Here is a 98606-nt window from a genome sequence, read left to right on the forward strand (position 1 = left end):
ACATGGCGAGGGCCATGTCCAGCCTAGAAACAGGAGAAAAATCTTTTAAAATATCAGAAAACCCCACCTTCGGTTAAAGTGAAGGTGGGGTTTGTCTACAGTCTGAAAGAAGCAAGGGGTCTTCCCTTGCTTCTTTCTTTACCTCAAACTCTCCGGAAGCTTGGTGAGGGTTCTCCCGCTTCCAAACCCATAAAAAAAGATGTAAGAGAACCTTCCCTCCCCCAACAAAACAACCAAAAAATGTTATTTAAATAATAACAAAGACCTACTCTATTAAAGGTTAGATATTACTTTTTTATACGATAGTGCGTTAAAGACTTTACATGATTCGACATTAAAGCTTATAGTAAAAATATCAAGTTACGATTTTTCGTAACATGACTTTTTACCCACAAATATATTTTATACTAAAGGGTGATGAATGTGAAAGATGAATCAGAAGAGTTTAAAGTGGTTGCATTCAGAATCGGCAACGAAGAATACGCTTGTCAAATCAGTCAGATTATTTCCATTGAACGGACTCAGACTGTAACAGCACTTCCCGGCATGCCCGATTATTTTCACGGCATCATCAACCTAAGAGGGTCTTTAACCCCCATCATTGATTTACGAACATTGCTCAACACTGGCTCTTCCCCCCTGCAAACGGACTTCCAGCGCTATATTGTGGTGAAAATAGCTGATAAGCCTGTTGGTCTGATTGTAGACGAAGCTACTGACGTATTAGATATCCCTCTAGATTCCATTCAAAGAGATACCATTGTAAATGCAGCCAATATTCCGTACCTGCTTGGCATTTTACACTTAGGAAACAGGATCATCATCCTCTTAGATGTGACTCAACTGCTGCTGATTCCCACCAATCTTACTGAACACCTGTCCATAAAGAAACCCTCGGGGAGTGAAGAACATGAAATTCAATATTCGAGCTAAATTAATCGGCGGCTTCTCCATCGTACTGATATTACTGGTTGCTATCAGTGTTGTTTCATACATAAAAATGAACGCAATGGGAAAAGAATCCGAAGTAATAAATAATCGATGGACACCAAGCATGACGTATATCGGGGGGATGAATGGGAATATTTCTGATTTACAACGATTAACCCTTAAACTCATCCTTTCTGAAGATCCGTCTGAGGTTGAGCGTCTGGATGGCAGAATCAGTGAGACTGGAACAGAATTTAAGCAGCGAAGCGAAAAATATTCTGCCCTCATCAATAAGAGCGATGAAAGGAAAATCTATGAAACGTTTGCTAAAGACATGCAATCGTACATGGATGGATTGCCTGAAGTCATCAAGGCCAAGAAAGAGGATGACAACCTGAAGCTTGCCAATCAATTGCAATTGGAACTTTTCCCCTTGTGGCAAGATGCGGACGCTAACTTACAAATATTAAAAAATCTTAATCAAAAGGGTGCTACGGCTTCTGCCAATAAAGCAGTAAATCTATTTCATACCGGGGCAACTTTTGTCATCATTTTTTCAATCGTAGCAGTCCTGATCGGGATTGCAGTTGCTCTTTATATTTCCAACATCATTTCTACTCCCATTCTTAAACTTTCCACAATGGCGAGCAATATTTCAGACGGAGATCTGACAGTCGAACCCATTCACGTAAAGAATCGTGATGAGATTGGGATGCTTGCCGAGTCCTTTCAACGAATGACACAGAATTTAGTCCTTTTAATATCCCACATCAAATCAAGTTCGCAGCTGGTTGCAGCAAGTTCCGAACAATTGCTTGCAAGTGCAGAACAAAACAGCCAAGCGACTAAACAAATTGCCGGAAGCATACAGGAAATGGCAAGTGATACTGAAAATCAAGTGAAAAATGTTGAAGAAAGTTCATACGTCATCACACAAATGAACTCTGGTATCCAACAAATTGCGGCAGGTGCTCAGACGGTTTCTGCTTCTTCAACGGATTCGTTGACTTTGGCCCATGAAGGCAACAAATCAATGGAGGAAATGGTAAGGCAGATGGAGACGATTGACGGATCTATTCAACAGACAGGAAAAGCCATTAAAAGGTTGGGAGAACGGTCCCTTGAAATAGACCAGATTGTTGAAGTCATTACTGGAATCTCCTCTCAAACAAACCTCCTTGCCCTCAACGCTGCCATTGAAGCGGCCCGGGCTGGAGAAAATGGGCGAGGCTTCGCCGTTGTAGCAGATGAAGTAAGGAAACTGGCAGAGCAATCAGCAAGCTCTGCTCAGCAGATCAGCCAACTGATCAACTCCATCCAACTAGATACGAATGAAGCCGTCCAATTAATGGATGCCGGCAACAAAGAGCTTGGATTAGGCATTACCTTGGCCCAATCATCCGGGGATGCATTCTGGAAAATTCTTTCATCTATTGAGGAAGTGACCCAGCAGGTAAGTGAAATTTCATTGACTTCCGACCAGATGGCTGTGGGAACAGAGCAAGTCGTGAGTTCAATTGAATATATCTCACAAATCGCAGCAGCTTCCGCCGATGGCACACAGAACATTTCGGCTGCAACAGAAGAACAGCTTGCGTCGATGGAGGAGATTGCATCCTCCGCCCATTCGCTATTCACCATGTCGGAAGAATTACAGGTTGCATCAGATAAGTTTCAGATTTAATCGGTGGTACTAAAGGAGATCGAGGTGAACCATGGATAAAAATGAAAAAGTTGTTCATCCTGAAGTTTTCCAGCAGCTTTACGCTTTACAGCACAAGATTACAGAAATGGAAAGTGAACTGGAAAAGCTGAAGTACTATGATGAATTAACAGGGCTCCCCAATTTGAAATCCTTCAAGAAAAAACTCAAATCTGCTTTAACCAGTGCCAAAGAGAACAAAAGAAACATTGCCGTGCTGAAAATAGGACTGGACCGTTTTAAAATTGTCAACGATACGCTTGGTATTATAAAAGGGGATGCCCTTTTGAAGGAGGTTGCTTCGAGGCTTAACTCCTTACATGCAGAAGGGAAATCCTTGTCGAGGATGAATGGGGATGAATTTCTTCTTTACATTTATCATGCAGAAGACGGACAAATCCTCTCCACTTACTGCAAGAAAGTGTTGAATCTCTTTCAACTGCCTTTTATCATCGATAAACATAAACTCCACATGAGCGTCAGCATCGGGGTCAGCATCTTCCCTTATGCCGGAAGCAACGTCCACGGACTTATTAAAACGGCCCATATAGCCATGTGTCGCGTCAAAGAAGATGGTAAGAATGATTACAAGATTTATAATGGAAAATGGAATACATCAATCGACCATCAATTGACCCTTGAAAATGAACTGCACGGAGCCCTTGATAGAAATGAATTTTCACTCGTCTATCAGCCACAGTGGTCGATTAAACAAAATCAATTAGTTGGTATGGAAGCATTGATCAGGTGGCATCATCCTCGCATGGGGCACATTTCCCCTTCTGAGTTTATTCCATTGGCTGAAAAACTCGGCTTAATTTATACGATTGGCGAATGGGTGCTCTCAGAAGCATGCAACCAAAATAAAATCTGGCAGAAAGCAGGGCTCCCTAAGGTCCGCATCTCGGTCAACATCTCGATTGCCCAGTTGCTTCACAGTCAATTCCCCAAAACACTCATGAAGATTCTCAGACAAACAAGCCTTGACCCTCAATTTCTAGAATTGGAAATAACCGAAAGCATTGCGATGATTAAAGAGGATTATATCTTCAACGTGTTAGATTTTTTCAAAACTAAAGGCATTCATCTTGCCATAGACGACTTTGGGACCGGCTACTCTTCCTTGAAATATTTAAGCCGGTTCCCCATCGACCGGCTTAAAATCGACCAATCATTTTTACACAAAAAATCCCCTGCCAATAAAGCAATCATTAGAGCCATTATCACAATGGGGCATAGCATGAACCTGACCGTCTTGGCAGAAGGTGTGGAAGACAAAGACCAGCTGACTTTTCTGCAAAATGAACATTGTGATGAATTTCAGGGCTACTTCTTCTGTAAGCCGGCCCCTCCTGAAGAAATGCAAGCTTTATTATTGAAATACGCACCGGTATATAAGGACTGACCAAAGGATAATAGAGGAGTGATACGAAATGACCACTATTTTACTGCTAGATGATGAAATAATCTTTACTGACTCCTTGCGATTTATGCTGTTGCAGGAAATGAGTGAACTCTCCATTTCCTCCTTCACCTCCATACAAAGCGCCGGGAATCTTCACCATAGAAATCAGGTGAAAGAATATGATTTTGTCTTTATCGATTTGAATATGAAAAATGGTGATGTAGAAAAGACCATCCAACATTTCTTAAGCCTTAATTCAAAGATAATCCTCTTCGTCAGCCATTTAGACAACCACCTTCATCTACTGCTTAAATTACTGACCTACGACCTGCATGGTGTTCTCTTAAAAACAATGGATTCAAAATCGATGCTGGCTGTGATCAAACTCTTATTCATGGGCGAGCGTTACCTTCCACAATCCATTTCGCTGTTAGTTTGGAACAAATTTATATCCCTCCATCAACCAAAGAAAATCAAGCGTCCAACAGACTTACTCTCTGAACGCGAGTGGGAAATTCTTGAATTCATTTCACTTGGCATGAGCAACAGGACCATTTCCAAAAACATCTTCTTGAGCGAAAATACAATTAAAAATAATATTGCAACCCTCTTTAAGAAAATCGGTGTAAAAGACCGAACCTCCGCTGCCATCATCGCCTATACCCGAGGTTGGCTATAAACAGACAGCGCCTTTTAGCAAAGTAAAAAAGCACGGGGCAACCCTCCCCCGTGCTACTCCTTACCTCAAACTCTCCGCAAGTTCCGTAAAGATAACCCCCAGCGCATAAGCACCGGCATCGGGATGACCGAGGCTTCGTTCCCCTACCGTACCGGCTCGTCCCATCCGGGCAACGATATCCTTGGTTTTCTCGGCACCTTCAACAGCAGCCGCAGCGCCTTTTTCAAACGCGGTCTTGAAGTCATCTCCGTCTGTAGCACTTTGTGACCAGGAGTCCGCACATGGAACGAGTGCATCCACGAGGGTTTTGTCCCCGACCTCTGCCCCTCTGCCGAAGGATCGTTCGCCTGTATCCTGGATTCCTTTCACAGCCGCCTGCAGCATGTCCGCGAATTCTTCCACGGTCAGTTCCTTTCGATCCTGCGTCGCTTTCCCTGCCGCACGGAATGCAGATCCCCAGATCGGACCGGAAGCACCGCCGCAATATTCCATGATGACCATGGAGCTTGCATCCAGGAAGCTGCCGATCGTGAGATTCTCTTGACTAAGGATGTCTTTCCACTCCCGCTTCAATTGCTTGAACCCTTTGGAGACGCTCATTCCGAAATCCCCGTCTCCTGCATGGGAATCCAGTTCACAGAATGGTACTTCGTTCTTGATGATGATGTCGCTCATTCTATCCACGAGGTAGATCACGTTATCAAGTGTTGCCTTATTATTCTTGATCACAGCATGTTCTTCCGGCGTTTCCACTTCGAAGGAGACTGGTTTCGCTTCCTCATTTTCCTCGAGGTCGATGTACTCCACACCCGGTACCGGTCCGTCCACTCTGAACGCAGGCGCTGTACTTTCACTGGACAGCAATGTTTTCAACTCTTCATCCAGCTTCATCACGGTCAGGGAAACACCTGCCATATCGATGCTCGTCATGTAATTGCCGACAAAGGCACGGTTGATCGAGATCTTTTTATCCGCCAAAATCCGGGTGACGGAATGATTGAAAAGATAGAGTTCCTGTAGCGGCGTACCACCAAAGCCGTTTACAAGGACCGCGATCTCGGAAGAATCCCCCTCTTCCATCTTCAGATCCTTCAGAAGGTCGTTGACCATCCGCTCTGCCAATTCGTCTGCAGACGCGATTTTTTCCCGTCTTGTCCCCGGTTCTCCGTGAATCCCGACACCATATTCGATTTCGTCATCAGCCAATTTGAACGTCGGAGATCCACTGGCTGGGACGGTACAGGATGTCAGTGCAAAGCCAATACTACGGACATTTTCAGCGGCTTTTTCTGCCACGGCTTTCACTTCCAGCAAGTCCCGTCCTTCTTCAGCAGCAGCTCCGGCAATTTTATGTACCAACACGGTCCCCGCGACACCGCGGCGCCCCACCGTATAAAGGCTGTCCTCCACAGCAATATCATCATCGACTTTGACATATTCCACCGGGATGCCATCCTCTGAAGCCATGTGAGCCGCATTTTTAAAATTCATGATATCCCCACTGTAATTCTTAATGACGAGCAGGGCTCCCTTTTTACCAGCCGTCGCCTTGATCGCCTGATAAACCTGGATCTGGGAAGGCGATGCAAACACGTCACCGCACACGGCAGCATCGAGCATCCCTTTCCCCACAAGCCCTGCATGTGCAGGCTCATGACCGCTTCCGCCGCCGCTGATCAACGTTACCTTATTCTCATTCAAATCCTTTTTCTTCATCACCTTATACTTCTTCATAAACTCAAGCTCCGGATGAGCCATGGCCATCCCATTGCACATCTCCACAACCAAATCTTCAGGTTTGTTCATGACTTTCTTCATTCATAACTCCTCCTTCAGTTTTGTAGTTGCTCAAATTATCTCACTCACCACCTGAAAACGAAAGCAAGAAGCATGGGGACGGTTCTGTTGCTTCTTATTGATGTGAAAGTGAAGCATGAGACCAGTCACCATTGATCTTATGATAAAATAACATTATCAGAATTTTACAATTAATATTAGAGCTTGGTGTCCCATATTGGTTTCATTTTGATTGGGAAAGGAGGAACACACATGAAAGAGACTTCAATCCACCAAAGAATTGAGTCGATTTGGAGAGCGGAATCAGCTAAAGTAGTGGCATCACTTACTCGGATGGTGAAGGATATAAGCATGGCGGAAGATCTTGCTCAAGACACACTGATCATAGCCCTTGAGCGTTGGCCAGTCTCTGATATTCCGGAAAACCCTGGTGCATGGCTGATGACTGTGGCTAAACGTAAAGCCATAGACATGCTTCGCAGAAAAAAACGGCTGGATCAAAAATATGAACAAATGGCTCACTCGATGAATACTCATTACGATTATGACTTGGCTGATGAAATGGACGAAGAAATTAAGGACGATGTGCTGAGGCTGATTTTCATGACATGTCATCCGGTGTTATCAAAAAACGCCCGTGTAGCCCTTACCCTAAGACTGGTTGGGGGACTGACAACAGAAGAAATCGCAAACGCATTTCTTGTACATGAACCGACGATTGCCCAGCGAGTCGTTAGGGCAAAACGAAAACTTGTAGAAGCCAATGTTCCTTTCGAGGTTCCTAAGAAGGCTGAGTATGCACAAAGGCTTTCTTCCGTTTTGGAAGTGATCTATCTTATGTTCAACGAGGGATATTCGGCTTCTACAGGTAAACATTTGATTCGAATGAATCTATGTAACGAAGCATTAAGAATGGGAAGAGCTTTAGTAGAACTCATTGGTCTGGAACCGGAAGTTCATGGTCTTGTTGCGCTAATGGAAATACAAGCATCTCGATTTAAAGCCCGAACAAATACGGAGGGTGAAATGATTTTGCTACTGGATCAAAACCGCTTGTTGTGGAGTCAGGAACACATCAACCGGGGTTTTGCTTCACTAAGAAAGGTAGAAGACCTGGGAGGCACAATTGGATTGTATGCATTGCAAGCTGCTATAGCTGCTTGTCATGCAGAAGCTGACTCACCAGAAAAAACCAATTGGGAGCGAATTTCAACTCTTTATCGTGCGCTTTCACATATTGCTCCTTCTCCCATCGTTGAACTGAATCGGGCGGTTGCTATTTCAATGGCCTATGGACCAATTGCAGGCTTGGAGATTGTCGATTCTTTACTGAAGGAACCCGCGTTGAAGAATTATCATTTACTTCCAAGCGCCAAGGGTCATTTTCTCTTAAAGCTAGGAAGAAAAAAGGAAGCAAATAAAGAATTCCAGCGTGCTGCTTCGTTAACCCAAAATGTACAGGAACAGAAATTTCTATTAAAACAGGCTAAAGATTGTATGAAATAAAAAATTTATTATTCGTTATGTCGATTTTCCGACTTGCTAATCGTTGTATGAATAGAAACAAAAAATCCGAGTGACCTAGGAGAGATGATGATGATATTTTTATGTATGGGCTATTTCAACTCTGAAAAAATGGATGCACGTCCAAGTGCGGAGATAGAGGCTGTGATGGAGGAGTGCCAGCCGCACACGGAGAAATTTTACGAAAGTGGAAAGGTGCTGCTTGATGCAGGTCTGGAGTCAGAAATCAAAAACTTGCGCCGTGTGGATGGAAAGGTCATGGTGACAGATGGGCCGTTTACAGAATCAAAAGAACTGATTGGCAGCATATTCATTTTTGAAGCAGAAAACATGGATGAGGCGATCGAGCTTGCCTCTATTCATCCGACGACACAATTAAATATAGGAGAAGAGTTCGGATGGCGGATCGAGATTCGTCCTGTTCATTATTTTAAGAATGATAAGTGAGGTACCCATAATAGATTCATCCTTTTTACACTATTTTAAGGAGTGGATGATATGACGAATGGAAGGATTTTCGTTCAGGACGTTCTTGAAACCTACAAACGCGCCGTCTACGAAGGCGATGTTGAAAAGTTCCTATCTATCTATTCGGCAGACGTACATATTTATGACTGCTGGGGAAACTGGGAGTGTAAAGGTCTTTCTATATGGAAGAATAGTGTAACAAAGTGGTTTAATGGCCTGAAGGAAGACGGATATTTACTACAAGTGGATATCAATGATTTAGTTATTGAGGAAAATAAGAATGTTGCATACGTGCACTGTGCCGTAACTTACTCTGCTTTCAGGGGGGATTCTGAAGAGAAACATCGTCAAATGACCAACCGTTTCACATTTGGCTTAAAAAAAGAGAACGAATCTTGGCTTGTCACACACGAACATTCTTCATTGCCAATCGATATGCAAACAGGAAAAGGTATCTTCAACCCAAAATAATAGAATTGGTAGAGGAAAATAGTGCATTTCTTCAAGAAGGAGAAGTGCTTATTTTCATTAAATGTATGAAAGAATGTGAGTTCAAAAGGAAGGGAGAAATGAACATGAATGACCTTAAATTAATCGAAACATACAAAAGCTTCCTACAAGCGTATTCTCCTGAGCAGCTAAGATATATCCCCGAACCAGGGGTCTGGTCCATTGGTCAAATGTATGACCATCTCCTTGTCGTGGCTCATGAGTATCTGGACAGTGTGGAAGCCTGTGCGCTGGCTGGCGGAGAGCAAACCCAGGGGAAAACAGAGTTTGGAGAATATATGTTTAACATTGGTGGATTCCCGCCAATTAAAATCCAATTACCTCCCGAACTTAATTCTGCCCCGGACAATACAAAAACGAAAGAGGATATTAAACGAGAGCTCGAACAACTAATGGAGCGAATGAAAGAGTTGAAAGCGATGGTAGATGGAATCAACCCAAACTACAAACAGAAGCATGGAGGCTTCGGATGGCTGAATGCTCGGGAATGGTTTGACCTCGTTGGAATGCATTTCCGTCATCATCTGCGGCAGAAGTATGAGTTAGATGATGTATGGGTGAAGCACGGGAAGCAAGGGGACGGTTCTGATGCTTCCATATAATATAAAAAAGAAGCAAGGGAACCGTCCCCTTGCTTCCTTCTATTTAAATCGTACTCGTATCAATCACAAATCGATACTTCACATCTGAACCCAATACCCGTTCATACGCTTCATCGATGTAATCAGCCGAAATCACTTCAATGGAAGGCACGATTCCATGTTCCCCGCAGAAATCGAGCATTTCCTGGGTCTCACGGATGCCTCCGATCAGGGACCCGGCAAATGAACGGCGGTGGCCGATTAATGAGAACACATTCACTTCCAGTGGCTCTGCAGGCGCACCCACATTCACCATTGCCCCATCGAGTGTCAACAGGGAAAGGTAAGCACTAATGTCAATCTTGGCACTCACTGTGTTAATGATCAGATCGAACGTACCGGCAAGCTTCTCGAACGTCTCAGGATCGCTCGTCGCATGATAAGCTTCTGCCCCAAATTCCAAGCCATCCTCTTTCTTATTTAACGTACGGGAAAGGACCGTTACTTCTGCGCCCATGGCATGTGCGATCTTGACCGCCATATGACCGAGTCCACCCATTCCGACCACGGCCACTTTCTTCCCTGGGCCCGCATTCCAATGATTCAAAGGAGAATACGTCGTAATTCCCGCACATAACAGCGGTGCCGCAGCATCCAGCTCGATGTTATCAGGGATCTTCAGGACGAAATCTTCCTCTACAACGATATGGGTCGAATAACCGCCTTGAGTCAACTCGCCATATTTATCCACTCCTGCGTACGTAGGGATGTTTCCTTCCAGGCAGTACTGCTCTTCCCCATCTCGGCAGTTCTTACACTCGCCGCAGGAACCAACCATACATCCTACTCCTACCCGGTCGCCGGCTTTGTACTTTGTTACTTCGGATCCGACTTCCGTTACGAACCCCGCAATCTCGTGTCCCGGAACAAGTGGATACTTCACTTCTCCCCATTCACCGTGTGCCGTATGGATATCGGAATGGCAGATCCCTGCATACTTGATTTCAATCAAAACATCATGCTTATCAAGATCCCGCCTCTCGATTTCAGCCTCTCTGAAAGATTTGTCAGGACCGTCTACAGCTCGTGCTTTAGCAATTACCATGAATAAAAACCTCCTGTAATAGTAGCTTTCAAGAGACAGGTGAACAAACCTGATGAACTCTTGTTATATCCATGGTAATCCCTATAGTTAACTCTAGGTCAAGAGATAACCCTCCTTGAATCTGTTTTGACAGTGAGTGATGACCGTGCTACGATTTCTTCACAGACATAGAGTTAACTCGACGTCTAGATTTGCCGACAAAAGGAGCACGAACATGAAGACTTATTCTATTGGAGAAGTGGCAAAAGAACTGAATCTCTCTATCTATACTTTGCGATACTATGACAAGGAAGGCCTCATGCCTTTTGTCGAACGAAACGAAAACGGCACCCGACGATTTAAAGAATCCGATATCTCCGCCCTACACATCATCGAATGCCTGAAATCAACCGGCATGCCCATCAAGGAGATCAAGCACTTCATCGACTGGTGCGCAGAAGGCGACGCCACCCTGCAACACCGTTATGACATGTTCCTCGAAAGGAAAGCATCCGTAGAAGCAAAGATCAAAGAACTCCAGCAAACCATGGAAGTCATCGACCACAAATGCAGCTATTATAAGACCGCACTGGATGCAGGGACTGAAGATGTTCATAAGGGGAAAAAGATTGAAATTGTTAATCCGTGAAGAAGCATGGGGACGGTTCTGTTGCTTCCATTTGTCGTAAAAAAGAAGCACGAGAACCGTCCCCATGCTTCCCGTGCTTTTTCACCCCTCCAACACTTTCCCAACTATCAATCCCATAAACGAAACTACTTCTCCCTCACCAAGCTCTTCCCGAATCCAATCAAACTCACTTTCTAACAGACTCGCAATCTTCCGCACCGCTTCCCCATGGTGTGACGGTGTCATCGCCTCATAAATCTCCACTACACGATCTTGACGCTCTTGTGGCAAATCCCTGTGAATCGTCTTCAATCCAATTACTGCCCGCTCCTTCGCGTACCGCGACAGCAGAATGATCGTCACGCATCTCATCGAGTGCCGCAGCATTTCCACGGCCCATGTATGGTTCCCTCTCGCTGCTGCTTTCTGATACTGAAACAGAAACCAGGCGGCATCGAGGACCTGATCCCTGAACTCCTCTTTTGAAACGGTGAGGTTTTGGGTAGATTCATATTTTCCCATCAGATTGTCAGGATCGTATAACACCGTAAAGAAATCCTTTTCCTGTACGGTCTTCTCCGTCACCGTGAACAGATCGATGTGCAGCCAGTCTTCATAAATGGCGATGATCTGCGGCGCGATGATGAAAATATCATCGTGAAAGATGAGGTCCTTGTACGCTTTCAAGTGATCGAGACGGCGGGTCAGGAATTCCTTTTCTTCCCATTCCTCCACTAAACAGTACAGGTCGATATCGGAATGTTCATCATGTTCTTTCCGCCCCATGGATCCCTTGAGGAATACGCTCCGGACGCTTGGATCTTTTTTTAGGCTTTCGAGTACTTTTTCTACGGCTGCTTCTTGACGCATATGCGGGCCCCCTTGGTTAAAAATGTATATTACGCCATTATACCAATTTCTTCATGGTAAGAATAGTGGAGCAAGGGGACGGTTCTGCTGCTTCCATTTGATAAAAAAAGAAGCAAGAGAACCGTCCCCCTGCTTCACAATCCATCATACTTCAACAACTCCCCCGGCTGATAGAATTTTTCAAACAACACACCGAGGAAATAGGCAAACAGTAGACCGAATCCAATGTGAATCATGGTGAATTTTACTCCAAAGGAAGCTAGTTCATAAATGACGACCGGCAATTTCGATGTTGACCAGACTCCGAGGAAGAAGACGATGTAGCGGACACTTGCTCCTTTTTTCAAAAATAGGACGGCCATGGGAAAGGCCACGTATAACGGCCCCGCTGCGATGGTTCCGAGTAACATGGAGAAGAGGATACCATAGAATCCCGAGTCTTTTCCCATATAGCGGATCATCGTTTCCTTATCCACCCATTTGTCCAATAATCCCACTAACACGAGGACTGGTGGCAGCAGGAACAGCATATCCAGCATGCTGTTCCCCGTCAGCTGTGCCGCCTCCCATCCAACTGACCAGTTTACACTAGTCAAAACGATCAGACCGACAAGGAGAAGAAGAAAGAATCGATATCTCTTTACCTGTTTCATGCCATCACCACCCAGATCAGAACGGCGAATAGAACAGACATGACCACGGCTGCCCCATTTCGTGCTATCGCAAAACTTCGTCCAAACACCTTTTGTTCCATAGGTAACGTGACGATCCCAACGGCCATGAACGAAGCCATCAAAGCTGCCACCTGGGGAAGACCCGCCCCGTTTTCCACCAGTGTCGCACCAAGTGGAAACACCACAAAGCTCGGGATAAGAGAAACAGAACCAATGACCGTGGAGTAGACGACCCCCATGATGCCAGATTCCCTCCCGACGATGGAAGAAATGAGTTCAGGAGTGAGAATGGATAAAGATAAGCCGACGAACAGCATAATCGCCAGCACATCAGGCATAATATTGCTGAACATTTTCCACGCCTTCAGGATGGCTTCTTTCGTCTTTTCCCTATCTTTCCCGAATGAAATACCGGTTAAGATAAGAGCGGTTCCGTAAAGAATCAGACCGTTAATCATGGTCGGGTCCCTTCTTCCATTCCTCATATTTACCTAAGAAAAAGGATAAGTTCTTGATTTTGCTTTCAATATCTTCATGAAAGTCCTCCAATGTCCTTTTTCCCGTTTCCGTAATCCGATACATCTTGATCGGCTTCTCCCCTGATGTATCAAAATAAGATTCAACGGCCCCTTCCGTCTCCAATTTTTTCAGAGTGCGGTAAATGATCGCACTGTCAATCGGGTTGACCGGAATCTCGTCCTGACACTTCTGTAGAAGCTGCCCACCGTAGCAATCCCCCTCTGTTAAAAACATCAAAAGAAATGCGCCTGTATGTCTTCCTGTATGTTTCATCTATGATGACCTCCTACATTATGATTTAAACTGTTAAAAACAGTATACCGCTAATAACAGCACACTGTCAATAACAGTATATAAAATGGAAGTAACAACGAGTTCAACATGATACAATAAACAAGAAAGTATCATTTAAAAATCAGGAGGGAATACCATGTTCACATCCAAAAACGATTTCCTACAAGAATGGAAACAAGAATCCGCAGTCACCCAAAAGGTAATGGACGCACTGACGGACGAGTCACTGAAACAGGAAGTGGCACCTGACCTGTACAGCATCGGAAGCGTTGCCTGGCACATCACCGGAGCTACATACTACTTCCCGGCACAAGTCGGCATCACGTTTGAAGTGCCGGACCTTCGCAAAGAAGCGCCGCAGTCCGCTGCAGAAATCAGTGAAACCTATAAGCTCGTCAGCGACCGTCTCGTAGAAGCCGTTTCTGAGCAAGTGTCAGATGAAAAGATGAACGAAATGGTCAATCTCTTTGGAATGGAAATGCCGGTTCAAGCCGTATTCCGCCTGTTGATTCAGCATCAGGCTCATCACCGTGGTCAATTGACGGTCCTCATGCGTCAGGCTGATTTGAAAGTGCCTGGCGTGTATGGTCCGAGCAAGGAAGAAATGGAAGCGATGAAGGGTTAACGAGTGAGGGACAGCCGGCGAGTGCCGGCTGTTTTTTTGTCGTGTGCACGGGGACGGTTCTTCTGGTGTGCACGGGGACGGTTCTTCTGGTGTGCACGGGGGTGTGCACGGGGACGGTTCTTCTGCTTCCATTTTCTCCGAAGAAGAAGCACGAGAACCGTCCCCATGCTTCATTTTATGTTTGTAGCCTGAAGTCCCGTGTCGCATGCAGGGCCGCTTTGAATTTTCGCACGAAGATCCTGGATGAAAGACTCCGCATCCTCCATATAAATCAACGCCTTCTTCACCATTTTCCTCTGCCCGAAATACCCTCTCGCCTCAATCGGTTCCTTGAAGATGATTTCATACCTCAATTCATCGATCATCCCGAAGACGCGGGTGAACACCCTTGGCAGCATGGCGACATGAAACACATTTTTCTCATGGATGATGCCCCCGCTTTTTGCATATTGGGTCCTGGCCGGCTGAATGGCCGAAACATCCTCTAGGTTAAAACAAAGAGACCTCCGCACGCCGATTTTCATCTGGACCCCGTTTCCCTTGAACGCAATCGGGGAGTTCCGGACAAGATTATAGTCCCCGAGCATATAAAGAATGCTGTAGACATGCAGCACGACAAGAATATCCGCCCGAAGAGGATCCACGTCTTTTAAATAGTAATGAAACGCGAACGCTTCGATCACCTGTTCATGAAGAAGCGCGATGAACAGCCAGAAATAGTTGGAGCCTTTGTGATAGGCATAGGTTCCTTCAGTCTGCCTCACTTTCCACTTGAACAATGCATAGTAGAAAACAATTGCCTCTTTCTTTAGAATCGTGATGAAGGGATTCTTCTCCATGTGGCCTCTTCTATATTTTATAAAAAGAATGATGGCACCGATGTCCGCCAGTACAATCAGGATAACGAGTGAGATGGTGAGTTGAGTATCCATGGCCTTCCTCCTTTAGGTAGTGACTGATATCAGTCAGACAAATCCTCTTTCGAACGAACATAAAACCATATATATCCTTTTATGGAATTATCATCTTAAATGTAAGATATCCTGTGTAGGATGTATAGGATTATTTACCGTATTTTCTTAATAGACAAGGGATTGTGACAGAATGGTTAATAAATGGAAACTAGGGAGGAGTTTTATAAGGAGAGGAAGTTGGCTTGTTTTAAACGTAAAAGCCAGGTGGACAGTCTATCATGTTCACCTGGCTTTTATTACGACCTATGCTCTTTTTCTTATTTCAAATTCCCCTTCATCCAAGCAGCAATCTGCTGTTCATCCGTGGTCGGCTTCTGCTCAAGCTCTCGGATCACCCGCCCTTGCCTCTCAGTTGAATGGTTTTGACTTAGCTTCGCCTTTCCTTCCATCTGATTGATCTTAATCTTGAACCCTTGTACTCCCTTGCTCATACCGGCGATCAGCGCAGGGTCAAGATTCCCCAGGCTGTAGGAACTGTCGGGGGCTTCGAACGTTGATACCAATTCATGTAGCGATTCGACGAGCTCATGGTCGTCCTCGACAAGCTCGACTTCTCCGTACATATGGACCGATACATAGTTCCAGGTCGGGACGGTTTGATTCGTCTCGTACCAGGACGGGGAGATATAACAATGAGGACCGTGGAAAACGGCCAGCACCGTTTGCTGTTCGATTTCTTTCCACTGGGGATTCGGCCGGGCAAAGTGTCCGTATAAGTGGGTTTTTTCCTTGTTTAACAGGAGCGGTAAGTGCGTCGCAACAGGCTTCCCATCGTGCTGGGAAAAAAGCGTTGCAAAGCTGTGATCTTGGATGATCTTGTTCGCTACCGATTGATCCGTGATCATAAAGTCTTTTGGAATATACATTGTGATCCACCTTTCTTTTTAAGAAAAAGGAAGCAGGAGAACCGTCCCCTTGCTTCTTTAAAACCCAAATCTCTCTTTTGCCTCTTCACTTGCATCGGGCAGCTCCATTCCTTTTTTCCAGATCAGTGTTCTGTCATCAGATGTTCCGAAATAGATCGCTTTGATTTTCTGACTCCGGATGTTTTCCTGTTCGGGGATATCGATGAAATCATACCCTTTCTCCAAAGTAGATAGAGGCTGTGCTTTCTCCTTCACAACCGGACGCTTCGCAGTGATGTAGAAGTCCCCGTTGTCGTCCAGGCTGTATTTTAGGGTATTGACACTGTAACCATCATCTATGTTCAGGTGATACATAATTTTCCCGTCTCCCGTTTCACTGACATCACTGATTTCCGCCTTGTCTGCCGGTACACTGGTGATCTGCCATTGGAATAAGCCGAGATAGGCGAGAAATAGAAATGCAAAGGTCAAGGCGGAGATGGAGATCCCTTTCACAAATGACTTCTTCCTACCCTGTTTCCAAGTAGCGGCCATCCTTTTGATGAGGCGGTCATCGGTTGTTGAATCCACTCTCTTTTTTTCCGTGATGGGCAGGTCTGCCTTCATCCGCTTCCATTTCATTTGACACTGTTCGCAGTGTGAAAGGTGCTCTTCTACCATATTCTTGCTTTCCTCACTGCATACGTCATCTACATAAAGCGGCAATATATCCTCAATGATTTCACACGGTACTTCCCTCATCGTCATTCCTCCTTTACTACATCCTGTATTTTTTGTTTTGCCCGGTAAAACGTGACCCTTGCCCAGTTTTCTGTCTTTCCGAACAGCTCACTGATTTCCCTGAACGAAAGCTCCCCGAAGATCCGCAGGGTGAATACTTCCTTATATGGTTCAGCCATGGAATGAAGGGCTTTATGGACAAGGAAGGCGGCTTCTTTGCTTTCCATCAGCTTCTCGAGGATCAAGTCACCGGGTTGGTCCTTCCCCTCTTCCGTGACATACCGCTTTTGCTTGGAGTAATGGGTGAAGTATGTATTTTTCGCAATCTGGCACAGCCATACGTTCATCTTAGAATGGCCTTGAAATGAATCCATGCTCTTCAATGCTTTGAAAAACGTTTCCTGAGTGATCTCTTCCGCGAGCTTCTCATCACGGCTCAGGGAGAGTATAAATGCGTACACTTCCCGGAAATATTGATCATAAATCTTTTCAAACTCTGTCACCCGCCTGCCCCCCTTCCTAAGTAAGACTGTGATGGCGTAATTTTGTTACAAAAAAAATTCAGAACTTATATTAATCAATTTTACTGGACGGATATCGGAACGGATACAATAAAATATGCCAAGGGGAATGTTCCCTTGGCATACCATTACTTAGGGGGATGATCGAATCTCAGAGTTCCCCATTCACTTTAAACTGGCTCAAGTCCCCGCGAAGATCCCGTGACATCCCATTGAGCATGTTGACGTTGGATGCGATTTCCTGCATGGAGGCGGCTTGTTCTTCTGAAGCAGCACTGACCGTCTGTATGCTTCCCGACGTCTGGTCGGCGATGACGGCAATGTTCTCGATCATGGTCAGCATGTTGACCGTGCTTGCGTTCACTTCCTCGATGATGGCTGAGACTTCATGGGTCTGGCGGGAGACATTCTCGATGTCGCCGGTGATTTCCTTGAAGCTGTCCCCTGTGCGGTCGACCATCACGATGCCGCTTTCGATGATGGTCCTGCCTTGGTTCATCGATTGGACCGCTTTGTTCGTTTCCGATTGGATCTCCCCGATGATGAGGCGGATCTTGTCCCCGGCATTCCCGGATTGCTCGGCAAGCTTGCGGACTTCTTCTGCCACTACCGCAAATCCCTTGCCGTGTTCACCGGCCCTCGCAGCTTCAATCGTTGCGTTCAGTGCAAGGAGATTGGTTTGATCGGCAATGCTCGTGATCATCTTGACGATTTCGCCGATTTGATCCGATTTACTATCAAGGGCCTGAAGTAATTCGGATGTCTCCCCAACCGACTGTCGGATTTCCTGCATGCGTTTCACCGTATCCACTGCTGCCTCATTTCCTTTTGCTGCCTTAGCACTTGCCGACATGGACGTTTTAGCGACGGATTGGATGGCTGCAGCCGATTGTTCCATTCCTTCTGCGATTTCCTTGGAAGCAATCACGAGTTTTGCCGAGCTTTTTGCCTGCCCCTCGGAACCCGCTGCCACCTCCTGGATGGTCGACGTGATGGCATCAATCGCTTTGGTATTTTCTTCTGCGATGGAATTTAACTGGGTTGAATAATCACTGACCTTTATCACCGTCTGGTTGGATTTATCAAGGAGATCACCGAGGTTCGCAACCATCTTATCAAATGAATGGGACAGTCGGCCGATTTCGTCATTGGACCGGCTATTTACGGCTACCGTCAAATCACCTTGAGCCGCCTGCTTGATGGCTCCTTCTACTTTGTTCAATGGATTGATGATGAGAAAACGTACAAATAATGAAATGATCGTTGTGGTCACAAGTAATGATATGAGTGTGTTGACATAAACACCGTAACTGCCATCGATGTAGTCTTTGATGAGGCCGTTTATGTAAGCGGAGATGGGGGTGCTGATCAGCAAGCTGATGACGATCGAAGCGATCATCTTGAAATCGATCCGTTGTAATCGTCTCAGTGAAATTGCGGAAAAATCTGTCAATTCAGGGGACTTCTTTGCTTTTATCGTACTCATTCTCATTTCATCCTTTCGACAGTCCAGCCGCCATATTTTATTGTTTTTACCTTGAACCCCAAACGACATATACCTTCCTTTCCCTTAAAATTCCAATTATTTTTGGTATTACATTTTAACCTTAGCACTTCTGACACGTTTCGACAATTATTTTATTACGCTAAAACGAAAAATAAGTAATCCGAAAGATCTAATTTTAGAATTCCTCATCAAGCCATCATCCACCTTTTAAAAAACAACCAAGGGACCTGTCCCCGCGGTCCCCCATGTGCTATAGTATCCTAGTATCAATTGAGAACGGAGTGAGCATATGAATTCAACAACGAAAGAAATCACACTGATCATTATCGGCTCCTTATTCTTCGCCCTCGGGGTCAATTTGTTTGCGATTCCGAATGAGCTTGGGGAAGGCGGCGTGACGGGGATTTCGATGATTCTTTACTATGTATTCGATTGGTCGCCGGGTATCACGAACTTCGCCATGAACGGGGTTCTGCTCGCGATCGGATATAAGGTTTTAAATAAACGGGTAACCTGGTACACCATGCTTGCCATCTTCTTTACCTCCCTCTTCATTCAATTAACAGAAGGGATGGGGGACTCTGTCGACATTATGCTTGGCACCGTGTTTGCCGGGGTGTTCATCGGGATCGGACTTGGCCTTGTCCTGCGTTCAGGCGGGACGACAGGTGGATCCACGATTGTGGCCCGCATGCTCAACCAGCGATTCGGATGGGGTGTCAGTACGAGTATGTTTGTGTTCGATATTATTGTCGTCCTCAGTTCCATGTTCGTCATCGGAATTGAAAACACGATGTACACCGGGATTTCCATCTATATCAGCACAAAGATCCTCGATTACCTGATCGACGGATTCGATACACGGAAGGCGGTCACGATCATCTCCCAGGATACCGATGCCATCGCCGAGAAAGTCAGCGCCAAAATGGACCGTGGCGTCACCATCATCAACGCAAGAGGTCACTATTCAAAAGCGTCGAAAGATATCTTATATGTCGTGATCAACAAACAGGAGCTCTTCTTACTGAAGAAAATGATCCAGCAGATTGATGAGAAAGCATTCGTTGTCGTTCACGATGTGCGGGATGTGTTTGGGGAAGGATTTACGTTTCCTAAGACGTAAGCATGGGGACGGTTCTCGTGCTTCCTTTTTTTACAGAGGGACAGGTTCCTTGGCACCATCCAAAAAGGCGGGAAGACATGGGTCTGAATCGTTCTGTCTTATGGTGGTTTTATAAAGATATGTGTCGTATCGAGTAAAAAAGGAGAACTCGCCATTGGCGAGTTTCTTTATTCTACTTATGAAACGGTACATCAAATAGATGATGGCCCATGATAGAAGAACCTGCAAAAGTAAAATAAGCGGAGATATTCCGGTTACATTCAGTAGGGTACTTGTTTTTGGGGTAAATAAGCGGAGTTTTTCCGCTTACGCACAGAAAAATCACCTATTTTTTGTTCTTTTAAGTAAATAGGCGGAATTTTTCCGTCTAATTCAGCCTTTCTTAAGTCGTGATGACGAATTAAGCGGAATTTTTCCGCCTATTCTCCCGACCGATAAGTGCGGTCCCTCTAGTGCTCTGGTCAATTGATGTATCCACCGAAAACGGAATCGCATAGCCTAGGTCATCCAGCTTTTCTTCATTCTGACCTTGCCTATTCCCTTGAAATCGGAATTTCAAGGGAAACCATCTTCGACCCCTCTTTTGCTGAGTAGTAAAACAACCCCACTCTTGTGACTAATTCATTTTTAAACGTAATGGTAAATTCACCCCAGGCAGGGGCACCATCTGTTTGGTAGTTGCTTGTTTCCACTTCGTTGTCCCCAGCATAAAGAGCATATTGAAAGACCCCTTCAAACACTCGTGCCTTCCCAGTGAACATGACTTCATCACCAGACTGAGTGACTGCCACAGCTTTAAAGACCTCATTCTCATAAATCATATTCCCTACATACTACCGTATCACCATCTCCATGCTTCTCTCATTTTCAATCCGTCCATTTACACCTTTTTAAAAAAATTGATGACTTTCTGTAAAAATACCGAAAAAATAAAACATGGACAGGTTCCTTGGCTCATTTGGGCCTGGGAACCTGTCCCTCTTTTAACCTCTGTAAACATTCCACCACAATTCCCGGCTGATCTTTATGTACCTCATGGTCACTCCCCTCCGCAATGACAAGTTCCCCCATTTCTGATAACTGTGCAAGCCCTAGTTGCAGTTCACGCCACTCCTGTTCATGAAGCAAAGCTTCCTCTTCCGGTATGCCATATTCAATGTAAGGCTTGGCAGAGAGTTCTTCATCTCTTGCGATGACAATCAGGGGGATATTCGGAAACGATTTACCAGACTTGATTTCGGTGCAGCTCGTGGACCAGTTGGTAAATTCATCGGCAATCGTCTGGTAGAGGACAGGATTTGTAAGAAACGCTTCCTCCTCATCTGACCATTCGTTATTCCTTTCTTTATACGATTCTTCCAATTCAGCTCTGCTGTTTCCTGGTTGAACTCAGAATGTGTTAACATACATCCACTCCCCTTCCAAATGCAACAGTGGGGCAGGTCCAGAGTCTCAAAACGAGCCGCGGTACCTGTCCCTCTGGTTTTATACTTTCCTAATCGCCGCAACCGCCTCAATTTCCACCAACTGATCAGTATATCCGAGCACTGTCACTCCCGATAATGTACTCTGAACGTCATGATCCCCAAACTCTTTTCTTATCGCCTCCCAAGCTGTCACTAAATCGGACCGATGATGAGACGCAACTAGGACACGGGTGTAGACGACGTCCTTCAAGGAGGCACCACTCTCTTTCAGTACTTCCTTCATATTTTCCACACACAGCTTGGCCTGAAGTGCGTAATCCTGTGCATGAGGAACGTCCCCTTTTTCATTCAGAGGACAGGCACCGGCTAAAAAAAGGATGTCCATGTCTGAAGGGACTCGTGATGCATAGGCATAATCAACATGGGCTAAATGTGCTGATCGGATAAAGGATATATTACTAGTCATAGTGTTCCTCCCATTTGTTCTTACGGGACCTGTCCCTATGGTTTCTTTTAATCTATTAAACTAAACCTAACACCTCACATACTTCCGCTTAAACCCGATTCGCCCCTTCTCCACCTGTTTCTGAATATCATCGGCAGACTTCAGGACACTATTTTTCTTCCCTTCCCTGACCATCTCGACAGGACCGATTTCCTTTGCGGTCTCGAGGGCCTCTTCATGAAGGGGAACATACGACACCCCCACGGTCCCGACGAAGTTATTCATCGCCGATTTCGTCCGTTCCGGTGCATCGTGGATCGTGTCTTTCACTTTCTGGAGCATTCCCCTAAGCTTCTCTTCGGAAAACTCTTCGTCCTTCCGGTTCCCGAGGAGCCAGCAGTAGCAGCTCCAGCCCGCGGACATTTTCAATTCGTCCCCGCTTGCAATCCACTTATCTGCCACATCCTGCGCAATGTCGGCTTCTGACAAGGTGACCGCCACCACGTAATCGGACAGCATATAGAAGTACGCCACTTCGATCCAGCGGTCAAAGTCCGCTTCGGTCATCACTTCCGGGTCGGCAATGACGCCGGCAAAGTACATGGCATCGTAATTTCCCGTAGCGTATAACTCCTCTGCCAGGGCCTGATCCTTCTTGATTTCCTTCGCCATCGGCTTCATGGCACCAGTTGCGACGCCAAATACCGGCTCACGGGCACCGTTCGATAGGTACATTTTCTTCGTTCGTTCCTTGCCGAGGGCTTCCAGTTCCTTCATCACGGTTTCCAGATCCATTCCATCCACTTCCTTTATTTATCCATCTTATATGTATTCTTCTTACATCGCCCTGTCCCTTTTATTTTTTCTATTTTTCACGAAAGCGATGAGAAGGAGGAGAATCGGAGTGACGACCAGCAGAGGCAAATGCAGCACGTACATGGCTACCTTCAGCCCTTCATGGATATGTTCCTGGAAATTGCTCGCAATCGACATCGACATGAATAGGACAATCAGACCGAGTGGATAGGCGAGTCGTGATGGCGATTGAATCTTGAATACGCTTGCCGTTCCGATGACCGCCGCATAAAAGAAGATGCTGATCTTCAAGAAAATCCCAATCACCAATCCAAGCATAAAGAAGACATCCAGGCGTTCCAGAAAGTCGGCCACCTGTATCGACTGGACCGTACTAAGAAGGGGGAATTGGGAACGGGCCGTCAGATCCACCCCAAGGACACTGATATTGATGAGCATGGTCAGGATCAGGTTGATGCCACTCAATCCCGTGGCACAAAACATCGTCAACTTCGCCTTCTTGGGATTATTCAAATACGGCAGGATCATCGTAAAGACAAAGGCTTCCGTAAACGGGAAATACAAGGTTTGGGTGAAAGTCACTTTCAGGACTGGCATCAATCCTTCTTCGAGGACCGGCTGCAGGTTGGTGAAATCGATGAGCCCGGAAACGACGATCAGGATGAATCCAACGACCGACAGTGTAAACATGAACATAAACAGCAGTTCTCCCGACCGTCCGATGACTTCGATCCCCTTCCGGACCGTATAGATAATAACCAGCATCAAGAGGGCATTCGCAATGAATAACGGAGTTTCCGGATACGCAAAGGTCAGCAGCATTTCACCAAAGTCCCGGAGAACCCTTGACGCGTCATACATAAAATAAAATAGATAAAGAAAGGCAAGGGCCGTCCCTGCCACTTTTCCGAGAATCTTCTGCATGTATTCCGTCGGCAGGAGGTCCGGATAATACGTGTACAGTTTGTGATAGACGAGCAACAGGACGAAACTTGCGATCATCCCGAACATGATTGCAAGCCACGCATCCTGTTTCGCATCGATGGCAAGAGGGACGAGTAAAGAGCTTCCCATTTCAAATAACACCATTAAGACAAAGAGCTGAATGTTACTGATGTTCGCCTTTTCCACTTTACGTGTCCCTCCTTTTCCTCACGCTTCTTCTAAGCTTGAAAGAAACGATTTATTCCGTAGTCCGGCCCGTCGGATGTAGGCTTCCACCGTAACATCCACCTTCACATCCGGAAAATAAACCTCGTTCCACATCTCTTTAAGCCTATTCCAATCATCCGGTCTCGAACGGCGGATGACTTGGTCAAAACCAAAGATGTCCGCTTTATTGGCTTGGGCCTGCTCGATCGCTTTTTTTATTTCTCCTTCAATCGCTTTTTCGACCTTTTTTTCCATTTGTGGAATCATCTTACCATCGGTGATGTCGATGGGCTCACTCATCTCTCCTATGCTTCCTTCGACCCGTGTGTGAATCGAGACATGTGGCCGGCCGTTCTTCATAACGCCTGACACGGTCGTTTTTTGCCGGTTCGTTTCATAGGCGATGGCTTCTTTCTTTCCTTTCCAATCAATGTTGATGTCCGTCCCCTGGATCTCATCCCTGATCCACACGGTTCCCCTTGCCGATTTGCCGTATTGCCAATCGACTAATTTCCCGTCTTTGATAATCCCGATCCCACTGGCTTCAAGGGTGGCTTCAGGTTCACTTCCCTGGATATTTTCAGGCAGGCCTGCTTGCTTTGGGTCGCCAATAAGACGAAACCCCGAGACAACGGTCGCCCCTTTGGATGAATGAAGCCCTTTCATCACGTCCTGAATCGACGTCTTTACATTATGTCCCCACTTCTTCTGGGAGAATTCCAATGTCTTCAGCACCTTATTTGCAGGAGTCTTATCAACGGGGGTCAAGGTACGGAGCAGATCTTCAGCCGAAGAATGATTCGCGATCACCATCGTCGTCGTGATCCGGAATTCATGATCCCGGTCGATGGCATCGATGAAAGTCGCTACTCCCTCTTCCCTCGCAAGCTCCTCCCCGATCACGACCAGATTGGTATGGGCATAATACAATCTCCGGGAGATCTTGCTGGATGCGCGCCTGCTTGCTTCTACTAAATTATTCCCCATAGCCGAATAAATCGTCACTGGTGGGCTTTGAGTACTGCCGCCCCACATGCTTCCAGCCACGTTCCCGGGATTGATGATCTGAAGGGTCATGACATACTTCCCGTCCTCCGTTTTATCCACACCCATTGCGGCTACGATGGCAAGGTCGGTCAACTCTTTCTTACTCCAACAGCCCGAAAGAAAAAAGGAGATGGACATCACGATGAAGAGCATCTTCATTTTACGAGCCATTGTGATCGCCTCCTTTGCCGTCTCCTTTGACCATCGTACGGGAGGCAGGGGATTCAGGGCCTTGATTGGCACCTTCCCGAACCGCATTCGCACTTATGAGGCGCGGTCTCTGACGGAGGGTCCACCAAGGCAGCCGCACAAAGGTATCTTTATTATTCACCGGGATGAACGGAGCAAACGGGGCCATATAAGGCACACCGAAAGAACGGAGACTGCATAAATGGACGACCATCAAAAGGAAGATCAATATGATCCCGTAGAATCCAAAGGTCGCGGCACCGATCATGAATAAGAAGCGGATCAGACGCGCCGAAATCGCCATATCAAATGATGGCGTGGCAAAACTCGCAATCGCCGTGATCGATACGATAATGACCATCGCCGGTGACACAATGCTCGCTTGCACGGCTGCCTGTCCGATGACAAGGGCACCGACGATCGAGACGGCAGAACCGATCGCTTTCGGCAACCGGATCCCCGCTTCCCTCAGGATTTCAAACGTGATTTCCATCAGGAGGGCTTCCACGAATGCCGGAAACGGAACCGATTCCCTCTGGGCGGCTATCGCCACAATGAGCGTCGTCGGCACCATTTCCTGGTGAAAGGTCGTGACCGCCACAAAGGTCGCAGGGGCAATGAGGGAAATCGTGAACATCAAGATGCGCAGCAGCCGGATCGATGTCGCAATATCAAAACGGGCATAATAATCCTCTGCCGACTGAAAAAATTGAATGAATAGGGCAGGAGCGATCAGCACAAAAGGGGTTCCATCCACAAAGATGGCGATCCGCCCCTCAAACAGATTCCCTGCCACTACATCCGGCCGTTCCGTGTTGAAAATCGTCGGAAACGGCGTCATCGTTTGATCTTCAATCAGTTGTTCGATATACCCCGATTCCAAAATGCTGTCGATGTCGATCTTCTTCAATCGCTGCCGGATCTCCTCGATCACTTCTTCATTGGCAATGCCATGTATGTACATCAGCGTCACGTCGGTCTTCGTCACGCGGCCGATCTTCATGGATTCAAGCCATAAATCAGGGGTCTTGATGATGCGCCGTACCATCGCCGTATTGGTCCCGATCGATTCCGTAAACGCCCCCTTTGGCCCGCGGACGACCATTTGAGTGGTGGATTCCGAAATGGAGCGCGTTTCGCCCCCTTTCGTGCAGGCACTCAACGCCTTCGCAGTCCCGTCCACCAGGACAATCGTGTCACCTCCCATCAACGAGCCAAACAGCTCCACCCACTTATCGGTCGATGACATATTCCCCACCGTCATCATGTCTTCCGAAATCAGACTGATCGCATCGTCTTCATTCAACTCTTCCTTATGATCATCCTTCATCATGGACTGCAGCAGGAACTCCTGAATCGATTGATTGTCGACGATCCCTTCTACATACACAATCGCCGTTTCAATAGAGGCCTCCTTTCCCATTTTCAACCGGCGGATGATGACATCTGGACTGTTCCCCGTTTTTTGCCGGATCATATCGAGGTTGACGGATAATGAACGTTGTATATATTCTTCCGAGGTATCAGAAGCTTGGTTTTCTGGTTGTTGGTTCTTCTTTGGTTTACGGCCTTTAAAGAACGAAGACATAGATCCCGGCACCCTTCTCTCATTTTTTATTACTGTAACCATAAGAGGGATATTTATGTAATTTTTAACAAAGGAATGAACCTCCATCCATGGGAAGAACCTAAGGGAAGGAGCGTGATCTGCATGAAAGTCATGGGTATTACACTATTAATGATGGGATGTTTAATGGGGTTTTCATTAGGCCTCGATATTCTTCAAGGTTTCGACGTATCAAATGCCTTGCAAAATGCCGTCAGTCCCTTTCGCGTCATGGAAGTGGCCGAATTGGTTGTCCTCTCCTTCCTGCTCTTTCTCTTTTTTGGTGAAACGGCCTATGAGGTGATCAAGAAAAAAAGGGCAAACAAATAAAAAAAGATGAGCTTCTCCCCACTCATCTCCTTTTTTGCTTGATCATCCCTCTATGTGTCCTCTCGCAAATTTTTCATCCTCTCTTCCTCCATTCTTTTAAAAAACTCCATGTAAAAATTCACCATCCAAAGAAGCTTCACGCTTTCAATAACCATTCTCATCTTTTATAATGATAATTAAGAATTATTATAATTATCACACTATTTTTGTGGTAGTTTGCTTTGCCCCATATTTTAAAACAGGAAGGTGAATCGTAATGGAAAAAGAAAATCGCCCTGATCAAAAGGATCACTCCGCAGCATCCGGAGAATGTCCGTTCACTCATCACAAGGATAGTGCCATCACGACGACGACAGCTCCTGGAGGAACGACGAACAAAGAATGGTGGCCGAACATGCTGAACCTCAGCATCCTTCGCCAGCATGACCGGAAGTCCAATCCTATGGGGGAAGACTTCAATTATAAAGAAGAATTCGCAAAGCTTGACTATGATGCATTGAAGCAGGATCTCCACAATCTCATGACAGACAGCCAGGATTGGTGGCCCGCCGACTACGGTCACTACGGCCCCTTCTTCATCCGTATGTCTTGGCACGCAGCAGGTACATACCGCGAAACGGACGGTCGCGGAGGCGGTTCCTCAGGTTCACAGCGCTTTGCTCCACTGAACAGCTGGCCGGATAACGTCAACCTCGATAAAGCCCGCCGCCTGTTATGGCCGATCAAGCAAAAGTACGGCAACATGATTTCATGGGCAGACCTCCTCGTCCTGACAGGTAACGTCGCCCTTGAATCCATGGGCTTGAAGACCTTCGGATTCGGTGCCGGCCGCGAAGACATCTGGCATCCCGAGGAAGATGTGTATTGGGGCAACGAGAAAGAATGGCTGGCCGACAACCGTTACTCCGGTGACCGGGAGCTTGAGAATCCACTCGCTGCCGTTCAGATGGGTCTCATCTACGTGAACCCGGAAGGACCGAACGGCGAACCGGATCCACTGGGAAGTGCCCGTGACATCCGCGACACATTTGGACGCATGGGGATGAACGACTACGAAACCGTCGCCCTGATCGCAGGCGGTCACACATTCGGGAAAGCCCATGGAGCCGGTGATGCCGAGCTTGTCGGAGATGATCCGGAAGCTGCCGACATTGAAAACCAGGGACTCGGCTGGCTCAGCTCATACGGCAGCGGAAAAGGACGTGACACGATTTCAAGCGGTGTCGATGGTGCCTGGACAACGAATCCGACGAAATGGGATAACGGCTACTTCGACCTTCTATTCGGCTACGAGTGGGAGAAGACGAAGAGTGCAGCCGGCGCTTCCCAATGGACGCCGGTCGGGATGACTGAAGAACATATGGCTCCGGATGCCGAAGATCCGTCCATCAAAGTGAAAACGATGATGACGACGGCGGATATGGCGCTCCGCATGGATCCTGATTACGAAAAGATCTCCCGTCATTTCTATGAAAATCCGGAAGAATTCGCCGACGCCTTCTCCCGTGCCTGGTTCAAGCTACTTCACCGTGACATGGGTCCGAAAGCACGCTACTGGGGTCCAGAGGTTCCGGACGAAGAATTGATCTGGCAGGATCCGGTTCCTTCAGTGGACTACGATCTTTCCGACAGTGAAGTCTCTTCGCTGAAAGAAAAAATTCTTGATACCGGCTTAACCGTAAGCGAGCTCGTGAAAACCGCCTGGGCATCCGCCAGCACCTACCGCGGTTCCGACATGCGCGGCGGCGCGAACGGTGCCCGCATCCGCCTCGCTCCTCAGAAGGACTGGGAAGTGAACGAGCCGGCTCAGCTCGAGAAGGTACTGGGTGTCTACGAAGATCTTCAAAGCAAGCTTGATAAAAAAGTCAGCCTTGCCGACCTGATTGTTCTTGGCGGAAACGCAGGTATCGAAAAAGCAGCGCGTGAAGCAGGCTTCGATGTGACCGTACCATTCTCACCTGGACGCGGCGACGCAACGGCGGAGCAGACCGACCCTGACAGCTTCGGCGTATTGGAGCCGGTATCAGACGGATTCCGCAACTATCAGAAGCAGGAATACGCCGTCAGCCCGGAAGAAATGCTCGTGGACAAATCACAGCTCTTAGGACTGACCGCTCCTGAAATGACCGTCCTGATCGGAGGCATGCGTTCATTAGGCGCCAACCACGGCGATTCAAAACACGGCGTCTTCACGGACCGCGTCGGTGCATTGACGAACGACTTCTTCGTCAACCTCCTCGACATGGGCATCGAATGGAAACCGGCCGGCTTCAATCAATATGAAGGCCGCGACCGCAAGACCGGTGAAGTCGTCAGAACGGCTACCCGCTTTGACCTGGTATTCGGTTCGAACTCCGTGCTCCGTGCCCTGGCAGAAGTGTACGCGCAGAATGACAATCAAGAAAAATTCGTCCATGACTTTGTTGCCGCATGGGCAAAAGTGATGGATGCAGATCGGTTTGATTTAAGATAATGTATAGTGTGCCTCTTCCTTGATGGAAGGGGCTTTTTTGCACTGATCCCATTCATCACTCCTACAATTCCGTTGACAAAGCCCCCTCCCTCCATTATTATCAATATCGATAACAATCACAAAAGGATGTAATCGAATGACCCAAATAGATACCGACCTATTTCTCCACCCGGTCCGCATGCGGATCATCCAACACCTTTCAAAGGGGACCGCTACGGTACATGAGCTGAAAGAATGGATGGCGGATGTCCCCCAGGCCACCCTTTACCGGCATTTGAACCGGCTGACGAAGAATAAAATCATTCATATCGTCGATGAACGGAAAATCCGCGGTGCCGTCGAGAAAACCTATGCCATGCAGGAAGACAGCCCCTATATGACGGTGGAAGAATTGGAGCAGCTGTCAGGCGAAGAACATCTTAAATTGTTCATGACCTTTCTATCCTCCGTGACGGGACAGGCCAGGAGTTATCTCCTGAACGACCCGGATCTTGCCCGGGATTCCTTCGGATATAACCAGCTGGATCTTTACGTGACACCCGGCGAGCTCAAGGAGTTGACTGCAGGCATGAATGAGCTTCTGAGTAAATTCAAATCGAACAGACCGACGGATGAAAACGAAAAGATATCTCTCATCCAAATGCTTATCCCAGAACCCAAAGGACGTGACCACATATGATCAGAACCAAATTTTACCGAAAAGTATTCGAACTGAACGGCCATCCCATCATCGCCAAAGGATTGCGCTCATTCGCCCAATCCAAGGTGAGCAAACCGTTCATCGCTTCTTTTGCCAAAGTCTATAAGTTGAATATGGAAGAAGCCACGCGGGGACTCCGTGACTACGGATCGCTTCATGATATTTTCACGCGGGAACTGAAGTCGGATGCACGACCGATCGCCGATTCTCCGGATGCATTCGTCAGCCCGTGTGACGGATATTTATCCGTCGTCGACGACTTGACACCTGAGAGCACGTTCATGGTAAAGGGTCAGGATTACACGGTGGAAGAACTGCTGGGTTCTGCTGAGAAAGCTGCCCCGTATGCCGGCGGTCAGGTTCTCATCTTTTACTTGAGCCCGACCGATTATCATCGGGTCCACGTGCCGATCGATGCCACCGTCGAGGAAGTCTATACACTCGGGAAACACGCCGATCCCGTGAATGAACTGGGACTCACACATGGTGTCCGTCCCCTTACCAGGAATTACCGGCTCGTCTCCCGTTTTGCTGTGGCAGGATCGCCTCTTGCCCACGTCATGGTCGGGGCGCTGAATGTGAACTCGATCGTCCGGACGAATATGAGTGACGTCGTCCACCGGGGAGATCCTTACGGGTACTTTTCATTTGGATCGACGGTCGTGGTTTGTTTACCCAAAGGAAAGTTCAGCTTTACACGGGAAAAAGGACCGGTGAAGATGGGTGAAGAGATCGGGAAGTGGCATTCTTAAAAAATGGTGCCTCACTTATGCGTGGGGAGTTCTCGTTCAGCACCAGAACTGATAGATAACCGGAGAATCTCCGCTTAATTAGGAATGAAGTGTTAAAAAGGCTGAAATAGACGGAAAGATTCCGCCTATTCACTCAAAAAATACAAATATAAATGTTTTTTTCTAGGCGTAAGCGGAATATCTCCGCTTATTTATCCCCAAAACAGCTTCCATCCTATATTTAGCCGGAATATCTCCGCTTATTTCACCTTGGTTCTTCTACAACTATCAAAAAAAACGCCTGCTCCCCAAAAGGGACAGGCGTTTTTTCTATCTGACCGTACATCAAGCCCCGATACTCTCCCGTACTTCTTCCTCATTACCTTCCGTCCGCTTCTCCAACTTATACACAAGCACCCCACCGATCAGCAAAGCGATCCCGAGCAGCTTTTCCCAGGACAATGAGGACGGTTCAAACCCGAACCAGCCTCCCGTGTTGACGATGAATGCGATTGTGATCTGCGAGATAAGTGCGATGGAGATCGCATACGCCGGGCCGATCAACGTGACTCCCCTCATCAGGAAAAACACGATGCCGACACCGAACACCCCGCTGAAAAGAAATACAGGATTGACGCCGCTAAAATCAAACAGACTCTTATCTTCCATACTATAAAAAACCGGCAGCGAACAGACGAGGCCGAGTCCAAGCACCAGGCTCGTTGTGGCCCATGGTCCCGTCTTTTCACTGACACGTGCGTTGAATACGTTTTGCAGGCTGATTAATATTCCTGCGATGATGGCTAATCCGATTCCAAACATGTGAGACCCTCCTTATTCATAGATGTTTCCCTTCGCAAGGCTGCTGAGTTTATCCAGATCCTTGATGGTGATGGAACCGTTGACCCGTTCGATGAGGTCATCCGTCGCCATCTTCTTCAGCACCCGGTTCAGGTGTCGGTAGCTCGTGCCGATCCATTCGGCGAGCTCCATGAGGTTCGACGTATGCATTTCCTGATGGAACATGGTCCCTTCCCCCGCTTCTGATATCGACAGCAAATAGCTTGCGAGGCGCACTTCGACGGGGTACAGCATATGCATGCTCGTGATATGAGATTCCGTGTAAAACTTATGGGCCACCGTATCAAACAGAAAGCGCATGATGGCGGGATTTTCCTTCTCAAGAGCGGCCAAATCATCGAAACAGACCGACAGGAACACCCCGTCCGTGACGGCTTCCACCGAATTGAGGACTGCCGTTCCCTTCGAATATTCCACATCCCCGATCAGGGCCAGGGGCCGCTTGAACCGGTTGATCAACAGCTTGCCTTCCGGTGTATGGGTGAAAATCTTGATCTTCCCTTCCATGAGGAAATACAGTTCATCTAGTTCCTCCCCTGTGGAAAATAGGACATCCCCTTTTTCAAAGGAATAGATGTTGATATGTTTTCTGAATTCAACCGGAAATAAATCGTCCAGCTCAAATTGAGCGATATATTGGTCTGGATTTGCACCTTGAATTTCTTTCATCGTCCGACTCCTTTTCTACAATTGAAACAGGATGACTCCTGCAAGCATCATCGTAAGCCCGACCACCTGCCGCGTTGTAACCGGGATTTTCTTTTCCCCGAACCATCCTTTAGACTCGATGAGAAAGGCCGTCCCGATCTGTGCCACAAGCAGGATCGCAATCGCTGCTGCCGGCCCGATGCTGTGGATCGCCGTCAGTTCCGAGAACACCACGATCACGCCGAACGTGCCTCCGATCAAATATAGAAACGGCACCTCTCTGAAGCTCTTCCCTTTTCCATCCCTTGTTTTCATATAGATGGTCATCGAAATCGCAAACGCCACGAGGTGGACCATCGACGTCGTATGCCACCCGCCGATCGCGTCACTCATCCGTGCATTAAAGATCCCCTGCATCGTAATGCAAAGCCCCCCAAACAGGGCAAATAAAGTACCTTTCATCGTACAACCTCCTATTCTTTGTTCTATTAAATAGGAGGTTGTGGTTTTGTGAAAGGACATATGTCCTAAGGTTGTGCCGATGGGGGATTGGGTATGCGTTTTCATGTGTGATTCCTGGCGCACAGGGATCATTTATCGACGAAATGTTGATTATACCGTAAACGTAAAAAGATCCACACCTTCAATTGAAGATGCAGATCTTTTTACGTTTACTCGCTATTCCCACTATATCAGCGAAATTCTCATTTAACAGCGATTCCCCTAAAGAACGCACCTCTAAGGTGAACCCGGAGGATTATACTTCGGGGGAACTCGCAGCCAGCCCCTTGATATCATCACGTTCTTTAATGGTGCAGCGATTTTCATCAGGTTGATCTGGATGGAAAAGAACATCAGTCCGACATCGGTCCGGACGGTCTTGGACATGGCCTGAGCGCAATAGGTGATGGATGTTGCCACTTTAACTGAGATGAGATTCGCAATCTCATCATCCGACAACTTGACCCCTTCCGGCACGGCACTTTGTTCTGACAGTGGTTTCTTAGGATTGACCAAGGGCAATGGGACTCCTTCTTTTAAAAGGAACTTCTCTATTTTTTTCGTATCCAGCATGCTTGCTTCCAATGCGCTCTCTAACACATGTCTCAAATCTTTGTCCGTCGTGGTGTTCAGTCCCACCTGATAGAGGGCATGGGCTTCGTGAAAGGCTGTGAAGGCGGTCCAAAGATCCATCACTTCACCAACATGGAGCGGGGGCTTGGGTGCTTCATCTGTAAAATTTTTCATGATGGCTGATATCGCTTCAAATACGTGGGTCATTCTTCTACCTCCTGATTGCTTGTCGCTACTATTATTCCTTATTATTTGGCTGTCATGCAGAAAAAGGGAAAGGTACCGAGGACCCCACTGGTCCAGAGTGCCTTTCCCTTTGCATGTGGTATAGGAAATGGTGCATTTATCAGCAGAATTTTCAACATCTCAGCAATCTTCCCCTACTCTCCAACACCCAATCCCCACTTCACATATCCCATCAACCACTCGGTCTGTTCCTTCAATTGGATCGTCTCAGAGTCGAGGATCGCATGGTCCATCGCCATCCCATCGATATGGGAAATGATGCTTTTGGCAATCACTTCAGGCTTAAATCGGGGTGAGAATTCCCCTGCCTTGACACCTTCATGGATGATGTCGACCGTCATTTGGTAGGCCTGAAGGAATCGTTTCCTTGCGTGTTCCTTCCTGCTTTCATCGTTGCGTCCAGTAATGAAATATTCAAGCTTGGAAGGGGCCAGGGCGTCCATGTCATTGGTTGCCTCTTTGCTTTCCCCGAGAAAACTCATGAGCAGGACGTCCCAATAAGAACCCTGCTGCTTCCTCATCTCCTGAATGGATCCTTCGACAACCTCCATCAGCTCATCTTCAATCAAGGCTTCGAAAAGATCCTCTTTATTTTCAAAATATTGATATAATCCTCCCCTGCTGACGCCGGCCCGTTCCATGACGTGCTTCATGGTGGTGTTTTCATAGCCGTGCTCGCAGAAGACTTCCCGTGCGGCTTTCAATAAGTTAGAGCGGCGTTGCTCCTTGTGCTCCTGACTGACTTTCGGTGACATCCGTCTCCTCCTCTACTTTATGTCTTACTGCAATGGATACGAAGAATAATACGATCAATAATGAACCGGTGATGATGAAAGACGGAATGATCCCGATCACCGTGGCAAGGGCTCCCCCTGCGAGCGGTCCGATAATGGTCGCCGTTGTGGTGGTACTGTTGACGACACCGAATACCCTGCCCGTCATGTGAACCGGTGTTTTCTCCTGGGTCGCTGCCTGGAACGGGATGAAGACGAGGCCGGCAGATGCCCCTGCCATCATTCCCAGCACCGGGACCCACAGCATGGACAGACTCAAATCATAATGCGTCAGGATCCCCATCAAACCAAATCCCAACCCGATGCCGAATACCCCGATACACATATAGACGAATGCATTATAATCGGTCTTTTTCGATAGATAGATGCCTGTGATCAGCATCCCGACACCCGCGCTTGCCACGAGATATCCCAGAAGATTCGGTGAAACATCCGTCAACTGGCGCAGCAGGACGATGAACTGAGAATCCGATAATTGGAGAATCAATAAGCTGATCCCCAGTAAAAACAATCCATATAATAAGAAACGGCTTTTCTTAATGAACGAGAATCCGACTTTGATTTCCTCTTTGAAGGAAGGTCCGTCCCCCTTCTCCTCTTCCACTTTCACTTCTTTCACGGCTTTTGGTAAAAGGAAGATGAAGATCGCAGACAGGAAAAAGGTGGCGGAGTCCAGATAGAAGACATTGTACGTTCCGATCAGGGACACGAGGATCCCGCTTACGAGGGGCCCGATGACCTTCGTACCTGAATCGATGGTGGATGAAAGCGACATGGCCCCCTTGATGTTCTCATCTGCCACAAGTTCCTTCAACTTCCCATTCTTCGCCGGAATGAACACAGAAGAGAAGATCCCCGTCAGGAACAAACAGCCGTATACCATCCACACATTCGTCGCCAGGGTCAGGAGCAGAATCAGCACACCCCTCACCAAATCGGAAAACACCATCAACGTCTTCCTCTCCATCCGGTCCGCAATCGTTCCCGTGATTGGTCCGAATAAAGCCATCGGCAGCGCCAGACTTAGAATGATCAACGACATCTGCATCGGTGTTGCTTCCCATTTTAACCCAACCAGCGTAATGATCGCCACAATACTCAACCAATCACCCAAACCCGAAATCGCCTGCGCCGTCATCAACGTAATGAACCCCTTATTTTTCCGCAAAGAAGATTCCATTTCCCATCGCCCCTTTATTAAAAATGACATTAGTGTCGTTTTCTTACTCTTAGTATATCGACACGAGTGTCATTTTGCAACCAGCTTTTTAAATTTTATAAAAAATAGGTATACTTACCTTATAAAAGGGGGCTGCATATACCTAAACCGCTTTACACCAAATAGCCTCATTCCACCAGCAGTGATCCATAATAATACCCTGCATCCTGAAGAGCAGCCTGCATATCCATATAATTCGTCAGGGCAAAATAAAGCCCAATACCTCCCAAACAGGCAATAATGATCCCAGCTGACCTAGGAACATGTTTTGTTTTTTTATAAAAAATCATTGTCGTGATGCAGACAATGACAACATATACAGCCGATATGATCATGGTGAATCGGTGAGCTGACGCTTCGTTTACCGCTTTCCGAAAACTCTTCAGTGCTTCTTCGTTTTCACTATTTTCCTGGAATGTCTTCTTCCGGTTCTCATGCCCGATTTCCCAAGTTAGCGTGCGATCTTCCATGCTCATTTGATAATGGAAACCACCCGCACTTCCTTCTTGGATCCCCTCGGATGTTTCGGCATTGATCTGCAGTGGAAAAAGTATGAGCAAGAATAGTAGTATCATAGCTTTTTTCAACATAAAATCCCCCTCTTCTAAAACAGAATCTTTTCCCTTGACAAAAAAACGCATTTATATAATAATGAATATCGAATTAGAATTATTACAATCTGTTAATGATTCTCAATCATAACCACTACTAGGAGGAATTTACACTATGTCATTAATCGGTTCACAAGTCGTACCATTTAAAGCAGAAGCATTCAAAGACGGTGAGTTCATCACTGTTACAGACGAAAGCCTGAAAGGTCAATGGAGCATTTTCTGCTTCTACCCTGCGGACTTCACATTTGTATGCCCGACAGAGCTTGAAGACCTTCAGAATAACTATGAAACTCTTAAAGAGCTTGGCGTAGAAGTGTACTCAGTTTCTACGGACACTCATTTTACACATAAAGGCTGGCACGACAGCTCAGAAAAAATCGGTAAAATCAAATACGCAATGATCGGTGATCCGTCACAACGCATCACTCGCGGTTTCGATGTATTAAATGAAGAAGATGGTCTTGCTGACCGCGGAACATTCATCATCGACCCGGATGGCATCATCCAAGCAGTTGAAATCAACGCTGGCGGAATCGGCCGTGACGCAGATATCTTAGTAAGCAAAATCAAGGCGGCACAATATGTGCGCAACAACCCAGGCGAAGTTTGCCCGGCTAAATGGCAGGAAGGTTCTGAAACACTTAAGCCAAGCCTTGATCTAGTTGGTAAATTATAAGGAGTGCTAAAACATGCTCGAAGCAGATATTAAAGCACAATTAGAACAATACCTGCAGATGATGGAAGGCGACATCGTCCTGAAAGTCAGTGCAGGTGACGATGACACGTCGAAGGAGATGCTCTCTCTTGTGGAAGAGCTCTCTTCCATGTCATCCCGCATCTCAGTGGAAACAGCAGAACTGACAAGAACACCCAGCTTCAGCGTGAATCGTCCTGGTGAGGAGACCGGCATCACGTTTGCCGGGATTCCCCTTGGACATGAATTCACTTCCCTGGTCCTTGCCCTCCTGCAAGTGAGCGGCAGAGCACCGAAAGTGGATCAAAGCGTGATCGATCAGATCAAAAGTGTCAAAGGTGAACACCACTTCGAGACGTATGTCAGCCTAAGCTGTCATAACTGTCCGGACGTGGTTCAGGCACTAAATATCATGAGTGTCCTGAACCCGAACATCACACACACGATGATCGACGGAGCTGCATTTAAGGAAGAAGTGGAACGCAAGAACGTCATGGCCGTTCCTGCTGTCTACCTGAATGCGGAATTCTTCAACGGCGGCCGCACGACTCTGGAAGAAATTCTTTCTAAAATCGTGGAAGGTCCCGGTGCGGATGAGCTATCGGATAAAGATCCGTATGACGTCCTTGTCGTCGGTGGCGGACCTGCAGGATCCAGTGCGGCGATTTATGCGGCACGTAAAGGGATCCGCACGGGAATCGTCGCTGAACGCTTCGGCGGTCAGGTCCTTGACACGATGAGCATCGAGAACTTCATCAGCGTGAAGCAGACGGAAGGTCCGAAACTTGTGGCTAGTCTTGAAGAGCATGTGAAGAATTATGGCATCGATGTCATGAACCTTCAGCGTGCAAAACGCCTCGAGAAGAAAGATCTTGTGGAGCTTGAGCTTGAAAACGGTGCAGTCCTGAAGAGTAAGAGTCTGATCATCTCGACAGGTGCCCGCTGGCGCAACATCAACGTTCCTGGTGAACAGGAGTTCAAGAACAAAGGAGTGGCATACTGCCCTCACTGTGACGGACCACTGTTCGAAGGCAAAGATGTCGCTGTCATCGGCGGAGGAAACTCCGGTATCGAAGCAGCCATCGACCTTGCAGGAATCGTCAAACACGTTACGGTCCTTGAGTTCAACTCTGAACTGAAAGCCGACGACGTACTGCAAAAACGTCTTTTCAGCCTGCCGAACGTGACCGTGATCACGAACGCACAAACACAGGAAATCACCGGTACGGATAAGGTGAACGGCATTACCTACACCGACCGTGATACTCATGAAGAGAAACACATCGAACTGCAAGGCGTATTCGTCCAAATCGGACTCGTTCCAAACACGGACTGGCTCGGCGACCTTGTAGATCGCACGAAATCCGGTGAAATCATCGTGGACAAACACGGTGCCACCAACGTCCCTGGCGTATTCGCCGCAGGAGACTGTACAGACAGTGCCTACAACCAGATCATCATCTCCATGGGATCAGGAGCCACCGCCTCACTCGGCGCATTCGACTACCTGATCCGTAACTAAAGAGATTGAGAGGTTCGTCCCTTTTTTGAGGGACGGACCTCTTTTTGTCTTGAGGGGAGAATCTTTCAGATGGGTTTGGAGGTCCGTCCCTCTCTTAGGCCCATCCCCCAAAGTCCATGACGATACCGGCTTTGTCGTCGCTTTTCTTGAATCTTGGGTAGGTGATGCATTCGGGGTCTGATTCTTCTAGGTCGATCAGGTCTGCAGCATATTTGCTGATCCCTTTTTCGAGGATGCTGCACGCTGTATATTCCCAATACGGTTCCCCCTCTGGGATCGATTCCGCCGGCAGGAATAACCCATCGGTCAAGAGGATCAGATGGGTCAGCCCGACCTTGTTGATCTTCCCGTATTCAAAATACTTGAGAGCTTCCGGCTCCCCGTTCAGGACTCCATATCCCCCTTCCGCATTGCTCAGCTGTCGGTTCGCAATCAGCTGCTCCTTCACGTGGGGCATGATTTCATCTTTTGTTCTGAACCCTCTTCGGATGCACTCTCTCCACATTTCAATCACCGTCTCTTCCAGATGCTCTACCTGCAGCCTCGTCAAGGGACGGACCTCCCCGCTTTCATAGACGGCAAGGATCATACAACCCCCGGTCTGGATGAACTCGATCCCGCTATCCTCCACGCGGACTGCTGCAAGGGCCGTCCCCCACAGCTGTTCCTTTTGATTACCATCAATTTGATATTCTGTCATTTTCATATGTAAACGTTCATTGATCCTGGTCAATGCCTCATACAATGATGGATCCCCTGACTCCATGGATTCCAACGCACCCTTCACTGTGTGGGAAGCAATGTAGCCCCCTGTCAGATTTTCTTTTGAGGTGAAAGGGACGAGGGATGATACCCCGTCTGCGACACCGAATAGGGACTGTCCCTCATTGAAGATCAAAGCATCCTCGTTTAGAGGTCCGTCCCCCTTGATGGTAATGTGGTGCAGTTTCATGTGAACACTTCCTTACCAGAAATATACTTTTTTGGGTAAAATGGGCTCCCAGGAGTTACTTAACATCGATTCTAGGAATATACCTAAATCCGACTCACTTCGGGACCACATCCCGAAACAAAAAGCGGTCCCGGCCCGTGACCACGTCCGGCGTCACCCTCTCCTCCCCGAGCTCGTATCGGATCGGAAACTCAAAGTTCGGACCGTCAAACACAAATGTATGGAACTCTCCATTTTCTCCGCACACATCACAGTTCTCAGGATAGTCTCTTAAGAAATCCGCATTATATACTCTCCCTGCAAACGACCGATCCAACTGTTCCATATCGATACAGGTAAGCACCGTCTTGAATCCACGCTCGATAAATTCACGCCCCAGTTCTCCTACGTCCCGACCCCACAACGGAAAAACCGGCGTAATGCCTGTCCCTTCTAGCATCTTCTCCCGATATGCCCGTACATCCGCAAGATGGATATCCCCGAAGATCATATGTGTGACCCCGTCCTCCAGCATCCCGGAAACGGCTTTCCCCATCCGCTCCTGATACACTTCATTCGGACAGTCCTGGGGGATCCACACCTCACGAAGCGGAATGCCAAGGGATTTCGACTGCCGCTTCAACATCTCATACCGGACCCCGTGGATCGATACCCGGTCGAACCCTTCCGTCAGCGTCACGAGGAGCGAATCCACCTCGTATTCAGGATTTTGATGTATGTTATATAATGCCAGAGTGGAATCCTTTCCACCGCTGAATGCTATGACTGTTTTCATGTTGACCTCCCTGGTTTCCAATAAGTATTCTCACTATTCATTATTCCAAACCTCGACGGGGAACTCAAACTTCTCGGCATGAAAAAAAGAGGCTATGAAGCCCCTTTTAGTTGATGATCTTATCGTCTTTGCTATAGATGGTGATATGGTAGTCATCACCATTGATCTTTTCTTTCATTTGATCGGATTTTAGAAATTTATCAATGACGTCTTCAAGTTCCATGGCAAAATCCTTTGCACCCCCGTCCTTACTTGATAAGGTGATGAATGCTTGAATTTCAGGCTCAGGATGCACGGAATAACCCACCATCCTTACTTTATAACCTTTCTTTCCTAATAGGTCATCACTGATGATCTGCAGGATCTCCCTCCACCTTCTATCTTGCTCTTCCTTCTTCATATTAACCTTTTTTATCTCAACTGGGATGGAATGAATATGATTGTTACTCAGGACATCACTCACTACCTGTTTGATTACATCCACTCTATTTTCCGTATTCGGGATATCAATTTGTATCCTCTCTGGTTTCGCAAAGTGTCCCAGCCGAATTACTTCTATATCCCGTTTTGCAAGCTCTTCCCTCACACCGCTGTCGATTAATTGAAAATCTTCGCTTCTTTGTTGAGTTTCCTTATCTTTTTGCGGTACTTTAGGCTCTTCATATCGATTCACTTTCACTGAGTAAGCATCATAGTCCCTGGATTTAAGCAAATCCATCGAAATTTTTTCTACCTCTGGTCTGACCTTGGTATAGTAGTCTTTATCCCCCTCGATTCCGATTCGGATCACCTTCTCTGGATACGAGACACCCAGTCCGTTCACCTTGTACCCTTTTTCCCTAAGTTCCTCTGATATCTCTATCACGATATCCCCTTTGGATTCGAATATACTTCCCAGATATGGAATCTTCGCTACCACATTCGCCATGGCGGGTGACACCAGAGCCGAACCGACCAACAATCCGATTATAAGGACAGCGGCACTGCTGACATAGAACCATTTTTTCAACCAGCGCCTTTGTTTCTTTCTCCCTCTCACCATTGCCTTCTCGATTGTGTGATTCAATCTGTCCTCAGGTATCCGTATGTTATTCATTTCTTCCTTTACATCTTTGCCTAATTGATCACTCATCCAATACACCCCTCCTTCAACTCTGACTTCAATTGCCGGATTGCTCTATGCAACCGTGTCTTAATCGTTCCCTCAGGGCAATCCAGGATGTCGGCGATTTGTTTGACTGTTAAGTCTTGATAATATCGTAAAATGATAACCGTTTTATATGGAACATCCAGCTCCTCGATCGCCCCTGCCAAATCCAGCTTCTCTTCAATCTGGGAATGTCTTTCTCCAGGAATGACATCCATTTCCTCGGTAGGAATGATCCGTTCGTGCTTCTTAATGAAATCCAAGGCTGAATTAATCAATATCCTAGATAACCATGTTGAAAAATACTGGGGATTCTTCAAACTTTTAATCGAAATGAACGCTTTATAAATGGCATCATGCACAATATCAAGGGCATCATCTTCATTTTTCACATATACAAACGCCATCCGATAAAGCTTATTCTTTTCCAGATCTATCAACTCTTGAAAGGCCTTTTCATCTCCCTTTCTTGCTTTCTTGACCTTTTTCTCATTCAACTGCTACCACCCGCTTTCTATCTGTTAGACCCATGAAAAGTTTAAAACGTTTCACTGAATTTCATCAAAAAAAAGTGACCGTAACCAACAGGTCACCTTCATTGATGGCTGAAATCAAACTCAATAGATCGGCAAACCGCCGCACCCTTGAGGGACGGACCTCCCATTCCCCAAACACCCCAGCTCTTAAAGATCGATTTTGAGGTCCGTCCCTCCAACAGAAACCCCGGTCTCAATATAACTCCTCACCAGCTTCCAGCCTTCTTCCCGTTTCTTAAAGGTGTCGAAGAACATGCTTCCGGTTTCCATCGGTTTTCCGTCCAGTACGATGGTGGCGAAGAGGATGACCATCGTTTCATCCTCTTTCATTGTAATGACTGACACTTCGCGGATGTCCCATTCTGCCTGTTGCCCTTTCACGTAGGCAAATCCCTGCTTCCAGCCTTCTACCGACTCCTCATATCCGAATGCCTCGATATCCCCATCCCTGACTTCCCTCGCTTGATAGTCAGTGGAAATGAATGTCTCCAATTCTATGAGTGATGAATTCTCCCATGCTTGTAAAAACACGTCCAGATTTTCTCTGAAATTTTGATTGTCCATAGTAAGCCCCCCACACTTCGTCTATACCAATTATTTCAAATCACAACCTTAATCTCAATCCTCATAAAAAAGAAGCTCGACATGGTTAATCGAGCTTCTACTGGTTCTCTCATTTCAATCTTCACTACGTTTATACTTTTCAGCATGAAATCGCCTGTGCTTATATAGTCATTCTTCAAAGGAAGGAATATCCGAAATAATCCTTTCAATATGCCATCCCTTGTTTAACCTTTCACCCACCAGGGAAACACACTACTACAACCAACAAAAGGAGGAATTCATTATCGCACACGATCCTAAACAAGCAGCGGCAAAAATGAATGAAGACAAAAAGGAAGAGATTCTGCAGCATTTCGATTCTTTCAAGGATTATTTGGGAGATCAGGTTCATAAAGGAGAAAAACTCGGACTGAGTGAAGAAGCTCTTTCAAAAGGGGCTAAGCGCGTAGCTGATTATTTAGCAGAGCATGAGGAACCACGTAACCGTGAGCAAAAGGTGCTGAATGAAATGTGGCATGTGGCCAATAAGGAAGAGCGTGAGCATATGGCTCATGTGTTAGTCAAACTCGCGGATACAACCAATTAAAGAACACAGTTCCGAGCCCCCATGAGAGAGAAATCTTTGGGGGCTTTTCCTATGATTCATTCTGTTCTTGGAGAAAAATGCCGATTTGAGCCAAGGCTTCTTTAACGGTAGCCACTGTTGGGATCGTGGATAAATCGACACCCGCCTCGATCGCTTCAACGGCTAATTCCGGTCTTATTCCTGTTATGATGGACTGGACACCGAGCAGGGACAATACGTTCGTAATCTTGAATAGATAATCGATGACCATGCGATCAAGCGTATAAACACCGGAGAAATCGATGATTAATCGATCGACGTTTCGATCCCTTACTTTGCACGGAATTAAATCAAGTAAAGTCATGGCTTTCACTTGATCTATTTTCCCTCTCAATGGAAGAACGGCCACATCATCAATCAACGGCACGATGGTCGCTGATAATTCGTTGATCTCATCATTCATATCATGTTGATTCTTTTCAGATTCTTTCCGCTTCGTGATATCCCAGACGTATGTTTGAATCGCCTTCGTATCCCCAATATTGACAGGGTGGCAATACAACTCGACCTCCACTCTCGTCCCGTCCATCCGGAAGACGGTCTCTTCAATGACATCTGCCGGCTTCCCATACGCAGATTGAATTCTCCGACTGATCGCGGCCTTCGAGCTTTCCTGGAATATATCGAGGGGACTCGCACCGATCATGCTCTCTTTGTTGCCTCTGAAAAACTCTTCCGCTGCATGGTTTATGTACAGGACCTTATAATCCGTGTGGATGATGAGTGGATCCCGTGAATATTCCATCACTTCCAGGTAATCTACTTCTGCAATCGATACACTCACTATATCACTCCTTTCCTTCTACGATACAGATTGTTTTACTAGATAGCAAGGATGATGGTATTCCTTGCCAATTTATTCCCCATCAAAAAAAGCCAACAGTTCACGTTAGCTTTTCTACCCACTATGTTCACAACTCAATCATCCGATTGAATCCTTTTTTCTAAAAATGTACTCCACCATTCCTCTGATCAAATAGGAAAGAACAAAATAAATCACAAATGACCACCACATTTTCCAGTGATAGGTCTCGTAAATATGCAGCCATTCAAATAGCGTTTCTGCAATAAACGAGGCTCCACCCGAAAGAATGAGGGTCGAATAAAAGAACGGCTTCCCTTTAGGAAAGTATCTATATAGCAGCATGAATGTGACCGGTATCAAGGCATAGTCGAATAAGTATGCTTTCGGAAGAATCGGAATCAGCTGTCCAGGGTATCCCCACATTCCGAGGTCAAATCCATATCCGTCTAAATTGGCGGAGACGATCATCCATACAAGTCCCAAAAATAGCAGTTTCGGCTTATTCGTTTCGTTTCTTGTTAAATAACCAAACACTACCCAGGTCAGGATGAAAAGAGTGAGGATGAACCACCAGCGAGGACTTAGAAAACAGTACTCCAGCCAATAATTGATATTCTCCCGGGTCACTTCCAGAGACTTTTCTCTTATTTGATCATATCGCTCTTGCATACACTCTCCCCTTTTTAAAAAGAGCCCTCATAGATGATCTAAGAGGGCTCTGAATGCAGGTGAACTATTACAAATATAGTATCTGTCAATCAAGAAATATTATTCTTCGTCATGATACAAATTCCCCAATCTCCACTATTTTCTAAATTTTTCGTTTATCCGACAGAAATTAGAGGTAGGGTATGTATGGAAAGGGTACCGTCCTATGTCCAGGGACGGACCTTGCAAAATGATGAAAGGGGGATTCGATGAAGCGTCTTGGTTTCGGTATAATGCTTGCCGTATTGTTCCTCACCGGCTGCAGCTCTCTAAAGGTTCTCGATCCGAAAGGAACCGTTGCCGAACTTCAATTGAACTTATTCCAAATTTCCCTTGCGATCATGCTGCTGGTCTTTTTTGTCGTGTTTTCCATGTTTGTATATTTCACATGGAAGTATCGAGAAACACCGGAGCGCCGACACCTCACTCCTTCCTACGTGAAGGGAAATAGGAAGCTTGAAGTGACGTGGACCGTCATCCCGATTCTCTTATTGGTGATCCTCGCCGTCCCTACCGTTAAGGGAACGTTTTCCCTCGCCGAATCGGATGAAAACAGTGATAACCCTCTGAAGATCGAGGTCACGGGACACCAATATTGGTGGGAGGTCCACTATCCCGATCAGGGCATCACCCTGACGAACGAAGCATACATACCAGTGGATCGGCCAGTCGTATTCCAGTTGAAATCCGACGATGTCATTCATTCCTTCTGGATGCCAAGGCTTGGCGGAAAAAAAGATCTCATACCAGGAAAGACGAATACGCTGACGTTGAACGCCTCAAAGGAAGGCGTCTACAAAGGCCAATGTGCGGAATTGTGCGGGGCTTCCCATTCCTATATGAGATTCCAGGTCCACGCAGTCGGAGATAGTGAGTTCGTTCAATGGATCGATCAAGAACAGAAGAAAAAGGCACCGGATGCGGTGACCCCGACAGCTGAAAAAGGAGAGAAACTGTTCATCTCCAAGTGCTTAACTTGTCATGCCGTATCACCTGGAGAACGAAGCAAGGGGCCGAATCTTGCCGGAATCGCAGGTAAGGAGCGGATCGGGAATGTCCTTTTGAACACAGATGAAAATATGAAGAAATGGATCAGAGACCCGTCCTCATTCAAACCGGACGTCAACATGCCTCCGTTTCCTGACCTTACAGAAGAAGACCTTAACGCATTAAGAACGTATCTTTCACAATTAGAATAGGAGGTGGAGAATATGGATATCAAGTACACCCTTTTCGGACGGGAATTCGTATTCCCCTCTGATATCGTTGCGGCAGACATCTCGATCTTCCTCATGGCCGTGGCTGCCCTGTTCTTATTGACCCGTTATAAAAAGTGGAAGTGGGCATGGGACTGGGCAACCTCCACTCATCATTATAAAGTCGGCATCTTATATCTTGCGGCAGGAGGGGCCTTCTTCCTTCGCGGTGGCCTTGATGCCTTGATCATACGGCTTCAGCTCGCCCTGCCGGAGAATCAATTCTGGGTCTTCCAGGGTGAAAAGTATAACCAAATGATGACCACACATGGTACGACGATGATTTTCTTCGTCGCCATGCCATTATTGATCGGGCTGATGAATGTCGCCGTCCCCCTTCAAATCGGGGCCAGGGACTTGGCGTTCCCCCACCTTAACCTGTTGAGCTTTTGGCTGTTTCTCGTTGGCGGGGCATTGGTGAATATCAGCTTCGTGCTCGGTGGATCACCTTCAGCAGGCTGGACGGGCTATGCCCCCTTAAGCCTTGATGTGTATACCCCGGGCCCCGGTCTCGATTATTATGCCATCGGGATCCAGATCGCCGGTGCCGGAACGATCATGTCCGCCATTAACTTCCTGGTGACGATCATTCGCAAACGGGCCCCAGGGCTAACCTTTATGAGAATGCCGCTATTTACATGGTCTTCCTTTGTTACATCGATCCTGATATTATTCGCCTTTCCCGCCCTGACCGTCGCCTTGTTACTACTGACGATGGACCGGGTGTATGGAACGGCTTTTCTGACGGGGACAGAAGGAAACCCCATCATATGGCAGCACTTATTCTGGATCTTCGGTCACCCGGAAGTATACATTTTGATTTTACCGGCGTTCGGCATCTTTTCCGATGTGATCACCACCTTCTCAAGACGCAATCTGTTTGCCTATCCTGCCATGGTGTTCGCCCTCGTCCTGATTGGGTTCCTTGGATTCATGGTATGGATCCATCACATGTTCACCGTGGGGCTCGGGCCGATCTCCAATGCCATCTTTGCCCTCTCCACCATGTCGATTGCGGTTCCGACGGGCATCAAGGTATTCAACTGGCTCTTCACACTGCGGGGAGGGGTCATCCGCTTTAAGACCGCCATGTTATTTTCCTTGGCGTTCATCCCTACCTTCCTCATCGGCGGTGCGACGGGTGTCATGCTTTCATCGGCCCCTGCCGATTATCAGTACCACGACAGTTATTTTGTCGTCGGACACTTTCACTATGTGATCGTCGGTGGGACTGTTCTCGGAATCTTTGCGGGAGTGTACTACTGGTGGCCGAAAATGTTCGGCTTCCTACTCAATGAGGCTTTGGGAAAATGGCATTTCTGGCTGTTCACCATCGGCTTTCATGTCACCTTTTTCCCGATGCATCTCATGGGATTGAACGGGATGCCCCGACGTGTGTTTACGTATTTAAAAAGCGACGGATTAGGGACTCTGAATCTCATCAGTACAATCGGAGCCTTCCTCATGGCTCTAGCCGTGCTGATCTTTCTTTGGAATATCTTCTGGAGTTACCGGAACGAACAGCGTGATCTCACCGGGGACCCTTGGGAGGGACGGACCCTTGAATGGTCGATTCCGTCACCGCCGCCCCTGGGCAATTTCATCAAGCGTCCCCTCGTCACCACGATCGATCAGCTGTGGTATGAAAAGCAGGAAGGGGATGGAACCATTCGAACGGCAGAGGAAGAAGACGTCATTTACGTATCGAATCATACGGCACAGCCGATGATGCTCGCAGGAGCCCTGTTTGTCTCTTCCTTTGGCTTCATCTTTGGTTTTCCACTCCTGCAATGGTTCGGTTTTGTCAGTGTAATCGGAATGCTGACGCTCCGTTCCTTCACCGCGGGACGCACATGGACGCCTTATACGCCTGATGAACTGCGGGCAGAAAGGAGGAAAGGGTCCCAATGAATCAACACGCTTTCGAAATCGAACAAGAGCAGGACAAGAAGCTTGCCATGTGGTTCTTTATTGCGGCGGAGGTGGTCATCTTCGCCTCCCTGTTCGGGGTATATTTAACCCTCAAATCCCATCTATCAGGCGGTCCATCCAGTGAAGAAATGCTGGAGTTGAAGAGTGTCATGATTTCGACGGTCCTTCTTCTATCAAGCAGCTTCACCATCTATGCCTGTGTCAGCTCAAGTGAAAAGGGAAAAACGAGGCAGACGCTCCTCTTATTATTACTGACCCTTCTCCTGGGAGGCGTCTTTTTGATAATGGAAGCGAGAGAGTTCATCCATTACTATGAAAAAGGATTTGAACTGGACACCAGTCCTTTCCTATCCTCCTTTTATCTATTGGTCGGGACCCACGGCATGCATGTCCTGGCTGGGGTCATCTGGATGGGAACCCTGCTCATACACTTTGGAGTGAAAGGGGTTTCCCGGGACACATCCTCAAGACTTTCGGTGTTCTCCCTTTATTGGCACTTCGTGGATCTCGTATGGGTCTTGATCTTCACCCTCGTCTATCTGTTTGGAAAGGTGGGATAAGCGTGAAAAAAGCTGCATTCATCTTCCTGTATATTATCGTGATCGGTTCCGCCATCGGGGGATATGTTCTTGTAGAATACAGCAGGCAGCAGCTTGACCGTTCAACGGTGCTCCTCCTGCTCTTATCTCTTGCCATTTTATCCATCAGCCTGCAGTTGACGGTATTGATGAAAACGAAAGCACCCCTGACAAAGTGGAAGTGGTTATCTTTATCGAGCGGCCTGCTTGTCGGCGGGCTAACGTTTCTTTATTTATTTCTTTTAAAATAAAAGTGAGGGGGCAGGTTTGCTCCCTCTTTCATTTTATCTACCATTCATCCCCACTACTTAAAACATGTATGTAAAACACAACTTTTCTCCCTTCCCCCCCTCTTTCAAACATGTTAAAATAAGCCAAAATCAGACAAATATTCTTCCCTTTATTGAAAGGAGATGTAGATAATGTCAGAAAATAATGAGCTGTACACCATCTTAAAGACACTTGAGACCTATTCCCAATGTGACATCACCCATTCATTTTCTGAACATGATACTGACCTCTTGAAGGTTTCTTATTCCCATGAATCCAAAGCCTTTGTCGTCACTCAACATGACTCAGTGGAAACCTATCAGGACATATCGTCCGCTTTAGCCAGGTTAGAATCATTATTAGACGATTTAAAATGCTCTGCTCGTTAAAAAAACATGCCATTCCACAAAAAAAGACCCGTCGTTATTGATCGACAGGTCTTCTTTCGTTTCCGGAAATCATCCGGTGCTAGTTATTGTTGTTTGAATTGTTTGAGCGACTGGAGTTGTTTGAATTGCTTGAGCTATTCGAGTTACTCGAGTTGCTTGAGTTACTGGACTGACTTCCGCCCTTCGCTCCGATTTCCTGATAAAATTTCTTATCGTGATTCTCCGACGTGGCTTCTCCGCCTTTTTCACCAATCTCCTGGTAAAATTCCTTGTCATGATTCTTCGCTGTTTGTTCCCCGCCTTTACGGCCGGCTTCTTCGTAGCTCATTTTGTTATTGCTATTATTGCTGTTGTTGCTATTATTGCTGCTGTTATTATTATTGTTATTGTTGCTACTGTTATTGTTATTATTGTTGTTGTTTGCCATAATAAAATCCTCCTTAAAATTAGTACCGTTTATATTTCATGAGATCATCCAGGGCTCAGATTCTAGTTATTGTTGCTGTTTGAATTATTCGAGCTGTTTGAGTTGTTTGAGTTGTTTGAGCTGTTTGAATTACCCGAGTTGCTGTTGCTTGAGTTGCTGGACTGACTTCCGCCTTTTGCTCCGATTTCCTGATAAAATTTCTTATCATGATTATCTGAAGTGGCTTCTCCACCTTTTTCACCAATCTCCTGGTAGAATTCCTTGTCATGGTTCTTCGCTGTTTGTTCCCCGCCTTTACGACCGGCTTCTTCGTAGCTCATTTTACCGTTGTTGTTGCTGCTGTTGCTGTTGTTATTACTATTGTTGTTATTACTGTTGTTACTGTTTGACATAAATAAAATCCTCCTTATTGTTAGTTAATGGTGTTTTATGTTTGTACAGTGGTTATATACCTCGTGATACGAAAGATAAACATATTTGGGTGTTTTTAACATTTATGTAATTTAATTTATACCGGTGAGAAACCGGCAGACCTGATGTCTCCCAATAGAAGTGGCGGGTGAAGAGGTGTATCATGAAGATAGAATGATTACAAAAAGGAGTCTTGTGAAATGGAATACATCATGCGGGGAACCCAGGCGTTCAAGAATGCCAACCTGGCTTTGTTTGCAGGAGGCTTCAGTACATTCGCAATTCTCTGGGGGACGCAGCCCCTGCTTCCGGAAATCGCCCGTGAGTTCAATGTCTCCCCGGCCTCATCGAGTCTCAGCCAATCGTCCACCACCATCGCCCTGGCGATCAGTCTGCTGATTGCAGGATCGTTATCGGATGTGTACGGCCGGAAATCCGTGATGACCTTCTCGTTACTGGCTTCTTCCATTCTTGCCATCTGCACGGGATTTGCCTCAGGTTTCCATATGCTTGTGGTTGGACGGATCCTTCAGGGCATCACGCTTGCCGGGCTTCCCGCCGTCGCCATGGCATATTTAGGTGAGGAAATTGAAGCGAAGAGCCTGGGGATGGCCATGGGATTGTATATCAGCGGGAACTCCATAGGGGGCATGTCCGGCCGGATCATCAGCGGCGTCCTGACCGATTATTTCAGCTGGCATATTGCACTGATGGGAATCGGGGTCATCAGCTTGCTTTCAAGCATCATCTTCATGACCCTGCTCCCAAAGTCTGCCCATTTTGAACCCCAGAGCTTTAAGCTTACTTCCCTGGCAGGCTCCTTGTTCAGTCAGTTTAAGGTTCCGGGACTCACATACCTGTTCACCATCGGATTTCTCTTGATGGGCGGCTTCGTTTCCCTCTACAATTACATCGGATTCGAGCTGATTGCACCACCCTACTCACTCAGCCAGACCGTCGTCGGCTTCATCTTTATCGTCTACATCGTCGGCACCTTCAGCTCCACGTGGATGGGAATGCTCGCCGATCAATATGGAAAAAGAAAAATCCTGCCTTTGTCACTCATCATCATGTTAGCAGGCGTCCTGACAACCCTGCACCCGAATCTATGGGTAAAAATCATAGGAATCGCCGTCTTTACATACGGATTCTTCGCAGGACACTCCATCGCCAGCAGCTGGGTCGGACGATTAGCACTCCATGACAAAGCACAGGCGTCGGCCCTCTATCTATCAGCTTATTACGCCGGATCAAGTGTGGGAGGGACTGTCAGTGGAAGCTTCTATCATCAGTGGGACTGGCCAGGTGTCGTGTGGATGATCGTTGCCCTTTCCGTTGTGTCGATTGGGATATCGATGCGATTGGGAAAAAGGGAAAATGTGCGATCCACATAAAAAAGAGGACTCTTCGTGAAGTCCTCTTCCACCCGTCCTCAAACTAGCCAATAAGAGATAAACGGTTTTGATTAGGTTCGAGCTCGGAAAAAGATCATCCATCCTTACTCAATGTCCACCGTTTCCCTATACGTCATCCCTAAAGATTGATACTCTATTTGCACCTGCATGACTTTCTCATCATGAAACACGTTCACGGCATAGATCCTGTCTTCCTTTGTGGCTGTTCCGTCGTCCAAGCGATCCATTTGTTCTGCATTTGTGAGACCCGCCTTAATCCTTACGTCCCCCATATTTTCAAAGCTGATTTCTTCAGGCAGCTCATCACGGGGTCCATCGGTAATGGCATACCCTCTCAGCAGGTTGCTCACCTGCATCTTCACTTCATCTGGCGCTTCATCACCATTGACAGTGACCCCGGTCACTTTCGCATCTTTCCATCCATGATTGGTCACTTCCACGAGTACGGACGTCCCTCCCGCATTTTGAGCAACGACTCCAACTTCCATGGGAGGATGGAACCTCAGCCACATATAGCCTCCTCCAATCGCAGCCACCATCAAAAACAAAACAATCATCCACAAGCGCTTCTTCATCCCTCTATCTCCTTAGGTTGCTCCTCATTCCCTTCCATGTTCTTTCGAAATTCCAACAGAATCAACACGATTCCCGTACCCCCTGAAATCACCGCCAACACCAATGGAAATGCCCCTACCTCAAGCAACGCGGTTCCGAATACACCATACTGAAAGTTCCATCCGAGTCCGTCATCTCTCATCAGCAAACCGGAATAAACGGCAGCAGCTATAAGTGTCGACCCATAAAGAATCGCACTGACCATCAAACAGGTTAACCCAATCCACAATCGTTTCATCACATACACCCTATCTTCCAAAGAACCTCGGCAGTTGAACCCCGAGATCGAATAACGCGCTCGTCACCAGGAGGATGAGCACCGGGATAACGCAGAGGATGAGAATCCATGTCCAGGTTTGGTTGGAAGATCCCTCTCTCTTATACTTTCTGTACATTTCTTGAACTCGCCTTTGCTTTTCATTCGTGGGTTCGGTCATATCCTTTACCTCCCCGGTTTTATACAATTGTTTCCATGTTTCTAACCTATTCGCCTGTGCCCAGTCATAATCCTTTTTTCAGAGTTCGAGAAAAATAAAGAAGCAACCAGTAAAGTCTGATTGCTTTTTTCACGTATTAAAACCCCGCCCCCCTCAACCCGACAATAAACAACCCGACCACAAGGATAAACCCAACCGGCAGCAACACCAGAATCACAGCCGATGCCTTCCTCCAAAAACCCGGATCACTGTCCCAGGATGCCCAGGCAGCCCCGACATATCCGATGGCGATGATTCACCCCCATAGGTGACCGATCTGTTTCCCGACAAGGGACTGTAAAACCAAAAACGTGACGATTAGAATCCCTATTGACAGAAGACCAAAGTATTTTCTCATGTCCGTCTCCATTCATACTGAATATCAGGCAGATTCTCCTCATTTTCGTGACCTCTTCCGATCACTACAAATCCGTTCTTTTCATAAAACCTCCGGGCATTCTCATTCACTTCAAAGGTATACAGGGTCAAGCACCCGCTTGACTTCGCCTTTGCTTTATCCAGAAACACTTGACCGATCCCGAGTCCTTGATAATCAACGTGAATGTATAGCTGACTGATCTCCGTTTTATTATATGCGGCCATTCCGGCTACTTTTCCATTTATCAGTGCCAGATCAACTTGGTACTGGCGAGGTAGGATGCTGGTTAAAAAATAGAGGTGATTTTCCACACTATGTTTTTCCTTTTGCCCTATGGCCTGCTCCTTACTTTCCCGCCACATGGCCACCGTTTCCTTGGCATACTTCGGGTCAAAGGGAATGATCTCTGATCTCATCCATGTTCCTCCTCAAGAATCTTTCGTGTACTGAAAGGCAAGCGTTGACAGAATGAACGACAAGGCAATCAGTAATGGCGTTACAATCAAAATGCCAAATAAATCGGTCCTGTAATTCCACGGCACGAAAGCCTCCCATAAAATAGCCGTCCCTTTCCATAACACGACAAAGATGAACAACGTGAAGACCAAATAAATGAGCCTTTCCACCAATCGTTTCATCATGGTCCACCCCACCATTATTTTTTCTCTTTCAAAATCGTAAAAATCAAAAAGGAAATCAAGATAAAAAAACGATCCCCACACCATTCAGAATGTCGTAGATGTCATTTACAAGATAGGTCATGGAATTCGATTCCCTCAAGTTTCTTTTTACTAATTATTTCAAATTATAGAATTTTTCACAAGATGAAAAAGAGAGCTTACCCAATGAGGGGGTAAGCTCTCTCCATTATTCTTCCGGAATGATGTGCAACTTCTCCAGCACCTCTACCGTCAGATTCTTTGCTTCTGTCCCGCTTCCGTCCAAATTGACGGCGAATACCCACTCTCCCTTATCGGTTTCCACATAACCCGTGTACCAGCCGAGTCCGAAATCCGACAGCCGGGTCCCGGTTTTGCCGTGGATGATATAGTCGTCCTGCTCGTCATTGATCATGATCCGCTTTACGGTACTCATCTGCTGTTTGTCATAAGGCAGGCTTTCTTCCACCAGACCTTCGAAAAAATCCGTCTGCTCCCGGGCCGATATTTTCAGACTGCTGTCGAGCCAAAAAGAGTCGATGCCACCAGATATATCTTCGTTCCCATAATCCATCTTTTCAAGGTTTTCCTGCATCCTCTCTTCCCCGATATCACGGGCCATAGACTGATAGTACCAGATGACGGAGTATCTCATGCCGGAAGCGAGGGTATGATCCCGATTCCAGTCCGGGAACTCCCTCACTGTTCCGTCCCAGCGTTTCACTTCATATTCATCTCTGACGGCACCCGTCGATAATCCAACCAAGGCGTGTGGTACTTTGTACGTTGACTCCGGAGTATATCTCCTCTCGCTTCTCTCCTTGTTGAAAATGAATTCCTTGTCTGTCTTCAGGTTGCGGATGACGATGGTCGCGTCTTTTCCATTCAACATGTCATCGATTTCCGATTGAACATTGGTCTTGGCGTCGGCATACGTTCCTCCCATGACGACCAGGGCCATACTCATGATCAGGACAGCGATTCGCTTCATTGCATTCCACTCCTTATGGTTTACTAGAATGACAGGCCTATCGTTCTTGATTTTTAGTATACTGACAGAAACGGCAGGGTCCAACGCCGTTTTTCATAGACTGTACCCCTACAGATGGGAGGAAACAGAAGTGCCTCATGCCAAGTTCGAAGAAATCATCCATTACATTGAAATGCTTGCCGAGTCCGGCCGCCTCAAGCCAGGGACCCGCCTGCCGTCGATCAGATCCCTTGCAGGAGAGTTCTCATGCAGCTTGAATACTGTCATCAAAGCCTACAAAGAACTAGAGTTCAGCCATAAAATTTATGCCGTGAGTAAAAGCGGCTATTACCTGGTTGAAGATTTCCCTTATAAAAAACAGCCTGATCCCGAAGCGCCTGTCTATGACTTCCTATCCGCCGGTCCCGATAAACATGCCATGCCCTACCTCGATTACAAACACTGCATGAACCAGGCGATTGACCGTTACAAAGAAGACATGTTCACCTATTCGGAACTTCTCGGATTATCCACACTGCGGGAAGAACTCGCCCGGCATTTGCGGGATCTTCAAGTGTTTGCGACACCGGAGCGAATTGCGGTGACAACCGGGTCCCAACAGGCACTCCATCTATTGATCCGTCTCCCATTTCCGAATGGAAAGCAGACCATCCTGACCGAGCAGCCGGCCCATCCCAGTTTCATAGAGTCGGTGAAAGGAATGTCCACTTTGGGGATTGAAATCGGGAGGGACGGACCTGATATGGAACGTCTCGAGACTATTTTTAAATCTGAAGATATTAAATTCTTCTACGCTGTCTCACGGTTCCATAATCCCACCGGACATAGTTATACGAACGAAGAAAGAAGGAAAATCGTTGAGCTTGCTGAACGGTATGATGTGTATATCGTCGAGGACGACTATATGGGGGACCTCGATCCCGATTTGAAGCAGGACCCCATGTTTGCTTATCAACCGAACGGGAGGATCATTTATACGAAGAGCTTTTCTAAAACCTTATTACCGGGTTTACGTCTCGGGCTAGTGGTCCTTCCCCAGGAATTGATCGAAGGTTTTACCCGGGCCAAGTTTGCCGCAGACGTCCATACACCGGTCATCACCCAGGGGGCCCTTGAAATCTATTTAAAAAACGGGATGTTTACTGCCCATATTGAAAAGATCCGGAAGCTATACCGAAAAAAAGGGGAATTGCTTCGCGAGGCGTATCAAACGTTCATGCCGGAGGGGACGGTTTATACATGCCCAACATCGGGATTCTACTCCACGGTGAGGCTGCCTTCTCCATTAAAAGCAGGTGAGTTCCTCCAACGGTTAAAGGAGAACAATGTATTGGCTCAGAGTACGGAATCAATGTACCTTGAGGGCTTCTTGAGACATGACGAGCTCCGGCTCAGTGTTTCCCACGTGGAGGATCACATGATTGGAGAAGGAATCGAGCGGATGGCAGAAACCATTCAGGAAATGGTGAATGAACGGAAAAAAGGGATGGTTTGGAGATGATCGAGGACGGTTCTAAACGACGAAATTAAAATAAAAATTGGTCTAGTCAGTCCCGAACTCGTGCCACTTTCAAAAACCTTCCACTACAAAAGTCAAAAGCCGGAAGACTCCCCTCTTCCGGCTTCACTCTCTATTATTTTATAATCGTGGATCCCTGCAGCAGTTCCGGCTTCGCGCCAAGGATCAATAAGAATAATTTCGAGTCACTGATTTGTCTGTGCCTTTTCATGATGTCCTTCAGCTGAACGATATTCGGGTGTGCCTTCAGTTTCTGTACCTCGTCCTGATAGAGTGAGAGGATGGAGTCCCGGACAAACTGTGGTTCGTAATCCGGTAGCTCCTTGTCCCGTAGCAACGATCCCATATACCCGTACTTAAGCTGCAGTTGTCGCGTCAGGCTGGTGACATGGACGAGCTGCTCATTCAGTTCAGGGTAATCCTGTTTCAGGGCTTCTACATCTTTTTTTGCTTCGTGCAGTTCATTCATTCCTGCTACCATCATGCTCATGATGCCTCCCCTCCCATGTTCCAAGGTTTCTCGAGTCCGATGATGTCGTTCAGGATCTTGCTCTGCTTGCGGCGGACCCTTCTTCTTTCCGCACGTTCTTTTCCTGATTCGAACAGAAATCTCTCTTCTTCGGTTTCCGGTACGATTTCCGGTACTTTGACGGGATTTTTATTTTCATCAAGTGCGACAAAGGTCAGGAAAGCCGTCGCCGCCATTCGTCTTTCACCTGTGATCATATCTTCGGCAATTACTTTGCAGAAGATTTCCATCGATTTATTCCCCACATAGGAGACGAAAGATTCGACGCAAACGGAATCGCTTTGATGAATCGGATACAGGAAGTCGATGGAATCAGTTGATGCCGTCACACATTCCTTCACCCGTGCATGACGTCTAGCGGATAGCGTTGCATTATTATCAAGCTTCTTCATCAAAACCCCACCGAACAGGGTGTTGTAGTTGTTTAAATCATTGATCATGACCTGGTCGGTGCTTACGACCAGACTCTCTTTCGGATGCTTCTTGTTTGGCATGAAGAACAAGTCCCTTCTGTGTGTGTACTGGTATTTCAAACGTTTGATACCCAAAGTGTACGCCCCAAAACAGGATAAGTGAAATGAATGTTCCTCATCATTACCATAGATATTGTCTATGCAACGGCTTACAAACGAATGGTATCAATACCCATTTTTCCTAAATCGGGGCAAAAAAAAGAGCATTTCTCAGTCGGAAATGCTCCCCATTAATCGTTCCTGGGTAAAGGTGAGCCACTCTTTCGTGGCATACGACAAGTATTGATTTTTCCTCCAAATGATGGCGAGGTCCCATTCGATGACGGGTTTGACGACACGGATGGATACCAAATCCTCCTTCAATTGCTCATAGACGCTGTAAGGCAGGATCGAAATCCCAAGCTTAGCCTCGATCATTTTCCCGATGAAGTCCCATTGGGAGCTTTCTGATACCACTTTCGGAAGAAACCCGGCCTCTTTACACGCCTCACGGATCCGGTCATTCAACGCGAAGTCCTTGTTAAAAAGAATGAGCTGTTCCTCCTCGAGTTCCATTAATTTCACTTGCTTTCTGTTCGCCAACCGGTGCGTCCTCGGCACCACGATCCGCAGTTCTTCCCTCATAAACGAAAAATGATGAAAATCCTCCTCAGCGGCAGGCAGCACCCCTACGCCGACATCCAATTGATCGGCAAGGATATCCTCTTCAATCCGCTTCGTCCCGTTCTCGATCAGCTGGAACGTGATGCCCGGATAGAGCGCATGGAACTCACCCAGGACCTTGATGAACTGACCCGCATCCATGATCGGCGGCAGTCCGATGCGGATATGCCCCCGCTGCAGACCGATCAGATCATCAAGCTCATGCTGAACATTCTCAAACGCTTTATCGATCGTCTGAGCCTGCGTCAAAATCGCCCGTCCAGCATCCGTCAGCACGAGCTGCTTCCGGGAACGATCGAACAGCTCCACTCCGAGCTCATCCTCCAGGTTCCGGATCATCTTACTGATCGTCGGCTGCGTCACAAACAAATGATCCGCTGCACGGGTGAAACTTTTGAATCTCGTTACCTCTATAAAATATTTTAAGTGTCTGATGTCCACTTGAGCACCTTCTTTTGTTGATTCGTATGACACTATGGTACCATATCGACTGACTTTTCACTGTTGTACTAAGTGAGACACAGGCAACTTGATCACTTTTTCCACACAAACTTCTTCCCGACCAACTTAAACCCGATTGATTCATATAATCTGTTCGGGGCAGGAAATTTTTCCGGCATGCCTGTATAAACCGTGGCCTGATCTGCGCCTAACTCTTTAGCAGCAATCAGCATCTGTCGGATTAAAGCTTTACTCATACCCCGTCCCCTGTACTCGTGAAAACAGGATACGGCTTCGACCGTCACCAATCGATTCCGTTCATCATATCGCCCACTGCATAATGCGACGACCTCGCCCTCAGGACCCGTCACGACCAAATCCAACTCTTTTCTGTAGGTGGATGTCTCATAGAATCGATCAAACATCCTCTGATTGAATAATAGACCGTAACATAGTTTATAAGCTTGAAAGACTTCTTCATGCTCCTGAAGATCAGGGACGGACCTTACCTTATAGCCCTTTGCCAGCTCGAGTCCATCGACCAGTCGGCTAAGATCGAAATCCCTTCTTACCCAGTATTCCTCTGACTTGAGGAATACCCTCTTTGACAGAACTTCTTCAAAATCTGAGTCACCGTCATAAACCTCCCATTCCATCTCAGGAAAACTGTTTTCCCCCACCTCCACCATTTCGTCAAAAATGAATCGGTTATCGGCAGCTACATAGAAGGCCCCTTCTTCAAGAACCCCGACTAATCGATCGCCATTAAACCAAAGGTGTACTTTCTCCAGTACTTCATCAATCGTCTTAACCTGATCTCCCAATCCACATGAAAGGGCAGTTTGAAATTCAAATAATGTGAGATTATAATCAAATCTCGTGTTTCCGTACTCATTTTCCAGGAACATTCGAATTTCGTCATAATCTTGCATACCCTCGTACTGTCTATGTATAACGGCCATCTTCCCTCACCTCTCCCCTTTAAACCGGAATCCTTTCTCCCCAAGCGCCTTCTTAAGCTTCGGAATCGACGACGGCCCAATTCCGTGAAATGCCAGAACCTCCTTCTCACTGAACCCAGCCAGTTCCTCAAGCGTCGTAATCCCGTTATTCTCCAACGCTCTTCTTGCCGGTCCTGAGAGTATTGATAGAAATCCTGTGTCAGGTTTCCGTTCTTTTTCACATACTGGACAAGTCGGACAATCACTTTTTTTCACAAAGGTATGTCCGTTGTCACATATCTTCACATTTCCCTTGGAAGTCATGCTGCAACTCCTTTCTTCTCTCGCATTAGTGTCAACGCATTTATTAGAATTGTGATGATGATCAGCACGGCAGAAGCGAACGCCACGGCTCCCGATGTATCCATGATCGCCGACCAGTCCCCGATTTTGACCAGATGATGGTGATAGAAAATCTGGAAGGAAAGAGACAGGGCGCACGCTCCCATGCTCATGAAGGCAAGACTGAGTTGATTTTTTCTAAATGTTACGAACGGAAGTGTCCACGCCAATAGGCCAAGCAGCAGGCTGCCGACATTCAGCCAAACGATCATGCCATTTCCCCCTCTTTTACCTTATTCCTTGATCTCCACAGCCATGAACTGAAAAGGAGAACCGCCCCAGCACACGTTGCAATCAGATGGTACCCAAGAAGATCTCCCGTTTTTATATAAACAATCGCAAGCGTCCCACCAAAGATGATCATGATGGAAAACGATAAGCGTATTAGGTACCCATTTATTTTCATACCACCCCTCCTCACTTTTATTATTCCAAAATATGTTAACTTATTCAATCCTTTCCTCATGGTAAAATAGAAAATATAACCAAAGGAGTCTGGTAATGTGAAATACATCATGATCGGGACGGCGTGTCTGATGGTCATCGGGATCATCGCAGGCACGTACTTTTTTGAAAAAGAGCCTAATGTAAGTCAACCGGAGACGCCGGAAATACGTGATCCCGGTCCCCCTCCACTTCAATCGGTGGATGAAACGGCACCTGTAGGGTATTCGCTCCAACAGGATCAGCTGCAGATCACCTACAACCATGGAGAGAAGTGGATTCAAGTACCTGTAGAAAAGGAGAATTTATTCCAAGGGGAGTATTCCGGGAGTGAGGACGAGCTGATTCCGGATAGCTATATCCTGACAGAAGATCTTGCTGCCTTCTTATATGCACGTGATTATTCCGTCGATAAAAGCGTCCAATTGCTTTTTTCAAAGGACAAAGGAAAGACATGGGAAGATGCCAACGTCACACCCGCTTCTCCGCCCATCCGTTTCAGGAAGGTCGGCTTCCTCAATGAATCCTTCGGCTATGTGATTCTTTCTGCCGACCGGACGATGTCACAGGAAATGATCACGGTCTACTTATCGAAAGACGGCGGGAAGACGTGGAAGGAGATGCCGCGTCCTGACATCACCCGGCTCATCTATGACGGGGGCTTTGTCGACGAAGACACCGGTTTCCTTTCATTCGGCATCCTTAACCCGGAAGAACCGGACCTGCATGTCACACAGGACGGGGGGAAATCGTGGAGCAAGGCAACGATTGAGATCCCGGATCAGTATAAAAGGATTTTTGTCATAGCGGAAATACCTTTCAAAGAAGAAGATCACCTGGCCGTCTACGTCAATCAAGGTCCGAACGGTGACTATGAAGGCGGAAAAGTAAAAGGAAAATTCATCTCAGAAGATCAGGGACGGACCTGGTCATTTCAGGAGGAGGTACAGCCAGATGAAGACTAAGAAAATAACCGGACGTATACTTTTTATCTTATCCATCGCACTGTTCATCTTCCAGATGGGCTACCTCTTCCTTCACGCAACATATGAATTGGAATACATCGATCATCGTCTATTCTATGCAATAAATATCGTGATCGTGGCGGGCATGGCCCTTTCTATCTTCCTCCTCTTCACCATTCCGAAAAAATGGAGGATCACAATATACGTCACAATAGGGTTTCTCATCCTCCTTCAAGGGGGACTCATCCTGAACCAAAGTCAGCAAACAAAGCAGATTGTAAGCTTTTCACCAGACATGAAAAATCAGTTCGTTTTAAAAGAAGACAGAAAAACGGGGGAAGCTGTCTATTACAGAACCTATTACCGTATCTTTGCCCGGCCGAAAGAAGTCCTACCCTACGAAACACAAGGGAAATTCAAGCTGAAGTGGCTTGAAAATGACATTGCGGCGTTGACCTATAATGCCGCGGATAAAAGCATTCACCAGTACATCGGCACATACGGCGCAAGGGATTCGGGCATTTCCTATTCCTATGTGGGACCGACGATTCAAGGTCAGTGGGAGGGAAACGGTGCAAGGGTCGACAGCAGACCAGAAGGAATCTCCGTCAACTACAACGGGAAATCCGGTCAGTATAGCTGGGACAATGTCGTCCAATTCGGCACGATTGCCATCGTCCTAATGAAGGATGAGGAAGCGGAATGGACCATCGGGTTGAATGAAAATTTCGAAAGCCACTCCAATGATCCTAAACCTCCTTCAGGGGAGATTACCTTATATCAAGCCAGTATGGAATCTGTAAAGCCGGTCAGGCTTATATTTGTGAAATAAAAAAAGGCAGTCGTGATCGTTTCGACGATCCCGGCTGCCTTTTTATTACGTTTTGCCTCTCCAGGTGGTATTCCCGCAAGTGCTTAATCCACCTCTACCTTGTCAGACGGAGCGGATTCCTTATCCTCGATATTCACCGTGGTGATGTAATACGAATCCCCCTGTTCGGCTTCCTCATCGAAGAAACTCTTCCGCTCATGTGCAGAAATACTTGCGATATGTTTGTATTCTTTTGCATCCGCGTCCTTTTTATAGACTCTATATCCCATAACCGTATCACTTTTCACCGAATGCCATGAAACCGACCCTGTGTCTACCTGGACGGTCGTTGGAGGTTCTGGAGCCTTCGCTTCATTGACGTTCGTTTCAGAAATGAGTTCTGTATAAACAACCAGCCGGTCCGGATAAAGGTGCTTGTCATGATTGAACGTTCCTGTGCACGTAATCACATTCAGGTTGCGTTTATCCGATGGTCCGAAGATTCTCTCGATCGGCGCTTCATCACTCGGATAGCTTTCCTTCGACTTCACTTCATAGGTTCGTTTCATCCCCTGTTCATCTGTGACGATGACCTTTTCCCCTATTTCGATGTTCTTCAGATAAAAGAAGATGGCCGGTCCTTTTTTACTGTCGACATGACCAGCAAGAACGGCATTTCCCTTGGCTCCGACCTTTACACCACGGTCGTACCAGCCGACGACATCCGTTTCTTCGGGCACTTCCATTTCGCCGTTCTCAAGCAGTCCGACGGGGATGACGTTCGTATCGATGTCCATGCTCGGGATCTGGACACGGGAAGGCGTAATTCCTTCTTCTTGAACCTTTACCTGCTCTTCAAGCTCTGTTTTCTTCTTCTTTAAAGAGTCAAGAAGAACAAATTCTTCTTCCTTATGGGCGGTACCCACCCCGCTTTTGGCTTTTTCTTTTTTCACTGTTGGTTTCTCGACGGATTGAGTGGTCCCGGTTACTTTCTCAGGTCCGTTTTTGGCGATGGCCTGAAAGCTGACTGCCCCAATCATCAGGACTGCGACCAGGATGATAAGCATTCGTTTCTTCATCGTGTTCCCTCCATTTAAGAGAAGAGAAGAGCAGGATCCCGCTCTTCTCATGGCTCTATGATTATTGTTGATCCGCAAACTTCTTCTTAATGATGATTCCACCTGCCATCATTGCTACCGCTACAAATGTGATCCAGGCAGCCATTGGCATTCCCTCATCGGCTGCTCCACCCATTCCTGTGTTTGGCATTTGTTCCGGCATGCCACTTGAGGCAAACTTCTCAGGGTTTTGCTTCACAATCGCATCTCCAAGAGCTTTCCCTACACCGAACATGAACGCATATCCTTCACGGAATGTATCGGTGCTTGCTTTATAGTCTTCTGCTACATAGGAGTCGAACGCTTTAACGACTTGATCTTCATGTGTTTTAAGAGAAGAGATGGCTGCGTCTTTCGGAAGATTTCCTTCTGTTGCCGTTGCAAGGAATGTACCGAATTCTTCCGTGAACATACCGAGGCTGTCTTTCGCTGCCTTCACGCCTTCATCGTCACCAGCTAATGTCGCGCTCACAAGGTCTGCCTGCGCATTGATGTGCTCACTTGTCCATAATTTCTTGAATTGTGCCGCACCTTCTTCACCATAAATGGATCCGATCGCTTTCGTCCAAGCTTCTGTGTTCATATCTTCTGCCCAAGTCGCTGTATCATAATCAGGCGCTTCGTTGACACCCTTTTGCATACTCATCGCTGCCAGCGCAAAGTGTTCTGCAGCCAGATTATTGAGTGTAGAGCGTAATTCCGCTGCCGGAGCATCTACTTTCGTGTTATTGAATTTATCCGGCATCTGCGTCACGATCGCTCCGGATAATGCTTTTGAGATATCGAACATTCTGTCGTACCCTTCTTTGAAGTTCGTTTGATATCCTTTGTAGTCCTCTTCTACATAGCTGTCAAATGCTTCGATGACATCCATTTCATGCGCTGTTAAAACTTCTTTCGCTGCCGCTTCTGGAAGATTTCCTTCTGTTGCAGTTGAAAGGAAGCTTGAGAATTCATTAACGAAATCCTTTACTTCGGCTTCAGCTGCTTTTCTCATTTCCGCGTCGTCTGATTTTGCTGCTTCCACAAAATCCGGTGAATACTCATTATGCCCCGCAAAGATCTCTTCGAATTTCTGAGCCCCTTCTTTACCATAAATCGACTCAATCGCCGGTGTCATATCCAGTGCATTTTGATTAAGTGCTTCATAAGCCTCTTTCTCATCCGGTGCGTCTTTGTAATCCTTCACCATGGCGTTGACCGCTAATACGTAGTGTTCAGAAAGTAATTGATCCAATGTGGAACGAAGATCGGAAGCCGGCGTCACCGCTGTCGGTGTTTCTGCTGCAAAGCTTGCCGTTGGAGCTAGTAGAGATAATCCTAACATCGGTGCTGCAATTTTCTTAAGTAATTTTGTTTTTTTCATTATTTGTAATCTCCTTTTTCGTTTTGTTTTTTGTATTCTGGTAAGATAACGAAGGAGATTTTGATATGGATCACTTTTGTTCAGTTTTTTTTAAAAAGTTAATCCGGATTCACTCTGTCTCGGATGTGTTCTATACCGAAGTTCAGAAAGACCGTACACTTTATGTGGATCGATATGATGATCCGGTTCATTAATGGAAACGAAAAAAAAGACTGCCCGATCGGCAGTCTTTTTGATTATGTATGGCGTTTTCATTCTCTTTTCTTCATTGCAAAATGGTTGGAGTACATGAATAACAGCTATTATTCAAAATCCGTTGATCATTCTTATACTCCCAGTCATAATGCAGAATACCATTCCCCAAACTTCTTCATCCCCGAATCCTCTTTCACCTGGTTGTATTCCATAAAGTCACCTTCATCAAATTCAGCCATCGTTTTTTGAAAATGACGCGGAATAAAGATATACCAAAGGTCGGACCAGCTATTCACATTCTCGGATCCTCGTATTTTTTCCGCGATGACGCCGGGAGATCTGCTCTCAAAGAATCTCATTTCCTCCCCGTCATAGTAAGCCAGACAGGACCTGAATTCACAGGCTCTATTCTCCTCCCCGTGCATCAGCTTTAAAATCCCCTCGATGCCGATCGTGTCCAGCATATGATTCACATATGCCCTCGGGAAACCATTCAATGTCGAGATGAAAAAGCCGGAATTCAGCGCTATGCATGGTTTGTTCACGATGGAGTATGCCTGCAATACTTTTTGTTTTGCGATTTCCTTGATGTCATCACTTCTCGGTTCACTTAATTCTGCTTCAATCGGCAACACCTTTATGTTCGCCAACTCCTTTTGGGCAGAAGCAATTTTCCCTTTGTTGGTGGTGACAAAGATGATTTCTTTCATGGTTTTCTCTTTCGTTTCTATCACATTTCTTCCTCCCGATCCTGAATGCTTTCATCCAAATGTGAATCACTGACTTTTTTCAATTGAAGCTGATGATACCCTAAGACAATAGCCAACACGCCCATCACAAATAAGATGCTTCCTCCCACCAAATAGGTATTGATATACCCTTTTAAAATGACTTTGTAATATTCTGGACCGCCAATACCATTATTGAAAAACTGTGCCTCCGCAGTGGCAGTTCCAAAATAAACATTAAAGAAAAACATAATAAAACCCACCATCGTTGACAAAATCCCCAGGATGATGACAAGTGTCAAGTTATCCTTTGTCATGGGCGTTTCCCCTTTCGTAAACCGCTATTGGTCAATCTGCACCGGCACCTCCACCACCACCGCCGTCAAATCCTCCGCCTCCTCCGGAAAATCCACCGTCAGAGGAACCGGAAGACGTGCTAGGAGGGGGACCGCTCCACTTCCATGAATTCGTCAGAAACTCATGAGGATCCTGTCCCGATAGGATAAGGGCTGTAAGGGGGGCTGCTGAAAACAATGTACTGTCTTCCATGCCTTCACTCGATATCCTTTTCAGTTTCCTCTTTCGTTCAAACAGGAGGGTCCGGACCATCCACTTATCCATCTCCTCCCCGTTTCCTTTCGGGTACCCTTCTCTCTTCACCTGTTTTCGGAATCGACGGATGCACGCTTTTACATCAAGTGCCGCTCCCGACAACGTATGGCGAGGGACGAAGAATAAGAGAAATAACGTTATTAAAAGGCACAAAAACAGGAGAAAGAAGGAGGTTTCATCCTTGAGTTGAGCAATCGCAAAAAATGAAATCACACCAAAAACAAGTGCCGGCCACTTCTTTTCATTCTTCCACCATAGGAATACAAGGGACCCACAACCAATGATTCCATAAAACCACATGGCAAACATCGATTTCATGTCAAAGTGATAGGCACATAAAGTTCCAAGCACAATGGAAAGTGGTGCAAGCTTCGTAACGAAGTGGAACCAGCGATCATGGAGGAGTCCCGCTTCCTTGGCTTCTTTCAACACTTCGGCAAACCATTCTCTTTCCTGCTCTTTCAGCGTCTTGACCTTTGTATGATACTTTTTCACATGGCGGCTGAGATCTTTCTCACTCTTTGTCGCCCCGGCAAGATCGGTCATGGCAAAGGATGCGGAACCGTTCTTCCCTCTTCTTTTAAAAATCCAGGACACCAGCTTTTCTTCCATCGCCGATAATTGACCTTCAGAGGTTAGGGTAAAGAACAAGGTCTCATCCGGTGACCGGGCATCGCTGAGAAAACGGGTCGTCGTCTTTTGTTTACGGACCGTCGCCTTCCCTCTTTCCACCAGGGAGTACAACCCTGCCATCAATGCTCCATGGGTGAACTTCCCCCGCCTGTGGACCATATATAAAAGAAGGGGATCCGACTCCAGTACATCCCTCGTTCTCCCATTTCCTCTTATTCGGCCAATCATAAATCCAAGCATCATGATGAATAAAACGGCACCTAGGGTGAGTGCGAGCCCACCCAGCACTTTATTGAATGTTTTCATTTGAGCTTCCCTGTGAGCGACAAGGGCCACACGGTCTTCTTCTTCCTGAATGGCCGCTTCCAATGATTTTGGAGCCGCGATCTTTTCCTGCTCACTCATGACTGAAGAAGGGAAAAGCACACGGGTTTCCGTTAAGGAATACGTATTGGAAACAGGGGTGGTAAAGCGCACCACCTCTGGCCCCTCCTCTTCCACCTTCCCCTTTGGACCGTGAAAGAAAGCGTGATACTCCGCCGGGTCGAGTTTTTCAGGAAAAACGAAATCAATCGTTACATTATGTAAATCAATATCATGATTGCCATCTGTTCCGAAGAAGGGAACCGTCACATCGCTGTATGAATCATACGATTTCACGGCAGCCTTCAACTCATAAGCAAATAAAATGGTCTTCGTGGCGTCCTCCACGGGGAATGGTGAACGATACGTACCATCCTCCCGTTTCACATCCAGTTGACGGATATCCCCATCCTCGATGAAGCCAAGCTCCGCCTCTTCATTGATCAGTTCAGAGGCTTTAAACCACTGCACTCCCTCATGGTTATCCTCATGAATGGCCCTTCTGACACTCTTGTACTTTCCATCGAACGTGTACGTGAACAATTCATTCACCAGCAAGTTTCCATTCGGCTGTATCCACGCACGGATCTGTACTTCATCGATACTATAGGACTTTGCATAAGCCGTCTGTCCAAAGGAGAAGAGCAGGATAAATAGGATGGCTAATTTCTTGAACATATGCTTTACTCCTCCTTATTAAAAAATCAGGACTTATGATAAAAAGAACGATCTCACTTCATTCCAATTCTCTACGCGTACATATCCCGACTCATACCGGTTATGAGGAGCTGAAAACAATATCCCTTCCCCCTTAAAGTCTTTAAAATGCCTTGGGCTGTCGTCTATTAAATAGTCTGCATGAATAATGCTTTTGTTACCGCAGAAGACAAATTGTAAGTCTGATAGAAACGGGAAATGTTCTTTTAGCCATTCGTATTTTGCCGTAAAAGAAGTGGGATGCTCCATTGCAGCAGTCGTGATGTAAATTTCATAGGATTCACTCAGCTCTTTGATCACTTCCTGACTCCCTTCCATCACTTCCAAATCCCTGAAGAAATCGGGATCATCTATATACGAAAGGATGTCATCGGCATCATGGGGACGTATTTTCCATAGTCTTGTCCCCTGTAAGTCATCTGGAGTCAAACTCTCATTATATTTCTCATTAAATAGATTCAGGTGCTTTTTATGTAAGTCGGCGATTACTTCATCCATATCAATGGCTATCCTTTTCATACGTCCCCTCCCCTCATGAGAAGATACTCTTCACGCAGAAGTCCATACACCGCACAGTCCTTATACTGATCCTTAGCATTCCTGATCATATGCCGGATGACGCCTTCCTGTTTCATCCCGGCTTTTTCCATGATCCTGCCTGAAGCGGGATTATCCGTATTATGGGCGGCGGATAATTTGTGTACATTCATGTGAATAAAGGCAAATTCCACCAAGGCTTTCAACGACTCTGTCCCGTACCCCTTATTCCACCAGTCATATCCGATGGAATAACTGACCTCACAGTTTCCTGTAGATGGATCAAAATCATATAAATCAATCTCCCCGATCAGGGCACTGCCATCCTTGAGTTCTAATCCCCAGTGACAAAACTCTTTTGAATCGTACCCGTCCACAATCTTCTCCATCCGCTTATGTGTTTCAGCAATGGTCTTGTGCGCAGGACTGACACGATGATCGGAAATCCGTTCATCAGATAGCCAGTGATCAAAGGCTCTTTGCGTATCGTCCATGCACAACTTTCTAAGATTCAGTCGATTTGTTCTTAAAACAGGGGTACCCTTAAAGTAAATCATGCCGTCACTCCGATCTAAAAATAAGTCACCATCATCACCACAAAACTAACAACCGTAAACAAAAGGACACCATAAAACACCGATCCTACATTGGATTTCAGCTCATTATCTTTCTGAATCTTCCACCCTGCCTGACTTGCTCCGAGTGTAGCGTTTTTGGATAACGCACCGCCACTGCTATTAAAAAAGAAAAGTCCCACTGTTAATCCAAGACCGATGAAAAAGCTCCATTCCCCGAAAGAAAATGAGAACAGGAGACTCCCGATCCAAATCGCAACGGCAAGGATCACGGCCGTCACTAAAGATGTTCTTGTGAAGAATTTTTTCATTTTGATTCCCCCTCGTATTATTTATACTTACGTTCGGGGATTGTAAAAAGTTTCAAATTCCAGTCAAAACGAGGTCACAGACGAGTGGATTAGATAACTTCCCAATACTCTTCACGATTCAAGTTCTCCACACACCACCGATAATGACCATCCTCACACGTCGGAGAATAAAGATTCGCTGTCATCAAACTATAGATTAGTACATAGAAATATAAATCTTTCCTTACCCCTTCTCCCAAAGTGGAAACAATGATGTCCAAGTACCTCTCGGGTAGACTAGCATTCAGCTGATTATACATATCCAGGCACACCCATCCGATCGCCACATCAAACAGATAATCCCCATACATGGTCAGCATTCCAAAATCAATCAGCCCTGTTACCTCATTTTTCTCATTGATTAAGATATTCCCAGGGTAGAAGTCTCCATGAATGATGGAATAGTCCCCTTGATACCCCGATGCAAGTCTTTCCATAGTAAGAGCAAGCTTTCCCTCATAATCCCGGACATCCCTCTCAAAATAAGGTTTCAACTCTGACTGTTTAAGCTTTATCGTTTCACTTAATAGGTCATACCAATTATCCATTCTGCCTGATGACATACGGTGGTCATGAAATAGTTGGAATCCTTCCATTGTTGATTTTCCTTGAAGGGATTGCAGTTCCAGATTTGCCTGAAGATACTTTTTCATCATGTTTGTCTGCTCGTCATGGGTCATCCCCGCAAGCTTGCTTTGCAAATCGCTTCCCTGCATCCTCTTTTCAATCGTCACTAACATTCCATTCTCTACTAAGATTTCGTGAATATAGGGGAGCTCATAGCTCAGATGATCTGCCGTTAGTCCGGAATAGAAATCTCTTAACCTCTTTTGCTTCGCTGCATCGGACAAATCATTATATACTTTCAACACTTTATCATCATTTAAAGCATATACTTCCGCTTCCATACCAGAACCCAGCAAATCAGCATCAGAAATACGGAACCTGTCCAGGAGATTCGATTTCATGGTGTCTTTATTCATTTTTGTCACCTCTCTAGTAAGAACGATTTCTTACCCTTTTCACCATCCATAAACCACTAAACCACATTCTTAAAACTCCACAAAAAACGGATGCTGACTCTCATCCAAACAGTACTCGATCCGCTCTCTAAAATTCGAATGCGTCACCATGTTGAGCGCCTCGTCAATCGGAAAAAATGCTACCTCCAGACTTTCAGAAGAAGTAGTCGGTACTCCTCCAACAGGCTTTGCGAGAAATAAGGTATTACAGATGGAACGTTTCACATTCTGAAATACTCCGCAAAAAGCCAGTAATTCTATATCAATACCTGTCTCCTCTTTCGTCTCCCTGATCGCCGCATCTTTTAAGGATTCCCCTTCTTCCACCTGACCGCCGGGCATTTCCCACCCACGTCTTGGTCCCTTTATTAATAAGATTTCCCGGTTTTCATTTATAACAATTGTAGCCGCTGAAACGATATGTTTCGGCGGTGTGTATGTTTGTTGTGTCATCATGCTTCCCCCTTATATTAAAAGGAGCTTACCTTTCACGATAAACCCCCGATACTTAAAACCCTTTATTCATAGACCAAATGAGTAATGGCCCTAATGCATAGCCGAATACCACACTCATAATTCCTAAAACCATAAAAACCATTCCGTACCTATTCTCCCCGTAGTCCCTTTTCAGAACAAGACCCATGCAAAAGGCGTTAACTCCGGCAAGGATGGAAGGAGAGATGACTGCGAACAGAGTGGATAGCCAACCGATGAAGATCAGAATATTGGTGCCATTCTTTTCTTTCATGGAATACCTCCTTGCATTATAAAGGCTGACCCCTTCCAGCAGTCGTGAAAAATGCCCCTCTCACATAAACCGTATAGATCAAGACAATCACCGAAAATACAACATTCCCTATAAATGGTTGTTGAGGATGGTTCGTTGCGATAACCGAACTGATCACGCCAAACAGCACTGAGTACGAGACGAACAACCAGAATCCCCATCTCCTCAACTTCATGTATCCATACACCATCAACAGAGAAAACAGTGCCAATACTATTCTCATCAACCGTTCAGGCAGGATCGATACACCAAAGCGTTCCGAAATGCTGATGGCGTCAGCATCAGCCTGATAAAAAATGGCGGTGAATACTAACACCACTGCTCCAAACACATAGAAATATCCAATTAGGGATACACCCATTGGTCTCTTCAACTCTTCCACCACCCCATCGCTTAATCGTATATTTCACTAATACCAATTATGTCAAAATAAACCATTATCCTCAATCACTATTTCATTTTTAAAGAATTTTTCTCCACCCAACACCCCTCATCCGAATTCCTAACCACCACATCAAAATGCTCACTCTTCGGATGCATGAAGACTTCATATTGAACCCTTCGCTCGTCATGGGTCTTCCGTAGATAATCCTCTTCCATCCCTCTTTCGTTTATGTCGCGGATACCCCTTCTCTTGAGCTCTGTCTCCCCATCTGTGTAGAAGTATATTTTCAGATCGTATAAATCCGGTTTGCTGAACGCGACGGACATCCCTTCTACAATCGTCAGGTTGTTTTGGGAAGAAATGAGCCGGCTTGGATCATAGGGTACGTCCAACGTGTACAAATCCATTCCCTCCCTCACCATCCTGATGTCCCGATCAAGGGCGAATACATGGTGAGCGTCCGGATGACATGCGGTCATTTTGGACTGATGCTTTTCGTTCTTATATTCATACTCTATAAAAGAATGCTTCCTGACTGCCGAACTCACGATATAAGGATCAGTGTTGATATAATCGACTTCTCCTAGCAGCGTCATCAGTTTCTTCGCAAATGTCGTTTTACCAGAAGCACCGTGTCCTGAAATGCCAATGACCATTTTCCCTTCCTGCTTCGTCAAACGATCGGCTATGGTATGTAAGATTTTATCCATGGTTTTACTCCTTCTCTCAATTATTAATCTTCTCCACTGACATCGGTTTCTGTACTGTCTTCATCCACACCGTCTGGATGCCTCATTTCAAACATCTGCCCACGTTTTCTGAATTGCTTGATCATCATGGCCAGTAAGACCCCGACCAAAGAAAGATAGAAGAGGAAATCGATGTGAAAAAACAAAGCCACACTTAATAACAAAATAGAGGGAAGCGCTATGAGTAGTTGAAGCAGCTTCACTGTAGCTTCGCCAATCTCACAAATTCCTCACTATCCTTCACGCACAGCCCCATCCCTTTTTCCCAAAAGGATTCCTTCGTAATGTCTTCCCCCAAATGCTTCATGACGAGTTCTTCTGCCGACATGCTGCCTGAATCCCGCAGGAGAGCCATATAATCGTCCTCGAATCCTTTTCCTGTTTCCTTCGCCCTGGCGAAAAGATGGAGGGCCAGTAAATAACCAAATGTGTACGGAAAGTTATAGAAAGGAGATTCCGTTTTATAAAAATGGGGAGTCCATATCCACGAATGAACAGGGACCTCATCAAGGGCTCCAGCATACCCCTCTTTCATCGCCGACCCCATCAGCTCGTTCAGACGTGCGGCAGGTATAAATCCTTTTCTCCGTTCTTCGTGAACCTGTTTCTCAAAAATGAATCTCGCATGCAGATTCATAAAGTTCATGACGCTCCTCTTCAATTTCTCATCTAGAAGGAACAGCTTCTCTTCGTCAGTCGCCGCCTGGTCCATGGCCGCTTCAAGGATGATCATCTCTGCGAAGGTGGACGCCGTTTCCGCCAAATTCATGGGATACGATTTGTTCATCCCGTTTACCTGTTTCATGGCATGGTTATGAAAGGCATGGCCCAGTTCATGTACAAGGGTCAGCACGCCTTTAAATGTGCCGGGGAACGTCATAAACACCCTTGACTCCCCCGTCAACGGAAACCCGGCACAAATGGGAACCGCCGACTTACCGGGACGATTTTCCGCTTCGACCCACCCTTCACGGAATGCGGTATCCGCAAACTCCCCCATTTCTGCTCCGAATGCACGAAACCGCTCCTCGATCAACTCGGCTGCTTCTCCGTACTCCATTCCTTGATGGTCATGATTCATCGGGGACCAGAAGTGATAGGACTTCATTTTGGCATCGCCATTCATCCCTGCCTTGACATTCAGATATTCCGCAAACGGCTCTTTATACTTATCCATCACAGAAAGCATCGCATCCAGCGTTTCCGGCTTCATCCGGTTTTGAGCAAGAGGAATCTGAAGAACATCCTCGACGCCCATGCTCTTATACATATTCAATCTGAAGCCTGCCAGATGATTCAGGATCTGAGCGAACTGTCCCTCTTGCTCGGTCCATTTTGCCACCAGCGCTTCATGAGATTCTTTTCTTATCGACTCATCGGCATGGGTTCTGAGATTAATGGCCTGTCCAACCGAAAGCTCCTCTCCTCTCACCCTTACCTTGATGCTGCTCATGAACGACTGATACAATTGACCCCATGCATGGTATCCGTCTGCCATGAGGTCCAATACTTCCTTAGAAGGCTCCCGTACCGCTTCTTCCCGCCACTCGTTCAGTATGAACCGATAATCCTTAAGATTCTCTGAAGTAAGCAGACATCCCCATACCACTTCCTCTATGGAAGCTAACATTCTCTTCTAGTCAATCGTGATAGAGTCATAACTTGATTGAATAGCCGTCGTTTCCCCTCTATAAAATTGCGCTCCCTGGTCGTCCGGATCCACCGAAAGCAGACAGATGGCAAATGATCTCATCTGTGATATCGACACCTTTATCTCTCTTAGCCGATCAAGAACATTCCCCAGTTGATCTGGATCCAGCTCCACTTTCTGCATCAGCTCTTCCAGCTCGGAAACCCTGGCTTTCGTCTGTTTCATATGGTCTTCTAATTCGGGTGATGCGCTTCCTTCGTTGAAAATGCTGTCGAGATTCCAAACCACCTTATAATCCGTATCATTCATATTCCATTCTCCCCCTAATCCCAGAGATTCGCCCTCGTAATCCCACCTGTTCGTAAGTAATCCAATAACTGACCGGCGTGAACGGATTCGTGATAAGCGATTCTCATCAGCATGTCGCCCATTTCCCTCACATAACCTACATCGGAACGATCAATCTTAACTGCAGATAACGATTCTTCGTTCAATTCCGACACATATTCCAGGAAACTCTTTCTGAACGGCCTGGCAAGCTCCAACTCGTTTTCCACTGAAATGTACGGCTTACCTGCAAAGGGTGATTCGTATTCATTTAAACTCCCTCCATTGATTAACGCCATGTGATAATAATGTTCACTTTCCAACACATGACGAACCATCTCGATACAAGACATGGCGTCACCATCTGGTTTCCAATGTAAAAAGTCCTTTGGAATGCCCGACCAAAGCTTTACGCTTCTCCGTCTCACTTCTTCCAAATTAAGTATGATTAATTGAATTGCATTCATTTAGTACCCTCCTATTCAAACGTATGTTCTTATTTTAGCTTATTTTCTACTATCTTCCAATCAAAATTTGTCCCAATTTTCTAAATAGACTATAATTCCCTTATACTACTAAACGGAGGAATTATCGTGCCAATCACTTTAGCCTTATACAACGAAACCCATGACCATCAGCTTAAGGACTTCCATCTCCCGGAAGAGCAGCTCCAATTCACGAGCCTGCCCCTTGATAAAATCCATAAGCCCACCATCTCACCAGACACCCGCCACATCGTGATCTTACGTGATGACGTACCTGTCGGTTATTTTGCATTGGAGAACGGGGATAAACTCCGTAAATATTCGAATAACCCTAACGCAAGACTCTTAACCTCTTTTTCTATCAATGCAAAACACCAGGGACAAGGTATTGCCAAGGAAGGGCTGAACCAGCTGCCAGGTTTCATCAGGGAACATCTTCCCGAGACCGACGAAGTGGTCCTCGGCGTCAATAAACGAAATAAAGCCGCCATCAGTCTCTACCTGAAGACGGGCTTCACCGACGAAGCCGAAGTATATGTGGGACCTAAAGGACCTCAGCATGTTCTCCATTTGAAAATATAAAAACAGGAATGTCCATTATCCTGGACATTCCTGTTTTCATTATCCCGTACAGATCATCACTCGATTGCCATCGGGATCCTGGATGATGAAGAAGGAAAAATCATCGAATCTTGTGATGTCAGTGACAATTTCATAGTTCAGCTGTTCTACATACGAATACGCTTCCTCTATGTTTTCAGTGTGAAAATTAAAGAGAGAGTGTTTACTCTTATCAGCCTCTTTCATCACACCCCCTGGTCCTGCATCCAGGGTCAATCCGGTAAAATGATTGATGGCCAGATTATAGACGGGATCTTCCACCTGATCGATATCATACGCCTGTCCTAGTAACTCCGAGTACCATCGGACGGAATCCTTCAGATTGCTGACATGGACGAACACCGTATTGATTTGATTTAAAATCGGACTTTGCATTGCTTTCCCGCTCCTTTATCATTTGAATGTCTTCATCCATAACAACGCAGGAAACGGTCAAAACCTTACAGGTGAATTTAAAAAATATGATAAAAACAGGTGGCGTTCAATTTCACCTTCAGATCATCAGCTGCTTGTTTCATCAAGTCCCATGAAAAACAATAGAAAGCCCAGTGCGTGATCTCCTCTCCAACCGTCTCGATTAAATGGAGATTATTGAGATACAGATCTCCGTCAAGCTTCCTCTCCATCTCGACAACGACCTGCTTGCCCCAGAGCATTCTATATTCGGCAACAATTTGATGCTGCGTATCGACGACTTCCTTCCAATCGTTGAGAGAATTCCCCTTCGTTTCATCTCTGCCCATTTCAATTCCGGCGTGAACGATATTGACTGTGACATTTTCACTCAGCACCGAAGCAATCAACTCGGGATCCTTATTTCTGAAACCATTCAATAACGTATTAAGGGTCGCATTGGGAACCGGATCAAGGGCAGGTGTGGTTGTCACTTGCCTTTCCTTTGCTTTTCTAAGGATCGACCTTGCTCTCGTCAGGTTCGTATATACTGCCCCTTCCGTCGTCAATATCATGCCTGCAATCTCACTTGCCTTGAACTGGAAAACCTCTGCGAGAAGAAGTGAGACATATTGATGGGGAGTCACATGCTGCATGAGAAACTCTAGGTGATCCATTATGTCAAAGTCGAAAGTTGACTTGCGGTCAGGCTGAATCTCTTCCTCCAAAGACTGGACCGTATAAGGATTGCGTCTATAACGATCAATCCACAGATTGGTCGCAATCTTAAATAAATACGATTTCATCTTTACAGGCCGATGCAATTTGGCAAGGATGGCAAGGGACTTGAACAGTGTATCCTGCACCAGATCCTCTGCATCCCAGGGCGACCGGGTTAACTTATAGCAATACTTCCACAAATCCGATCGATAGGGTTCGATTTCCTTTTTAAAACGCTGCTCGATTTCCCTCAGATCATCACTCAAATGTGTGGTCATAGCTTCCCACTCCTTTTATATCACAACCGATTGTTCAGGATATGTTAGTAAGAAATATTTTTAGTCGAATGATTCCGGACACCACGATCACCCGAAAGAAAAGATGACCTTCTCCTCATATAATCTCCATCGAAAAGGGTCCGGACCCCGTTTGTCACCAGGGTCAGTGACACAATCAGAAGGGTCAGCATGAGGACCGGGAAGAAAATGATCCATGGAGACAGCATCAATTCATAGTAGTTGCTCCCGATGAATGCCGTCCACCCGGGAATATAAAAACCAAGGATCGACACGTGCATCATCAGGGTCAATACAGCAATCATTTGACCGCTGAATATTAACAGGAACTTCCCTCTCACGCTCGGAATGACATGCTTTACAAGAATGTGAAGATGTCTTCCTCCCAGCACCCGGGCACCCTGGATGAATTCCTGCTGCATGGCCAGAAAGGTTTCTTTTCCGATCAGCTGCGATAATGAGGGGATGCCGACTCCGATCAAGATCCACGTGGTCATGGTCCACCTGAAGTCGGGATCTCCCATAAAAAGATTAAAATCCATTAATCTCATACTGTAGAGTAATAGAAAGGCGAGAAGCGTAGTCGGGACAAAATGAAATCCTTCTATGAAAACATCCAACCATTTCAGCCTTCGATAAAGGAGTCCGTAAAGAAGTCCCAATACCATGGAAATAAGCATTCTCCCACCTGTGACAACTAGGGCAAACTTCAGAGTCGTCATGGTTTGTCCTAAAGTCGCATCAAACATATCCATCCCGCCGGTCGAAGTGCCAAAAGGATGTTCCCATGAGGGAGGGAGTGGCTTTTTGTTATAGTAATCTTCTTGCGAAATCTTTCCTATGTCTTCTTTAAAGAAGTGAGTATTTACATAGCTTGTCCCTAACAAAAGGACCAGCAACACTAGACCCGCTATAAGGCTTCCATGCTTACATAGCCTTCTGATCAACATACATCACTCCTTTCGGCAGAAATGATTGAATCAAGAAAAAGACGATCGACAATGGGAGTGTGAGTAAGATCAAGCCGGCCGATATGATTTCGTAACTCGGATGATTGGTCATGAATTGTAAAATGCCGTAGATGTTATACATGTATTCAAGGATGATCATGTTGGATAGAAGCAGTAGATACATATATTTCAAGTTATAAAAAAAGGAATAAAGGACGTTGGGAAACACATGCCGGATCAAGATGTACAGCTTCCCCATCCCCTTTGCCACCCCAAGCTCGACATAGGGTTTACCGAGTTCATTCTCATACATCAAGATCGTATTTTTATAGAGATAAATCATGGGGATCAATGACAGCGTGAGTATCGGCAGAAAATAGATCTTTTGTCCGGATACTGAATAGGGCTCTGTCACAAGTAGATTCGTATGTTTAAATACCCAAATGGCCCCCAGCTGCAAGGAGAAAATCACGAATACATCGGGCAGCGCCTCTAGAACCGTAAGAAAGGTTTTCGCTGCTTCCTGCATCCTTCTGGGTAAATAAAACGTTCCCGTCGTAAAAATAACCGCAAAGAATAACGCAATGAAAAGTGAGACAAAAAGGAGAAGAAGTGAATACGTATAGGATTCCAGTATGTACGGAAAAATCGTCCTCTCGACGTTGGTACCCTGTGCTATATAGCTGATCTCTTTAAAGTGCAACAGCTCAATAAACGTCTTCTTTAATTCAATGAAATAGTTTCCTGGAAAAAATCCTAATTCCTTTGTTTCCATTGCAAAAGGCTGATCAGCCGGTGGCGGAATGTCTTTAAACAGAAGTGCTGGAATATGGCAAATAAAGATGACGCTTAACGTAATGGCTACTAAAACAATCAAAAAACGACCGAATTTACGCCCCATTCAATCCCCCCTGACTCTTTTGGAAAACAAATCCAATTTAGTATCATGTTAATACAAAGTTCAGAGTGATGACAACCTCTTTCCGAAAAATCAAAGGAGGGAAATTACCTCAGTGTCTTGAAATAGTTAAGATGAGATCAAAGGAGATGAGAAAATGACTGTCCAGGACGTGCTCGAACAATACAAAGATGCGATTCACGAAAGAGATATCGAAAGTTTCCTCTCCATCTATGACCCCGCTGTCCATATTTATGACTGCTGGGGGAAATGGGAGTGTATCGGACTTGCTTCATGGCAGGAGAATGTGACGGAGTGGTTTATCGGATTAAAGGCTGATGGAGAAATCCTGAAAGTCGACTTTCAGGATGTGGTGATGGAGGAAAATGCCCATCTTGCCTTTGCCCACTTTGCCGTGACATTTGCTGCCCACAAAGAAGCATCGGGGGAGAAACTTCGCCAGATGACGAACCGCTTTACATTCTGCTTGGAAAAAGTAAAGGATACATGGCTCATCACCCACGAACATTCTTCATTGCCGATCAGTACGGAGGATGGGAAAGGGATGTTTGGGCTCAGGTAGAGGAGGACACCATGCACATTCAACAAATTGACCGTTCAAAGCTTTCCCAGTACGCAACCGTTTCAATTGCATATGAAGTGACAACCGAGCTACACGTTTGTCCCATTCACAACGGGCTGGGAGGGCTTCGGTTGGTTGAAAAGCCGTGCTCCCCCTATGTGAAGGACTATGATCTCTTACCGGATTGTCATCCACTTTATTGGACAAAACAGTTTAATTTAGACGAATGGGGATTGTTCCTGGCTATCGAAAACGGCATGTACGTTGGGGCTGCTGCGGTGGCTCCAGAAACGGAAGGCACCGCGACCTTATGGGACTTGCGCGTGCAGCCCGATGCCAGGGGGAAAGGCATTGGCGGGAAACTGCTGGACACGGTCATCCATTGGGCGAAAGACCGTGATTACAAAACATTGATGGTGGAAACCCAGAACGTGAATGCCCCTGCCTGTACGTTTTATTCCAGCAAGGGATTTATTTTAGAGACGATTGATCAACATGGATACCGTGATTCTTTAGTAGAGAACGAAGTGAAATTAATATGGTCTATGGATCTAAAGCTCTCCAGCATGAAAAAGGAGAAGGATGAGTGGTAGAAGGAAGACTCCAATCATGGAAAGCAAACCAATGATCATGATTCGTTTTAAGGGGGCACTCCAGATTAAGCGAAAAGCGGTTCCTAACAATAAAACAACTAGAGTAAGACCAGCAACCGTCCCTGCCGGCTCCGCTATCCCGAAATGTGATTGGATAAAGGAGCCTTGATTTACATCAAATGAAGTGAAGTTCACCCCTAACAAAATGAGTAGCAGCAGTCCCAGTACCATTGCAACGTAGCCGCTTTTCTTCTTCACTTTTTCACCGCCCTTTTTATTTCATTTCTTTTAGCCACTTCAACCATTCCGGTATTCTATCTGCATACTCCCCGAGCTCTCCTATCGTTTCGATGACCTGCCTGGTCCCCAACCGCTGCTCTTCTTCATCCGTACATTCCAACCACAATGACCTTTTCAAGTTATATTCCAACCAACACAATTTTCCAGAAAAGCCGTTTGCAAGGACCGCTTCCCAGTCTGCATTAATGGCACCATTGTCACCTTTATACCCACTTATAATCGCGGAAAACCGGTCTTGATCGGACGTGCCCGACCAATACAAGGCAGTCTCAATCAGATCATGCATCCGATGAATAAAGCCCGCCGACTCCCAATCAATTACGACCGGTTCCCCGTTCACCCACATCACATTCTTCGGATCTAAATCCCGATGACTCATCACCCTATTGTTTCCAAGCTTTGACTCCGCCTCACGTGCCCCCGCATCCCACTCATACAGATTCGCAATGATATCTTCGAAGGACTTCACCCACTCTGCTTTCATATCCTGACCTTTCTGTAGATAGGCATTCCAATCAATCGAGGGACGGACCTCTGTCTCTTCCGGTTCTATTCTTAAGTATTGAAAATCTGTATGATGAATGTCTGCCAGAACTGACCCTATCTTCCTACAATGATCAATGCCGATTTCATCCTGTTTTACACTTCTGCCTTCTACCCAATCAAACACCAGAAACCATTGGTCCCCTACCTTCTGAATCGCATTCCCTTCGAATGTCTTTGCCGGAAGAGCCGGCACATTTTTGGATACGAGTCGAGCGACCTGTTCTGAACGGATGTAGTTACCAAGGGCATCCGGCCTTTTCATGATAAAAGGGTTCAAGGCTTTGACGGCATATTTTCCTTTGGTGGTTTCCACTGCATACATGGTGTGTAAGAAGCCGCCCGACACTTTTATGGGCTCTGTGATCCATTCGCCAAGATGGGTTTGGAGGCATAATGCTTTCAAATATTCCATGAATGTTCACTCCCTTTCAGCCCCTGAATCATCATATTTCAATTCCACACTTCCTTAAAACGAATGCCGAAGAAAAATAAACTGACGGCAATGCCACTATCCAGTAAAAAATATTTTTCGACATGATCATATTAAAATAGTAAAAAAACATCGTGATCCAAGTGAGCATCAATACTATCCCAAGTGCTTTTTTCATCGTTATCTAATAACCCCTTTGTTAAAATCTCTTCACCAGCTCAATATCGGCAAAACGATCTTCTCCACACTCAGAATCGCCGTAGATTCCATTAATCGTATCAAGCCCAAGCTTCGTCCAAAAACGAATGGCTCCCCAGTTCTTCAACGCGACATTCGCCCGCACTTCCTTGAATTCGTGCTGTTTCACGATATTCAGTAATCCCTCCACTACTTCCTGTCCCAACCCTTGTTTATGATAGTCAGGATCAATCGATAGATAGTTGATATAAAAGGATTCCGCTACAGGGTAACCACGATAGCTCACAAGCAAACCAACTAAATCTTCGGACTCCTTCATCCGGATCACCTGAATCCTAAAGTTTTCTTTGGTTCCACCCGGCGGCAGGTCGCCCTCCCAGAAACAGCGCTTAACAAACCCTTCATCCAACGTTCCGCCGTCCCATTGATGGATGTAACTGCCCTTTTCATAGAGGGCCTGAACATGGTGAATCTCCTCTTTTCTGAGATCAGCCACTATTAATCTCTTTGTTTTCCATTTAGTTGGAATAGGTTCCATAAATCATTCCACTCTCCTACTTTTTCTTTGAAGCATCCGAATACTGTTTATTAAATTCCCGTATCGATAACTTTCTTATAATCAATAATAGAATCATAGAAATAATGAAACACAATGGCGCCACTATGTCACTGAACTGAAATCGATCATCGCCCCAGGTGTCAAATCCCATAATAAATCCGTTTGCCAAAAAGAAGGTGAAAAATAGATATAACACCATGACTTTCCACGAGTATTTAAAGATACTCTGCATCCATCAGATAATAAAACCTCCCTGCATTCTTCTTAAAGATTGAACGTTACTTCAAGTCCCGTCGGCTTCTTTTTAAAAGGAGTCCCATATTCTTTGAATGTCAAGGTCATGCCGGATAGGTATTCAGGTAACCTTGGAGTGACAATAAAGTCAAAACTCGTATGTTCCTGCGATCCGCCTCCACCCGTTACCCGGCAATCATAGCGGTTCCCTATCTCCAGGTGCCAGAAGCTGTTTCGGTGAAACCTTTCTCGTTCATAGCTTTCATCATACTCCTTGTCGATGTTCAAGTGGACCACACTGGCATTGGCATATTGCTTTATAAACGGAACGGTATATAAACATTCTTCTGTGTCAACCGCTTGTAAAATGCGTATATATTTTTGAAAGTCCTCGGGTTCAATTTGTGGCTTGAAAGCCTCTTCATTTTCAAGCACCCCAAAGATCGACCTTAAAAGGTCCTCGTACACATCATACTTTTCTGCCCATTTTGCAATATATTCGAGTTTTGGATACCCAGGGTTGTTACAGGATAATTGTTTTCTTTGTTGTAGCAATGAACATAGTTCCTCATCGATTGGCAAAAGTTTTTCGTCATAATATTCCGTTGGTCGTTCGAACGGCATGCGTCTCATTTGATCAACCTCCTCTTTCACGAAATCCATACCCTTATATTACCAGAAACACAACTGAAGTTCCTCTCCAACTACAAAAAGGATAGTGCCTCGAATAGCACTATCCTTTCTATATATATTCATCCAAACTTACAAGCATTTATTACTGCTTACTTAGTCTTTCTATTTCAGATTCAACATTATAAACTCTCTTATTTAATGCCTGTGTTTTATCATCAAGGTGGTCAACTATCTTTTCGGTGTATGATCCAAGACTATCAACCAGGTTTTTTTGTAGCTTATTCTGTCCTACCTCAAGTCTTGCTTGTCCATCCTTCAAATCATGAATATCTGTCTTAATTTCTTTTAACTCATTAAGAATCTGTTTCAAGGTCTCTTCCACAACGTTCAACCTCATTTCTACAATTTCTCTCTTACATTATAGCAAAAAACAAAGAAAAATAATATGAGCTTTACATCTCCATTATACTAATACCACGCATCTTCTTTTTCCGTTAGAGTCACAAACAATGGCATCACTAACATACCTCCCATTACGAACACTATGAACAATGGGAGGTAATCAAATAGGAATGAAGGAACAAAAAGCACAGGTATCAGCATGGTCATGCCCATCAAAATCCTCTTGGAACGTGAAGTGAAATACAGCTTCTTAGCGCAGTGAGAGCACTCCATATCAGGTCTTTTCACGATCATTAATCTCTTGAAAATATAAAACCAAGCTTGCATTACAATGGATACAGTGTGCCATCAGCCAGCCCCCTTACTCACCCTATAACTCTGCATCTCTCTTAAAAAACAGTTAAAAAGAAATACTATAAAATATTTTCCTCTATCAATACTTCTAATGAATTTTTTTCTGCTCTATCTAAATGTACACCCTTAATTCCGACCTGTTCAGCTCCATGAACGTTCTTTATGATATCGTCTATAAAAATACTTTCATTCACAGTAGCTCCCAGTTTATTTAATGCTGTATGATAGATGGTTTCGTCTGGTTTTTCTGCATTCACAAAAGCAGATAAAATAATTCCATCAAAATATTTTCTTATATTTAACTTGTCAAAGATCCAATCCATACTTGGCATAGCATTTGAGATGACTCCTAATCTATATTTCTTACTCAGTGAATCTAAGACTTCTTTCACTTCTGGAAACAGCTCACACTGAGCAGCATAATGAGCGAAAAATAATAATTCATTGGTAAGATCCTCTTCTCCAAGTTCTTCAGCAATTGCCCCATAAAAACGTTTGTAGTATTGCTCTTCTTCCTCCCACCTGGTGATAAATGATAACTTCTGCTCTTTTGCTTTTCTTATCGCCTTATTTATTGCTTCTATTTGATATCCTCTTGCCTCCAGCAAGTTCCTTATCCGGTCATCTCCCTTTTGAAAGGTATCAAAAAGGACACCACCAGCGTCAAAGAAGATACATTTGATATTGCTACTACTTTTCTCCAACTTCTGAACCTCTTTTCCCTGGCAGCTTTTCTATCTTTTTATTTTCGCAATAATATTATTAACAATCTCTGATTCAGACAGCATCCCATCAACAATCAAATCAGAATTTGGCTTTACTGAATTCAACATACTAATATAGCCAGCCTTCCCCCGAAGCATATAGTTTTCAAAATCCACAAGAATCTCTTTTGAAGAGCAATTTTGATAATCCCTTAATATTCTACGGGCCAAAGCAATATCCAATGGAGTGTCGATAAACACAGCATAATCAATGAAATCCCTGGTTTCGCTATGTAAATAGGCAAATGGAAAATCTAAAATAATGTAGTCCAGAGGTTTATCCAATAACTTGTTCATATCTCGAATCAACGGTGTTAAATCCCACTCATCAGGACTGCAACCATTCTCAATCCACTCTATCATGTCATCTGGACCCTCAAAGTCATACGTATCAAAAGAAAGAACTGCACTATGACCCAATTTTGTTTTCAAACCGGCTGCTATTGTCGTTTTCCCGCCTCCTGAAACCGCTGCTACAGCAATCACGTTTGGTGTTTTTTTATTCATATACTCTCCGATCCTTGATGAAAATCAATCATATACCGCTTCCTTCCCGCCATCCCTCAAAAATTCAAACATCATCTTAATCTGCGATTCTGTATTTCTTTTAACAGACAACTCCGGCAAATCGTTTTCTTCAAAAAAACCGATCCCTTTCGTCTCGACGCCACTTCTGGCTTCTCCGCCGGTCAACCTGCATTGGATGAATATTTTGTAGTAATGGTGTGACTGCGGGGGATGGGGATGTTTGTTCAAGTCGAGCAGAGCGAGTAATTTTACAGGGGTGACATCATATCCTGATTCTTCCCTTATTTCTTTTACGACGTTTTCACTGGGAGACAGGCCGATGTCACAGAATCCGCCTGGCAATGCCCATTTGTTATCGATTTTTTCTTTGACCATCAGGATTTTATCGTCTTTGAAGACGACACCCCTCACGTCCACTTTCGGTGTCTGATAGCCTGATTCATTCGCGAACAAATCCTTTATCTTCGTCATCTCCAAGCCGGTATGTTCCTGCATGATTTCCGTACTGATCGCCCTTAATTCTTCATATCTTTCCTTATCATAAACGTTCTTGGAAAAGGCCAGACCCGATTGAGATAAAGCCTGTATCCGCCTCGCCCATTCCAGCCATTTTTCGCTCATCGCTTTGCACTCCTTTCGTAATCCGATTTGTTCAGTCGATAATGAAGATACGGTTCTTCCTCAACCGTTACCTGCTCTTGATAAGTAAACCCGCACTTCTCTATGACTTTTAAAGATGAATCATTATCTTTGAGAGCCACGGCGTTCAGGAGGTCAATGTTGGTATGAGTGAACAAATACTCAATCAACCCAATAGAGGCTTTGGTTGCATAGCCCTTCCCCTGATGTTCACTGGAAATGGCATACATGATTTCCCGGTTCGGTGCAGGCAGCTCTTCTTTAATTCCTGAACAGCACCACCCGATCAACTCCTCTGTATTCTTTCGAAATACCCCCATTTTCAAAAAATGATCCGCTACGTCCCCTGTATGGTCAGCCGCTTCAAGAAAAGCTTTATTAGCCGGTATTTCATAATGTGTCAGCCACTCGACCCTTTGTTCTACTGTTGATTTCCAATCAGGGAGGTATTGGGCTATTTCGGTTTGGTTGGAGATTCTGTGTATATGGTGGGCATCTTCAATGGAGAATTCCTGCAGATATATGTCTCCACAATCGATTCTGAAAAGTTTGCGACCCTCACTGGTATCTAAATAATGCGTAGCATTCGGATACCGATTGCCTTTAGTAAAACCGAACGATTTATAAAAATGATCCGCTTTCTCGGTATCTGTATTGAGGACCAAGGCGCCGAAGGAAGGTCTGGCATCGAGGATGATTTGCTTTAATAGAAGAGTACCTATCCCTTCATTCCTGCATTCTTTTTTCACATAAAACCTTCTTACTCTTCCGGTTTCATCCGAGGATGGATCGATGTTAAGTCCACCCACCGCTATGAGCTCATTCTCCTCATCATAAATACCGTATAAAGCTTCACCTTGTTTGTTGAAACGATTGGTGCCATCTTGATAATCGTTCAGAAGCCTTTCAACAAAGCGGAAACCTTCTTCTTTACTTTCTTGTACTAACGTATTTAAGGCTTGCTCCAGTAAATTATTAATTTTCTTCACCCTGTATTTTTCCATAGTCTCTCCACAAAATATTATTTCTCCTATTAATAATTGGAGATGATTAGCTGTTATGGTTCCCTGACTACCGATGACGTCCATACCTACAGCTTTAATTCTCATTTCGACAAGCCATTCAACCACCGTATCAAATCCTCGACCATGTCCGAAGTAATCTGATGATTCACACCCTCATACACACGGAAATCTACATGACTTCTATTCTCCTTCAAATAACGGTCATAATCCATTTGTCCCTCAATCGGCATGATTTGATCACTGTCCCCATGCATAAGAAGAACCGGGGAAAGACCGGCCGCCCACTCGACAGGGTCGTAATCCTTTAAACGTTTGTTCAACTGATCAGGTATGTCACCACGACCATCTCTTTCTCTAAATAGCTTTTCAGACAACACAAATGAGCCCGACCCGTTCATGTTAACCAATCCACCCACCACTGGTTCACGGGCAAAAATCCCATTAGCAATACAGCCACCCATTGAGCTGCCTATAAGGATGACATTCTCTTTATATATTCCTAACGTATTCACAAAATCATGGAATTCATCAATCGTCGTCATGATCGTTTCCCAGAAATAAGCCTGTACAGTTTTTGACTCAAAATGGTCTGCAAGCTTCTGTCGTGTATCGTGATAGATGATTTCTGGAACGATTACGTTAAATCCTTCTCCGGCAAGTTCTTCCGCCAGGTCTCTGTACCCGAGAGCACTGCCTCCCCAACCGTGGTAGATGATGATGACTTTATTCGATTCGTTTTGTTTATTCGGTTCAATAGAATAATAGTTGAATGGATTGATGGTGTTTTTTTGCATATTGGTGCTCCTATAAAAAATTTTTATTTATTGGAAAAGGACGAGCACAAGTTTGCACCTAAAATAATCATGGTGCTAAGTATCCATAAAAACATCCATGATCTTATCACAAATATCATGATGGGCCGTCCCGTCAAAATTGAGAAGGATCACTATTCCCAGGTTGAGTTCAGGCACTATTGTCATGAGTGATCTTACTGCCATTTGGCCGCCTCCATGTTCTACCACTTTTAAGCCTTTATAGTTGTCTGTAAACCATGCAAGTCCGTAACTTCTCACTTCACTTCCAAACCGCCATTCTTCCCTCACCAGATGAATAGGGCTTTGCATGTCTTCAATTAAATCCGGCCTTAGGAAAGTCGGTTTTTTAGTAAGATGAAAGGCTAAATACTTTCCTAAATCATTTGCTGTTGAGTATAAATAGCCGATTGGTGCAGAAAGAGAATTTTTTGGAAAAGGGGTTTCCGTTTGATCCTTGCCCATATAATATTTTGCACTGTTCGGGTCATCTTCAACAGTCTTTGAGTCACTTGTGGTGCGATTCATATTCAATGGGGTAAGGATTTCATCTTCGAGATGGGTTTCCCACTTTACTCCTGTCACCTTTTCGAACATATCGGCCAGGATGACATACGCATCGGTGCAATAATTCCATCCCTTCCCTACTGGATATTCCAATTCTACTTTTCGAAACCATTTTGTTACATCTTCTCTCGTTTTAACACTTTCAATCTCTTCTTCCGTTAGATTGTAGTAGTCGAGCGCCTCCTGAAATTCAGTAGGGGTGTCCGAAAATATTTCTTTTACATTCGGAGCCGTCATATTGGCAATCCCTAAGTCTGCCGGGAAGCCTGCCGTGTGGGATAAAAGATGGCGTATCGTGATCCTATCACTTTGCTCTTTATTTTTTGTTCTGAAATATGGCAGATAGTGCACAACCGCATCACTCAATGATAGGAGGTTCTTTTCGACAAGTTGCATGATCGAAAGTGCCATGAAGTTCTTTGAAATACTTTGAATGCTCATCATTGTATTTCCATCCATCGGTTGGTTTACAGGGTGAATCTGTGAATGACCAAACCCTTTGGAATAGATGATGTCTGAACCATTCACGATGGCAACGCTAGCTCCGACTCCTTGCTGATCATTCATTATGTGCTCGATATAATCCGTTATGTTATCTAGTTTTTCAATTGTTAGTTTCATAATGGTCTCCTTTAGATATCTGGGATTTCTAACTGTGCTAGAGTTATTTACCCCTTCCTCCCAATCTTCACCGACAACCTCGACTCCTCTATAAACACTCCCGATGCACTCATCTCAAGCATCGCCTCTTTCACTTCACGTTCAAATAGCGAGACGTCCGATCCAAGGAAACGCTTCGAACCATATGAAGTCGAGTAAAGGTTCCCGAGCAGCGACTCGATCGTCCAGGTGATTTCGTAGATAGGCAGAGTATGTTTTTCAAGGTTGAACTTAGATTGAGAAATGATATCTTCGTGAGGGGTGACGGGATGGGTGTAGGTGGAGTTCCCGGCTTTCCGCTCGTTCCCATACCATTTCTGGATCAGTTCATTAAATCTTTCTTGCCAGGGTTGCAATGTCTTATGGGGCTCGTAATTGTCTATGATCGCTACCCCGCCACCTGGTGTCACGATGTCAAATAATTCATCCAACACCTTTGCCCGGTCCATCCAGTGAAAGGCTTTGGCGATCGTCACGAGGTGGTATTGATGGGAATGGTGGTATTCTTCCAACGTCCCATTGAACCACTGAATATCGCCTGTCCTTATTTCCCGGTGCAGCCGTTCCGCTTCTTCTATCATTTCCGGTTCCCTATCGATCCCGACAATCCTTTTACACCAATCTGAAAACCGAATGGTCAGATGTCCCGTCCCGCACCCCAAGTCCAGGAGGTTCTGAGCTCCGTTTAATGAGAACTCTTCAACCAAGAATCTGATTAAAGTGGGAGGATAGATGGGTCTGTATTTTGAATAATAACTTGCTGACCCCTTAAATAAATCCGTGCCGTATGTAGTCATTCATGTAACCCTCCATCGTTAGCTTCTTACCAATTATTTCAAATAGAAAGAATGAACTCAATCATTTTTCATAAAAAAAAGAAACTTATCACTATTAAAATAAGTTTCCTTTCATTAGCTGATCAGCAGCCAAGAAATCGTATGAACAAACCGCCACGCACCGTCACGATCTGTCGTCCGCAGGCATCGGTGATCACCTGAGGGGCGAATGCAAATGCACCGACCGTATCAAAGCAATCGCCTTGGCAAGTATCCGTTTTGCAAATCGTCTGGATCACTTGATTGACGGGTACGGACACATCGCTTGCAAGTGTACAAGGCAGTTCCCCGAGTTGAAGTCCCCCTTCAATCGGCGTCAAGTCTCCCACGTTGATATGAAATCTGGCGGTTCCGACTAGACGTACGGCATCCACTTCAACTGGACACGACAACGTGCCTCCGCATGGGTTTTTCACCACGCCTTCTGCTTCCTGCTTTTCCAGCATACAAACCAGTTCACTTAAATCAGAACAGGCCGTGAAGCTGTCGAACGTCGTGAAACGGAACGTAAATCCATCGGGAACAACCGCGGTTGCACAATAATCAATCGTACGGTCGCAAGCTTCCTGCCCGACATCCAATTTATCTACCATTTTTCCTTCTGCATCATAATACACCACTTTGTTTTTCAACATCATTATCTCTCCCTTCTATTACTATGTATATGCATGTTTAGTAGAGTTGGAAGGGACAGGTTCCTCATATGCAAAAAAAAGCAACCGCCTATGACAGGGATTGCTTTCAAAAACTCAACAATACTTTTCCGTCTCTTTCAAATACATCTCAACCGCTTCCTTCAACGGGCGTACAGCCGCCTCCCAGAAGTCCGTCCCTAATTCTTCCTGCAGGAATTCGATGCTCAGTTCGTCCATGGAATGGTTCCCCGATCGTGTAAGGAGCTGGTCGTACCGTTCAGGGAATGTTTCTTTATCCTGCTGATAGAGTGAATAGACACCGTTGCTGAATAGATAGCCGATCGTGTACGGCAGATTGTAAAAGGCTTTCTCCGTACTGAAGAAGTGGGGGATGGTCATCCAGTTATGGGCAAACACTTCATCCAAGGAGTCATGGAACCAGTCTCTTTCTGTTTCTTCCATCAATTGAACAATGTCTCCTGCTGAAAGCTTCCCGTTCAGTCGTTTTTTGTAAAAGGCCGCTTCGAACTCGAACTTGGCCGGGATGAAGGTGGTATATTTCAGTCCGTTGGTGATTTTCATCTCCAATAGAGATAGCCGGTCTTCTTCTGTTTCCGCCATATCAATCGCCGCATCCAGGACGAGGTTCTCCGCGAAGGTCGACGCTGTTTCGGCTAGTCCCGTCCCCACCTTATGGGAGAAACCAGGCTGTTCATGAAGCAGGGAATTGTGATAGGCATGGCCCAGTTCATGAGCGATGGTGACGACATCGTTGTAGTTGCCAGTGAATGAGAGCATGACACGGCTTTCCTTTGCATTCGGAAATGAGGCACAGAATGCCCCGTGCTGTTTGGAATCTCCCGGCTCCGCGTCAATCCATCCTTCTTCAAAGGCCGTTTGGGCAAATTGGCCGAGCTTCTCACTGAAGCGACGGAACTGTCCGATCACGATGTCTGCCGCTTCCTCATACGTCAAGGTCGTCTTGGACGTAAAGGTCGGGGCATAGATGTCATACCAGCTCAGTTTTTCCATTTGAATCAGTTTGGCTTTCCGTTCAAAAAAACGATGAAGCAAGGATTTGTGTTGATGGAGCGTCTCCATCATGGTGTTCACGGACCTTTCACTGATCCGGTTTTGTTCGAACATTTCCTTCAAGGGGTTCGTCCATCCCCTCAGGCGGTAGAGCTCATTTCGGAAGCCGGCAAAATGGTTGAAGATCGACGCAAACCGGTCTTCGTTCTCACGGCAGACCTTGGAGATGGCTTCACCCATTTCCATCCTCGTCTCCCGGTCATTTGAGAGCATCCCGCGAATATAGGCCATATCAAAAGAAATGTATTCCGTCTTCCCATCATCCCTTACCGGCACTTTCAATCGGGCGTATTCCTGATCATAATGATCTTCCCAACCGGCAAATCCGTCAACGGAAAGGGCATGAATCAGCTTCTCCATCTCAGGATCAAGCTGGTCCTTCACCTTTCTTCTCTGTTGCTTCAAGAACCGCTCACTGCCTGCCACTTCACTGCGTCCGATGAAGGTTTTCCAGTCCTCCTCCGCCATATGGGCAAGACACTGACTATACCCGAGGAGCAAGGTGTCTATTTTCGCCTGCAGCTGAGTGCTCCTGGCACTTAGATCCTGCGCTTCCACATCCATGACATCCACCGATAGCAGGCAGCTGATGTATTCATCCATGTGAAACGCATCCGTATAAAGGTCCTGCACACGTTTCGTAATATCAACCGCTTCATCGGGATTCATCCCATGCTTCAATACGGATTGCGTTTCCTCGATATGTAGAAGAATCTCCTGAATTTGATCTTTCACAGGCCCGCTTGGCCGTACACTTCCCAGATTCCATTGTTTATCACGTACTTGGTTCACATGAATCCCCTCCTATTACTCTATTATGATGGTATAGAAAAATGGAAAATTTTACATCAGCCTGAAGTCTGAGATTGTCTCATTCATAGGCTGTGATTTTCTCAAAGTCGCTTCCTGCTATGATTTCAGCTTCATGCATGCTGGTCCATCGTTCCATCGAGATTTCAGGATGATTCTTCCTGTAGCTTTGGACGATTTCATATCCGATTTTATAGTTGGCCCATTGGGGAATGCCTTTAGAAGAGTTTCCTGCTCTTAACTTCTCGTAAGACTTCATATCATCGGAGTATCTAAGTTCCGTAATCTCAGCTACTACCTTTTCCTTTTCCTCAGGTGTCATCGGTTCTTGCCAAGGGACCTGGATCTTTGGATAAATGGTATGGGCAAAGGCATCTGCCTTCCCTTCCACCACAACCCCGCCGAGGATGGTCCTGATCGTTCCCCGATTACTTTCTTCCGCCAAGAGATGGTGGTATTCATGAGCGACAGTGTACTTCAACATGTCTTCTTGCATGGATGGTGAAAGTTGCAGCACAATGACATCCTCTGACAGGACAAACCCCGATACACCCCTCATTTGCTCCACTATGAACGTATCCTCTGGGTTCGCTGGAAAAATAATATATTTCTTATCCTTACCCGGAAGTTCTTTAGCTGATTTCATCAATGCTTCTTTCATAATCCTGCTCGTCGTATCTTTGTCCTTTTCCAACTCCTTTATGGATTCTTCAAGCTTGTCCACTTCTGAGGACGGATCAAACGTATATCGCAAGCTGATTTCCTCTATATTGGACTTCTTTTTAAATGGCTCAAACACCTTTTCAATGAACACGGTCTCATTGCTTTTTCCCGTCTTTTCCCGTACGGTGTCTACGTACTCCTGCACTTCATCATACATATAAATGATTTCAAAATTCTGTTCCTCCTGGGAGAAGGTGATAGGCGTTTCCTGTTCCTTCTTATTCACTGGCTCTTTATTGGAGCATCCCACAAACATGAAGCATAATGCCGGTATGAGTATCGCCTTCCCAACCGTCTTCATGTGTTTCATCCCCTCCATTCATTTCCATTTGTTACTAACTATACGTTCTAATTTGGAAAAAGTTTCAAGTTAATACGAACAAAAAAAGAACCGCCCGATTTCTAACCAGGAAGTTCCCATCCTCTTCATCCACCTCTATACACACTTGCACATGTCCCTGCAGCCGGTTCATAGTAACAATGCTGTTTGAATTGGCCGGCAAACGGCTGATCGTACCAGGTAGGGGGGCAAGGGGCATAAGGATTGAAGTACCAAAGGGCAAATTTAGCCGGATGCTGTGCCCAATACTCCAGATTCTTTTTCGCTAATTTTTTCTCGACTGATCTTGCCCGGTTATAGAAGAGATTCCCTTTTTGAACGGCTTCAAATGAGTAGTTCCCGCCCTGGACCTGGAAGATGACCTGACGGATGGTTCTTACTTCCTTAAAGTCCAAACATTCCGCCTTCGCACGGTTCACGATGACATTGCCCACGTACAGCATCCCTTGTTTCCCTTCGCCTTCCGCTTCCGCTCTCATCATCCTCGCCATCAAGGCCACATCGGCATCGGTGTATTTGACTCTTGGCATTTTACTCACCTCAGAATAGTTTATGAGGAATACCGGGTTTCATGTCAGGAATTATTCGAGAAGGTGCAGTCGGATATGCTTTCATCAACTGATTTCCCCATCTTTCTTAAAATCGTTCAAGTTCCTTTAAAAGAAACCCAATCCGCTCTTGAATCTGCGCCTTCGTCCCGTACCGGATCACTTCCTCACGGCTCAAAGACTCCTGCTTCAGAAGCTGATCATGTTCATGGGTCATGGTGATGAGCTTCAAATACACTTCTACGTTCAGGTCAGTCCATTTCTGCTTCGAACCGTTCACATACCCCTCCACGAAACCTTCTGCACTGGCCTTCAATTGTGGGATCAGGAGGTGGTATTGATTCTTGCCATGCCGCTTTGTGTTATGCAGGGCGTGAAAAAGCGTCTGATAATTGAATACGTAATTGGCAGCGAGGGAAGTTCCCGTATAAATGATTGGAAAAGGATCGATCATCCAGACACCGCTACTAGTGAAAATCATATTCTCAGGCGACGTATCCTGATTCGTCAGGACAAGCTTTTCCCGATCGACGGAGCGGGCGGAAATCAGCTCATCCCCTGCTCTTCTCACTTTCTCCTTATCAAAAGAATAAGAGCTTTCGAGAAGGGACTCCCATTCTTCCCGGTATTCCCCCGTTTCTTCCTGGATGAACGCACTCAGGTCCCCTTCGTATTGCCCTTTGATCTCTCCATGTTCCCCGACGGTTATGTATCCGATGCCTGGAATGGGTGAATCCAACTCTTCAAGGGCCAGGAAGAACTCACCCAGTTCCCTTCCATACTGTTTCGATTGATGCGGGGTCTGTCCGGCAAGCCCGATTGATTTTCCTACATAAGATTCCATGGTATAGGTTAACTCTTCAGAAACATGGTATTCGTAATGTGCAGGACACATCCCTTTTCCCGTCCTGTTGGCATGCTCATAAAATGCCTTTGTCCCGGCATAATCCGCCGTCAGCTGGTCCCAATTGAAGACGACCTCTTTCTCATAGGCGATCCTTTTCGGGATGCGGAGGACGAGCTGCTCTGCCTCGATCAAGTAGGCGTAGTGCCAGGCACCTTCTCCTAATCTGGTGATCTCGGAATCACTTGAGATTTGTTTTAATCCTTCGTTTTTAAGAGCTTTGTTGATGAGCTCCTGTTCTGTAAGTGCTGTGGTTGTTAGAAATGACTTTAACATTTTTTCTCCTTTTTTCATTTCATGATTTTTCTATGTTGGTGCTATGTTCATGATTCTTGAAGTTGTCTTGAATACCGATTTCCCCTTTCAGCTTCCACGCTTTCTCTATAGCCCAGTAATGGTGCTCATGTATCAGGAGCCTTTTCGCATCCTTCCGATCCATCCACACTGGAACATGGTCTTCTTCCATTGGCTCCAGAATCTTTTCATTCAGTTCAACCAGATAAAAGTGTCCTTCACTAAGGAGGGGATCTCCCCTTCTAGAAAAAAAGTAGCGCATGGCATTTCCGATATAAGAATCAATCGATACACAGTAACCTATTTCTTCCATCATTTCTCTTTTCAGGCACTCTACATGACTTTCATTCTCTTCCATGCCTCCACCAGGCAAAAAGTAATGCCCCACCTCGTTTCGAACCGCCAGGATTTTGTCTTTTTTATGATGAAAGATGACGGCATAGACACCTGTTCTTCGTTGATAGTTGGTATATTGAATCTTTTCTCCGAACACCGCTCTCACTGGTCCACCTTCACTTTCCACGCCCCCATATAAGGTTTCATAATAAAGATCAAATTGATCAACGCCAGTGTGAGTGCGATATAACTACTGACATTCGCCAATACAGCATACTCCTCCGTATAATAAGTGGATGAACTGTGATAAATAAAGTTCATGTAAAACTGAAAAGCAGCTACCGTAGCAAATAGTGCAAATGCAATGAGGTGAAATGCATTTGCTTTTGCCGTTATTGTTCCCACCAGAATGAGCACTCCCGCTGCAGCAAAAGTTTTCTGCGTAACCATGGCTTCCTCCGGAGTAAAGCTTACCGGGATATCGGAGGTGATCAGAAAACGAAACAAGGACGCACATACCCATAAGCCCATTCCAAGTGCGAATAAAGAAAAACCGATAATGTTTCTACTCAAGCTTAATTCCCTCCATTTGATGGTCATCCGTACCCAAACTCAAGAAATTCATCACCAACACATAAAAAGGAAAAGTGACCAACGCCCCGATTATCAGCAAACCCGCCGCAGGATTAGGAGCATCTCCCCCATATTTCGTTGGAAAGAAAGTGGCGATAACATACATAAATAGCAGAAAGTACGGGAACCAAAGAACCGCCGTCCAATAGCTCGCCCTCCGCCCCTCCATCCACTTCCCTGTTAAAAAGTAGAGGAAGACCGTTCCTATGAGAAAAATCGCGACAATCATGAATCCACTGACATCCATTACCGTTTCCCTTTCCCAGCCCGTCAGCCTCGTCAACCGGTAACCATTCACCATCAGCTCGACCGGAACAAGGATCATCAGGGCATAAAGTAAACTGACCACATTTATTTTGATAAAATAGTTCATTTCCAATCACCTGTATCCTTATACCAATTATTTCAAATTCACACATTATTCTCAACCTAAAAAAGGAATGACCCGGTTATGGATCATTCCTCGTTTTTCTTAAAACTGGCCTTGTTGACCTGGTATTGGTCAAGCAGTTGCATATGTTGCTCCCGGACATTCCCCTTGTAGTAACTTGAGTTGTTTGAGCTGTTTTTCCAATCGACTTCCTTATTATTCTCATCAAGTGGTATCCAGCCGAATTGGGAATGTATTCCTAATTCGAAGTTATCCCAGAAGAATGGGTCAGGACTATCACTACCATCTGATAATGTCAATGCGTCTCCCCATTCTCCGGGAATCTTCATTGCCCCGTAGGATTTGCCTGCCAAAGAGGCTTCAGTCTTCATCAAGATACCGGGAACATAATGCTGTTGTTCTCCGCTACTGGAGTAGCCCCTCTCCCTCATGAAATAATACTGCAATGTTTGAATGTTGCTACCGGGGTCGATGTTCCAGACGATATGAAAGCTTGAAGGATCATTCCCATCGAGCCTCCATACCTTTGGCTCCCCATCGGTCCGGATGCTTATTACCTTCCAGCCGGTCAGATGTTTCTCCCAATAGCTAACACCATATTGCTCTTTATCTGAAAGGAAAGGTGCCACCCCGTGACCATCATCGAGCTTCAGAAAATCCTGTATTTCAACGGCTTGTGCATTTTGAAGGGATGAATTGACCTGTGACAGTATTTCTTCATTTCTTGGACGTGAATCGGTTTTCTCTACATACAGCCAATAGAAGGCAAACAACCCTACGAAAAGGACTACCCCGGCCAGGATGCTTCTCTTCTTCATGGTTTTGCCTCCTTCAGCACCGTTTCAGGGAAGTGGTAATAATACTGAGTCTTTCGAGTTGAGATGAGGATCCCTTTCCCTTCCTGTTCCACATAGATATCCGGCTCGAGGCCGCTTCCCCATTTCGGCTGAGTGCCGACCAACTGAAACGGAAAGCGTTCGGTATTCGAATAACGGCCGCCTCCTTCGTCATACCATTGCCAACTTTCAAATTCGACCTGTTTGTTGTTAGAAAGCTGCTTCTTCATTTCCTCCTGATCCAAGGTCCGTCCCTCACCAGATGGATGGATGACATTGAGGGAAGCTCCTTTGGTCCCTGATATGTAGGTGGATAAATGGTTTTCTGGATAGATAAGGGATTGGACCGGGATGGTGAGCAGGGTTCCTGCCAGGAAGATGAAGTTGGCCAGGAATCCGATCCAGGCAAATCGACGATAGGTGTCCCAGCGATCCTCTTTTCGATTAAGAACAGCGTATAGGATCCACACACCAAGCGGCAGGATTGGAATTTTTACAAAGGTATGAAACCATTCCATGTTGATGGTAAAGGAAAACAATCCGACAAATATGGCGAGGATGACTTTCCACACCTTTGGCTTTGCCGAAAGCTTTTTATACACTTTAAATGCAAGATAAGCAATGAGCGCCCATTCTATGATGGACATCACGGTCGACACGATGCTAAATGAATAATCGATATGGACGATGATCTCCCCCTCCTCTTTTTCTATTAGAATCATACGCCAACCCATTTTACCATCTATACCCATATAATGGTCTACCCGATTTTACATAAAAAAAGAATGACCACCCAACGATGATCATTCCTTTCTCTTATTTATACGTTTTTAACGGCTTCTTCTATTCCAGTGCTTCCTGAAATAAGATCGAATCCTTTGTTATACGCGCTCGGTTCCGTCAACGATGCCACGATGGTTCTCGCCACATCTTCACGCGGGATGGATCCTCTTTCAAGATTTTCAGCCGCCGATACTTTGCCGGTGCCTTCTTCGTTCAGTAATCCACCCGGACGGATGATCGTATAGGTAAGTCCACTTTCCTCAAGTGCCCGGTCCGCAAAGTGCTTCGCCACATAATACGGCTTCAGGGAGTCATTCCAGTTCTCACGATGATGAGCCTGCAGGGCACTCACGATGATGAAGCGTTCGATTCCAGCTTCTTTTGCGGCCTCCATCGTTTTCACCGCTCCGTCAAGATCGATGAGGAGGGTCTTGTCTGAACCCGTGCTGCCACCTGATCCTGCAGAGAATACGACGGCATCGGCTCCCTTCAATCCATTTGAGATTTGCTCAACCGTGCCTTCCAAATCAACCAGTGCAGCCTCCACGCCTTCTTGTTCAAACGACTGGACCTGCTCTTCTTTCCTCACAATGGCTCTCGGAGTATGTCCGTCATCCTTCAAGAACCCGACCACTTGCTTCCCGATCTGTCCATTTGCTCCTACAACTGCTACGTTCATAACCTCATCTCCTTATTCCGATAATTTTGGTATGAATTTATCATCACATGTTTGACAGGGTGATGACAAATCATCTGTTTGATGTGTGCTCATATAATGTATCCGGAATGGGGAGTTTCAAAACACGGACGAGCACCTTTGGAAGTGAAGCATAAAAGATCCATTCATGGGTATGTATACATCAAAAGGGAGTGGTACTGTGATCACAGCTTATTTGTTAATCGTCATAATCGCCATCTCATTAATTGTGATGCCTTCGTTGCCGGTTACAGAATGGGCAATCTTCACGATCGTGTTCTCTGTTTTTGTTTTTGGCATGAGGTATCTGACCAAAGTGAAGAATTTACTGATTTCTACCTCTATCGCTTTCGTCTTTGCCATCGGTACAGTTTATAGTTTGAACAGATTCACTTCTATTGAAATCCCATACTTTTTTATCTTCTTTATAGGGATAGTCAACCTCATGTATGCAGCTTTCGTAAAAAAAAGCTATTAATTTGTATGAGACCGGATATGGAATAGGAAGATTTTTTCAAAAAAGAGAGTATCATAGACTTTTGAAGAATGGATATATGTTTAGAAAGGCGTCGGTGGACAGGAATTGCGTCGTTTTTTTATTAATTGCGTCATTTTCAGATTTATTGCGTCATTTATTCATTTATTCGGTCCGACCCCCTAAGTTTGGACACGTTCTCCATATTTCTTAAGGTTCCTTAGTTTTTCAATTTACTACCGCGCTTTCGCTTGCTTGCCTCCATTTCTTCAAACTGGAAG

At 45.8% G+C, this 98606-nt stretch carries 121 protein-coding genes and 2 pseudogenes; 30 read left to right on the plus strand and 93 right to left on the minus strand.

Annotation, left to right across the window (positions count from 1 at the left end; translation table 11 throughout):
• The first annotated feature begins 423 nt into the window (after window positions 1-423).
• From V8G47_RS13690 to V8G47_RS13705, 4 genes are read left to right on the plus strand one after another with little or no spacing between them, the layout of a single operon-like run.
• Entirely contained in the window at window positions 424-933 is a 510-nt protein-coding gene (locus tag V8G47_RS13690) for a chemotaxis protein CheW (RefSeq protein ID WP_336200608.1), read from the plus strand.
• Window positions 911-2614, plus strand: coding sequence for a methyl-accepting chemotaxis protein (locus V8G47_RS13695; protein ID WP_336200609.1), 1704 nt, complete (start codon window positions 911-913; stop codon window positions 2612-2614). The genes V8G47_RS13690 and V8G47_RS13695 overlap by 23 nt, the downstream gene beginning before the upstream one ends.
• Window positions 2615-2645: 31 nt before the next feature.
• Window positions 2646-4037, plus strand: coding sequence for a putative bifunctional diguanylate cyclase/phosphodiesterase (locus V8G47_RS13700; protein WP_336200610.1), 1392 nt, complete (start codon window positions 2646-2648; stop codon window positions 4035-4037).
• A 28-nt stretch (window positions 4038-4065) separates the two neighbouring features.
• A complete protein-coding gene (locus V8G47_RS13705; protein ID WP_336200611.1) occupies window positions 4066-4716 on the plus strand; it encodes a response regulator transcription factor in 651 nt (216 codons plus the stop codon).
• A 60-nt stretch (window positions 4717-4776) separates the two neighbouring features.
• Here V8G47_RS13705 and dhaK read toward each other — a convergent pair whose 3' ends face one another.
• Window positions 4777-6534: a dihydroxyacetone kinase subunit DhaK gene (gene dhaK, locus V8G47_RS13710; protein ID WP_336200612.1), complete on the minus strand. Its 1758-nt coding sequence runs from the start codon at window positions 6532-6534 to the stop codon at window positions 4777-4779.
• Window positions 6535-6765: 231 nt separating this feature from the next.
• Here dhaK and V8G47_RS13715 point away from each other — a divergent pair, with 231 nt between their 5' ends.
• The 4 genes from V8G47_RS13715 to V8G47_RS13730 all read left to right on the plus strand — a co-directional run bounded on the left by V8G47_RS13715 (window position 6766) and on the right by V8G47_RS13730 (window position 9617).
• Window positions 6766-8019: an RNA polymerase sigma factor gene (locus V8G47_RS13715; protein ID WP_336200613.1), complete on the plus strand. Its 1254-nt coding sequence runs from the start codon at window positions 6766-6768 to the stop codon at window positions 8017-8019.
• 105 nt (window positions 8020-8124) lie between these two features.
• Window positions 8125-8484 (plus strand): YciI family protein, encoded by a 360-nt coding sequence (locus tag V8G47_RS13720; protein ID WP_336200614.1) that lies wholly within the window; start codon window positions 8125-8127, stop codon window positions 8482-8484.
• Between the two features lie 51 nt (window positions 8485-8535).
• The gene (locus V8G47_RS13725) at window positions 8536-8976 is read left to right on the plus strand and encodes a YybH family protein (RefSeq protein WP_336200615.1); all 441 of its coding nucleotides are present in this window, start codon (window positions 8536-8538) and stop codon (window positions 8974-8976) included.
• Window positions 8977-9080: 104 nt separating this feature from the next.
• Window positions 9081-9617 (plus strand): DinB family protein, encoded by a 537-nt coding sequence (locus V8G47_RS13730; protein WP_336200616.1) that lies wholly within the window; start codon window positions 9081-9083, stop codon window positions 9615-9617.
• 43 nt (window positions 9618-9660) lie between these two features.
• Here the strand turns inward: V8G47_RS13730 and V8G47_RS13735 are convergent, their stop codons facing one another.
• On the minus strand, window positions 9661-10701 hold the full coding sequence (locus tag V8G47_RS13735; RefSeq protein ID WP_061809058.1) for an NAD(P)-dependent alcohol dehydrogenase: 1041 nt from the start codon (window positions 10699-10701) through the stop codon (window positions 9661-9663).
• Between the two features lie 214 nt (window positions 10702-10915).
• On the opposite strand from V8G47_RS13735, the gene V8G47_RS13740 reads away from it, so the two are divergent.
• On the plus strand, window positions 10916-11329 hold the full coding sequence (locus tag V8G47_RS13740) for a MerR family transcriptional regulator (protein WP_336200617.1): 414 nt from the start codon (window positions 10916-10918) through the stop codon (window positions 11327-11329).
• 81 nt (window positions 11330-11410) lie between these two features.
• Here the strand turns inward: V8G47_RS13740 and V8G47_RS13745 are convergent, their stop codons facing one another.
• The 4 genes from V8G47_RS13745 to V8G47_RS13760 all read right to left on the minus strand — a co-directional run bounded on the left by V8G47_RS13745 (window position 11411) and on the right by V8G47_RS13760 (window position 13644).
• Window positions 11411-12178 (minus strand): nucleotidyltransferase domain-containing protein, encoded by a 768-nt coding sequence (locus V8G47_RS13745; RefSeq protein WP_336200618.1) that lies wholly within the window; start codon window positions 12176-12178, stop codon window positions 11411-11413.
• 134 nt (window positions 12179-12312) lie between these two features.
• Window positions 12313-12831: a permease gene (locus V8G47_RS13750; protein ID WP_336200619.1), complete on the minus strand. Its 519-nt coding sequence runs from the start codon at window positions 12829-12831 to the stop codon at window positions 12313-12315.
• Complete coding sequence (locus V8G47_RS13755; RefSeq protein ID WP_336200620.1) at window positions 12828-13310, minus strand: hypothetical protein; 483 nt, start codon at window positions 13308-13310, stop codon at window positions 12828-12830. The genes V8G47_RS13750 and V8G47_RS13755 overlap by 4 nt, the downstream gene beginning before the upstream one ends.
• Entirely contained in the window at window positions 13303-13644 is a 342-nt protein-coding gene (locus V8G47_RS13760; RefSeq protein WP_336200621.1) for a PadR family transcriptional regulator, read from the minus strand. The genes V8G47_RS13755 and V8G47_RS13760 overlap by 8 nt, the downstream gene beginning before the upstream one ends.
• A gap of 157 nt (window positions 13645-13801) precedes the next feature.
• Between V8G47_RS13760 and V8G47_RS13765 the strand changes: the two genes are divergently transcribed.
• Window positions 13802-14290 (plus strand): DinB family protein, encoded by a 489-nt coding sequence (locus tag V8G47_RS13765; RefSeq protein WP_336200622.1) that lies wholly within the window; start codon window positions 13802-13804, stop codon window positions 14288-14290.
• Between the two features lie 170 nt (window positions 14291-14460).
• Here V8G47_RS13765 and V8G47_RS13770 read toward each other — a convergent pair whose 3' ends face one another.
• From V8G47_RS13770 to V8G47_RS13790, 5 genes are all read right to left on the minus strand, one after another.
• Window positions 14461-15222, minus strand: a complete 762-nt coding sequence (locus V8G47_RS13770) for a hypothetical protein (RefSeq protein ID WP_336200623.1) — start codon at window positions 15220-15222, stop codon at window positions 14461-14463.
• A 299-nt stretch (window positions 15223-15521) separates the two neighbouring features.
• Window positions 15522-16130 carry an FMN-binding negative transcriptional regulator gene (locus V8G47_RS13775; RefSeq protein ID WP_336200624.1) on the minus strand — a complete coding sequence of 203 codons (609 nt, stop codon included), beginning with the start codon at window positions 16128-16130 and terminating at the stop codon, window positions 15522-15524.
• 57 nt (window positions 16131-16187) lie between these two features.
• Window positions 16188-16871, minus strand: coding sequence for a zf-HC2 domain-containing protein (locus V8G47_RS13780; RefSeq protein ID WP_336200625.1), 684 nt, complete (start codon window positions 16869-16871; stop codon window positions 16188-16190).
• 2 nt (window positions 16872-16873) lie between these two features.
• A complete protein-coding gene (locus tag V8G47_RS13785) occupies window positions 16874-17353 on the minus strand; it encodes an RNA polymerase sigma factor (protein WP_336200626.1) in 480 nt (159 codons plus the stop codon).
• A 169-nt stretch (window positions 17354-17522) separates the two neighbouring features.
• Window positions 17523-18857 (minus strand): methyl-accepting chemotaxis protein, encoded by a 1335-nt coding sequence (locus tag V8G47_RS13790; RefSeq protein WP_336200627.1) that lies wholly within the window; start codon window positions 18855-18857, stop codon window positions 17523-17525.
• A gap of 310 nt (window positions 18858-19167) precedes the next feature.
• Here V8G47_RS13790 and V8G47_RS13795 point away from each other — a divergent pair, with 310 nt between their 5' ends.
• Window positions 19168-20001: a YitT family protein gene (locus V8G47_RS13795; RefSeq protein WP_336200628.1), complete on the plus strand. Its 834-nt coding sequence runs from the start codon at window positions 19168-19170 to the stop codon at window positions 19999-20001.
• Between the two features lie 533 nt (window positions 20002-20534).
• Here V8G47_RS13795 and V8G47_RS13800 read toward each other — a convergent pair.
• From V8G47_RS13800 to V8G47_RS13830, 7 genes are all read right to left on the minus strand, one after another.
• Complete coding sequence (locus V8G47_RS13800) at window positions 20535-20822, minus strand: Gmad2 immunoglobulin-like domain-containing protein (protein WP_336200629.1); 288 nt, start codon at window positions 20820-20822, stop codon at window positions 20535-20537.
• A 133-nt stretch (window positions 20823-20955) separates the two neighbouring features.
• The gene (locus tag V8G47_RS13805; RefSeq protein ID WP_336200630.1) at window positions 20956-21363 is read right to left on the minus strand and encodes a hypothetical protein; all 408 of its coding nucleotides are present in this window, start codon (window positions 21361-21363) and stop codon (window positions 20956-20958) included.
• A gap of 123 nt (window positions 21364-21486) precedes the next feature.
• The gene (locus tag V8G47_RS13810; RefSeq protein WP_336200631.1) at window positions 21487-21894 is read right to left on the minus strand and encodes a RidA family protein; all 408 of its coding nucleotides are present in this window, start codon (window positions 21892-21894) and stop codon (window positions 21487-21489) included.
• Between the two features lie 66 nt (window positions 21895-21960).
• A complete protein-coding gene (locus V8G47_RS13815) occupies window positions 21961-22668 on the minus strand; it encodes a DNA alkylation repair protein (RefSeq protein WP_336200632.1) in 708 nt (235 codons plus the stop codon).
• 42 nt (window positions 22669-22710) lie between these two features.
• A complete protein-coding gene (locus tag V8G47_RS13820) occupies window positions 22711-23820 on the minus strand; it encodes a GerAB/ArcD/ProY family transporter (RefSeq protein WP_336200633.1) in 1110 nt (369 codons plus the stop codon).
• A gap of 21 nt (window positions 23821-23841) precedes the next feature.
• Window positions 23842-25059, minus strand: a complete 1218-nt coding sequence (locus tag V8G47_RS13825; protein WP_336200634.1) for a Ger(x)C family spore germination protein — start codon at window positions 25057-25059, stop codon at window positions 23842-23844.
• Window positions 25049-26665, minus strand: a complete 1617-nt coding sequence (locus V8G47_RS13830) for a spore germination protein (protein ID WP_336200635.1) — start codon at window positions 26663-26665, stop codon at window positions 25049-25051. Before V8G47_RS13830 ends, V8G47_RS13825 begins: the two co-directional genes overlap by 11 nt.
• A gap of 123 nt (window positions 26666-26788) precedes the next feature.
• Here V8G47_RS13830 and V8G47_RS13835 point away from each other — a divergent pair, with 123 nt between their 5' ends.
• The 4 genes from V8G47_RS13835 (at window position 26789) to V8G47_RS13850 (ending at window position 30938) form a co-directional block, all read left to right on the plus strand.
• Window positions 26789-27013: a hypothetical protein gene (locus V8G47_RS13835; RefSeq protein ID WP_336200636.1), complete on the plus strand. Its 225-nt coding sequence runs from the start codon at window positions 26789-26791 to the stop codon at window positions 27011-27013.
• 256 nt (window positions 27014-27269) lie between these two features.
• A complete protein-coding gene (katG, locus tag V8G47_RS13840) occupies window positions 27270-29486 on the plus strand; it encodes a catalase/peroxidase HPI (RefSeq protein WP_336200637.1) in 2217 nt (738 codons plus the stop codon).
• 136 nt (window positions 29487-29622) lie between these two features.
• The gene (locus V8G47_RS13845; RefSeq protein WP_336200638.1) at window positions 29623-30165 is read left to right on the plus strand and encodes a helix-turn-helix domain-containing protein; all 543 of its coding nucleotides are present in this window, start codon (window positions 29623-29625) and stop codon (window positions 30163-30165) included.
• Window positions 30162-30938, plus strand: a complete 777-nt coding sequence (locus tag V8G47_RS13850; protein ID WP_336200639.1) for a phosphatidylserine decarboxylase — start codon at window positions 30162-30164, stop codon at window positions 30936-30938. The genes V8G47_RS13845 and V8G47_RS13850 overlap by 4 nt, the downstream gene beginning before the upstream one ends.
• 324 nt (window positions 30939-31262) lie before the next feature.
• On the opposite strand, the gene V8G47_RS13855 is transcribed toward V8G47_RS13850, so the two are convergent.
• The 7 genes from V8G47_RS13855 to V8G47_RS13885 all read right to left on the minus strand — a co-directional run bounded on the left by V8G47_RS13855 (window position 31263) and on the right by V8G47_RS13885 (window position 36346).
• A complete protein-coding gene (locus V8G47_RS13855) occupies window positions 31263-31739 on the minus strand; it encodes a DMT family transporter (RefSeq protein WP_336200640.1) in 477 nt (158 codons plus the stop codon).
• A gap of 12 nt (window positions 31740-31751) precedes the next feature.
• Window positions 31752-32447, minus strand: a complete 696-nt coding sequence (locus tag V8G47_RS13860) for a Crp/Fnr family transcriptional regulator (protein WP_336200641.1) — start codon at window positions 32445-32447, stop codon at window positions 31752-31754.
• A gap of 15 nt (window positions 32448-32462) precedes the next feature.
• Window positions 32463-32888 (minus strand): DMT family transporter, encoded by a 426-nt coding sequence (locus V8G47_RS13865; RefSeq protein ID WP_336200642.1) that lies wholly within the window; start codon window positions 32886-32888, stop codon window positions 32463-32465.
• A 276-nt stretch (window positions 32889-33164) separates the two neighbouring features.
• Window positions 33165-33707, minus strand: coding sequence for a DUF3231 family protein (locus V8G47_RS13870; RefSeq protein WP_336200643.1), 543 nt, complete (start codon window positions 33705-33707; stop codon window positions 33165-33167).
• Window positions 33708-33880: 173 nt separating this feature from the next.
• Entirely contained in the window at window positions 33881-34501 is a 621-nt protein-coding gene (locus V8G47_RS13875; RefSeq protein WP_336200644.1) for a TetR/AcrR family transcriptional regulator, read from the minus strand.
• Window positions 34455-35720, minus strand: a complete 1266-nt coding sequence (locus tag V8G47_RS13880; protein WP_336200645.1) for an MFS transporter — start codon at window positions 35718-35720, stop codon at window positions 34455-34457. Before V8G47_RS13880 ends, V8G47_RS13875 begins: the two co-directional genes overlap by 47 nt.
• Before the next feature lie 167 nt (window positions 35721-35887).
• Window positions 35888-36346, minus strand: coding sequence for a geobacillin-26 family protein (locus tag V8G47_RS13885; protein ID WP_336200646.1), 459 nt, complete (start codon window positions 36344-36346; stop codon window positions 35888-35890).
• Between the two features lie 139 nt (window positions 36347-36485).
• On the opposite strand from V8G47_RS13885, the gene ahpC reads away from it, so the two are divergent.
• Both ahpC and ahpF read left to right on the plus strand, forming a co-directional pair.
• Window positions 36486-37049 carry an alkyl hydroperoxide reductase subunit C gene (ahpC, locus tag V8G47_RS13890; protein WP_113971351.1) on the plus strand — a complete coding sequence of 188 codons (564 nt, stop codon included), beginning with the start codon at window positions 36486-36488 and terminating at the stop codon, window positions 37047-37049.
• A gap of 13 nt (window positions 37050-37062) precedes the next feature.
• Window positions 37063-38589, plus strand: coding sequence for an alkyl hydroperoxide reductase subunit F (gene ahpF / locus V8G47_RS13895; protein WP_336200647.1), 1527 nt, complete (start codon window positions 37063-37065; stop codon window positions 38587-38589).
• A 94-nt stretch (window positions 38590-38683) separates the two neighbouring features.
• Here the strand turns inward: ahpF and V8G47_RS13900 are convergent, their stop codons facing one another.
• The 5 genes from V8G47_RS13900 to V8G47_RS13920 all read right to left on the minus strand — a co-directional run bounded on the left by V8G47_RS13900 (window position 38684) and on the right by V8G47_RS13920 (window position 42563).
• Window positions 38684-39541 carry a protein phosphatase 2C domain-containing protein gene (locus tag V8G47_RS13900; RefSeq protein WP_336200648.1) on the minus strand — a complete coding sequence of 286 codons (858 nt, stop codon included), beginning with the start codon at window positions 39539-39541 and terminating at the stop codon, window positions 38684-38686.
• Between the two features lie 94 nt (window positions 39542-39635).
• Window positions 39636-40316: a diphthine--ammonia ligase gene (locus tag V8G47_RS13905; RefSeq protein WP_336200649.1), complete on the minus strand. Its 681-nt coding sequence runs from the start codon at window positions 40314-40316 to the stop codon at window positions 39636-39638.
• A 106-nt stretch (window positions 40317-40422) separates the two neighbouring features.
• Window positions 40423-41448: a DUF4030 domain-containing protein gene (locus V8G47_RS13910; protein WP_336200650.1), complete on the minus strand. Its 1026-nt coding sequence runs from the start codon at window positions 41446-41448 to the stop codon at window positions 40423-40425.
• Window positions 41445-41960, minus strand: a complete 516-nt coding sequence (locus V8G47_RS13915; protein ID WP_336200651.1) for a sigma-70 family RNA polymerase sigma factor — start codon at window positions 41958-41960, stop codon at window positions 41445-41447. The genes V8G47_RS13910 and V8G47_RS13915 overlap by 4 nt, the downstream gene beginning before the upstream one ends.
• A gap of 186 nt (window positions 41961-42146) precedes the next feature.
• Window positions 42147-42563: a flavoprotein gene (locus V8G47_RS13920; protein ID WP_336200652.1), complete on the minus strand. Its 417-nt coding sequence runs from the start codon at window positions 42561-42563 to the stop codon at window positions 42147-42149.
• A gap of 316 nt (window positions 42564-42879) precedes the next feature.
• Here V8G47_RS13920 and V8G47_RS13925 point away from each other — a divergent pair, with 316 nt between their 5' ends.
• Entirely contained in the window at window positions 42880-43149 is a 270-nt protein-coding gene (locus V8G47_RS13925) for a DUF3243 domain-containing protein (RefSeq protein WP_060673582.1), read from the plus strand.
• 49 nt (window positions 43150-43198) lie between these two features.
• On the opposite strand, the gene V8G47_RS13930 is transcribed toward V8G47_RS13925, so the two are convergent.
• Window positions 43199-43972 (minus strand): PAS domain S-box protein, encoded by a 774-nt coding sequence (locus V8G47_RS13930; RefSeq protein ID WP_336200653.1) that lies wholly within the window; start codon window positions 43970-43972, stop codon window positions 43199-43201.
• Between the two features lie 138 nt (window positions 43973-44110).
• On the minus strand, window positions 44111-44662 hold the full coding sequence (locus V8G47_RS13935; RefSeq protein ID WP_336200654.1) for a CBO0543 family protein: 552 nt from the start codon (window positions 44660-44662) through the stop codon (window positions 44111-44113).
• 248 nt (window positions 44663-44910) lie between these two features.
• On the opposite strand from V8G47_RS13935, the gene coxB reads away from it, so the two are divergent.
• The 5 genes from coxB to V8G47_RS13960 all read left to right on the plus strand — a co-directional run bounded on the left by coxB (window position 44911) and on the right by V8G47_RS13960 (window position 49126).
• A complete protein-coding gene (coxB, locus tag V8G47_RS13940) occupies window positions 44911-45900 on the plus strand; it encodes a cytochrome c oxidase subunit II (RefSeq protein WP_336200655.1) in 990 nt (329 codons plus the stop codon).
• 93 nt (window positions 45901-45993) lie between these two features.
• A complete protein-coding gene (locus V8G47_RS13945) occupies window positions 45994-47868 on the plus strand; it encodes a cytochrome c oxidase subunit I (protein ID WP_336200721.1) in 1875 nt (624 codons plus the stop codon).
• Entirely contained in the window at window positions 47865-48449 is a 585-nt protein-coding gene (locus tag V8G47_RS13950) for a cytochrome c oxidase subunit 3 (protein WP_336200656.1), read from the plus strand. Before V8G47_RS13945 ends, V8G47_RS13950 begins: the two co-directional genes overlap by 4 nt.
• Before the next feature lie 2 nt (window positions 48450-48451).
• Entirely contained in the window at window positions 48452-48718 is a 267-nt protein-coding gene (locus V8G47_RS13955) for a hypothetical protein (RefSeq protein ID WP_336200657.1), read from the plus strand.
• Between the two features lie 171 nt (window positions 48719-48889).
• On the plus strand, window positions 48890-49126 hold the full coding sequence (locus V8G47_RS13960) for a hypothetical protein (protein ID WP_336200658.1): 237 nt from the start codon (window positions 48890-48892) through the stop codon (window positions 49124-49126).
• Between the two features lie 79 nt (window positions 49127-49205).
• Here the strand turns inward: V8G47_RS13960 and V8G47_RS13965 are convergent, their stop codons facing one another.
• Together V8G47_RS13965 and V8G47_RS13970 are read right to left on the minus strand one after the other, a co-directional pair.
• On the minus strand, window positions 49206-49454 hold the full coding sequence (locus tag V8G47_RS13965) for a general stress protein (protein WP_336200723.1): 249 nt from the start codon (window positions 49452-49454) through the stop codon (window positions 49206-49208).
• Between the two features lie 248 nt (window positions 49455-49702).
• Window positions 49703-49945: pseudogene (locus V8G47_RS13970) on the minus strand (KGG domain-containing protein); the annotation flags it as partial.
• A 219-nt stretch (window positions 49946-50164) separates the two neighbouring features.
• On the opposite strand from V8G47_RS13970, the gene V8G47_RS13975 reads away from it, so the two are divergent.
• Complete coding sequence (locus tag V8G47_RS13975; protein WP_336200660.1) at window positions 50165-51358, plus strand: MFS transporter; 1194 nt, start codon at window positions 50165-50167, stop codon at window positions 51356-51358.
• 104 nt (window positions 51359-51462) lie between these two features.
• Here the strand turns inward: V8G47_RS13975 and V8G47_RS13980 are convergent, their stop codons facing one another.
• From V8G47_RS13980 to blaOXA, 6 genes are all read right to left on the minus strand, one after another.
• The gene (locus V8G47_RS13980; RefSeq protein ID WP_336200661.1) at window positions 51463-51954 is read right to left on the minus strand and encodes a hypothetical protein; all 492 of its coding nucleotides are present in this window, start codon (window positions 51952-51954) and stop codon (window positions 51463-51465) included.
• A complete protein-coding gene (locus V8G47_RS13985) occupies window positions 51951-52232 on the minus strand; it encodes a phosphatase (protein ID WP_336200662.1) in 282 nt (93 codons plus the stop codon). The genes V8G47_RS13980 and V8G47_RS13985 overlap by 4 nt, the downstream gene beginning before the upstream one ends.
• A gap of 10 nt (window positions 52233-52242) precedes the next feature.
• Window positions 52243-52431 carry a hypothetical protein gene (locus tag V8G47_RS13990; protein WP_336200663.1) on the minus strand — a complete coding sequence of 63 codons (189 nt, stop codon included), beginning with the start codon at window positions 52429-52431 and terminating at the stop codon, window positions 52243-52245.
• Window positions 52432-52824: 393 nt separating this feature from the next.
• Complete coding sequence (locus V8G47_RS13995; RefSeq protein ID WP_336200664.1) at window positions 52825-53265, minus strand: GNAT family N-acetyltransferase; 441 nt, start codon at window positions 53263-53265, stop codon at window positions 52825-52827.
• Between the two features lie 12 nt (window positions 53266-53277).
• Window positions 53278-53487, minus strand: a complete 210-nt coding sequence (locus V8G47_RS14000) for a hypothetical protein (RefSeq protein WP_336200665.1) — start codon at window positions 53485-53487, stop codon at window positions 53278-53280.
• A gap of 229 nt (window positions 53488-53716) precedes the next feature.
• A complete protein-coding gene (gene blaOXA, locus V8G47_RS14005) occupies window positions 53717-54499 on the minus strand; it encodes a class D beta-lactamase (protein WP_336200666.1) in 783 nt (260 codons plus the stop codon).
• 130 nt (window positions 54500-54629) lie between these two features.
• On the opposite strand from blaOXA, the gene V8G47_RS14010 reads away from it, so the two are divergent.
• Window positions 54630-56000 (plus strand): aminotransferase-like domain-containing protein, encoded by a 1371-nt coding sequence (locus V8G47_RS14010; RefSeq protein ID WP_336200667.1) that lies wholly within the window; start codon window positions 54630-54632, stop codon window positions 55998-56000.
• Window positions 56001-56133: 133 nt separating this feature from the next.
• Here the strand turns inward: V8G47_RS14010 and V8G47_RS14015 are convergent, their stop codons facing one another.
• The 7 genes from V8G47_RS14015 to V8G47_RS14045 form a co-directional block, all read right to left on the minus strand.
• Window positions 56134-56508 (minus strand): hypothetical protein, encoded by a 375-nt coding sequence (locus V8G47_RS14015; RefSeq protein ID WP_336200668.1) that lies wholly within the window; start codon window positions 56506-56508, stop codon window positions 56134-56136.
• The gene (locus V8G47_RS14020; protein ID WP_034761531.1) at window positions 56505-57041 is read right to left on the minus strand and encodes an acyl-CoA thioesterase; all 537 of its coding nucleotides are present in this window, start codon (window positions 57039-57041) and stop codon (window positions 56505-56507) included. The genes V8G47_RS14015 and V8G47_RS14020 overlap by 4 nt, the downstream gene beginning before the upstream one ends.
• 189 nt (window positions 57042-57230) lie before the next feature.
• Window positions 57231-58124 (minus strand): cidABC operon transcriptional activator CidR, encoded by an 894-nt coding sequence (cidR, locus tag V8G47_RS14025; RefSeq protein ID WP_336200669.1) that lies wholly within the window; start codon window positions 58122-58124, stop codon window positions 57231-57233.
• 92 nt (window positions 58125-58216) lie between these two features.
• Window positions 58217-59056 (minus strand): GNAT family N-acetyltransferase, encoded by an 840-nt coding sequence (locus V8G47_RS14030; RefSeq protein ID WP_336200670.1) that lies wholly within the window; start codon window positions 59054-59056, stop codon window positions 58217-58219.
• Between the two features lie 36 nt (window positions 59057-59092).
• Window positions 59093-59389, minus strand: a complete 297-nt coding sequence (locus V8G47_RS14035; RefSeq protein WP_336200671.1) for an RNA polymerase alpha subunit C-terminal domain-containing protein — start codon at window positions 59387-59389, stop codon at window positions 59093-59095.
• Complete coding sequence (locus tag V8G47_RS14040) at window positions 59386-59679, minus strand: hypothetical protein (RefSeq protein WP_336200672.1); 294 nt, start codon at window positions 59677-59679, stop codon at window positions 59386-59388. Before V8G47_RS14040 ends, V8G47_RS14035 begins: the two co-directional genes overlap by 4 nt.
• Complete coding sequence (locus V8G47_RS14045; protein WP_336200673.1) at window positions 59676-59873, minus strand: hypothetical protein; 198 nt, start codon at window positions 59871-59873, stop codon at window positions 59676-59678. Before V8G47_RS14045 ends, V8G47_RS14040 begins: the two co-directional genes overlap by 4 nt.
• Before the next feature lie 97 nt (window positions 59874-59970).
• On the opposite strand from V8G47_RS14045, the gene V8G47_RS14050 reads away from it, so the two are divergent.
• Together V8G47_RS14050 and V8G47_RS14055 are read left to right on the plus strand one after the other, a co-directional pair.
• Window positions 59971-60876 (plus strand): WD40/YVTN/BNR-like repeat-containing protein, encoded by a 906-nt coding sequence (locus tag V8G47_RS14050; protein WP_336200674.1) that lies wholly within the window; start codon window positions 59971-59973, stop codon window positions 60874-60876.
• Entirely contained in the window at window positions 60866-61708 is an 843-nt protein-coding gene (locus V8G47_RS14055; RefSeq protein WP_336200675.1) for a hypothetical protein, read from the plus strand. The genes V8G47_RS14050 and V8G47_RS14055 overlap by 11 nt, the downstream gene beginning before the upstream one ends.
• 83 nt (window positions 61709-61791) lie before the next feature.
• On the opposite strand, the gene V8G47_RS14060 is transcribed toward V8G47_RS14055, so the two are convergent.
• From V8G47_RS14060 to V8G47_RS14140, 17 genes are all read right to left on the minus strand, one after another.
• Window positions 61792-62766, minus strand: a complete 975-nt coding sequence (locus V8G47_RS14060) for a class F sortase (RefSeq protein WP_336200676.1) — start codon at window positions 62764-62766, stop codon at window positions 61792-61794.
• Window positions 62767-62827: 61 nt separating this feature from the next.
• Window positions 62828-64171, minus strand: a complete 1344-nt coding sequence (locus V8G47_RS14065) for a copper amine oxidase (RefSeq protein WP_336200677.1) — start codon at window positions 64169-64171, stop codon at window positions 62828-62830.
• 338 nt (window positions 64172-64509) lie between these two features.
• On the minus strand, window positions 64510-65100 hold the full coding sequence (locus tag V8G47_RS14070; RefSeq protein ID WP_336200678.1) for a non-canonical purine NTP pyrophosphatase: 591 nt from the start codon (window positions 65098-65100) through the stop codon (window positions 64510-64512).
• Entirely contained in the window at window positions 65097-65411 is a 315-nt protein-coding gene (locus tag V8G47_RS14075; RefSeq protein ID WP_336200679.1) for a hypothetical protein, read from the minus strand. The genes V8G47_RS14070 and V8G47_RS14075 overlap by 4 nt, the downstream gene beginning before the upstream one ends.
• Before the next feature lie 31 nt (window positions 65412-65442).
• The gene (locus V8G47_RS14080; protein WP_336200680.1) at window positions 65443-67380 is read right to left on the minus strand and encodes a DUF2207 domain-containing protein; all 1938 of its coding nucleotides are present in this window, start codon (window positions 67378-67380) and stop codon (window positions 65443-65445) included.
• 33 nt (window positions 67381-67413) lie between these two features.
• Complete coding sequence (locus tag V8G47_RS14085) at window positions 67414-67938, minus strand: 5' nucleotidase, NT5C type (RefSeq protein ID WP_336200681.1); 525 nt, start codon at window positions 67936-67938, stop codon at window positions 67414-67416.
• On the minus strand, window positions 67935-68513 hold the full coding sequence (locus V8G47_RS14090) for a GNAT family N-acetyltransferase (RefSeq protein ID WP_336200682.1): 579 nt from the start codon (window positions 68511-68513) through the stop codon (window positions 67935-67937). The genes V8G47_RS14085 and V8G47_RS14090 overlap by 4 nt, the downstream gene beginning before the upstream one ends.
• Before the next feature lie 14 nt (window positions 68514-68527).
• Window positions 68528-68842, minus strand: coding sequence for a hypothetical protein (locus V8G47_RS14095; protein ID WP_252189289.1), 315 nt, complete (start codon window positions 68840-68842; stop codon window positions 68528-68530).
• A gap of 89 nt (window positions 68843-68931) precedes the next feature.
• A complete protein-coding gene (locus V8G47_RS14100; RefSeq protein WP_336200683.1) occupies window positions 68932-69864 on the minus strand; it encodes an aminoglycoside phosphotransferase family protein in 933 nt (310 codons plus the stop codon).
• A 69-nt stretch (window positions 69865-69933) separates the two neighbouring features.
• A complete protein-coding gene (locus tag V8G47_RS14105) occupies window positions 69934-70359 on the minus strand; it encodes an NUDIX hydrolase (RefSeq protein WP_261752124.1) in 426 nt (141 codons plus the stop codon).
• A 52-nt stretch (window positions 70360-70411) separates the two neighbouring features.
• On the minus strand, window positions 70412-70651 hold the full coding sequence (locus V8G47_RS14110) for a hypothetical protein (RefSeq protein WP_336200684.1): 240 nt from the start codon (window positions 70649-70651) through the stop codon (window positions 70412-70414).
• Window positions 70652-70667: 16 nt separating this feature from the next.
• Entirely contained in the window at window positions 70668-71063 is a 396-nt protein-coding gene (locus tag V8G47_RS14115; RefSeq protein ID WP_336200685.1) for a hypothetical protein, read from the minus strand.
• Window positions 71064-71140: 77 nt separating this feature from the next.
• Window positions 71141-71785, minus strand: a complete 645-nt coding sequence (locus V8G47_RS14120) for a uridine kinase family protein (protein WP_336200686.1) — start codon at window positions 71783-71785, stop codon at window positions 71141-71143.
• Between the two features lie 23 nt (window positions 71786-71808).
• Complete coding sequence (locus V8G47_RS14125; protein WP_336200687.1) at window positions 71809-71988, minus strand: hypothetical protein; 180 nt, start codon at window positions 71986-71988, stop codon at window positions 71809-71811.
• A 35-nt stretch (window positions 71989-72023) separates the two neighbouring features.
• On the minus strand, window positions 72024-73433 hold the full coding sequence (locus V8G47_RS14130; protein ID WP_336200688.1) for a M3 family metallopeptidase: 1410 nt from the start codon (window positions 73431-73433) through the stop codon (window positions 72024-72026).
• Window positions 73434-73460: 27 nt separating this feature from the next.
• The gene (locus V8G47_RS14135) at window positions 73461-73784 is read right to left on the minus strand and encodes a hypothetical protein (protein ID WP_336200689.1); all 324 of its coding nucleotides are present in this window, start codon (window positions 73782-73784) and stop codon (window positions 73461-73463) included.
• A gap of 14 nt (window positions 73785-73798) precedes the next feature.
• Entirely contained in the window at window positions 73799-74269 is a 471-nt protein-coding gene (locus V8G47_RS14140) for a DinB family protein (protein ID WP_336200690.1), read from the minus strand.
• A gap of 126 nt (window positions 74270-74395) precedes the next feature.
• On the opposite strand from V8G47_RS14140, the gene V8G47_RS14145 reads away from it, so the two are divergent.
• Complete coding sequence (locus V8G47_RS14145) at window positions 74396-74869, plus strand: GNAT family N-acetyltransferase (RefSeq protein ID WP_336200691.1); 474 nt, start codon at window positions 74396-74398, stop codon at window positions 74867-74869.
• 39 nt (window positions 74870-74908) lie between these two features.
• Here V8G47_RS14145 and V8G47_RS14150 read toward each other — a convergent pair whose 3' ends face one another.
• From V8G47_RS14150 to V8G47_RS14165, 4 genes are all read right to left on the minus strand, one after another.
• Window positions 74909-75283: a VOC family protein gene (locus V8G47_RS14150; protein WP_336200692.1), complete on the minus strand. Its 375-nt coding sequence runs from the start codon at window positions 75281-75283 to the stop codon at window positions 74909-74911.
• Window positions 75284-75360: 77 nt separating this feature from the next.
• Window positions 75361-76299, minus strand: a complete 939-nt coding sequence (locus V8G47_RS14155) for an RNA polymerase sigma factor (RefSeq protein ID WP_336200693.1) — start codon at window positions 76297-76299, stop codon at window positions 75361-75363.
• Between the two features lie 44 nt (window positions 76300-76343).
• Window positions 76344-77264: an ABC transporter permease subunit gene (locus V8G47_RS14160; RefSeq protein ID WP_336200694.1), complete on the minus strand. Its 921-nt coding sequence runs from the start codon at window positions 77262-77264 to the stop codon at window positions 76344-76346.
• Complete coding sequence (locus tag V8G47_RS14165) at window positions 77245-78168, minus strand: ABC transporter permease subunit (protein WP_336200695.1); 924 nt, start codon at window positions 78166-78168, stop codon at window positions 77245-77247. The genes V8G47_RS14160 and V8G47_RS14165 overlap by 20 nt, the downstream gene beginning before the upstream one ends.
• A 154-nt stretch (window positions 78169-78322) precedes the next feature.
• On the opposite strand from V8G47_RS14165, the gene V8G47_RS14170 reads away from it, so the two are divergent.
• Window positions 78323-78748, plus strand: a complete 426-nt coding sequence (locus V8G47_RS14170) for a YybH family protein (RefSeq protein ID WP_336200696.1) — start codon at window positions 78323-78325, stop codon at window positions 78746-78748.
• 11 nt (window positions 78749-78759) lie between these two features.
• On the plus strand, window positions 78760-79341 hold the full coding sequence (locus V8G47_RS14175) for a GNAT family N-acetyltransferase (protein ID WP_336200697.1): 582 nt from the start codon (window positions 78760-78762) through the stop codon (window positions 79339-79341).
• Here the strand turns inward: V8G47_RS14175 and V8G47_RS14180 are convergent.
• From V8G47_RS14180 to V8G47_RS14300, 25 genes and pseudogenes are all read right to left on the minus strand, one after another.
• Complete coding sequence (locus tag V8G47_RS14180; RefSeq protein ID WP_336200698.1) at window positions 79300-79599, minus strand: hypothetical protein; 300 nt, start codon at window positions 79597-79599, stop codon at window positions 79300-79302. The genes V8G47_RS14175 and V8G47_RS14180 overlap by 42 nt on opposite strands.
• A gap of 16 nt (window positions 79600-79615) precedes the next feature.
• The gene (locus V8G47_RS14185; RefSeq protein ID WP_336200699.1) at window positions 79616-80599 is read right to left on the minus strand and encodes a phosphotransferase; all 984 of its coding nucleotides are present in this window, start codon (window positions 80597-80599) and stop codon (window positions 79616-79618) included.
• Window positions 80600-80816: 217 nt separating this feature from the next.
• Complete coding sequence (locus tag V8G47_RS14190) at window positions 80817-81353, minus strand: GNAT family N-acetyltransferase (protein WP_336200700.1); 537 nt, start codon at window positions 81351-81353, stop codon at window positions 80817-80819.
• Between the two features lie 285 nt (window positions 81354-81638).
• A complete protein-coding gene (locus V8G47_RS14195) occupies window positions 81639-82241 on the minus strand; it encodes a hypothetical protein (RefSeq protein ID WP_336200701.1) in 603 nt (200 codons plus the stop codon).
• 142 nt (window positions 82242-82383) lie between these two features.
• Window positions 82384-82623, minus strand: a complete 240-nt coding sequence (locus tag V8G47_RS14200; protein WP_336200702.1) for a hypothetical protein — start codon at window positions 82621-82623, stop codon at window positions 82384-82386.
• A 433-nt stretch (window positions 82624-83056) separates the two neighbouring features.
• Complete coding sequence (locus V8G47_RS14205) at window positions 83057-83701, minus strand: HAD family hydrolase (protein ID WP_336200703.1); 645 nt, start codon at window positions 83699-83701, stop codon at window positions 83057-83059.
• A 30-nt stretch (window positions 83702-83731) separates the two neighbouring features.
• A complete protein-coding gene (locus V8G47_RS14210) occupies window positions 83732-84268 on the minus strand; it encodes a hypothetical protein (RefSeq protein ID WP_336200704.1) in 537 nt (178 codons plus the stop codon).
• A gap of 24 nt (window positions 84269-84292) precedes the next feature.
• Window positions 84293-84910: an NUDIX hydrolase gene (locus tag V8G47_RS14215; RefSeq protein WP_336200705.1), complete on the minus strand. Its 618-nt coding sequence runs from the start codon at window positions 84908-84910 to the stop codon at window positions 84293-84295.
• On the minus strand, window positions 84907-85467 hold the full coding sequence (locus V8G47_RS14220; protein WP_336200724.1) for a GNAT family N-acetyltransferase: 561 nt from the start codon (window positions 85465-85467) through the stop codon (window positions 84907-84909). The genes V8G47_RS14215 and V8G47_RS14220 overlap by 4 nt, the downstream gene beginning before the upstream one ends.
• A gap of 69 nt (window positions 85468-85536) precedes the next feature.
• Window positions 85537-86037: pseudogene (locus V8G47_RS14225) on the minus strand (GNAT family N-acetyltransferase); the annotation flags it as partial.
• Complete coding sequence (locus tag V8G47_RS14230; RefSeq protein ID WP_336200706.1) at window positions 86034-86747, minus strand: alpha/beta hydrolase; 714 nt, start codon at window positions 86745-86747, stop codon at window positions 86034-86036. The pseudogene V8G47_RS14225 and the gene V8G47_RS14230, both read right to left, overlap by 4 nt.
• 75 nt (window positions 86748-86822) lie before the next feature.
• Entirely contained in the window at window positions 86823-87953 is a 1131-nt protein-coding gene (locus V8G47_RS14235) for a serine hydrolase domain-containing protein (RefSeq protein ID WP_336200707.1), read from the minus strand.
• 47 nt (window positions 87954-88000) lie between these two features.
• On the minus strand, window positions 88001-88789 hold the full coding sequence (locus tag V8G47_RS14240) for a class I SAM-dependent methyltransferase (RefSeq protein WP_336200708.1): 789 nt from the start codon (window positions 88787-88789) through the stop codon (window positions 88001-88003).
• 122 nt (window positions 88790-88911) lie between these two features.
• On the minus strand, window positions 88912-89463 hold the full coding sequence (locus V8G47_RS14245) for a hypothetical protein (protein ID WP_336200709.1): 552 nt from the start codon (window positions 89461-89463) through the stop codon (window positions 88912-88914).
• Between the two features lie 114 nt (window positions 89464-89577).
• The gene (locus V8G47_RS14250; protein ID WP_336200710.1) at window positions 89578-91347 is read right to left on the minus strand and encodes a M3 family oligoendopeptidase; all 1770 of its coding nucleotides are present in this window, start codon (window positions 91345-91347) and stop codon (window positions 89578-89580) included.
• Window positions 91348-91426: 79 nt separating this feature from the next.
• Window positions 91427-92389 carry a DUF2268 domain-containing protein gene (locus V8G47_RS14255; RefSeq protein WP_336200711.1) on the minus strand — a complete coding sequence of 321 codons (963 nt, stop codon included), beginning with the start codon at window positions 92387-92389 and terminating at the stop codon, window positions 91427-91429.
• A 125-nt stretch (window positions 92390-92514) separates the two neighbouring features.
• Window positions 92515-92958, minus strand: coding sequence for a cell wall hydrolase (locus V8G47_RS14260; protein WP_336200712.1), 444 nt, complete (start codon window positions 92956-92958; stop codon window positions 92515-92517).
• 106 nt (window positions 92959-93064) lie between these two features.
• Window positions 93065-94156 (minus strand): hypothetical protein, encoded by a 1092-nt coding sequence (locus tag V8G47_RS14265; RefSeq protein WP_336200713.1) that lies wholly within the window; start codon window positions 94154-94156, stop codon window positions 93065-93067.
• Between the two features lie 19 nt (window positions 94157-94175).
• Window positions 94176-94697: an NUDIX hydrolase gene (locus tag V8G47_RS14270; protein ID WP_336200714.1), complete on the minus strand. Its 522-nt coding sequence runs from the start codon at window positions 94695-94697 to the stop codon at window positions 94176-94178.
• Window positions 94673-95083 (minus strand): hypothetical protein, encoded by a 411-nt coding sequence (locus V8G47_RS14275; protein ID WP_336200715.1) that lies wholly within the window; start codon window positions 95081-95083, stop codon window positions 94673-94675. The genes V8G47_RS14270 and V8G47_RS14275 overlap by 25 nt, the downstream gene beginning before the upstream one ends.
• On the minus strand, window positions 95076-95516 hold the full coding sequence (locus V8G47_RS14280) for a hypothetical protein (RefSeq protein ID WP_336200716.1): 441 nt from the start codon (window positions 95514-95516) through the stop codon (window positions 95076-95078). Before V8G47_RS14280 ends, V8G47_RS14275 begins: the two co-directional genes overlap by 8 nt.
• 83 nt (window positions 95517-95599) lie before the next feature.
• Complete coding sequence (locus V8G47_RS14285; protein WP_336200717.1) at window positions 95600-96352, minus strand: hypothetical protein; 753 nt, start codon at window positions 96350-96352, stop codon at window positions 95600-95602.
• Window positions 96349-97092, minus strand: a complete 744-nt coding sequence (locus V8G47_RS14290) for a hypothetical protein (RefSeq protein ID WP_336200718.1) — start codon at window positions 97090-97092, stop codon at window positions 96349-96351. The genes V8G47_RS14285 and V8G47_RS14290 overlap by 4 nt, the downstream gene beginning before the upstream one ends.
• 98 nt (window positions 97093-97190) lie before the next feature.
• Window positions 97191-97832, minus strand: a complete 642-nt coding sequence (locus tag V8G47_RS14295; protein ID WP_336200719.1) for an SDR family oxidoreductase — start codon at window positions 97830-97832, stop codon at window positions 97191-97193.
• A 210-nt stretch (window positions 97833-98042) separates the two neighbouring features.
• Window positions 98043-98213 carry a hypothetical protein gene (locus V8G47_RS14300; protein ID WP_336200720.1) on the minus strand — a complete coding sequence of 57 codons (171 nt, stop codon included), beginning with the start codon at window positions 98211-98213 and terminating at the stop codon, window positions 98043-98045.
• Between the last annotated feature and the right edge of the window lie 393 nt (window positions 98214-98606).

Source organism: Rossellomorea sp. LJF3 (assembly GCF_037046045.1).
GTDB lineage: Bacteria > Bacillota > Bacilli > Bacillales > Bacillaceae_B > Rossellomorea.

Excerpts from the sequence above, each read along its gene's own strand:
- V8G47_RS13695 (WP_336200609.1), top strand. The coding sequence starts at position 911 with ATGAAATTCAATATTCGAGCTAAATTAATCGGCGGCTTCTCCATCGTA.
- V8G47_RS13700 (WP_336200610.1), top strand. The coding sequence starts at position 2,646 with ATGGATAAAAATGAAAAAGTTGTTCATCCTGAAGTTTTCCAGCAGCTT.
- V8G47_RS13705 (WP_336200611.1), top strand. The coding sequence starts at position 4,066 with ATGACCACTATTTTACTGCTAGATGATGAAATAATCTTTACTGACTCC.
- dhaK (WP_336200612.1), bottom strand. The coding sequence starts at position 6,534 with ATGAAGAAAGTCATGAACAAACCTGAAGATTTGGTTGTGGAGATGTGC.
- V8G47_RS13715 (WP_336200613.1), top strand. The coding sequence starts at position 6,766 with ATGAAAGAGACTTCAATCCACCAAAGAATTGAGTCGATTTGGAGAGCG.
- V8G47_RS13720 (WP_336200614.1), top strand. The coding sequence starts at position 8,125 with ATGGGCTATTTCAACTCTGAAAAAATGGATGCACGTCCAAGTGCGGAG.
- V8G47_RS13725 (WP_336200615.1), top strand. The coding sequence starts at position 8,536 with ATGACGAATGGAAGGATTTTCGTTCAGGACGTTCTTGAAACCTACAAA.
- V8G47_RS13730 (WP_336200616.1), top strand. The coding sequence starts at position 9,081 with ATGAATGACCTTAAATTAATCGAAACATACAAAAGCTTCCTACAAGCG.
- V8G47_RS13735 (WP_061809058.1), bottom strand. The coding sequence starts at position 10,701 with ATGGTAATTGCTAAAGCACGAGCTGTAGACGGTCCTGACAAATCTTTC.
- V8G47_RS13740 (WP_336200617.1), top strand. The coding sequence starts at position 10,916 with ATGAAGACTTATTCTATTGGAGAAGTGGCAAAAGAACTGAATCTCTCT.
- V8G47_RS13745 (WP_336200618.1), bottom strand. The coding sequence starts at position 12,178 with ATGCGTCAAGAAGCAGCCGTAGAAAAAGTACTCGAAAGCCTAAAAAAA.
- V8G47_RS13750 (WP_336200619.1), bottom strand. The coding sequence starts at position 12,831 with ATGAAACAGGTAAAGAGATATCGATTCTTTCTTCTTCTCCTTGTCGGT.
- V8G47_RS13755 (WP_336200620.1), bottom strand. The coding sequence starts at position 13,310 with ATGATTAACGGTCTGATTCTTTACGGAACCGCTCTTATCTTAACCGGT.
- V8G47_RS13760 (WP_336200621.1), bottom strand. The coding sequence starts at position 13,644 with ATGAAACATACAGGAAGACATACAGGCGCATTTCTTTTGATGTTTTTA.
- V8G47_RS13765 (WP_336200622.1), top strand. The coding sequence starts at position 13,802 with ATGTTCACATCCAAAAACGATTTCCTACAAGAATGGAAACAAGAATCC.
- V8G47_RS13770 (WP_336200623.1), bottom strand. The coding sequence starts at position 15,222 with ATGGATACTCAACTCACCATCTCACTCGTTATCCTGATTGTACTGGCG.
- V8G47_RS13775 (WP_336200624.1), bottom strand. The coding sequence starts at position 16,130 with ATGTATATTCCAAAAGACTTTATGATCACGGATCAATCGGTAGCGAAC.
- V8G47_RS13780 (WP_336200625.1), bottom strand. The coding sequence starts at position 16,871 with ATGAGGGAAGTACCGTGTGAAATCATTGAGGATATATTGCCGCTTTAT.
- V8G47_RS13790 (WP_336200627.1), bottom strand. The coding sequence starts at position 18,857 with ATGAGTACGATAAAAGCAAAGAAGTCCCCTGAATTGACAGATTTTTCC.
- V8G47_RS13795 (WP_336200628.1), top strand. The coding sequence starts at position 19,168 with ATGAATTCAACAACGAAAGAAATCACACTGATCATTATCGGCTCCTTA.
- V8G47_RS13800 (WP_336200629.1), bottom strand. The coding sequence starts at position 20,822 with ATGATTTATGAGAATGAGGTCTTTAAAGCTGTGGCAGTCACTCAGTCT.
- V8G47_RS13810 (WP_336200631.1), bottom strand. The coding sequence starts at position 21,894 with ATGACTAGTAATATATCCTTTATCCGATCAGCACATTTAGCCCATGTT.
- V8G47_RS13815 (WP_336200632.1), bottom strand. The coding sequence starts at position 22,668 with ATGGATCTGGAAACCGTGATGAAGGAACTGGAAGCCCTCGGCAAGGAA.
- V8G47_RS13825 (WP_336200634.1), bottom strand. The coding sequence starts at position 25,059 with ATGGCTCGTAAAATGAAGATGCTCTTCATCGTGATGTCCATCTCCTTT.
- V8G47_RS13830 (WP_336200635.1), bottom strand. The coding sequence starts at position 26,665 with ATGTCTTCGTTCTTTAAAGGCCGTAAACCAAAGAAGAACCAACAACCA.
- V8G47_RS13835 (WP_336200636.1), top strand. The coding sequence starts at position 26,789 with ATGAAAGTCATGGGTATTACACTATTAATGATGGGATGTTTAATGGGG.
- katG (WP_336200637.1), top strand. The coding sequence starts at position 27,270 with ATGGAAAAAGAAAATCGCCCTGATCAAAAGGATCACTCCGCAGCATCC.
- V8G47_RS13845 (WP_336200638.1), top strand. The coding sequence starts at position 29,623 with ATGACCCAAATAGATACCGACCTATTTCTCCACCCGGTCCGCATGCGG.
- V8G47_RS13850 (WP_336200639.1), top strand. The coding sequence starts at position 30,162 with ATGATCAGAACCAAATTTTACCGAAAAGTATTCGAACTGAACGGCCAT.
- V8G47_RS13855 (WP_336200640.1), bottom strand. The coding sequence starts at position 31,739 with ATGTTTGGAATCGGATTAGCCATCATCGCAGGAATATTAATCAGCCTG.
- V8G47_RS13860 (WP_336200641.1), bottom strand. The coding sequence starts at position 32,447 with ATGAAAGAAATTCAAGGTGCAAATCCAGACCAATATATCGCTCAATTT.
- V8G47_RS13865 (WP_336200642.1), bottom strand. The coding sequence starts at position 32,888 with ATGAAAGGTACTTTATTTGCCCTGTTTGGGGGGCTTTGCATTACGATG.
- V8G47_RS13870 (WP_336200643.1), bottom strand. The coding sequence starts at position 33,707 with ATGACCCACGTATTTGAAGCGATATCAGCCATCATGAAAAATTTTACA.
- V8G47_RS13875 (WP_336200644.1), bottom strand. The coding sequence starts at position 34,501 with ATGTCACCGAAAGTCAGTCAGGAGCACAAGGAGCAACGCCGCTCTAAC.
- V8G47_RS13880 (WP_336200645.1), bottom strand. The coding sequence starts at position 35,720 with ATGGAATCTTCTTTGCGGAAAAATAAGGGGTTCATTACGTTGATGACG.
- ahpC (WP_113971351.1), top strand. The coding sequence starts at position 36,486 with ATGTCATTAATCGGTTCACAAGTCGTACCATTTAAAGCAGAAGCATTC.
- ahpF (WP_336200647.1), top strand. The coding sequence starts at position 37,063 with ATGCTCGAAGCAGATATTAAAGCACAATTAGAACAATACCTGCAGATG.
- V8G47_RS13900 (WP_336200648.1), bottom strand. The coding sequence starts at position 39,541 with ATGAAACTGCACCACATTACCATCAAGGGGGACGGACCTCTAAACGAG.
- V8G47_RS13905 (WP_336200649.1), bottom strand. The coding sequence starts at position 40,316 with ATGAAAACAGTCATAGCATTCAGCGGTGGAAAGGATTCCACTCTGGCA.
- V8G47_RS13910 (WP_336200650.1), bottom strand. The coding sequence starts at position 41,448 with ATGAGTGATCAATTAGGCAAAGATGTAAAGGAAGAAATGAATAACATA.
- V8G47_RS13920 (WP_336200652.1), bottom strand. The coding sequence starts at position 42,563 with ATGGACAATCAAAATTTCAGAGAAAATCTGGACGTGTTTTTACAAGCA.
- V8G47_RS13925 (WP_060673582.1), top strand. The coding sequence starts at position 42,880 with ATGAATGAAGACAAAAAGGAAGAGATTCTGCAGCATTTCGATTCTTTC.
- V8G47_RS13935 (WP_336200654.1), bottom strand. The coding sequence starts at position 44,662 with ATGCAAGAGCGATATGATCAAATAAGAGAAAAGTCTCTGGAAGTGACC.
- coxB (WP_336200655.1), top strand. The coding sequence starts at position 44,911 with ATGAAGCGTCTTGGTTTCGGTATAATGCTTGCCGTATTGTTCCTCACC.
- V8G47_RS13945 (WP_336200721.1), top strand. The coding sequence starts at position 45,994 with ATGGCCGTGGCTGCCCTGTTCTTATTGACCCGTTATAAAAAGTGGAAG.
- V8G47_RS13950 (WP_336200656.1), top strand. The coding sequence starts at position 47,865 with ATGAATCAACACGCTTTCGAAATCGAACAAGAGCAGGACAAGAAGCTT.
- V8G47_RS13960 (WP_336200658.1), top strand. The coding sequence starts at position 48,890 with ATGTCAGAAAATAATGAGCTGTACACCATCTTAAAGACACTTGAGACC.
- V8G47_RS13965 (WP_336200723.1), bottom strand. The coding sequence starts at position 49,454 with ATGAGCTACGAAGAAGCCGGCCGTAAAGGCGGGGAACAAACAGCGAAG.
- V8G47_RS13975 (WP_336200660.1), top strand. The coding sequence starts at position 50,165 with ATGGAATACATCATGCGGGGAACCCAGGCGTTCAAGAATGCCAACCTG.
- V8G47_RS13980 (WP_336200661.1), bottom strand. The coding sequence starts at position 51,954 with ATGAAGAAGCGCTTGTGGATGATTGTTTTGTTTTTGATGGTGGCTGCG.
- V8G47_RS13985 (WP_336200662.1), bottom strand. The coding sequence starts at position 52,232 with ATGAAACGATTGTGGATTGGGTTAACCTGTTTGATGGTCAGTGCGATT.
- V8G47_RS13990 (WP_336200663.1), bottom strand. The coding sequence starts at position 52,431 with ATGACCGAACCCACGAATGAAAAGCAAAGGCGAGTTCAAGAAATGTAC.
- V8G47_RS13995 (WP_336200664.1), bottom strand. The coding sequence starts at position 53,265 with ATGAGATCAGAGATCATTCCCTTTGACCCGAAGTATGCCAAGGAAACG.
- V8G47_RS14000 (WP_336200665.1), bottom strand. The coding sequence starts at position 53,487 with ATGAAACGATTGGTGGAAAGGCTCATTTATTTGGTCTTCACGTTGTTC.
- blaOXA (WP_336200666.1), bottom strand. The coding sequence starts at position 54,499 with ATGAAGCGAATCGCTGTCCTGATCATGAGTATGGCCCTGGTCGTCATG.
- V8G47_RS14015 (WP_336200668.1), bottom strand. The coding sequence starts at position 56,508 with ATGAGCATGATGGTAGCAGGAATGAATGAACTGCACGAAGCAAAAAAA.
- V8G47_RS14020 (WP_034761531.1), bottom strand. The coding sequence starts at position 57,041 with ATGCCAAACAAGAAGCATCCGAAAGAGAGTCTGGTCGTAAGCACCGAC.
- V8G47_RS14030 (WP_336200670.1), bottom strand. The coding sequence starts at position 59,056 with ATGCAAGATTATGACGAAATTCGAATGTTCCTGGAAAATGAGTACGGA.
- V8G47_RS14035 (WP_336200671.1), bottom strand. The coding sequence starts at position 59,389 with ATGACTTCCAAGGGAAATGTGAAGATATGTGACAACGGACATACCTTT.
- V8G47_RS14040 (WP_336200672.1), bottom strand. The coding sequence starts at position 59,679 with ATGATCGTTTGGCTGAATGTCGGCAGCCTGCTGCTTGGCCTATTGGCG.
- V8G47_RS14045 (WP_336200673.1), bottom strand. The coding sequence starts at position 59,873 with ATGAAAATAAATGGGTACCTAATACGCTTATCGTTTTCCATCATGATC.
- V8G47_RS14055 (WP_336200675.1), top strand. The coding sequence starts at position 60,866 with ATGAAGACTAAGAAAATAACCGGACGTATACTTTTTATCTTATCCATC.
- V8G47_RS14060 (WP_336200676.1), bottom strand. The coding sequence starts at position 62,766 with ATGAAGAAACGAATGCTTATCATCCTGGTCGCAGTCCTGATGATTGGG.
- V8G47_RS14065 (WP_336200677.1), bottom strand. The coding sequence starts at position 64,171 with ATGAAAAAAACAAAATTACTTAAGAAAATTGCAGCACCGATGTTAGGA.
- V8G47_RS14075 (WP_336200679.1), bottom strand. The coding sequence starts at position 65,411 with ATGACAAAGGATAACTTGACACTTGTCATCATCCTGGGGATTTTGTCA.
- V8G47_RS14080 (WP_336200680.1), bottom strand. The coding sequence starts at position 67,380 with ATGTTCAAGAAATTAGCCATCCTATTTATCCTGCTCTTCTCCTTTGGA.
- V8G47_RS14085 (WP_336200681.1), bottom strand. The coding sequence starts at position 67,938 with ATGAAAAGGATAGCCATTGATATGGATGAAGTAATCGCCGACTTACAT.
- V8G47_RS14090 (WP_336200682.1), bottom strand. The coding sequence starts at position 68,513 with ATGATTTACTTTAAGGGTACCCCTGTTTTAAGAACAAATCGACTGAAT.
- V8G47_RS14095 (WP_252189289.1), bottom strand. The coding sequence starts at position 68,842 with ATGAAAAAATTCTTCACAAGAACATCTTTAGTGACGGCCGTGATCCTT.
- V8G47_RS14100 (WP_336200683.1), bottom strand. The coding sequence starts at position 69,864 with ATGAATAAAGACACCATGAAATCGAATCTCCTGGACAGGTTCCGTATT.
- V8G47_RS14105 (WP_261752124.1), bottom strand. The coding sequence starts at position 70,359 with ATGATGACACAACAAACATACACACCGCCGAAACATATCGTTTCAGCG.
- V8G47_RS14110 (WP_336200684.1), bottom strand. The coding sequence starts at position 70,651 with ATGAAAGAAAAGAATGGCACCAATATTCTGATCTTCATCGGTTGGCTA.
- V8G47_RS14120 (WP_336200686.1), bottom strand. The coding sequence starts at position 71,785 with ATGGATAAAATCTTACATACCATAGCCGATCGTTTGACGAAGCAGGAA.
- V8G47_RS14135 (WP_336200689.1), bottom strand. The coding sequence starts at position 73,784 with ATGAATGATACGGATTATAAGGTGGTTTGGAATCTCGACAGCATTTTC.
- V8G47_RS14140 (WP_336200690.1), bottom strand. The coding sequence starts at position 74,269 with ATGAATGCAATTCAATTAATCATACTTAATTTGGAAGAAGTGAGACGG.
- V8G47_RS14150 (WP_336200692.1), bottom strand. The coding sequence starts at position 75,283 with ATGCAAAGTCCGATTTTAAATCAAATCAATACGGTGTTCGTCCATGTC.
- V8G47_RS14155 (WP_336200693.1), bottom strand. The coding sequence starts at position 76,299 with ATGACCACACATTTGAGTGATGATCTGAGGGAAATCGAGCAGCGTTTT.
- V8G47_RS14165 (WP_336200695.1), bottom strand. The coding sequence starts at position 78,168 with ATGGGGCGTAAATTCGGTCGTTTTTTGATTGTTTTAGTAGCCATTACG.
- V8G47_RS14170 (WP_336200696.1), top strand. The coding sequence starts at position 78,323 with ATGACTGTCCAGGACGTGCTCGAACAATACAAAGATGCGATTCACGAA.
- V8G47_RS14175 (WP_336200697.1), top strand. The coding sequence starts at position 78,760 with ATGCACATTCAACAAATTGACCGTTCAAAGCTTTCCCAGTACGCAACC.
- V8G47_RS14185 (WP_336200699.1), bottom strand. The coding sequence starts at position 80,599 with ATGGAATATTTGAAAGCATTATGCCTCCAAACCCATCTTGGCGAATGG.
- V8G47_RS14190 (WP_336200700.1), bottom strand. The coding sequence starts at position 81,353 with ATGGAACCTATTCCAACTAAATGGAAAACAAAGAGATTAATAGTGGCT.
- V8G47_RS14195 (WP_336200701.1), bottom strand. The coding sequence starts at position 82,241 with ATGAGACGCATGCCGTTCGAACGACCAACGGAATATTATGACGAAAAA.
- V8G47_RS14210 (WP_336200704.1), bottom strand. The coding sequence starts at position 84,268 with ATGAATAAAAAAACACCAAACGTGATTGCTGTAGCAGCGGTTTCAGGA.
- V8G47_RS14215 (WP_336200705.1), bottom strand. The coding sequence starts at position 84,910 with ATGAGCGAAAAATGGCTGGAATGGGCGAGGCGGATACAGGCTTTATCT.
- V8G47_RS14230 (WP_336200706.1), bottom strand. The coding sequence starts at position 86,747 with ATGCAAAAAAACACCATCAATCCATTCAACTATTATTCTATTGAACCG.
- V8G47_RS14235 (WP_336200707.1), bottom strand. The coding sequence starts at position 87,953 with ATGAAACTAACAATTGAAAAACTAGATAACATAACGGATTATATCGAG.
- V8G47_RS14240 (WP_336200708.1), bottom strand. The coding sequence starts at position 88,789 with ATGACTACATACGGCACGGATTTATTTAAGGGGTCAGCAAGTTATTAT.
- V8G47_RS14245 (WP_336200709.1), bottom strand. The coding sequence starts at position 89,463 with ATGTTGAAAAACAAAGTGGTGTATTATGATGCAGAAGGAAAAATGGTA.
- V8G47_RS14255 (WP_336200711.1), bottom strand. The coding sequence starts at position 92,389 with ATGAAGACGGTTGGGAAGGCGATACTCATACCGGCATTATGCTTCATG.
- V8G47_RS14260 (WP_336200712.1), bottom strand. The coding sequence starts at position 92,958 with ATGCCAAGAGTCAAATACACCGATGCCGATGTGGCCTTGATGGCGAGG.
- V8G47_RS14265 (WP_336200713.1), bottom strand. The coding sequence starts at position 94,156 with ATGTTAAAGTCATTTCTAACAACCACAGCACTTACAGAACAGGAGCTC.
- V8G47_RS14280 (WP_336200716.1), bottom strand. The coding sequence starts at position 95,516 with ATGAACTATTTTATCAAAATAAATGTGGTCAGTTTACTTTATGCCCTG.
- V8G47_RS14285 (WP_336200717.1), bottom strand. The coding sequence starts at position 96,352 with ATGAAGAAGAGAAGCATCCTGGCCGGGGTAGTCCTTTTCGTAGGGTTG.
- V8G47_RS14290 (WP_336200718.1), bottom strand. The coding sequence starts at position 97,092 with ATGATTCTAATAGAAAAAGAGGAGGGGGAGATCATCGTCCATATCGAT.
- V8G47_RS14295 (WP_336200719.1), bottom strand. The coding sequence starts at position 97,832 with ATGAACGTAGCAGTTGTAGGAGCAAATGGACAGATCGGGAAGCAAGTG.
- V8G47_RS14300 (WP_336200720.1), bottom strand. The coding sequence starts at position 98,213 with ATGGCAAAGACGAAAGCGATAGAGGTAGAAATCAGTAAATTCTTCACT.